This is a genomic window from Kribbella sp. NPDC054772 (assembly GCF_053611945.1).
This window is the reverse complement of sequence record NZ_JBSHBJ010000011.1, coordinates 1-113,174: the sequence shown is the minus strand read 5'-3', so window position 1 is coordinate 113,174 and position 113,174 is coordinate 1. Positions and strand designations below refer to the sequence as shown.

Genomic DNA, 113,174 nt, shown 5'->3' with positions numbered 1-113,174 from the left:
CGGAACCCCTGATGGCCTATCTCCCGGACCTCCGCGCCACATTGAACTTGTCATGAACACCGGTGAGTTCTGGCGCCGTCTGCGGCACACTCGGAAATATGAACCTGGGGAGGTTGGCGCGGGGGCGCCGGGTGTTGGCGGGGTTCTGGGGCGCGACGGTGGTGCAGGTCGCGGCTGTGGCCTTCGATGCCAAGATCCTCAAACTGGTCAGTAAGCCCACCCTGATGCCGCTGTTGTGGCAGTGGTCGCGCACGCAGGACGCCTCACCGCTCCTGCAAGCCGCGCTGCTGGCCTCGGCCGCGGGCGATCTGTTGCTCGAGACGAATCTCGAGTTGGCCGGCATGGCGGTGTTCGGTGCGGCCCATGCGTGCTACCTCGCCGTCTTCCTCGCCGACCCGTCACAACGTTCCTGGCGCGTGCTCGCGGCGTACGCGGCACTCTGGGCGGCGCTGATCGCGGTGCTGTCCCCCAGGCTCGGCGGCCTGCGGGTCCCGGTGGCGGCGTACGCGTTGTTGCTGACGGCAACCGCGATCACGTCCCGCTGGCACAACTCGCGCAGCGGCGCCGGCGGTGCGCTGTTCCTGATCTCCGACTCGCTGATCGCGCTCCGGATGGCCGGCCGTGATTTCCGCGGCCGCGGAGCCCTGACGATGGCGACGTACGCCGTCGGCCAGTACCTGCTCGCCTCGGGAGTCACCGAGTCGCGGGACAGAGTGACCGGTACTGGTCATCCGCGTTGACCCGCGTCGCCGGTCGCGATGGGGTGAAGGGTATGGCGACCGTCGACGACGTACGACGACAGTTCCGGAACCCGCCGCCCGAGGGGCGGCCGATGATGCGCTGGTGGTGGTTCGGTCCGTCGGTGCAGCGGGACGAACTCGACCGGGAGCTCGAGGCGATGGCCGCGGCCGGGCTCGGCGGGGCCGAGGTCGCGTTCGTGTACCCGATGGGGCCGGTGACCGCGCCGTTCGGATCGCCTGAGCTGCTGGAACTCGTCGGCCACGCGGCGCGGAAGGCACGCGAGCTGGGCCTGCGGTTCGACGTGACGCTGGGCAGCGGATGGTCGTTCGGCGGTCCGCACATCGGACCGGAGCTGGCCGCGCGGCAGTTGCACTGGGACCGGCGCGAGATCGGCTCCGCGGCGTACGACGTACCGATCGCGGCGTCCTGGCCTGGTGACGAGTTCGTGGCCGCCTTTGTGGGTGACGGGTCCTCCGGGGCGCCGTCGTCGTACGTCGAGGTGCCCGCGCGCGACGGGGTGATCCAGGTGCCGGCGGGTGGTCAGCCGCGCGAGGTGCTGATCGCGACGTCCCGCGTGACCGGTCAGCAGGTGAAGCGGACCGCGGCGGGCGCCGAGGGACACACGCTCGACCACTATTCAGCTGCCGCTGCACACGAGCACATCCGGACGGTCGCGGAGCCGTTGCTGAAGGCAGCCACTCCTGAGCTGCTCGGGTCGGTGTTCTGCGACAGCCTCGAGGTGTACGGCGGCGACTGGACGCCGGCGATCTTCGACGAGTTCGCGAAGCGTCGCGGCTACGACCTGCGGCCGCGGCTGTTCGAACTGCTGGTGAACACCGACGGGTCGAAGCAGCTGCGGATCGACTTCGGCCGGACGCTGTCCGAGTTGTACGAGGACAACTTCCTGAAGGTCTTCCAGAGCTGGGCGGCCGGGTACGGCGTACCGTTCCGGATCCAGAGCTACGGTGAGCCGCCCGCGACGATGAGCAGCTACCGGCACGCCGACATCTTCGAGGGCGAGGGCTGGGGGTGGACGCGCATCCCGGAGACCCGGTGGGCGTCGTCCGCTGCCGCTGTCTACGGCCGGTCTGTGGTGTCGGCCGAGGTGTGGACGTGGGTGCACTCGCCGTCGTTCCGGGCCACGCCGCTCGATCTCCAGGGTGAGGCGCACGAACACTTCCTGTCCGGCGTCAACCAGCTGATCGGTCACGGCTGGCCGTACTCCCCCTCGAACGGTCCCGGCCTCGGCTGGATCTTCTACGCGGCCGGCGCTCTCGACGACCGCAACCCTTGGTGGCCGACGGCAACGGCTCTCTTCGGCTCCCTGCACCGGCTCTCGTGGCTCCTGCAGCAGGGCACACCGGTCCGGCCGGTGAAGATCTACATCCCGGCCTCGGACGCGTACGCCGCCGTGCGGGCCGGCTTCTCGGAGCCGAACAACCTGTACCGCGTGGTTCGGCAGCTGATCCCGGAGAGCGTCCCGCGGACGATCCGGGAAGCGGGTCTCGACTTCGACCTGGTCGACGACGACGCGATCGCCGTGGTCGATCCGGCCGACGTTTCGCTGATCGTCGTTCCGGACGGGACCACGACAGCTCCTGCTACCCGGGACTGGCTCGACGCCGTGGCTGCGGCCGGCGGTTTCGTGGTGACGGATATCGACGCCCTCGCTGGTCGGCTTCCGGCCGCACCGCTGGCCGCTGTGCCCGACGTCGGCGTGGTGCACCGGCGGCTGGACGACGGTGACTTCTACTTCGTGGCCAACACCGGCGCCGTGCCGCGCGAGCTGACCTTCGACCAGCCGATGGAGGTCTGGAACCCGCGCTCGGAGGACATCAGCGTCCGCCGCTCCACGACCCTGCACCCTTACGAGTCAGCCGTCCTCGTGCCCGCCACCACCGCGGTCGACACCGGCGCGCCCGCGGATCAGCTGGTCAGCACGCTCGACGGCGAGTGGACGGTTGCCTTCGACAACGACGTGCGTCCGGTGGAACTCCCGCACCGCTGGGAGGACGACCGCGAGCGAGCGACGTACTCCGGCTCGGCCACGTACCGCACCACGTTCGAGCTCTCGGGTAGTGGCGACCGCCTGCTGCTCGACTTCGGCGCCGGCTCGTTGGTCGCGCCCGACAGCGAGCCGTATCTCCCGGGCAACTCGTACCGGGCGCTGATCAATCCGCCGGTCGGGGTCGCCGCAGACGTGTGGCTGAACGACACCCACTGCGGTTCGCTGTGGGCGCCGCCGTACCGGATCGATCTCAGCGGTGCCGTGCGTCCGGGCGTGAACGAGCTGCGGGTTGTCGTCCACAACACGGCTGCGAACGCGCTGTCCGTCGATCAGCATCTGCTCGACGCGGCCGCCGAGGTGACCGCGCAGAACGGGCGCCGCTTCGATCTGCAGCACATCGAGCACGCGATTGACTACGTGTACTCCGGGCTACTCGCCGTACCGACGATCGTCCGTCAGGCCTGATCCAAGAAGCGGTCCAGGACCCGCGAACCGAACTCGAGTGCCGAGGTCGGCACGCGCTCGTCGATGCCGTGGAACATGCCCATGAAGTCCAGGTCCGGCGGCAGCTGCAGCGGGACGAACCCGAAGCACCGCACGCCCAACCGGCTCCACGACTTGGCGTCCGTACCGCCCGACATCAGCAGCGGCGCCGTCCGGCTCTGCGGGTCCTCGGCGGCCAGGCAGGCCTTCATCGCCTCGACCAGGCCACCGCTGAACTCGGTCTCCAGCGCGATGTCCTGGACGACGGTCTCGCGCTGCACCTTGTCGCCGAGCAGTTCGTCGATCGTCGCGAAGAACTCGTCCTCGTACCCGGGGAGGAACCGGCCGTCGATGTGCGCCTCGGCGTCGCCGGGGATCACGTTGACCTTGTAGCCGGCGTTCAGCATCGTCGGGTTCGCGGTGTTCCGGATCGTGGCGCCGAACATCCGGCTGAAGCTGCCGAGCTTCGCCAGCGTCGTCGTCATGTCCTCCGGGTCGAGCTCCACCTCGAGCACGTCCTCGAGCGTCTTCAGGAACTCGCGGACGGTCGGCGTGACGCGCAGCGGCCACTCGTGCGAGCCGATCCGCGTGACCGCCTCGACCAGGTTGGTGACCGCGTTGTCGGTGTTCACCATCGACCCGTGGCCCGCCGTACCGCGAGCCTTCAGGCGCATCCAGTTCATTCCCTTCTCGGCCGTCTCGATCAGGTACAGCCGCAGGTCGTCCTTGACCGTGATCGAGAAGCCGCCGACCTCACCGATGCCCTCGGTGCAGTCCGCCACCGTGTCCGGGTGGTTGTTGATCAGCCACTGGGCGCCGTACACACCGCCTGCCTCTTCGTCGGCGGTGAAGACCAGGCGGACCGGCCGCCGCGGCTTCACGCCGGCGCGCTGGCGGGCCCGGACCACGGACAGCACCATCGCGTCGAAGTCCTTCATGTCGACGGCGCCGCGACCCCACACGCACCCGTCGAAGATCTCCCCCGCGAACGGGTCGACCTTCCAGTCCTTCGGATCCGCTGGTACGACGTCCAGGTGCCCGTGCACGAGCAACGGGTCCGCACTCTGGTCCTCGCCGTCCCAGTGCGCGACCAGCGTTGCGCGACCCGGCTCCGACTCGTAGATCGTCGACTCGATGCCGACCTCGTCCAGCTGCGCGGCGACGTACTCCGCCGCGACCCGCTCGCCGTTGCTCTTGCCGTTGCCGTAGTTCGTGGTGTCGATCCGGATCAGCTCACTGCAGAGCTCCACCACCTCGGCATCGGGGGCGTACGACGGACGGTCGCTGGGGGTCGTCATGCGCCCCATCCTCTCGCACCACGGGCGCGGAAGGGGACTCAGGTCAGGGTGATCGTGTCCCCGCTGATCTTGAGCGGTTTCGGCGGCAGCGGGCGCGGCGCCGGGCCGGCCTCGACCGAGCCGTCCTTGATCGAGTACTTGCTGCCGTGGCAGTCGCAGTTGATCGTCCCGTTGGACACGCTCGCGACCGGGCACCCCAGGTGGGTGCAGATCGAGCTGAAGCCCTTGAAGGTGCCCTTGACGGGCTGCGTGACCACGGCCTGCCGGGACGCGAAGATCTTGCCGCCGCCGACCGGGATCTCGTCCGTGGTGCCGAGGACGACGTTGGCCGGCGCCGGGGGTGGGGTGCCTTTCGGTTCGCCGTACTTGGAGCACCCGGTCAGTCCCGCGGCAGCGCCGGCCGCGGCGCCGGCGAGGAACGTCCTACGGCTGGGTGGATTCACGGCGAGGGTCCTTTCAGTGGGTGGCGTCTCAGCGGGTGATGCCGAACGTGGTGAAGAACCAGAGCGCGGAAGTGAGCCACAGCCCGATCAGGCCGGTGAAGACGGCTCCACCGGCGACCGGGAGCAGCCAGGACGGCGTGTCGGTGCGGCTGAGCGCCAGCATCTTCACCACGAAGGCGCCGTAGAAGAAGCAACCGAGCAGCGAGTGAACGAGCACGCGCGGCTCGCCGTACTGGAAGCCGAGCGCGTACAGGCAGTGCGCGACGACCGGGAGTGTGACCGCGACGGCGGCTCGCCCGGACCAGCGGTGCAGCGGCGCGAGCTTGGAGCGCCCGCGGTAGATCGCGACCGCGCTGGCGAGTTGCACCAGACCGAGCACGGCCGCCAGCGTCGCCAGCCAGGTCTTCACCGCCTGGAAACTGGAGAAACCCGCGATGTCGATCGCGACACCGGTTGGGTGATGCACCCGCCCGTAGACCCCGAGCGCGACAGCCGCCGCGGCCCCGGCGATGAGCGGTACTGCGACCGCGCCACGCTTCGCGACTGACGTCGTACTCATCGGCCCTCCTCGTCTCCGGTGATGGGTTGGGCGGTGACCTGCGCGCCGTTCACCGTCGCCGAGCGTGTGGTCGGGTCGAGCGGTGGAGCGGGGGCGGGTGTGCCGTCGTTGTCGATGCCGACCTGGGAGCCGTCGGGGAGGACGATCCAGCCGATGGTGGCGGTGCTGTTGCGGGCGCGGTAGAGGCCGGCCGGTGGTCCTGCTGGGCGGGCTGCGAATCGGAGGGTGCGTCCGTTCAGCGTGAGGGTTCCGGCGGCTGCATTCGCGGTGGTGGCGCCGGTGAGGTGTTCTCCGGTGCGGGCCTTCAGCGTGAGGCGACCTGGGGTCGCGGTTCCGGTGAGCCACGCTTCCAAGCGGCGGCCGTCGCAGATGTAGGCGACGGAGCGGGTGCCCTTGACGGCTATTGCCAGGGTGGCTTCTCGGCCAGTCGTTCGGCCGATGTAGACGACGGTCTTCTGAGCTGGCGTCGTCTGCGCCGGCGGTGTCGGTTGAGTCGCTGTGGGTGTCGGCGTCGGTTCAGGGGTGGGCGTCGGGCTGGCTGAGGCGGGCGTCGCGGCGTACCCCGGCGGGCCCGCTGCCTGGGTGCTGTTCACCACCAGCAACGCGACCAACCCGACGGCCGTCGCCGCCAGCGTCACCAAAGGACTGCGCTGCCCCATCTCCCCGATTCACCCCGAGACTCGCCCCCAGACGAGAATCTCGCCGACACCGCGGCTGGTCAACGGCTGGCCGGTCCTTCTAGGCGGGACTTCCACAGCGGGCCCGCTTCAGAGCACTTTCAGGCCGTACATCTCACCCAGCGGGTCGGAGATCAGCTCGATCCGGGCGCCATCAGGGTCGCGGAAGTAGATCGACGTACCGCTCTCCTCCTGGAAGTCGACCCCGTGCTCGGTGAGGCTCTCCTTGAGCCGCTCCCACTGCGACGGCTCGACCGAGATCGCTAGGTGGTGCAGCCCGCCGAGCACCTCGGCGTACGGACCGAGATCGAGCCCCGGGAAGTCGAAGAACGCCAGCAGGTTCCCGTTCCCGATGTCGAAGAAGAAGTGCGTCGAGCCGGCGTAGTCGCGGTTCCCGACCATCTCGGTCAGCGGGAACCCGAGCACGTCCTGGTAGAACCGCACCGTGCGCTCGACGTCCGCGCTCAGCAACGCGGTGTGATGCAGTCCGCGCGCCGACGACTGACCGGCGGGCTTCAGGTACGCCGACCTGATCCGGTCCCGCTCGGCTTCGATCGCGGGCAGGTCGATCTCGGTCATGCCATCCCCCTCAGATCCGGAAGAACAGGTTCAGGTACCGGTCGGCGACCGCCCGGTCGCCTCGGATCGTACCGGCGTTGCTCCGGCCGAAGGCGGTCAGCACGAAGCTGCCGGGATCGAACTCGATGACCGCCGACAGATCGCTCGCGTCACCGGCCGTGTAGTCCATGCCGTCCGGACCGACGGACACCCTGGTGTCACCGGCGTTCGGGCCGCTGGTGATCCGGATCCCGAGCTGGCACGGATCCTTCGCGCCGGTCGTGTACTTCCACAGCACGAACATGAACGGCACCAGCAGATCGGCCGCCTCCCCCGACAGTCCGTGCGCGCGGCCGGTGCCCTGCCGGATGTCCCACGAGTGGACGCCGTAGTCCATCAACTGGAACGCCGGGAAGAAGAACGCCGGCAGCGGACCCATGTAGAAGTGCGGCACGGTGAACCCACCCCACTCGTCGGGCCCGAGCGCGTCGAAGATCCCCATCATCTTGTCGAAGTCGGTCCGCAGCCGCTCTACCAGCTCCGGCCGCGGCACACTCCGCAGCGCCAACGCTTGCTTGTCGACCCGCTCGGCCATCCCCGGCAGCCCGTACGCCGGTGGTACCTCGCTGTGCGACCGCGCCGCGTCGAACGCCACGAAGTACGACTCGGTCGTGTCCGTGAGATGCGCCACCACATCGCGCACTTCCCAGTGCCCGGCCCCGGTCGGCGCCTCCCACACGTCGTCGGTGTCGACCATCCCGAAGAACAGCTCCGCTTCGTCCCGCACCACCCGGAGCATCGTGTCCTTACCCTCGAACGACATCCCGTTCCACGCGTCCACGGCGTACCACCTCCACCCCCAGAGGCCACTCCTTGAATTTCAAACTACGCCGATCACACCCGGTCGTCACCACCCCGGCGCCCCGATGTGAATTCCACCCCTGGAGTTTGCTACTGTTCTCCGGTCGGCACCGCGCAAGCGGTGAGACCACTCGTCCGGGTGGCGGAATAGGCAGACGCGCTAGCTTGAGGTGCTAGTGCCCTTCGCGGGGCGTGGGGGTTCAAGTCCCCCCTCGGACACGGTACTTATCCACACGGTCGGCCAATGGGTCGACTTCCACCTCGACGATCTGCTCGCGGTGGTGGTACGTCAAAGCCAAGCGAAGCGACGAGTAGAGCTCACTCAGCTCCTCGGATCCGGCGAGATTCAAGGCCTTCCCGACGCTACCGAGTTCGTCGACGTACGACTCAAGTTCCTTGCGACTCAAGCTTTTCTCGCTCGGCACCGCAGCGAGAGCCGCCTCGGCGGCGCGCTTCTCTCCAGCCGCGGCGTTGTACTGCTCGCGTAGCTTCGCTGGATCCCAGCCGGCATCGAGTGCCTTACGCAACTTCTTCATAACGGTCTCTGCGGCGATCACTCGGTCACGCATTTGCTCAACGCGTTTCGAGCACCTGGTCCGCTGATTCGTCAGCCTCCATCAGCGCCGAGATCGTCTCGTCGCGATGGATCGGATCGAACAGACTTCCGATGCACCTGTTGATGGGCTTCGTGATCAGATCTACACGAAGGTAGATCTGCGGAGGATGAGCCAGAGCGGTCGCCGATCCAGGCACCAGCGTGCGAGCGTTGCACCGGTAGTAGATCGTGTCCTCGCGGCGGGCCGCACCTTCCATCTTCCGGACGCAGATCCCGCACCTGATCCGGCCTCGATACACATAGACGCGCTTTTTCGGTGTCCGCCGTCGCTCTGCCGCCGACCACCCACCTTTGCCGCCGGCCTGACGCTTGCGCTTCTCCAGTTGTGCCGCGGTAAAGGTCTCGACCGACACGATCGCGGGATGCGCCGGCTGCCGCGACCGAACGATCTTGGCCTGCGGCGACCGACGGAACCTCACGACGTAACCGGCAGCCACGTCGTCCGGATCCAGCAGTTCCTCAACCTTCTGCCACCGGCCGTAGACCGCATAGCCGGTATACCGCGGATTCTCCAGGACTGCCGCGACCGTCGAGTGCTGCCAACCGTCCATCTTCCGATGTCGGTTCTGCTGAGGCGCGTGTGCCGACGGACATGGAACGCCTTCCCCAGACTTCACCGAACGCGAAGAAGAGGTCCTCGACCTGGTCGCCCACGGCTGGTCCAACACCGAGATGGCCCGCCACTTCTGCCTGTCCGACAAGACCATCCGCAACCGCATCACCGTGGTCGCCAGGCCGATGGTCACCAGGCCCATGTCACCGAGGCCCGTGATTTCTCATCGAGAAGTCGTCCGGATCAACCAGGCACAGTGGCGTTGGAAGCGTCATGCTTCCGAGGCTGACCGGGGCGGCGTGGTCGGCCATCACCACGTAGCTGAGCAGCCCAACGGCCGCGGGCATGCGTTGGGGTCCACCTTCGTGCATTGGCCGGCGGCGATCATGGTCTTCTCGGCGAAGGCGCCGAGCCCCAGGGCGGACGAGAGCGGGATGCCGTCCTCGAGGGTCATTCTGCCGTGCTTTGTGGGTGGCGAAGCAGTACTGCAGGTCGCCTCGCTTGCATGCTCGACACTCACCGCATACGGGCTCGCCAGTTCAGAAACGGGAGGTCGTCGTTGATCCCGCCCTCGCGGTAGCGGATGTCGGCGGGCACACCCCGCACGAGGCCACTGTGACCACCGCCGCGCCGGGTCCGGGGTCAGGCACGTTGACAGGTTCGACCGGTTCGCCCTTGGCGCGGGCGATGAGGGGGTTGACCTACTGCATCGTCAGGCCGTCATGGTTTCAGCCAAGCACCGTTCCCGACGATGCTGCATTGGTCTGGCGACGTCGCGAGAAGGCTCCCAGGTTAATGACGTGGCCGGTGTGGGGCGCTGTGTACGTCAAGGGCTGCACGTCGTGGTCAGCCCCGTTCGTCACGCCGTCGATGATGGTGGTCATCAGGGACCCGATGAGCGGGGCGTTCTTGAACTGGTTGCCACTGGTGCCCATGGCAACGTAGTACCCGGGCGCCTCGGTCCGGTCATAGATGGGCGTCCAGTCATCGGCTGCGTCGTACACGCCTGCGATACCACGCGGACGATTGGGAACGGCGAGGTCGGGGAGACGGCGTGCGCCCCGAAGCACCTGCGCTTCGAAACGCTCCGTCGTGGGGTGCGGGTTCGCGGCGTCGGGATCGTCGATCCACTCCAAGGGGTCGCATGCGGGTTCGGTTCCACCGATGAGCATGTTGCCGCTCGACTCTCCGCGGATGTAGGTGCCGAGGTCGGCATCGGCGATGATCGGGAAGCCGGTGGGCAGCGACGGCGGTGCAGCGACGTGGTGGACCTCCTGCCGCACCGGTCTGACTTTGACGGTGAAGTCCGACCCGATCCCCGCGAGCCTGTTCAGCCCGGTGGACCAGGGCCCGGCAGCGTTGACGACGATGGCGCCTTCGAGGACGTCACCGTCGTGGAGAGTCACCGCCCACGACTGCTGTCGTTGCTCGACGGCGGTGACGGCCTTCTTGTACCGGAACGTCGCACCGATGTGCGCCGCGGCGGCGGCGAGGTTTGCCGCAGCTCGCTGGGGATCGTCGACGTATCCCGCGTCAGGCGTGTAGATGGCGCCGAGAACGCCCGTGGGAGCCTCGAAGAACTGGTCGGAGGTGACAGGCTTCGGCGGGAAGTAGCGACCCGCGTCGACATGGGGGAATGCCTTCGCGAGCTCGGCAGGTCCCCATTCTTCGAACGGGATCCCCGCCGCGAGGAACATCTTCGCCATCCGGTCGCGAGGCATGATGTCGACGTCGAGGAACGCCAGACCGCAGCGCTTGAACGAGGCCAGTCCCGCCGCGTCGGCGTAGCCGAGGTGGTCGGCCCAGGCCTCCCACCGGAACTTCGACTCCCACGCGGCGGCCATGCCGTCCCAGGTCGAGTAGTTGAACCGGACGACCGCGCTCGACGCGCTCGTGGACCCGAAGCCAGGTCCACCTGCCTTGTCGACGACGAGCACGGAGTACCCGGCTCGGGTCAATTCCAGCGCGATGGACGCGCCCACCACACCCGCCCCGACGATGATGGCGTCGGTGGTCGTGCTCATGTGGTACCTCCGAGGTCTGTGTGTTGGTTGCTGCTGCCGGTGGAGATGCCGAGCTCGGACATGCCGATGGCAGCCACGAGGGGTGGTGGGCCGCTCCCGACCAACCGCGGGAGAGCCCGCATACGGAAGGTGGTCTCCCGCCCGGCCAGCCGCTGCGCTCCGTCGGGCCGGGCGGGTGGGCCACTGTTGCTAGGGCAGTGGCACGTTCTCGACGCACTTCACGCCGGTCGGGCAGCGGCTCATTCGTTGTCCACGGCGATGACCTTGCCGGGGTTGAGGATGCCATGCGGGTCCAGGGCGGCCTTCACCACGCGATGGAGATCCAAGACCTCCGCGGGCAACTCCTTGGCGAGTCCGTCCATCTTGAGCAGGCCGACACCGTGCTCTCCCGTGACCGTGCCGCCCAGTGTAATTGCCTCATCGATGATCTCCCGGAACGCTCTCTGCGCACGTTCTCTGGCCTCGTCGTCGCCACGCCGCGTGATCAGCAGGGGGTGCAGGTTGCCGTCCCCGGCGTGGGCGATGTTGGCGATCAGGGTCTCGTGCTTCTTTCCGATCGCCTCGATCCGGGCGAGCATCTCCGGAACCACCGCCTTAGGCACGCAGACGTCTTCGGTGAGCACGGGCCCCAAACGCTCAAGGGCCGGGTACGCCAGGCGCCGCGCTTCGAACAGAGCGTCCGCCTCGGCTTGGTCGGTCGAACGAGCCGCCCAGGTCGCCCCGGTTCGCTCGAAGCAGTCGCGGATCGAGTCTGCCTCCTCCTCTCCCGCCGGGCCGGGGACGTCGCACCGCGCCAGCAGGATGACGTCGGCCTCGACGGCCAGGTCCATCTTCTTCCACTGGTCGACGGCCTCGAGGCAGTGCCGGTCGATGAGCTCCAGGGCGGATGCGACGATGCCCGCCGCGCTCACGGCCGCGACGGCACGCCCGGCGTCCAGGATCGATGAGAAGTAGCCGGCCACGGTGTGCTCGGGCGACCGCTGAGGGCGTAGCCTGAGCGTGACCTCGGTGATGACGCCCAGCGTCCCCTCGGAGCCTACGAGCAGTCCGGCGAGACCATATCCTGCGACGCCCTTCGCCGTACGTCGGCCGAGTCGGACCAGCTCGCCGGTTCCGGTGACGACCTGCAGTCCGAGCACGTAGTCCGCAGTGACGCCGTACTTCACGCAACAGATGCCACCCGCGTTCGTCGCGACGTTGCCGCCGATCGTCGACCACGGTGCCGAGGCGGGGTCGGGTGGGTACCAGAGACCGTGCTCCGCACACGCGTTCCGCAGGTGGTCGTTGACGACACCCGCCTGCACCACGGCCAGCCGCTCCACGGGGTCGATCTCCGTGATCGCCGACATCGCCTCGGTGGACAGGACGACACACCCGTCGACAGCGTTCGCTCCGCCGGACAGGCCAGTGCCGGCCCCGCGGGGTACGACGGGCACGTCGTACTCGATGCAGGCGCGCACCACCTGCTGGACCTCCTCGGCGGTGCGCGGCCGGACGAGGACGAGCGGCGTACCGTGAGGAGCCCACTCGGCCTCGTCGTGGGCATAGCTTGCCAGCACCGCGGGATCGAGCTGAATGCGATCAGCGGGGATCAGCTCCCGTAGGTGTTCGATCAGCATCTGGCGCCTCCGTATCGCCTCGCTGCGGCGCCGTTGTGCTCTGGCGTTGGCCCGCACCCCCTGCGACAGGTCATGCAGGACTCGACCAGCAGGTGCGCATGAAGCTGAGGAACGCAGGCTGGAGGCCTGTGAGGTGGGTTTCGCCCAGCACCTGCGTAGTCAGCGTGAGTCCCGACTCGGCCGCGCGCAGGGATTCGACAAGGAGGGTGTACCCACGTCCGATCAGTCGGTAGATGGGCAGCTCACCCGTCATCTCAGGCCCATTGATCGTGAGATGGAGTCGCTTGCCGGTGAGATCGAGGGGCTTTCCTGCGAGCGCGAGCGCCGTGCTCTCCGGCGACGCGACGCCCGGGCTGCCTGCTCCATAGGCGGTGAACAGGGAACACCCCGTGAGCAGGGCGTACAAGGTGAAGAGGCCACCGTAGGAATAGCCGAACAGCCCGTGGCCCTCGGGAGCAACCCGGTAGCGACGGCTGATCTCCGGGTGGAGCTCATCTGTGATGAAGGACAGGAACGCGTCGGCTCGGGTGTTGGCCAGGTCCGCGAGATAGGCCTCGGCCTCCGGTCGGGTCATCAGCCCGTTCTCCACCGCCAGCTCCAACGAGGACCGCATCGCCGGCGGAACAGGCTCGCCCGGCGGCACGAGATCACGGTTGCGCACCCGTGCCCAGTCCCGGGCGTCGTCGCCGGCATATCCGACGGTCACCTGCAGGTAGGGAGCGATCGGAAGGGCCAGGTCGCCCTGCATCACCGCCAGCGGCGCCGTCTGGCCGACGCTGAAGTTGCCGTCGGTCACGTAGAGCACCGGATAGGCCGACTGCTCGTCCTGCGCGTACGTCGGAGAGGCCGTCACCCAGATCGCGAAACGGGCACCGACTGACGTCGACTCCATCTCGAAGTACTCCGTGGCGCCGAAGACCTGGTCAGCGGACATCGCGGAGCCGGCCACACTCCCCTGCTGATCGCCATTCTTGGCTTCCTCAGTCATGCGTTTCTCCTCGGGTCGTTCCTGTTGAGCGTCTTCGCCCTGGCTTTCGTCGCGCACGAGGCAGCTGCACGGCCCCCGGCGGTGGTCCGCGTCGGCGTCGGACGCGGACGGCTCCCTAGTCGAGCCGGTTCTTGATGATTTCTCCGCCGCGCATGATGAGGTCCAGGTTCCGGCCCTGCGCCGCAAGGAGGCCGATGTCCTGGAGCGGGTCACCGTCGACGACGATCAGGTCGGCGCACGCGTTCGGTGTGACCGAACCCAGCTTCCCCGTCTGCATCAGGACCTCCGCGCCGACCGACGTGGCCTGACGCAGGAGCTCGAGCGGCGTGAAGACCTCGCGGCGGAGCTCGAACTCCCGGGTCTGCTGGGTGTAGAAGCCGGCAAGCAGGTCCGTGCCGTAGGCGATCTTTACACCCGCGCTCCGCATCACATCCAGCCCGGCCATCGAGCTCTCATAAACCGTGCGGAGACCGTCCATGCGGTCGGGTGGCAAGCCCATCTCCAAGCCCTGCTCGACGAGCGAGAAGAGGCAGGCCATGGTCGGTACGACGTACGCGCCACGCTCCGCGACAAAGGCTGCCGTCTCGGCGTCGATGACTGCCGCATGTTCGACGCAGCGCACTCCGAACTCGACCGACCGGCGCGTCGACTCGCTGGTCAGGCAGTGCGCGGCCACGTAGGTGCGCCGTTCGACACATTCCTGGACAATCGCGCGAATCTCATCCTCGCGAAACTGGTTCATCCAGATCGGATCGCTCGGTGACATCACGCCGCCCGAGGCGACGATCTTGATGCAGTGGGCGCCGCGGCGCAGCTCCTCGCGCGTCGCCTTGATGCATTCGTCGACGCCATCGGCGATCACGCCTGCCCAATTCATCGAGGCGCACGAGCAGTATCCGTGCGTGTGGTGCTTCTCGTTGGGCGTGCGGTAGTCGACGTGGCCGCCGGTCATCGACAGGACCTTGCCTGCGTAGAAGAACCGCGGCGCCCTGATCAGTCCGTCGGCGATGGCCGCCGCCAGCGGATAGTCGCCACCTCCGATGTCGCGCACGGTCGTGAACCCGCTGTCGAGGGCATGGCCGAGCTTCTTGATCGCGTACGCGGTTCGGTAGGGCGCATCACGATCGTTGAGGACCCGGGGGTCGAGATCGGAGAAGTACGAGTGGATGTGCATGTCGATCAGGCCCGGCATCAGGGTCTTGCCGCCGACGTCGATCCTGCGTGCCTCGTCCGCCTGGATCCGACGATCGGACACCTCACGGATCTTGCCGTCCGCAACCAGCACCGACATCCCCCCGGGACATTCCTCGGATACGCCGTCGAAGACTCGGGCGTTCTCCAGGACGATCTGCGTCATCATCGCGTCTCCTCCACCACTTGGATCGATACGTGACCAGTCTCCGGCTCGCGGTACCACATCAGCACGACGGTGAGTGCCAGGACCGCCATCGATGCGACGAAGACGGGAAAGGCCAGGTGCGAGCCCGTGGCGTCGGTGAGCCATACGGCGACGAACGGCATGAAGCCGCCAATGATGACCGTGAGGTTGTAGGCTGCGGCACCCGCCGTGACGCGGACCTTGGCCGGGAAGAGCTCCACCACGTTGATAACGGCCGGAGTGATGAACACCGACAGCGGGATGACGAAGACCAGTGCCCCCAACAGCCCGAGGGCGAAGGTGCCTGTCGATCCCAGCAAGAAGGTCGGCACGATGCTCACCGCCATGGCAGTGGCACCACCGATCAGGATCGGCTTCCTTCCAACTCGGTCGGCCAGGCCGCCCGAGAGCAGGATGCCCGCGATGATCGCAAGACCGGCGATGGTGTTGATCGTCAACGCTGCTTCCTTCGAGAAGCCGTTGGCCAGCATGTACGCGAGGTAGGCGGCGACACTGGTGTAGATGGCGATCGAGTAGAACGTGCCGAATCCCAGGTACAGGAGGATGGCGCGGCCGTTCTGCCGCATCGCGAGCCAGAAGCCCTCCGGACTCGGTTCGACCATCGGGCTGTCTCGCTGCTCGTGCATCTGGTGGAACGCGGGCGTCTCCTGGAGGGAGCGCCTGATGTGGACCCCGACGAAGCCGAGCGGCAGAGCGGTGGCGAAGACCAAGCGCCAGCCCCACATCTGCATCTCCTCCGCCGGCAGCGCGACGGTGAGCACGGTCCCCAAGGTCGACCCCAGAACCATGGCACAGAACGTGCTCACACCCAGGAAGCTGACCACCCTGGCACGACAATGCACTGGCGCATGCTCGTAGAGGAACGCTGCAGCGCCAGCCAGCTCACCGCCTGCTGCGATGCCCTGCGCGATGCGAGCGCAGATCAGGAGAATCGGCGCGGCGATCCCGATGGTGGCGTATGACGGGATCACGGCGATGGAGAACGTCGCGACCGACATCAGCGTGATCGTGACGTAGAGAATGTGGCGGCGACCGTAGCGGTCACCGAGGCGCGCCAGAAGGACGCCGCCGATCGGACGCACCAGGAACGCGATTCCGTACGCTGCCCAGGTGTTCAGCATGGCCGCCGTTGTGTCGTCCGCAGGGAACATCGCGACCGAGATGAAGGCGGCGACCACGCCGTACACGGCAAACTCGTACCACTCGACGAAGTTCCCGACCGACGCCGCGACCACCGTCCGACTCAGGCTCGGTTCTTCCGCACCTTGGCGCGGACCTAGGTTCTCAACGCTCACGAAGCTTCCCTTCGCTACGCCACCGCGGCAGTGGCCCGCGCGGCGTCACCAGTTCCTGTTCGGTGCCTTGATCGACACAGCATTGCCTATGCCGGTGGGATCGGGCAGTAGTCATATGTCGTGAGTTCGAGCGAACCAAATCGACCGATGTCGCGGACACCCCGCGCACAGGTGAGATCGGTCCGCGTGCCCCGGAAAGGGCGCCTCGAGGTCACGCACGTCCAGCACCTGGTCGCCACGGACCATCCCCCCGTCGCCTCGTGTGCCGCGGCCTTGAAGGCGCCGATCGGTGAAGTTCCGCCTCGGATCGCCGGCGGGGGGACGGCCGAGCAAGCGGAGGAGAGCCCTGATCGAACGGGGCTGTCAGCTGTGGCCGTGCGGGTTGACGCGGAATGCGATCGCGAGGGCGCGGAGCTTGAGGCCGAGATGGAGAGCGAGGCGATCGTCGCCGTCCTGGAGGTTGCGACCCGTGACCTGTTCGATACGCCTGAGGCGTTGGTACAAGGTCGCGCGATGGATGCGCAGGGCCTCGGCAGCGTGCTGGGCGCTGCCGCCGTGGTCGAAGAAGGTGGTGAGAGTCCCTATCAGGACTCCGCGCACGTCGGCGTCCTCGAGTGCAATGAGGTCTGGGGTCCGAGAGGCTTCGGCCAGATCGTCGGGGGCAAGGGTGACCAGGAGCTCGTAGGGGCCGAGCTCGCCCCATCGCGCGATGTTGCCGACGCCAGGCACGAGCACAGCCGTCCGTGCGGCTCGCACCGCTTTGCGATAGGAGTCGGCTACTTCGTCGAGCCGCTCGACAGTGGGCCCGAGGCCGAAGACGAGTGCCGACCTACTGTGCGTGAGGTGTTTGAACCGGATCGTGATCCGACTGGTGATCGTGTCGATGAGGTCGCGGGTGGGTGGGCGCCGTTGGGCGAGGAGCAGCCAGGCTCGGGACCGGTGGGTGGCGAGCAACGCGACGTCCTCAGCGACCGCACGGCTACCTTCGTCGACCGCAGCCTCCAACTCGACTCCCCCTTCGGCGCGTGCCCCACCGCCGGACTGGCACTGCACGGCCAGCACCGTGAGGTGCAGGGGGCTCTCAGGAAACAGGTCCTCGGTGCGCAGGTCATCGATCGCCTGCGACCGGATCATCGTGTCGGGCGACACCAGGTCCCGCAGGATGGCTTCGTGGCGTGCCTGAGAGCGTTGCCGCACCAGCAGACGCCGGTACAGGACGGTGCCGGCGCGATCGGCAGCCTCGCCGGCCGCGGCCATCTCGGCATCGCCGAGAGTTCCGATGCGGTCGAGCAGCCACAGGTAGCCGAGGAGCTGCCCCTGGCAGCGAATGGGTGTGCACAGCCTCGGCGATGCGTCCGGGATCCCCAAGTCGAGCCTGCCGGGCTTGGTCCATTGCGAAACGCCGTGGGCGCGGATCAGTTCGACCACCTCGGGCGGGACTGTCCGATTGAGCACCGACCCGATTCGCAGCCGATCCTCGTCGCCGAAGTGCCTGCTCGCTGCCAGGAGCCGGATACCGGGGTCATCGATCGCCACCGAGCGCTCAAGTCGCTCAGCGAGCTGGTCCACAATGGCCTGCAGCTCGTCCTCAGCCATGAGCACGCTCCGTTCCCGGTATGGCGGACCTGCTCATAGTAGGCGCCGCGCCTGCAGAGGGACGGTCGCTGGACAGGAGGCGCAAACCGCGGGACCACTCAGGCATAGGCGTGCATCGGGGTAAGAGAGGCGCGTCCACACAAGCGACCGCCACACTCCACGACACCCGGCAGATGGTCACGCTGCTCGCCATGGCAGGCATCCTTGCCTCCCAGCCCGGCGACTACCACCGGCAGTCCACTGCTGCCCGTACGCCGCTACCAGGTCCCGTGGCCCCCAGCTCGGCCGTCCCCTCACCGTACTCCGCCGAGCCCCTCGGACCGGCGTCCGCGGCCTGACCGGTCTCCACGACGCGGCGCGCATCCTCGGCCTGCCCGTCACCGAAACCAAAGCCCCCGCCGACGAGGGCCTAATCCCCGTGATCGAGACCGCCAGGCGCGTGCGGTTCCGGCGCGACCTCATCGCGCTCGCGGCAGTCCGCCGGCGAAAGACCGCGGAGCGGGTCCTCCTCGAGGCATAGCCGTGTGGTTAAGCCTCGATCCACCGATCGGCTTGGCATGATGCACTGATTCGGGTTCGGCGTGATGCTTGGGCCGGGTGGGCGTGGTGGGGTGTCCCGCCTCGCTGCGGTGGGTTCCACTTGTGGTTGTCCGGTCGGGCCGTGGTTCGGCGGGGTGGTCAGGGTGTGGCGGTGGCGGGCGGTCCGCAGACCTGGTTGAAGAGTGCGGTCGAGTGCTGTTGCCAGGGCCAGCCGACGGGCAGGTGGAGGGTGATTCGCCTTGCGGATGAGGCGATCCGGGCGGCGACGTTGATCAGTTTGCGCCGGATCGTGCCGGTGCGGGCTTTGGCCAGGTCGGGGCCGGCGAGGGTGGCGGCGGCGCGGGTGAGGTTGAACGCCATCACGGCGAGCACCAGCCAGGCGGCGTTCGCGGCGAACACGCCGGACGGCAGGTGCGCCAGTGCGGAGTCCTTCAGGTCGGCGTTGACTTGCTCGATGACCGCGTGACCGCGGTGGGTCTTGTCGATGGTGACGGTGTCCATCACGTCTGGGTCGACGGTCGTGAAGAAAGCGTGGAACCGCCAGACGTCGAACAAGGTTCCCTGGTCCGCGGCCTTGTTCTTGTCGGCGTTGAGATCGGGGATCCGGCGGACCACGAGCCGGCCAGGCACCCGCTCGCTCTTACGGGAGGCGAACGCGGTGAACGGGATTTCGGCGACCTCGGCGCGGGAGACCCACCGGCCGGTCTGCTCGTCGTAGATCGCGTCGGTGTACTCGATCGGTGTCCACGCGTCGGGGTCGTCCGCGAGGGCTGCGATCGTGGCCTTGATCCGCTTGTCGAGCCGGACGGTGACCGAGACATCGGCGCCGGCGCGGACCGTGGCCAGCACCAGGCCGCGCCCGTAGAACGCCGAGTCGGCCCGCACCAGCGGCCTGCCGGACACTCCACCCGAGAGTCCACGCACGGTCTTCAACGCGTCGGTGACCAGGCGTTGGGCGCCGCGCGGCGACCCGCAGGCACCCTTCCGCAGCCGCTGCGCCACGATCAACGGTGCGGTGCCGCTGGTGGTGACCGTGGCCAGCAGCGCGTTCAGCCCGCGCACCCCGGAGTAGCCGAACCCGGCGCCCTGCTTGGCGTGGCCGTGCACCTCGATGATCGTGTCATCGACATCGACCAGCACGAACTCACCACCGTCACCGTCACCGTCGGCGACCTGGCCGACCTGGCCGACCTGGCCGACCTGGCCGACCTGGCCGACCTGGCCGACCTGGCCGACCAGCGGCGTCTTGCCGGCCAGCCCGGTCAGGAACCGCGACGCGACCGCGTCGAGTTGGCGGACGTGACCGAAGGTGAAGCTGCGCAGGAACGACCCCAGCGTCGACGGCGCATACGCGTGAGTGAACACCCGACCCATCCCGCCATGCCGCAACAGCGCCATGTCGTCGATCGAGTCCGCGTCGGCCACCATTCCCGCGACCAGCGACGACACCTTCAACCCCGCGTTCGCGCCCTTGTCGGTCGGCACACTCAACCGCTCATCGGCCAGGCCACGCAGGCCCACCGACTCCGCCAGCGCCATCGCCGGCACCAGCCCGGCCGACGACACCAAATTCGGATCATCGAACTCCGCACGAACCGCCCGGGGAGTATGACATAGTTGCATCTACGAGATGCCCTTCGTGCTCGGCGATCTGGAACCTTCGACAAGTCCCAATCTCCCAGCCCGCAAGGGCATTCTCGCGTTACGGCACGCCTACCCCGCCCAACTCACCCCAGTCCATCGGTGGATCGAGGTTAAGGTGCGTGTCCCACCTCGGACACACTTCTTAACCCCACGCAGGGCGGGAGTAATCGACACTTCCGCCACCTGCACTCGATGGTCACAAGCAACCGTCAGACCCAAGGCTTCGTACAGCTCGGCCAAATCGTTACGGTCCGCGAGATCCAGCGCCTTCGCCATGTCACCAAGCTGCGTCACGATCGCGCGGACGTCGTCTGCGGTCGGTTGAGGCACTGGATCGACAGCCTTCAGACCGACTTCCGCAGCTCGCTTGTCGGCCGCTGCCGCGTTGTATTGCTCGGTGAGGGTCTCCGGATCCCAGCCCACCTCGATCGCCCGCCGCAGGCGCTCCATCGTCGACTCCGCGGCCGCGATACGGCGCCGGAACGATTGCGCCTGGGTCTCGATCCTGTCCGCCAGCTCGTCGGCGTCGGCCAGCGCCTCCACAGTGCGCTGGATGTGGGCCGGGGCGAACAACCGGGCGATCCACGCGTTGATCTTGGCTGTCAGGTGGTCCTCGCGCAGATAGACGTTCACCGGATGGTCCTGCAGCGCGGGTGACCCGGGAGCCAGGCTTCGGGCCCGACAGCGGTAGAACGTCGCGTGTGACCGGTGCGAGCCCTCCATCCGTCGCCCGCAGATCGTGCAGTGGATCCGTCTACGCAGCACGTAGGTGTGCGACGACGCGACGCGGGTCCTTGTTGCTCGCGCTCGCTCGGACATGCTCGCTCCAGCCCGCGCGGACATCTCCAGCTGCACTCGCGTGAAGTCCTCGACCGACACGATCGCCGGATGGGCAGGCTCGCGTGATCGCACGATCTTCGACGCCGGCGAACGCTTGTACCTGACGACGTGGCCCGCCGCGACGTCATCCGGGTCTAGCAGTTCCTCGACCTTCTGCCACCTGCCGTAGATCGCATACCCCGTGTACCGCGGATTGCACAGGATCGCCCTGACTGTCGAGCCCTGCCAGCCGTCGCCTGAACGATGCCGGTTCTGATGAGGAGGGTGGGCGGCCGGGCACGGGACATGCTCGGCGTTCAGCAACTGGGCGATGCCTTTGTGGCCGATGCCTTCCAGGTACAGCGCCAAGATCCGCTCCACGATCGGAGCCGCCACCTCGTCTATGGCAAGGACTCTCAGTCGATAGCCCTCCTGCGCCTTTCGTGGGTTCGGGTGCGGTCCTGCGTCGACGACGACATAGCCGTACGGCGCTCGTCCGCCCTGATGCTTGCCATCGATCAGAACCTGGGCTGCCATCGCAGCTCGAACTCGACGTTGCACATGCTGCCGCTCCGACTTCGACAGTCCACCCGTGATCGTCATCGCCATGTCGTGCACAGTGTTCTCGGCATCGAACCGACCACCGAGACTCGGTACCCAGAGCGATACGCCGTACCGATCGAACTTCGGCCAGGTAGACTGAACTGATTGCCGAACCAGCATCGAGTCGCCTCGCCGACGACCAATCCGTCCCATCCGCGATTGGGATTCTTCAAAGCCTGCAACGCACGGCTGGCCTCGTCTCGTCGTTCCCACGGCAACGAACGCGACTGCCCGATGTCGAAGAACTCCTCCACCACCACGCCACCAAGCGGCTCGACGAACCGCGTCGCCTCCCCCAGCTGCCAAGCCTTGGACGTCTTCGGATCCTGATTGTCCTCGGTCGAGCACCGCCCGTAGAACGCCAGCCGTCCAACGCCACTGGCCGTCGAGTGGTGAGGCAACGCCTCTGTGCCCAGCAGGTCGTCGAGAGTCGCCCACGGATCGAGGCCGTCGCCGCTCATGATGCCTCCTCCCCCGACTGCGACGCAGCGCCGGTTCCGCGCCTCGCCCGCGCCAGTCGCACAACGATCCGGCGCAGCACACGAGCTGCCTGCGGATAGAGCGCCCGCGGCCTGCTCGGCATCCTCACCCGGACTCGCGGCTCATTCCCGGAATCCCCACTGACACCGTCCGCATCTGACTTGTCCATGCGTGTTCAACGCATGAGCTATGCACAGTCCTCAACGCTTCGCAACGTCAGCGGGTTGTCCCGCGCGGGTCAGTCGTCGAGCCACTCTTCGCCAATCGCGTCCCGATGCGGACCCTGGTGATAGCCGAGGAGGCACGGTTCATCCGTGCGGGGATTCCGCCCGTCGCAGTCCAGTTCTTGCGCCGAACGGAGTACCGGCCATTCGCGTCCGCTCTGCCTGGTCAAATCCACTTCCCCGTCCTCCGATCACAGCCATCGCTTGGATCGGCCAGGGCGACGGGGCAGGAGAACCGCACACCACCCGGCGCACGCTCGGGGCTCACCCGCCGCCCTGACCGTGCCCCCAAATCTGCCGCCAGCAGCGCGTAGGAACCACCGAGACAGCCAGTGACCATTCACCCCAAACCTCCCCGCACAACAGGGAGTTTGTGACACCATGGGATGTATGAGCATCAACGTCGGCGCCCGTCCCGCCAAGGCGAGCAGTCTGCGCCAGCAGCGACGAGACTGGGCCACCGAACTGCGCGCCCAGGGATCAACCTGGGTCGAGATCGCCGACGCCTTCGCCGACCGGTACGGCGTGAACCCACGGGTGGCGTTCCGCCTCGCCCACGACTGGAGCCAGCGCGACGCAGCCGACCAATGGAACCATCACTGGCCGGACGACCCCAAGACCTTCAAGAACTTCTCCTACTGGGAGCAGTGGCCGGCGCCGACCGGTTACGCCCCATCTCTGGACGTCCTCGCCCGCCTGGCCGAGCTCTACCAGTGCTCCGTGGCCGACCTCGTCATCGACCTAGCCGACTACTCGAATCTCGACACAGCCCGAGCCACAAGCGGCGACCTCAACGGCCTCTGGCTCTCCCGCTACAGCTACTTCTCCACCGGCCGCGACGCCAGCCTGCAAGGCGAACACACCATCCGCCTCCACCACACCGGCAGCCGGCTCCACGGCACCAACGATCCCGCCGACGGCGAATCACGGCTGACACTGGATCTGTCCGTCAGCGGAGCCATCGCCACCGGAACCTGGAAAGAACGAACTGCACCCACCGGCTACTACCGCGGCGCGGTCTACCACGGCACCATCCAGCTAGTCGTCAGCCCTCACGCCCGCGGCATGAACGGCCGCTGGCTCGGCTTCGGAAAGAACTTCATCGTCAACTCGGGCGACTGGCACCTCGAGTGGCTAGAAGCCTGACCATCAGACCTCCGGCACCTCGCCGGACCCACTGATCAAGGCAACGATCGTCGTACCGTTCGGAAACGCGCCGCGCGCAATCTGGTCGAACAGTGCGTACATCATCTTCGCTTCGTACACCCAGTCCAGCCGCACACCGTGCCGCTTCTCGAAGTCGTCGATGAACTCGCCGAGCTCAGGTGTCCGCTTCGCGTAGCCACCGAAGTGGTAATCACACTCAAGCCGCCAAGTTCCAGTACGCGCGCCGTACACCTGCTCCTGGAGCGCAACGATGTCATCCTCAAGGAACGCGCCACCCTTGAGGACCGGAACCCCGATCGCCAGCTGGTCCGGCCGCATACCGGCAGCGACACCGGCGATCGTCCCTCCGGTGCCAACCGCGCAGAACACGACGTCGACGGACGCATCCAGCTCGGCCGGCAACTCCGCACATCCCCGGACGGCATCGGCATTGCTACCACCCTCCGGGATGAGATAGAAGTCGCCGAACTCCTCGTGCAGCGCCTCGATCACAGCCTCCGAGGCCTTCGCCCGGTACGTCGTCCGGTCGAGGTACATCAGCCGCATACCGCGCGAGACGGCGTAGCGAAGCGACGAGTTGAGCGGCAGATGTTCCTCACCACGGATCACGCCGATCGTGCCGAAGCCGCAGTACGACCCGACCGCAGCAGTGGCCCGGATGTGATTCGAATAGGCACCACCAAACGTCAGCAGAGTCCCGAACCCCAACTCCCGGGCAGTCGCGACGTTGTACTTCAGCTTCCGCCACTTGTTCCCCGCCACCTCTGGATGAATCAGATCATCCCGCTTCAGCAGAACCCGCACCCCCGCAGCCCTCAACCGTTCGTCATCAATCTCGACAACCGGCGACGGCAACCGAAGCCCCGCAATCAACCCATCCTCCACCACGCCAGCATGGCACGCCGCCATCGTTCTGCCCTCCCGCAGGCCCAGCGTCCGACCACGACACCAAAGCGGCCGCTGCTGCCCAAAACTGACCAGGCACCGGTCGCTCGTCGACCCGAGCCTTGATCGACAGCAGAAGCTCCGTGAGCCACTGGATCTCATCGATGATCATCGGCTTTGGCCCGGCTTGCCAGCAGTATTCGTACGCCGTATGGTACGGCGAATCGTACAGCGTATGGTTATGGAAGGTCGTGGGTGCATGAGTGTGATCCGGATCGTGAGGGCGCGGGAACACAACCTGCGGGACGTGTCGCTTGAGCTGCCCAAGCACCGGCTGATCGTGGTGACCGGTGTCTCCGGCTCGGGCAAGTCGTCGCTGGTGTTCGACACCCTCGCAGCCGAGGCGCAGCGTCAGTTGAACGAGACCTTCAGTACGTTCATCCGCAACCGGCTGCCGAAGTACGGGCAGCCCGCGGCCGACGGGATCGAGAACCTCTCGCCCGCGATCGTGGTCGCTCAGCGCCGGATCGGCGGTAACGCCCGCTCCACCGTGGGCACGGTGACCGACATCCACCCTCTGCTGCGCCTGTTGTTCTCTCGCGCGGGCCGACCCACGGCCGGGTCCTCGAACCGGTACTCGTTCAACGATCCTGAAGGTATGTGCCAGGACTGCCACGGCACCGGGATCAGCGCGCGGCTCGACGAGAGCGAGTTGCTGGACCGGTCCCGGACGCTGAACGAGGGCGCCTTCCGCTTCACGAGTTTCGCCGTCGGCACCTGGTACTGGCAGTACTACGGCGACAACCCGCTGTTCGACCCCGACAAACGACTCGGCGATTACTCCGATCGCGAGTGGGAGACCCTGCGCCGCGGCGGCAAGGCCGTTGATCCGTTGCCCGGGACGCCGACCGACTTCGAAGGTGTGGTCGACAGGTTCAACCGGATCTTCCTGCGCAAGGACGTCGCCAAGATGTCGCCCAAGCGCCGGGCGGAGTTCGAGCGGCTGGTTCAGTCCGGCACCTGTCCGACCTGTGAGGGCGCCCGGTTGAACGCGGCGGCGCTCGCTTCCCGGATCGACGGGCGCAACATCGCCGAGCTGGCCGCGCTGCAGGCCGACGAGCTGCTCGACGTACTGGAATCTGTCGACACGCCGGACGCCGCTTCGGTGGTCGAGAGCCTGCGGGACCGCTTGGGCAACCTGGTCACCATCGGCCTCGGTTACCTCAGCCTCGACCGGCCGACGACCACACTGTCGGGTGGCGAGTCGCAGCGGATCAAGATGGTCCGCCACCTCGGCAGCAGCCTCGGCGACATGCTGTACATCTTCGACGAGCCGACGGCTGGGTTGCATCCGAGCGATGTGCAGCGGTTCAACCAGCTGCTGCGCAAGTTGCAGGTCAAGGGCAACACGGTGCTCGTCGTCGAGCACGATCGGGACGTGATCGAGATCGCCGACCACGTTGTCGACGTCGGGCCGGGTGCCGGCCCGAATGGCGGCCAGGTCCTGTACGAGGGACCGGTCGACGGCCTGCTCAAGGCCGGTACGCCGACCGGTCGCGGCATGAACCGGCAGCTCGAGCTGAACCGCAAGCCCCGTCAGGCGAACGGCGTACTGACCGTCGCCAACGCGACCGCCCACAATCTGCAGGATGTGACGGTCGAGTTCCCGATCGGGGTCTTCACGGTGGTCAGTGGTGTCGCGGGCTCGGGTAAGAGCAGCCTGGTCAACGGCGAGCTGCGCAAGCGGTACCCGGACGCCGTGGCGATCGACCAGAGCCAGTTGTCCGGCAACAGCCGCTCGACCCCCGCGACGTACACCGGGCTGATGGACGAGATCCGCACTCTGTTCGCCGCTGCCAACGGTGTGAGCGCATCGCTGTTCAGCGCGAACTCCGACGGCGCCTGCCCGAAATGTCGCGGGCTCGGGTTCGTCACCACCGAACTGGCGTTCATGGACGACCTGAAGTCGGTGTGCGAGGAGTGCGACGGGAATCGGTACACCCAGGATGTGCTCGAGTACCGGCTCGATGGGCGGACGATCACCGACGTCCTGGAGCTGACGGTCGGCGAGGCCACGGGCGTGTTCGACAGCGAGGTGATCGAGCGTGTCGTCCGGTCGCTCGACGATGTCGGACTGGGCTACCTCAAGCTCGGGCAGCCGCTGAACACCCTGTCCGGCGGTGAGGCTCAGCGGGTCAAACTCGCCACCGAGCTGCGGACCCCGGCGAAGGTCTACCTGATGGACGAGCCGACCACCGGCTTGCACATGACCGATGTCGACCAGCTGCTCGGCATTGTCGACCGGCTCGTCGACGCCGGCAGCACGGTGATCGCCATTGAGCACAACCTCGACGTCATAGCCGCGGCCGACTGGATCGTTGATGTCGGTCCTGGCCCGGGCCACCACGGCGGCCGCATCCTGTTCACAGGTACGCCGGAGGCGCTGCTCGACCGCCCGGACTCGGCGACCGCCCAGCATCTGCGCGCCGCGACCGCGCGGTCAGCGGAGTCTGCTCAGGGCTTCGCGATGTGAGGCTCGGAAAGGTCATTCGCGGCGGTCTGCAGGCACACCTGGGTTCCCGGTCATCGAGAGGGGTGGCGTCTGCTCGGATGGTGGCAATGACGGCTTACGTTCGGACAGGACCGCCGCCCACGCGGCACGCCGCGTCGTCGGCGTTTCGCCCATCAGCCGCACCAGCTCCGGGGCGACGGTCAGCGACGCTGCCGCACCCGCCCCGAACACACGTTCACGACAGTAATGCGGGCCGGCGCCGGACGCGTGAGCGCAGCGCACCCCCGGTGCTCTACTCGCGACGGCTCCCGCTACCGGACCATCTCGACGCGGTCACCACCTCGACCGAGTGGATCCCGCTGTGAACCTGCTGGCCCTTGCCGCTCAGCCGGCGGTGAAGGTTGACGGGCCGGACGCGGCCCGATAGGTGGCAGCGGTTGCGGTTCTGCTGATGAGTACGGCGTTCGCCGGGGCGGCAACGTGTGCTGCGGGGGTCGCGAGTGGGACGACGACCGTGGGCTCGGTGCTCAAGGGCGTGGTGAGGGTCAGCTCGAGCCCGGCCGAGGTACGGCGCCAGCTGGACGTGATGCGGCCGCGGACGGTGTCGATCGAGGCAGTGATGTAGTCGAGACCTTCGGGTGTGCGCGGTGCGATGGTGACGGTCCGGTACGCCGGTGATGTCAACTGGATGCCGGCCAGCACGGTGTAGAGCGCGGCGTTAATACCGGCGAACATCGCGTGGTCGTGAGTGATCATGCCGGCGTCGTACGACCACTGCTCCCAGCCTGTGGTCGCGCCCTTGCCGATCTGGAACCCGAAACTCGGGTATGTGCGTTGCTGGAGGATCTGCATCGCAAGGTCCAGCCGGTCGATCACGGCCAGCGCGTCGACGAGATAGCGAGTGCCGAAGATGCCGGTGTCGAGATGGCCGGAGTTCTTGGTGGTGATGGTTTCGACCAGCTTCGCTCCGACGTCCTCGAGCCGATCGGCTGCGACGAGTCCGAGGGCCAGCGGGATCACACTGGTGCACTGTCTGCCGGAGCTGTAGGTGTTGTCGGTGTTCAGGAATTGCTTGTTGAAGGCCGACTTGATGGCTGCGGCCAATTGGTCGTAGCGAACGCGGTCCGCCTTCTGCCCGAGGGCGTTGGCCGCCTTGGCCAGATCGACCGTCTGCTGATACCACAGCGCGGTGTTCACCAGCGATACTTCGCTGAAACACTCCCCGGCGTTCGGGCTGCCCATCCCGCCGTTGGCCTCAGGCCCGTGATCCGGCGGGCACCAGTCCCCGAAGCCCTGGTCGCCGGGCCAGATGAGGCTCGGCTGGTCCTGTGCGTTCTTGTCCACAAAAGCCTTCATGGCCGGGTACGTCGCAGCCAGTGTGGCGCGATCGCCGTACTGCTCGTACAGATGCCAGGCCAGCGAGACCTGTCCCCCGGCCATGTCGGGGTACTGCGCCTTCACGGCGTCACTGGGTAGCGCGGTCCCGGGCGGCAGGTCGCGCAGGTACTTGGCGTAGAAGCGGTTCATCCCGAACTCACGGATCGCCGCGTCCCGGTACGCCTGGACGTCCATCGTCGGTGGCGTGCGCTCGTCGCGCACCGGTGTGTCGGTCGGCAGGCTCATCGAGTTGTTGAGGATCGCCCACCGGTTGTTCCGCCAGATCGTGTTCAGCAGCTCGTCGGAGGAGTGGAAGGCACCGGTCGAGGCCACGTCGGCATGGACTACTCGCCCTTCGACCGCGTTCCGGTCCGGGCGACCCGGATAACCGGTCACCTCCACATAGCGGAAGCCGTGGTACGTGAAGCGCGGCTCAAAGGTCTCCAGGCCGGCAGTGCCCTTCAGGATGTAGGTATCGGTCGCGGCGGCGCCACGGTTCGTCCGCCGGTCCAGCAGGCCGTCGGCGCCCAGCTCCTCGGCAGTCCGGAGACGGACCTCGGTACCCCGCGGGCCGCTGACGCGCAGCCGTGCCCAACCGGCGATGTTCTGGCCGAGGTCGTAGACGTAGACGCCTGGCTTCGGCTCGGTCAGACCGACCGGGCGCAGGGTCTGCGTAACGCGGAGGGCCGGCATGGTGTTCGCGGCCAGCACCGGGCTCGGCGCGGGCGTGGTGCGGACGGGCTCCCAGTCACCGGCGTCGAATCCGGGGCGGTCCCAACCCGGCCGTTCCGCGCGGGCGTCGTACGTCTCGCCGGCATAGATGTCGTTGGCAACGATCGGTCCCGTCGACCAGGTCCACGATCCGTCGGTGCCGACCGCCTGCGAGGTCCCATCGGCGTAGGTGATCGTGATCAGCGCGATGACTTGTTTCGGCCCGGTCCATCGGAAGCCGTACGGGTTGTACCGCGCCCCGTAGCCGTTGCCCAGCCAGATCCCCACGGTGTTCGCACCATGCTGTACGTCATTCGTGATGTCGTAGGTGTCGTACAGGTTGTGCCGCTCGTACGGCGTACTGGCCGGACTCAGCACCCAGTCACCGACCTTGGACCCGTTGAGCCGCAGCTCGTAGAAACCCACACCGTAGACAGTTGCCCTTGCGCGGACGATGCGCTTGCCGACGGCGAAGTCCTTCCGCAACATCGGCGCCTCGGGCCCGCGGGTCATCAGCACCGGATCGCCGGTGTCAGGCGTGATCCACTGGGCGCCCTGCCAGGCGGCGTCGTTCAGCAGGCCGGTCTCCCACCAGGCAATCTCCCTCGAGCCGGCACGACGGCCCCGGGTGTCCCAGACGTCGACGGTCCAGTAGTACCGCGTCGACGACGACACCGCGGGCCCGTCGTACCGGATGCCGATCGCCTCGTCGCTCGCGATCCGCCCGCTGTCCCAGACATCGGCACGCCCGTCCCGTAGCGGCGCGGGTTCCGTGGCGACCAGGATCCGGTACGCCGTCTGTTGCGTGCTGCCGGCGAGCTGCCAGCTCAGGGCCGGTGCCAGGTTGTCGATGCCGAGCGGATTCACCGCATTGTCCACCCGAAGCTCAGTCGCCCGCACCGCACCTGGCGGCGAGCCCGCGATCATCACCGGCGTCAGAATAGCAACGAGCAGTTGCCGGGCCATTCACCTCCCGAGGTCACACGCGGTGAGAGACGGGCTACCAGCGACCGCGTACCGCACCAGACGGCGTACCGAAGCAGAGTTGGCTGTGTGCCCATTCTTGCCAAATCGCGGCGTTCGTGGCGAGAACGGGCAATTCGTTTACGTGTGTCTTCCGGTGCTGCGTACCGGTTGGTGGCCGACACCGTCGGGAACGCCGAGCTCACGCCGTACTCGACGAGCACGTATACCCTCGTACGACGACGGGGCGACCTGGCAACGGCCGCAGCTGAAGGAGAGCAAGGGCAGCTGGGAGACGCGGCTGCAGGCGCCGCCGCGGCCGGGATGGTGTCGGTGCGGGTCATCGCCAAGCAGCGCAACGGCGGCGGCATCAGCCAGACAATCACCCGCGCCTTCGGCCTCAGATAATGCGGGCAGGCGACCGGTGCACACCGGTCGCCCGCAGTTGCTGTACTTGCGGCAATACATCCACAAGCGCTCCTCGCCGTGGGCGGCTCATGACCTCCTTGCGAACCGAGCAAGGCGACCACCGCTACCGAGAGCGTGAGGGCTGCCCTAGGGGGTCTTAGTCGCGGCCAGTGGCCGCGATCCGTTCGCGGAGCAGGTCGAGCTTCTCTGCGTTGGGCGTGCCTGGCTCGGCCCAGTTGAGCACGATGTGCAGGTCGGCGCACTCAATGGTGAGGATGTCGCAGTCCAGGGTGATCTCACCGAGCTCGGCATGCACGACCGTCTTGCGCGAGCGCCCGGTCGGGACGGTCTCGTAGCGGCTCCAGAGTTCGTCAAAGCGCGAGCGAAGTAGAGCCTGACGCCGTGGGAGGCGAGGTCGCGCGTGAGCTGGTCGAGCATGTCGGCCGCGGTGATGTCGATGAACGGAGTGGTCTCGCCGTCGAGCACCACGGCCCTCAACCCGGCTACGGCGAGGGCGCGGATGCTGTCACGGATGTGGTCGGCGTTGGCACGGTTTACGGGGTGACGATCGCGAAGCCGGGGTCGGGTTGATCAGTCAGACCGGCGATCATGGCGAAGATCTGTGGGTCACCGTCGAACTGGACGCCATCGGTTCCCGCACCGCCGAGCATGCCCAGCAGCTCCGGCTTGGTGAGGGTGATCACCAGGTCGGCGTCCTTGGTCTGGCTGGTCGGGAGGTGCGTGAGGACGCCGTTGGACAGCTCCATTCGGTACGTCTCGCCCGTGTCACTGAAGTGCCAGCGGATCGACGCCGTGGTGCCCCATGCGCGTTTGCCGTCGATGCGGATGGCCAGACTGTCGAAGAGCTGGGTGACGGTCAGAGCCGTCGCCATCCCGGCTGCGCTGACGGCCGCCGGCGTAACCCGACCACGAAGTTCTTGCGCGCCGGTGAGGAAGTTGTTGCGCCAGGTTCCGCATTCCGATCCGTAGCCCAGGCGGGTGAACACCTCGCCGAGCAGCATCTTGGCACCCGCATGGGCTGGGTCGGCGAACACGGCGTGACTGGCGAGCTCGGCCGCGAAGCGGAGGTCTCCGGAGTCAGCGAACTCGCGAACCCGCGCCATGGTCGCATCGATGCCCCCAATAGCCGCGACATAGCGGGCGGCAGCGGCCTCTGGCGGGTGCTGCCAGAGGTGGGCGGGATTGCCGTCGTACCAACCGAGGTAGCGCTGGTAGATCGCCTTCACGTTATGGCTGACTGAGCCGTAGTAGCCGTGGGTATGCCAGACCGCGTCCAGCTCGGGCGGCATCTCGATCATCTCGGCGATCTCGCTGCCCACGTAGCCCTGGTTCATCAGCCGCAGCGTCTGGTCGTGCAGGAACGCGTACAGGTCACGCTGTTGTCTCATCAGCGTGCGGATGTTGTCGGAGCCCCAGGTCGGCCAGTGATGGGACGCGAACGCCACGTCGCTGTCGTCGCCGAACAACTCGATGGCTTCGTTGATGTACCGCGACCAGCCGCGCGCGTCGCGTACCTCGGCACCGCGCAGCGTGAGCAGGTTGTGCAGATTGTGGGTGACGTTCTCGGCCAGACACAAGGTGCGCCGCTGCGGGAAGTGGAAGTTCATCTCGGCCGGCGCTTCGGTGCCGGGCGTCATCTGGAAGACGATCCGCACACCGTCGAGAGTCTCCTCCTGACCGGTACGGGTGATGTCCAGGGTGGGTGCGATCAGGCCGACCGCGCCGGTCGAGGTCCCAGGACCGAGGCCGACTCCGAGGGTTCCGGTCACGCTCACCGGCAGACCCATGCCGGTGTGGTACAGGCCACGGCGGAGCATCGCCGTACCGGCGTAGACGTTCTCCGACACTGCGTGCTCGAGGAATCCAGCCGGCGCGACGATGGGCACGTCCGTGTCCGCAGCCACCACACCGAGGACGCCGCCGAAGTGATCGATGTGCGAGTGCGTGTAGATCACCGCTCGCACCGGCCGATCGCCGCGGTGCTCTCGGTAGAGCGCCAGCCCGGCCGCCGACACCTCGGCGGACACCGCTGGATCGATCACGATCACGCCCGAATCGCCTTCGACGACGGTCATGTTCGACAGCTCGATGCCGCGAAGCTGGTAGATGCCCTCGGTCACTTCGAACAGGCCCTGGATCGAGGTCAGCTGACATTGCCGCCACAGGCTGGGATCCACGGTATCCGGACAGTCCCCGGCCGTCGCCTCGGTATAGGCATCAGCGTCATAGACCACCCTGCCGTCCGCGGCCTTGATCACTCCTGGCGTCAGTTGCGACACCAACCCACGCGTTGCGTTGTCGAAATCGGTGCGGTCGCTCATGTCCGCAGGCACGATCCGGACCTCCTCAGCAGAGGTGAACGTGTCCGCACCGACCCTGACAACCGACCAGGCAGTCCGCCTCATCCGAGGCGGATGAACACGAACGGCCCGCCGGGGTGGGCGCGGCGACCTTCCCTGTCGGCGCGTGCGCGGCGTTCGGGTCCTGCGCCGCTGGGGTGTCCGCGCCGCAGGTCGGCAGGGTCGACAGGCCCTGGGTCAGCGGGGTCCGGTTGGGCAGCGGTTTGCCGTTAGCAACCAGTGTGCTCTTCATCTGACACACGTCATCGGGGCTCGCGAGGGAGCACGATGTCCTGGTTCCACGCCTGCCGGCCGGTCCCAGCAGGACAAGCTCGATTGAAGCAGCGCCAGTACCAGACGTCGTTGCGCCTGCGCCGAAGATCGACGTCGGCCTTACCGCATTTCGGGCAGGTTGGCGGGTTCGCGAAAACCTCGGCGTGCTCGTGCTCGAGAATCTTGCGGGCGAAATGCGCGCCGCGGACGGTCACCATGATTTCGCGGGTCCAGCTTTGGGACAGGGCGTTCAGACTGCCGATCATCACCGTCTCCTCGTCCACCACGATGATCTTCTGGTGCATCATGTTCACCAGGATCGCGGAGTGGACGGCAGCGCGCAGTTCCGCCACCAGCTCCACAGCGGCTCGCTGTGTGGCGTCGCTCGGATCGCGGATGAAGACGACGATCCGGACGCCGCGCGCGGCGGCTTCCGTGAGATGCGGAACAAGCTGGCGAACGCGGTTGGCGACCCAGGGTGCCCAGATCCACAACGAGGCACGCGCCGTACGGATCGCATTGATGAAGGTCTCGAAGAACTCTCGCTCATCGTCGATATCGGTGATCTCGACGTGCCTCCCGAGGACCTCCCGCAGGCGTGATCCGAAAGGTCCCAGGGGGTCTGGGTCTGCGATGGTCCGGGGCGTGATCAATGCGGTTCCGGGCACCGTGCGATTGATCCGGTCCTTCAACTGAGCGAAAGCCGTTCCGGGGGCTGCCGCGGTGATCCGTTCGCGGCTACCTAGCAGATAGAGCCTGGTCTGGACACGGGTGATCGCGACGTTGAACAAGCGAAGCCCGTTCTGCTGCCACCCGTTGGTGCCGGAGCCGCGGCCTGCCTGTGCCATCCACAACGCTCTGCCGGCACTTCCCTCGACCAGGTCGAAGATCACGATCGGGAACTCCCGGCCCTGGAAACGGTGAGCCGTCCCCACCTCGGCCAGTGGGCCTCCGGTTCGCTCGACGTCGCGGAGCGCCTCGAGCGTCGCGGACGCCTGATCGCGGTACGGCGTCACCACACCTGTGGCCTCACCATTCTCTTCGTGCAGCTCGATCAGTGCCCGGGCAAGCAACGCGCCCGCGGGCCACCATCCCTTCGCGGCGCCTGTCCTGGTCGGTACGGCGAGTTCGCCCAGCCCGTCGGTGTCGATCAGCACGATCTCGGGATCGGCGCGGATGTCTCGCGCGGGCACCAGTGGCCCCGCCTCGAGCGCGCCGTCGTACGCGATCGCGTTGGCCAGGTCCATCACCGTGCGGCCGAAACGGTTCTGCGCCGTCAAGGTAATACACGAGGGGTGGGCCCTCGCCTTGGCCGGACTGACGATTCCGCAGTGCTCGAAGACATCGCGCTGCAGCCAGGTGACGATTTCTGGTTGCTTGCTCTTGCTGATGGCCTGCGGGAGTACGGCACCGAGCTGGAGGAAGTCACCAAGCAGGACCGCAGTTGACGATGCCCGCGAGACGGCCAGCAGGACCTCTGGCAGCGTTGCCGCCCCGACCTCGTCGACGAGAACAACGTCGTACCTGCCGTTGAGCACATGCTTGTTGGTCCGCGATCTGGCCAGTGTCGTAGCGACCAGCCGCGCCGTCGCGATGATCTCTCCCTCCGCATCGCGCGCCAGCCGCTCGAACTCCTCCTGAACAGCCTGGTACTGCGCCTCCAACTCGGCTGACCGCGGGCCGTCCACTTCCACGTGCCGTCGCAAGTGTTGCGCTTGGGTGTGCAGAACGGGCCGCCCGGCCGACTTCTCGGACCGAACGATCTCGTCAGCCCTTTGTGCGTCCTGCTGCCGCTCGACGGCCAACCGCAAGTGGCTGAAGGTCTCCTCTTTGATCCGGGTGAGCCGCTGAAGTTCCGGCGCGGCCGCACGTGCGCGGCTTTCCCGGTCCCGGATCACCTCGCTGCTGAACGGGATTCCGGACGCGATCGCCTGGGCTTGGTCGAGGAGAACACGTGACCGGCGATTGGCGACGTCACGAGCCGACAATGCCTTCGCTGCAAGGGTCGTCTGCTTCTCGGCCGCCAGTCGGAGATGTTCCGTCGTCGTGGCCAGTTCCTTGCGGGCTCGCCATTTCGAGATGCCCGAGAGACGTTCCAGCCCGCCCAGGCGACGCTCGACATCGCTACGCTCCTGATCGGCCATCAGAGCCGCTGCTTCGGCCTTGGTCGCCGCAACCTCGACCTGGTCCGCCTCTGCCCGGAGCTGCTGGACCTGTGTCCACAGGTGCCGGGAGTCGGCGACCTCGTCGAGCAGTTGCCGAGCCTGCCGGACCTCGCGAGCAGCGGCTTCCACATCGCCGGCCTGCTTCCGGCAGGCGGTCTCGGCGCTGAGCACCGCACTGCTCAACCCGGTCAGGTCGTCGTCGTGCCGGGCCAACAGTCGCCGCGCGCCGACGTACCGGTCGACGTCGAAGTCGGCGAGTTCCTTCTCCAGGGCGTCCAGCCGATCCTGACGTTCCTGAATGGCGACCAGTTCGTGCGAGATCGCCTGCCGCTTCGCCTCGATCGCCGTCAAGCGGTCCCGCACCAGCAGGGGCAGGGACACTGCCGCGTCCGCCGCGACCTCACGAAGCTGGGGCGGCCCGACTCGAAGGATTTCGCCGGCGGAGTGACCGCCCTCCCGCAGCACGCCGAGCAACGCGTTGTCCACGGCGATATTGGTCCCGGAGACCAGCAGGATCCGCTTGCCTTCGGCCAGCAGATCGCCGATCGCACGTGTGAGGACCATCGTCTTACCGGTCCCCGGTGGCCCCCAGACCAGAAAGAGACCCGACCCGAGGCAGGCCCGGTAGGTCTCCATCTGAGCCGGCAGAAATCCGGGCCGGCCCGCCGTCGAGGCCGGCCTGCCCCGCAGATTTCCATCAGCGAGCAAGGCAGTGAGGGGAGCGTCGCCGAGGTCGGCCAACCCGTCGCGCAGCGCCTCGATCAGGAAGGTCGTGGGCTGCCGCATCAGCCACAGGTGCGGGTCCTCGGGCCGAGCGAACTCGGCGACCCGGACTGTGAGTGTCGTCCCGCTCTGGGACACCTGCATCACAGCATGCCCGGAGTCGATGCTGGTTCGCTCCGGACCCGCCAGCTTCAGATCGTCGAGCTGGTCCGGTCCAAGCTCCGAACTCCGGACGTCGACGACGTACTCACCGTCGACCGCCGTCCGGATGGCACGCCCGATGCGCCGCCACGACGGCCGTCGCGAAGTGCCGCCCTCCAGGGCGATCCACTCCTCCACTGCCGCCACGACCTCATCGCTCCACCCCACCCCCCCCTCACCGAGAGTGATCGCTGTGTAGCAAACATCTCACAGTGAGCCCCCGACCGCCTGTCGAGGCCGCGTCGATCGGTGCGAGCCCACCCGGCGCAACCCAAGAACTTCGAAGGCTTCTCCTAGGTCGGCCGGTCAGCCGTGGACGGTGCGGTAGCGGTCGGCGGCGCCTGGGTGGAGTTTTAGTGGGCTGGTGCCGATGAGTGAGTTCGGGTCGAGGTAGTGGGCGCCGACCGCGGAGGCCGGCACGAGGCCTGCTGCGCGCTTGACGAGGACGTCGACGATCTTCGACGCGACCGCACGGGGGACGTCGGGTCGGCAGATCAGCAGGTTCGGTACGCCGATGGTGCTGATCTGTTCAACACCGCTGTAGGTGCCGGCCGGGATCTGCGCGCGCTGGTAGACCACGCCGTACGCCGTGCTCAGCGTGGACAGCCAGCGATCGAGAGGCAGCAGACGGATGGGTACCTGGGAGGAAAGATCTGACAGCCGCCGGGTCGGTACCCCACCGGACCAGAACATCGCGTCGATCCGCCCTGTGGCAAGCGCGTCGGTGGCGTCCGACAGACGGAGGTTGGCGATCACGGGCGCACGCTCGGCGTGCATGCCAGCTGCGAGGAGGAGCCGGTCCGTGGTCAGCGCGGCGCCGGCGCCTGGTGGCCCGGAGGAAACCCGCTTGCCGACGAGATCAGGCAACTGGCGGAAGGGTCCGGCCGCGCGGACCACGCACTGCAAATAGTTCTCGTACACCCTGCCGAGGGCGACGACCTCGCGAGACTGCGCCGCCGCATCGGCGAGGCATAGTGCCAAGTCTGCTTGCCTGAGATGGAGGAGCTCGAGGTTCTGCAGGCTGCCCTCGGTCGACCGCACCTCGACGGCCCGGGCGACCTTTGCGGCCGTCAGCTGGGTGGCGAGGAGCTGTGCGAACTCCAGGTAGAACCCGCCACGTTCGCCGCCGGCCACCACCAGCCGGTCCAGGAGAGGGCGGTCAGAGCTGCACCCAACGACTGACGACGCCAGTCCTGCAGCTAGCAGAGCCCGCCGGGACAAGCGCAGCATCTTCTGCCCACTGCGTACGTCGTCGCTCATGCCGCCGTCCGCAGGTCGACGTGAACCGCCAGGCCGTGTGGCGTCACCGCCTCGATCGTGAGCGTCCCACCGGCGGCGCTCACCAGTTGATCGACGATCGCCAAACCGAGGCCACTGCCTCGCGACGACTGATGCTGGTCGGCGCGCCAGAACCGCTGCGATGCCAACTCACGTTGCTCCTGGGGAAGCCCTGGCCCGTCGTCGACGACACTCAGCCGTACGCCGTCCGCACCTGACTGCTCGATCCGGACGATCACCTGCGCTCCGTCGCCGGCGTACTTGATTGCGTTGTCGACGAGAGCGCCGACGATCTGTCGTAGGTCAATCTCGCTGATCGCCACAGGCGGTACGACGGCGAGCTCGGCGGCCAGGTCCACACTGTTCTCGGCAGCGAGCAGCCGCCACGCTCCCACTTCACCCGGCAGTACCTCGGACACCACCGACTGGCCGGCCACAGCAACCGGCCGCCGGCTCTCGGCCTCGGCAAGCCTGAGCAGATCGTTGAGCAGCGCTTCGAGCCGATCAAGGTCCTGCTGTATGCCGGCGAACCGCGGGCTGGACGGATCGCGGAGCTCCGAAGCCAGCGCGTCGAGCCGGAGGCGGACGGCGGCCAGCGGGTTTCGCAACTGGTGCGACGAGTCGGCCACCATCCGGCGCTGCATCTCCAGAGATCGTGTGACCGTGGCCGCCATGTCGGCGAACGATCGCGTCAGATGGCGCAGCTCCGGCGGGCCGGACAGCATGACAGCTGGACCAGTCGTCGGTGTTTCGGCAAGGCCGACGACGGCCTCCTCGAGCCGCCGGACCGGAAGGACCACCCAGCGGGTCAGCAGGATCGCGAGCTCGAGGAGGAGCAGCTCGGCGGCGATCGCCCCGGTCACGATCAGAGCCCAGTCGCGACGTACGCCGGAGATCGCCCGGCCGGCGTCGACTCGCAGTACAACTGCGCCGGCCAACTCATGGGGGTTGCCGACGGGACGGGCCAGCAGATGCCGTGGCTCGCTCCACGGCCGCACCGGGTCGAGGGTCGTCTGCGCAAGGTTCCGCGACGCGGAGGCCAGGGTCTCTCGCACACCCGGATCGTTGAGGTCCAGCGAGCCCGTTGACATGACAGGGTGTCCGCTCGGGCCCACCAGCAGCAGGTCTTCGCCGTACACCTCGGTCATCCGGGACGCTTCCGCCTGCACGGTGGCCAGGTCGCCGGCATCCTTCATCTCTCTGGCCAGTGCGGCAAGCCGGTCGAGTGTTGCGACGCGGCTGAGCAACAGCGCCTGCGTTCGGGCCTGAGAGGTGGTCACGAGCAACGGCAGAACCAACCCGGCAACCGCGACGATCGAGAACACCGTCAGCACGATCAAGACTCGCGTTCTCATGCGCCGAGCCGGTATCCGAAACCCCGGATGGTGGTGATCAGGCCGGGACTGCCGAGTTTGACGCGGAGCTGCGCAAGATGGACATCGAGCGCCCGCGAGCTCGCCAGGAAGGCATCGCCCCACAACTCGTCAAGGATCACCTCGCGGCTCACAGCGGCACCCGCTCGGCGCGCCAGCGCCCCGAGCAGGTCGAACTCCTTCGGAGTCAGCGCGATCTCCCGCTCGCTGACCCTGACGCGTCGAGCGGTCAGGTCGATCACGACGTCACCCACCTCGACCACCCCGGCCGGCAGGGAGCTCCGGGCACGACGGGTGACCACGACGTCGATCCGGGCCAGAAGCTCGCCCAACCGCACAGGCTTCACCAGATAGTCGTCCGCGCCGAGCCGCAGGCCGCGCACCACCGACCGCTCGTCGCCGCGCGCGGTGACGACCACCAGCGGTACTTCGCTGACCTGGCGCAGCTTTCGCAGTACGTCCAGCCCATCTCCGTCGGGCAGGCCGAGGTCCAGCAACACGACATCGGCCGAGCTGTGCCGAAGCAGTACGTCGGCGCCTCTGGAGACCCGATGTGGTTGGTGTCCATGCGCGCCGAGGACGTCGACCAGCGCCGCACCGACGCTGTCGTCGTCCTCGGCGATCAATATCCGCACGACGTCAATGTCGTGACAACCGCCGTACTGCACAACCCCGAGCGCCGAATCCTTACGTGGCCTTGAGCACAACCGCTGGACTGCAGACGCGCACGTCTGTTGTCGGTACGCGCAGGATCGTGGAGGACTGCGTGGACGCGACAGCGCCAGACCGTGTTCCTTGGCACGGAGGACTCAGTACTCCTTCGTCGCCCCGTGGAGGCCGTCATGCCGTCTCGAACTCTTCAACGCCCGCGTATGGCCGGTTGGTTGGCGGTGGCGATGAGCAGTGTCCTCGCCCTTCTCGGAAGTCTGCTGGTCGTCATCGCCTCGACGCCGGCTGAAGCCGCGACGGTGATGGGCGAGGCACAGGCGCGGGATGTCGCCGCCAGGACAGGGCGCCAGGTCGAGGTCGACACGCTGACCACCGAGACAGGGCAGGTGCTCGCCAATCCGGACGGTTCGTTCACCCGGCACGAGTCGGCGTTGCCGGTACGGGTACGCCGCTCGTCCGGGTGGGTGCCGGTGGATATGACGTTGCGGGCCGGAACGGACGGAACGGTGGCGCCTGTTGCCGCCCCGCTCGATCTGGCGTTCTCCGGGGGTGGCCAGACGCCTCTGGTGCGGCTTCGCCGGGACGGGCGTGAGCTGGCTGTCAGCTGGCCGGGCGCACTCCCCCAGCCGGTGTTGTCCGGCGACACCGCGACCTACCGGGAGGTCTTCCCCGGCGTCGACCTCGTCCTGACTGCCTCGACGACCGGTCTGTCGCAGATCCTGGTGGTCAAGAACGCGGCGGCCGCGGCGAACCCGGCGCTCGGATCGCTGCCGTATCGCCTGACAACCAAGGGTTTGGTGGCTCATGCCACGGCGGCCGGTCTGACCGCGACGGATCCGGCCGGCGAGGTCGTGTTCAGTGGACCCGCGCCGTACATGTGGGATTCCTCCGGTCACGGGTCCGCCGTACAGCCCGGTGGCCGGGTCACGGCAGTCGGTGCCCGGGTCGCCGGGGATCAGCTGTCGCTCGTGCCGGATCGGGCGTTCCTGACCGGCAAGACCACCCGGTTCCCGGTCTACATCGACCCGTCGTGGTCCGGCGTCAAGCAGGCTTGGACCCAGGTGTGGAGCAATTACCCGACTACGTCGTTCTACAACGGGGCGAACCTCGGGACTTCGGAGAAAGTCGCCCGGGTGGGCTACGACAGCACGGACAAGAAGCGCACCCGCTCGTTCTTCCAGTTCGACACCAGCGGCGTGAAGTACAAGCACATCCTCAAGGCCACGCTGCAGACCTCCTCGAACTGGTCGTGGTCGTGCACGGTGCGCGAGGTACAGGTCTGGGCGACGAACCCGATCTCCTCGGCGACCACCTGGAAGAACCAGCCGACCTGGGCGTACCAGATGGAGAAGAAGAGCTTCGCGAAGGGCTTCTCGTCGTCCAGTTGCCCGGCCGGCGGGGTGGAGTTCAATGTGACCAGCCAGGTCACGAACGCCGCGGCCAACGGTTGGTCCAACGTCACGCAGGGACTTCGGTCGTCGACGTGGGCGGAGAGCAACAACGATCCGTACTCGTGGAAGAAGTTCGCCAACAACCCGAGCATCACCATCGACTACAACACGATTCCTGACAACCCGGCCAACCTCACGACCGAAGGCTCGGCGTCGTGTGTCACGGGCCCCGAGCGGTTGGTCGTGTCCACGGTGACGCCGACGCTCCGAGCGACTCTCCAAGACGCCGACAACTCGGTCCAGGCGCACTTCGAGTGGTGGACGGTCGACGGTTCGGCCCCGGTCGGCGAGTACGTCTCGCCGACAGTCGCCGGCGCGACGCCGACGGTCGTGGCGACCACTGTTCCATCGGGTGCCTTCGGCAACGGTGCGGTCGGCAAGTGGCGGGTACGGGCGGAAGACGGCATCGACGTCAGCGCGTGGAGTCCGTGGTGTGAGTTCGCCGTGGACGCCACCGTGCCCGATGCGCCGACGGCGGTGTCGTCGGGGTTCCCGGACAACGGGGCCGGTGACGCGGTGATGGGGACGAGCCTGCCGGTGACGTTCGGCGCCAACGGCGAGTCCGATGTCGTCAGGTACGAGTACGCCCTGAACGCGACCTCGACTGCGCTGAACCTGACCGCGACGCCGTCGGAGCCGGGTGGCGAGGTGACGGTTTCGGTCGTGCCGGATCGGTACGTGAACTGGGTGCATGTCCGCTCGGTCGATGCCGGGGGCAACCGTTCCGCGGTGGTGACGGCGGTGTTCTACGCAGGCCCGGCGCCCGGCCCGGTGGCGGACTGGGGGCTGGACGAGACCGGTGACGGCACGGTGGCGATCGACTCCGGGCCGGGAGGACACGGCGCCTCCCTGGGTGGCGGCGCGTCCTGGGGCGACGGCAGGCAAGGCGGTTCCTTGACGCTCAACGGCACCACGGGGTACGCCGCGACGAGCGGGGCGGTGGTCAACACACTGAACTCGTTCTCCGTGTCGGGCTGGGTGCGGCTGACCGACACGTCGCGCAACTCGGTGATCGCCACCCAGGTCGGGAACCAGGCCGGCGCCTTCACGCTGTACTACTCGAGCTCGTACAAGCGGTGGATCTTCAACCGCACCTCGGCCGACGTCGCCTCGCCGACCTACGTTCGGGCGATCTCCACCACGGTGCCCGCGGCGGACGGCAGGTGGGTCCACCTGACCGGTGTGTACGACGCTCCGAACGCCCAGATCCGCCTGTACGTCAACGGCGTTCTCGAGGCCACCACGGCGTACACCACACCGTGGAGCGCGGCCGGCTCATTCCAGATCGGGCGGTCGAAGGTCAACGGCGTCTACGGCGAGTACTGGCCGGGCGACCTGGACCAGCTCCAGGTGCACAACCGGGTGTTGCTGCCCGGCGAGATCCAGCAGGTGGCCAGGCGCGACGGTCACTGGCAGATGGACGAGAGCTCCGGTACGACGGCCGGGGACGCCGCCGGGGCGCATCCGGCCAGTTGGTCGGCCAGCGGTGTGTCACGCGTGGCCGGGAAGACCGGCAACGCGGTGCAGTTGAACGGCAGCACCGGTGTGGTGACGGCGTCAGGGCCGGCGGTCCGCACCGACGGCAGCTTCACGGTGGCCGCCTGGGTGAAGCCGTCCACGGTCGGCAAGAACGAAGTCGTGATCAGTCAGGACGGTTCGCAGGTGAGCGGTTTCAGCCTGGGATACGTCTGGGACGACCTGTACGGCGGTTACCGCTGGTCGGTGGCAATGCCGGTCGCGGACTCGGCGTCGGCGGAGGTGCACACGGCGGTCGGCCCGTTCGACGAGCCGGTCGCCGGTGGCTGGACACACGTCGCCGGGGTGTACGACGCGAAGGATCAGATGCTGCGGCTGTACGTCGGCGGCCAGTTCGTCGCCGAGACGTATCACCGCAGTGCGTGGAACGCGACCGGGGCGGCACGCTTCGGCGCGAGGTGGACGTCGGCGGCCGGCCTCGGTGACTTCTTCACCGGCGCCATCGACGACGTCCAGATGTATTCCGGTGTGCTCACGGATCAGCAGATCGCCGACCTGTACTTGCCGTCCCAGCAGTAACCCACTCGTGGTCACAGAGTTCCGCCCCGCTCGATGAAAGGAGTGGCGCCATGCTGGTGCCGTTCACCGGAATAATCACGGCCGTCGCGCTCGCTGCCGGCGGCCTGGTCGCCGCGCCGACCGCGTACGCCGATGTTGGTACGTCGAACGCGTGGCGGCCCGCCGCGCAGTCCGAGTTCTCGGTACCGGGGCGCGATTCCGCGCCGAAGTCACGTCCGGCCGATCCGAAGGCAGCGTCGGTGCTGCAGCAACCTCCAAAGGTGAGTCGACCAGAGGCGGGTGAGGCGGAGGTGTCGCTCCCCCGCGACGGCACCACGACACAGGCCGGCCGGTTGCCGGTTCGGGTCGGCGCGACGCGGGTTCAGGGCGCTGCGTTGACGGACGTGAACCGCGTACGCGTCCAGGTTCACGACCGTTCGGCTGCCGAAATGCTGGGCGTTTCGGGGCTGCTGTTCAGCATCGGTCGCGCCGACCAAGTTGCGAGCAGTGGCCAGGTGAAGGTCGAGGTGGACTACTCGGCGTTCCGTTCGGCGTACGGCGGTGACTGGGCAAGCCGGCTGCGGCTCGTCCGGCTGCCGGCGTGTGCGCTGACCACTCCGGACAAGGCCGGGTGCTCGAACGGGCAGGTGCTGAAGTCCAGTGTCACCGGCGACAACCGGATCGCTGCCGAGGTCGCTGCCTCGAGTGCGGAGACGGTGCTGGCGTTGACGTCGGCACCGTCAGGCAGCGCGGGTAGCTACAAGCCGACCGCGTTGTCGGCGTCGGCGTCCTGGAACGCGGGCGGCTCGTCAGGTGCGTTCACCTGGGGCTACTCGATGGATAGCCCGGACAGTTTCGGCGGCCCGGAACCGGATCTTGATCTCGGCTATTCGTCGGGTGACATCGACGGCCGGGTGGCGTCGACGAACAACCAGTCGTCGTGGGTCGGGGAAGGCTGGGGCCTGGACGAGGGGTTCGTCGAGCGCCGGTACTCGTCGTGCGCGGATGAGGTGACGACGATACCGAAGCCCCAGGACCTGTGCTGGGAGACCGACAACGCCTACCTGGTGTTGGGTGGGACCGCGTCCGAAATCGTCCATGACGACGCCACCGGTGCCTGGAAGCTGCGGGACGACGACGGTTCGCGGCTGGAGCGGTTGACCGGTGGAGTGAACGGCGACAACGACGGCGAGCACTGGCGGCTGACGTCACTGGACGGCACGCAGTACTACTTCGGACTGAACCGGCTGCCGGGATGGGCCGCGGGTAACGAGGAGACCGGGTCGGTCTGGACGGCGCCGGTGTTCGGCAACGACACGGGCGAGCCGTGTCACGGGGCGTCGTTCGCGTCGTCGTACTGCACGCAGGCGTGGCGCTGGAACCTGGACTACGTGGTCGACCCGAACGGCAACGCGATGTCGTACTTCTACGGCAGCGAGACGAACTACTACGGCCGGAACCTGACCGCGACCGCCGGCACCCAGTACGTGCGCGGTGGGTACCTGAAGCGGATCGACTACGGCCAGCGGTCCACGTCGATGTATTCAGCGCCCGCTCCGATGCGGGTGTCGTTCACTGTGGACGAGCGCTGCGCGGCGGGTGCGACCTGCGGCACCGGCGACATCACGTCGGCCACTGCCGCGAACTGGCCGGACGTGCCGTACGACCAGAACTGTTCAGCGGGTGCGAAGTGCACGGGGTTGTATTCGCCGACGTTCTGGACGCGCAAGCGGTTGGCGTCGGTGACGACCCAGCTGTGGGTGTCCGGGACGACGTACCGGGATGCGACGTCGTGGGCGTTGGGCTATGAGTTCCGTGATCCTGGTGACGGAACATCGCCGGCGTTGTGGCTGGCGTCGATCACCGCGACCGGCAAGGTCGGCGGGATCGCGTCGCTTCCCTCGGTGTCGTTCCAGGGTGTGCAGCTGGCCAACCGGGTGGACGCCGCCGAGGGGATTCCGCCGATGTACAAGTGGCGGTTGACCGACGTGTACGACGAGGCCGGCGGGCACACCCACGTCAACTACTCGGCGCCGGAGTGTACGGCGGGTTCGTTGCCGGCTCCGGATCAGAACACGAAGCGGTGTTTCCCGCAGTACTGGCAGGCCGACGGGTCGGACTCGTTGACGCGGGACTGGTTCCACAAATACGTGCCGGTCCAGGTGCTGGAGGATGACCAGGCCGGTGTGGCCGGGACCGAGCGCACCGACTACGAGTACGTCGGCGGCGGCGCGTGGCACTACGACGACAACGAGCTGACGCCGGCGAAGTACCGCACGTGGGGACAGTGGCGCGGCTACGGCCAGGTCCGGGAGCTCCACGGCAACCCCGGCGAGACGCGCTCCCAGGAGGAGAACCTGTACCTGCGCGGCATGGACGGCGACAAGCTCGCGAACGGCAGTACCCGCTCGGTGACCGTCACCGACTCCCTGGGCGGCACGATCGCCGATCACCCCGCGCTGGCCGGGTTCCAACGCGAGTCCCTCATTTACACCGAGGCAGGCGGCAGCGTGCTCGAGGGCGAGATCACCGACCCGTTGATCTCCTCCCCCACCGCCACCCAGGTCACCCGCAACGGCACGCTCAAGGCCTACATGGTCAACGAGGCCGCCGAACGGTCCCGCGAGGCGCTGTCGTCCGGCGGATGGCGCAACACCGAGACCCGCACCACCTACGACTCCTACGGACTCGCGGTCGAGGAGAACGACCTCGGCGACACCGCCAAGACCGGCGACGAGGAATGCACCCGCACCACGTACGCGCGCAACGTCTCGTCGTGGTTGATCGATTTCGAGGCCCGCGAACAGGCCGTGTCCGTGGCCTGCACCGCGACACCGTCGTACCCGGCCGACGCGGTGTCGGACGACCTGACCTACTACGACGGATCCACCACTCTGGGTGCGGCGCCGACCAAGGGCAACGAGACCCTCAGCAAGGAACTCGCCTCCTACTCCGGCACGACACCGGTCTACACCCAGGAGGGACGCACGGTCTACGACTCCTACGGCCGGCCGATCGAGACCTACGACCAACTGGACCGCAAGTCGTCGGCCACCTATACGCCGGCCAGTGGCGCGGCCGTCACCGATATCACCGTGACCAACCCGGCCGGGCATGTGACCACGACGACCGTCGAGCCTGCGTTCGGTGAGTCGGTCGCCGAGATCGACCAGAACGGGCGGCGTACCGACACGACGCGGGACCCGCTCGGCCGGATCACCGCGGTGTGGCTGCCGGACCGGTCCAAGGCGGCCGGAAAGACCCCGAACACCAAGTACTCCTACCTCATCCGGCAGGACGCGCCGTCGGTGATCACCACCGAGGAGGTGCGCGACGACGGCACCTACGAGGCCAGCTACGACCTGTACGACGGGCAGTTGCGCGAACGGCAGACGCAGGACCCCGCGGCCGACGGCGGCCGGGTCGTGACCGACACGTTCTACGACGCACGCGGCCTGGAGGTGAAGTCCAACGGCTCGTACTGGAACAACGGCACCGCCGGTACGACGTTGCTCACAGGGGTGACCGACGCGTCCGTGCCCGGCCAGGACGTGACCATCTACGACGGCGCCGAACGCGAGACGGTGGAGATCTTCCGCTCGCACGGGTTCGAGAAGTGGCGCACGACCACCACCTACGGCGGCGACCGCACCAGCGTGGACCCGCCAGACGGCGACACGGCCACCACGTCCATCACCGATGCCGACGACGCGGTCGTAGAGCTGCGCCAGTACACCGGCGGCTCACCCACCGGTCCCTACGATGCGACCACCTACACCTACAACAACCGTGGCGACATGGTCGCCACGACCGACCCGGCGGGCAACACCTGGAACACCACCTACGACCTGCGCGGCCGGGTCACCAAACGCGAAGACCCCGACACCGGGACGAGCAGTTTCACGTACGACAACGCCGGCCAGATCCTCACCAGCACCGACGCGCGCGGCACCACGCTCGCTTATACGTACGACGGTCTGGGACGCCGTACCGGCATGTACGACGGGTCCACCTCCGGCACCAAACGTGCTCAGTGGACCTACGACACACTCGTCACGGGCACGAGCGTCAAGGGCATGCTCGCGACCTCGACCCGCTTCGTGAACGGCAACGCCTACACCAAGTCGGTCGATGCCTACGACATCCGGTACCGGCCGCTGACCAGCACAGTCACGATTCCCACGTCCGAGGGCGCGTTGGCCGGGTCGTACAAGACCAACACCGGCTACACCGCCACCGGGCTGCCGTCGCTGGTGTCCTACCCGGCAGCGGGTGGGCTCGCGGCCGAGACGCTGCGGTACGGCTACGACACGGCCGGTCGGTTGCAGACCGCGAGCAGTGGTCTCGGCACGATGCTCACCGCGGCGACATACACGCCCTACGACGAGGTCGCCCAGTCGACCCTGTCAGCCGCGGCCGGCAAGCAGGTCGTCCACACCGCGTTCTACGACGACGCGACCCGGAACCTGGACCGGGTCATGGTCGACCGCTCCACTGCCCCTGAACACCTGGCGGACGTGAAGTACACCTACGACCCGGCGGGCAACATCACCAAGATCGCCGACACACCTCAAGACGGTGTGAGTGATGTCCAGTGCTTCAGCTACGACTACCTGCGCCGCCTCACCGAGGCATGGACCCCTGCCGCCGACTGCGCCGCCCAACCCAGCGCCACCGCGTTGGCCGGAGCCGCGCCGTACTGGCAGGGCTGGACCTACGACAAGACCGGCAACCGGCTCAGCGAAACCAACCACGACCCGGTCACCGGCGCCGCCACCACCTCCAACTACACCTACCCAGCCGCCGGAGGGCCCCGACCGCACGCGCTTGGCGGCGTCGCCACCGGCACCCGGACCGACACCTTCACCTACGATGCCGTGGGCAACACCACTGCCCGCAACGTCGCCGGGAAGGCCCAGACGCTCACCTGGGACGCCGAAGGCAATCTGGCGACCCTCACCGAGAACGGCAAGGCCACCAGCTACCTGTACGACGCCGACGGTGAGCGGCTCATCGCCCGCGACACCGCCGGCAGCACCCTCTACCTCGACAACTCCGAAGTCCACCTCAGCCCCGCCGGCACAGTGACAGCCACCCGCTACTACGACCTCGGCGCCCCCAGCGCCGTCCGCAACGAGTCGGGTCTGACCTTCACCGTTGCCGACCACAACGGCACCAACACCCTTTCGGTCAACGCCACCGACCTCAGCCAGGAGCAGCGCCGCTTCACCCCGTTCGGCGTCGACCGCGGCACCAAGCCCGCGACCTGGCCCGACCAACACGGGTACGTCGACGGCGTCGACGACCCCACCGGGCTCACCCATCTCGGCGCCCGCGAATACGACTCCGCCCGCGGACGCTTCATCTCCACCGACCCCGTCGCCGACTTCGACAACCCGCAACAGCTCAACGGCTACGCGTACGCCGACAACACCCCGATCACGGCCAGCGACCCCGACGGCCAGTGGCGCGTCCTGCCCGGCGGCCACTACTGCGACGGCTGCGGCGGCTACAACCACGCCCCCAAGAAGAAGAAAGCCAAGAAGCACAAGAAGGCCACCAAGAAGGCCGCCCCCCACTACTGCGATGGCTGCGACTACCAGCGCTACCTCGCGAAGAAGAAAAAGGAGAAGATCGCCGCGGCCAAGCGGGCCGCCAAGAAGGCCGCCGCCAAGAAGGCGCGTGAGAAGGCGGCCAAGCTCAAGAAGAAGAAGGCGAAGAAACACGCCAAGAAGCCCAAGAAGAAGGAACACCGCAAGGCGAAACACCGCCCCAAGAAGAAGGGGAACTCCATCCTCGGCGGCGAGGCCTGGGCACAGGTGAAGGTGGCCGGCGCCGGCTTCGCGGTCTGCCGGTTCATCCGGGGCACCCCGGCGAACACCTGCGCCGTCCTCGGCTCGGCGCTCGCGAAGGGGGAGGCCGACGGTGGCCAGTGGCACGCCGTCAAGTGGTACGTCTACGCCCGTGGAACCTGGACCCTCTACCGGGTCGGCGAGATCTGGAAGAAGGGCGGCGTCACCCCGCGGGGACAGCTCGGCAAGGTCAAGGGCGAGTTCAGAGCCGATGGAAAGGCCTTCAGACGAGGCCTCGGCCTCTGGTTGCTCTACGACATGCTCGGTGGAGACACCCGCTCTCCACATCGCAACGACAAGCCCAAGCAGAAGACGAAGTGCGTGGTCTCGTGGAAGGCCTGGGGGCACAACATCTTCAGTATCTGCTGAAATCTGAACCCGAGTTCTCCTGCACCGGCGGCGCGCCTGATCGACTGCCCGCCGCCGGTCAGGAGAACTCGCTGCGTTCCGCACCACCTTGTCCAGGGATTCTTCTTAAGGCGAGGTAAGGATGCCGCGGTGGGGGTTGTGGGCCACCTGTGAACTGAGGATTGTTTGCGGCAGATCATTCACAGGAGGCCCCTTATGGCAACGAGCGCTATATGACTGCCATTACCGATTCGGTGAGCACCGGCCCGAGCGCAGAAGAACTGGCTGCTTTCGAGCAGGAAAGGCCGGCGCGGAGGCTGAGCCCGGCGCTGGACCGCGCCCTCTCGGTGTGCTGCGCATTGATCAGTGTCGGCGTTCTGGTGCAGGTATTCTTTCCGATTCCCGCGGGGACGCAGTTCTATCTGATGCTGTTTCTTGCCGCGGTGTTGCCGGGGGCGCTGTTGTGTTACCGCGGTTGGCGGGTGCCGGCGTTCCTGAACCCGTTCCGCGCAGATCGACGCAGCGACGACCCGCCGGTGGCGGACTGGGTCCTGGCGGCGGTTGCACTGATGGTCTCGCTGTACCCGTTGCTGGACTTCGACGCGTTTCTCGAGCGTCGGCAGGCTCCTACACAGCTCGATCTGCTCGCGGGGTCGCTGCTGCTGGTGCTGGCGTTGGAGGCGTGTCGGCGTACGACGGGCTGGGTTCTGCCGGTGGTGAGCCTCTTGTTCATCGCCTACGCCTATTACGGCGGCTATTTGCCGTACACGTGGGCCTTGGCGCACCAAGGATTCGACTTCTCGGCGATCGTGGCGCAGTTGTTCATGGGTACGGCGGGCTTTTACGGGACGCCGTTGTCTGTGGCGGCAAGTTACATCGTCCTGTTCACGATCTACGGCGCCGTACTGGACGCTTCGGGTGCGGGGAAGTTCTTCATCGACGTATCGTTCGCGGCGTTCAAACGCAGCCGTACGGCGCCTGGGCGGACCGTCACGCTGGCGGGTTTCTTGCTGGGCACGGTGTCGGGTTCCGGTACGGCGACGGCGGTGTCGCTGGGCACGGTCGCCTGGCCGATCCTGCGCCGCGCGGGATATCCGTCCGAGCCGGCGGGCGGCATGCTGGCAGCGGCCGGTATCGGGGCGATCCTGTCGCCGCCCACGCTCGGCGCGGCGGCGTTCATCATCGCCGAGTATCTCCAGGTCAGCTATCTCGTGGTGCTCGGCTACGCGACGGTCCCGACAGTCTTGTACTACCTCGGCATCTTGCTGGCGATCGAGATGGACGCCCGGCGCCACGGCACGGAAGCGGCCGAGCCGTCGACCCGGTCGGCGCGCCGACTGCTGCTGCGGTTCGGATACCACTTCGTGTCGCTGTTCCTCATCATCGGCTTCATGGCGATGGACATTCCGCCGTTCAAGGCCGTCGTCTACGCGACGTTGCTGCAGATCGGGCTGTCGTTCCTGGACCGTGAGCACCGGTTGACGCCACGCCGGCTCGGTATGGCGCTCGCGCAGGGCACTCGCTCGGTGCTCCCCGTCGTGGCGACCTGTGCCGTCGCCGGCATCATCGTCGCCGTTGTCACCCAGACCGGTCTCGGACTGAACCTGGCCGAGATCATCGTGTCCGCGGCATCCGCGATCTCCGAGAACCACACCGTGGTACTGATCATGACCGTCACGCTGTCGGCGTTCGCGGTCATGGTGCTCGGGTTGGCGGTGCCCGTCACCGCATCGTTCATCATCGCCGCCGTGGTGATCGCGCCCGCCCTGTTCCAGCTCGGCGTGGCCCCGGCCGAGGCGTACATGTTCATCTTCTACTACGCCGTCCTGTCGGAGGTCTCGCCGCCCACCGCTCTCGCTGCTGTCGCGACGGCGGCGATCACCGGCGGGCGGGCGATCCCGACGATGTGGCAGGCGTGGAAGTACACGCTGCCTGCGTTCCTGGTGCCCTTCGCGTTCGTGCTGACGCCGAACGGGGCCAACCTGCTCGGTCTCGAGGGTCTGGGAGGTGCGGCCTGGACGCTGGTGGTCTCGGCGCTCGCCGTCGCCGCGCTGGCGGTGGTCACCGGTGGATGGATCGTCGTCCGGACCGGCTGGCTGGAGCGTGTCCTCTGTGTCCCTGCCGCATTGCTGTTGCTCTATCTCGCACCCATCACGATCGGCGTCGGCCTGGGGCTGCTCGGGGTCGCCGTCGTCATCAACCTCGCACGGCGTCAACGCCTGCGGAACACCACGGAAGGGCCCTTACCCTCATGAGACTCCGTTCTTTGTCCACTCTGGTGGTCGCACTCGCGTTGACGGTCTCGATGGCCGCCTGCGGCGGGCAACGCAAGCCCGAGAAGGGTGACGGCGCGGCAGGCGGTCGCCTTACCATCGCGACCGGCAACACCACCGGCGTGTACTACCAGCTCGGCGGTGCCCTAGCCTCCTTGATCTCGGACAACCTCGAGGGGTATCGCGCCACCGCCAGCGAGACCGGCGCGTCCGTGCAGAACATCCAGGGACTGACCGCCGGGAACTACGACATCGCCTTCTCCCTGGCCGACACCGCCGCCGACGCGGTCGCGGGCAAGGACAGCTTCACCGCGCCGCAGGACGTCGTCGCGCTGACCCGGCTGTACTCGAACTACACCCAGGTCGTCGTACGGGCGGCGTCCGGCATCACGAAGATGGCCGATCTGAAGGGCAAGCGGGTCTCCACCGGTTCGCCGAACTCCGGCACCGAGGTGATCGCGCGGCGCCTGCTCACCGCCGCCGGCGTCGACCCGGTGAAGGACGTGACGGCGCAGCGGCTCGGCCTGCCCGAGTCGGTGGACGCGATGAAGAGCGGACAGATCGACGCGTTGGTCTGGTCCGGCGGCCTGCCCACCAGCGGCATCACCGACCTGACGACGTCGATGGGCAACAAGGTGCGCTTCCTCCCTCTCGACGACGTGCTGCCCGTCCTGCAGAAGGAGCACGGAAAGGTGTACGCCGCGGGCGTGATCCCTGCCGCGGCGTACAAGCAGCCGACCGACACCGCGACGATCATCGTGCCGAACCTGCTGCTGGTCCGTAAGGACATGCCCGACGACCTGGCCGAGAAGCTCACCAGCCTGCTCCTCAAGAACAAAGAAGCCCTTGTGAAAGTCAATCCCGCGGCCAAGGGGATCGACCTCAAGAACGCTGCAATGACCGACCCCGTGCCGCTGCACGCGGCCGCGAAGAAGGCCATCGACGCACTCGACTGAGCGTCCGCCGTCGTTTGACGAGCCCTTAGAACCAACCGCCCAAGGCTCTTTTGCGCCGGAACAAGTGAGGTCCCTATGTCAACCGCGATCTGCACGCGTGGTGCCCCGGGTTCGCCCTATTCGGTCGACTCGTGGACGACTGACGATGTCAGACCACCGGAACGTGTCGAATACTGGATGAGCGTGATCAGCGCGGCCACCCGGTACCGGGTGGATCCGACGTGTTCGCCGGGGACCTTCCGGGGCCGGCTGCTGCGCATCGGCACGGTCGCCTACACGCTCGGCCGGGTGTCGGCCGACTGTGCGCAGGGACATCGAACCGCCGCCATGGCGTCGGAGGATCCGCACGACCTCCGCACGCTCATGGTGACGATCCGCGGTCAGTTGCTGGTCAGCCAAGATGGTCGGGAGTTTCGGGTCGGCCCGGGTGGGGCGTTCTTGGCGTCGTCGACTTCGCCGTTCGCGGCGAAGCTCGACCACGCCGACATCGCGCTGCTGACGATTCCCGGGGCGGAGGTGGACACCCGCCTGCGCCCCGGGGCGCGCCGCTCGGCATCCCGGATTCTCGACACCAACCGCGGCTTGGGCCGGGTTCTTGTCGGCATGCTGGGTGGACTGTTCGCTCAGCGGGCCCACCTGTCGGCAGCCGAATTCGACGCGGTCTGCGATCGGCTGGTCGATCTGCTGTGCATGCTCGCCATCGGTGACGACCGACCGGACACCGAGGGCGGCCTGAGCGAGGTCCAGGCGATGGTCAGACGCTACGTGCGAGAGCACGCCCCCGATCCGGGGCTGACCGGCGCAACGGTGGCACGTGCCCTGGGCTGGTCGCTGCGGCAGGTTCAGCTGGCCATGCAGCAGGCAGGTACGACGCCCCGGGAACTGATCCGGGAAGAACGACTCGCGCTGGTGCACGAACGCCTGCGCAGCCCCGTCCGCATCGTCATCGGCGACCTCGCCCACACCTGCGGCTTCTCCTCCAACAGCGCACTGAGCGCCGCATTCCGCCAGCGCTACGGCATGAGCCCACGCGAATTCAGAGCACAGTATTTGCTGGGCACCTGCGAAACGACCGTAGGGATGTCAGCGTGACGTACGGCGGATGGCGACCACTTTGGGCTCGGTGAGGGACTCGATGGCGCTGGTGATGCCTTCACGGCCGACGCCGGAGGACTTGAAGCCGCCGAAGGGCATCGCGTCGATCCGGTAGTCGGAGCTCGAGTTGATGAGGACGGCACCGACCCGAAGGCATTCGGCGATCTGCAGGGCTCGGTCGAGATCGTGCGTGAAGACGCCGGCCTGGAGACCGGTGTCGACAGCGTTGGCCGCCGCGATCGCGGTGGTCAGGTCGTCCCAGGGTTCCAGTACGACGACGGGCCCGAAGATCTCGTCGCGCCAGAGATCGCAGTCGTGCGGTACGCCGGTCAGAACCGCCGGATGCACGTAGGACCGTTGCCGCTGGCCACCACAGTGCAGAACCGCCCCTGCGGCGACAGCTCCCGCGATGCGCTCGGCGACCACGGTGGCGGCCTCTGAGCTGATCATTGGCCCAAGATCGGTCAACGGATCGGTTTTGGCGCCGACGCGGAGTGCGGAGGCCAGCGTGACGACCCGCTCGACGATCTCGTCGTACAGCGGCCGGGCAATCAGGGCTCGCTGCACCGACAGGCAGTTCTGGCCGGCCACACCAAAGGCGCCGTCAACGATCGCCGCGGACACCTCGGCAGGATCGGCGTCCGCGCAGGCGATCAACGCGTTGTTGCCGCCGAGCTCCATCAACAACTTCCGCGCCCGCCCCTGCCCCGCGATCTGGTCAGCAGTACGCCGTCCACCGGTGAACGAGATCACGTCAACCCGATCGTCGTCGACCAGTGCGCGTGCCGCCTCCAGCCCGGTCAGCAGCGCCAGGTGCGAACCCGGCACACCCGCCTCCAGCAAGATCTCCACCAACGCGTACGCCGACAGCGGCGTCAACTCCGACGGCTTCAGTACGACGGCGTTCCCGGCGAGCAACGCGGGCCCGAGCTTGTGCGCCACAAGATTGAGCGGATCGTTGTACGGCGTGATCGCACCGACGATCCCGACCGGTTCTCGCGTGGACCAACCGATCCACCCAGCGCCCCGCTCAGTGTTCTCGAACGGGACAGTCCGGCCCTCGAGCGCAGCAGCAGCCTCTCCCGACAACCGCAACGTCTCCGCGGCCCGCCGCACCTCAGCCGATGCCTCGCGCAGCGTCTTCGACGACTCGGCCGCAATCAAGGCCGCCAGTGAAGCAGCACGCGCATCGACCAGACGAGCGGCAGTTGTCATCGCCTCGCGTCGCGCCCACAGCGGCCAATCGGCTCGCGGGTACTCACGCGCCAGATAGCTGATCGCCCGATCGACCTCGGCAGCACCGGACTCGGAAACCGTGCCCACGACCTCTCCCGACCCCGGATCAAGAACCTCCAGAGCACGCGAGCCCCACGTCCAACGACCCTCCAGAAAGGCGTCGCCGGCCGGCTCGAAGAACTCCTCGTGGAACTCGCACGCGACCGCCGACGTCATGCCAGCGCCTCGCGGGTCTCGTCGGCCCGCAGACACCGCACCTCGTGTCCAGTGTCGACCACACTCAGCGAGGGCGCTTCCAGACGACACCGATCCGTCGCCAACGGACAACGCGTGTTGAAGCGGCAGCCGGCCGGCGGATGGACCGGTGACGGCGGCTCGCCCTGCGCGACGACGCGCTCCTCCCCCTTCGCATGCGTCGCCGCAGCAAGGAGCGCAAGCGTGTACGGATGGCGCGCGTCGGTGAACAACTGCTCCCGGTCGGCCGTCTCCACAATCTGCCCGAGATACATGACAGCCACCCGATCGCTGGTCAGCCGCACCACCCGGAGATCGTGCGAGATCAGCACCATCGTCAGATCACGCTCCCGGCGCAACTGACCGATCAGGTTCAGCACCGTCGCCTGCACCGAAGCATCTAGCGCCGACGTCGGCTCGTCGCACACCAACAACTCCGGCTCGAGCAACAAGGCTCGCGCGATCACCACCCGCTGCAACTGCCCGCCGGAACAGTCGGCCGGATACCGATCGAGGTACTCCGCATCCAGGCCGACCTCCCGCAACGCCCGCACGACCCGCGTCTCCCGCTCCGCATGATCACCGATCCGATGCTGCGCCAGTACGGCGGTCAGACTCTGGCGGACCGTCATCCGCGGATCCATCACCGCGTGCGGGTCCTGGAAGACGATCTGCGCCTTCCGCCGGAACGCCTTGTCATCCTTGCGTTTCAGCGACGTCACCCGGACACCCGCGACATCGACCCGGCCGGTGTCCGGCTCCTGCAGACCGAGGATGATCCGGGCGAGGGTGCTCTTGCCCGAACCGGACTCGCCGACGATGCCCAGCGACGTACCGTTGTCGACGCTCAGGGTGATGTCGTCGACGGAGTGCACGAACTCGCGCTTGCCGAAGCCCCGCCGTCGCAGCGGGAAGTGTTTGACGACGCTCTCCAGTTCGACCAGGGCGTTCATGCGCCCTCCCTCTCGTCGGTGGTTCCCCAGCAACGGCACGCGTGCTCGGTCGGAGTTCCGCCGATCGACAGCAGGACCGGTTCGTTCGCGTCGCACACCTTTTCCAGGCGCGCTTGCTCGGTCAGGCCGCAGCGGGGCCGGAAGCGGCAGCCGTGGTCGAGTTCGCGGGCGCTGTCGCTGCCGCCGGGAATCACGTACAGCTGGCCGCTGGCGTCGGGTCGCAGCGTCGCGCACTCGATCAGTGCCTTGGTGTACGGATGTTCCGGGTTCGTGAGGATCTCGTCGGCGGTCCCGATCTCGACCACGCGGCCGGCGTACATGACGGCGATCCGGTCGGCGATCGAAGCGACGACGGTCAGGTCGTGCGAGATGAACAGGACACTCATCCCGAGCTCGCGTTTCTTCTGTTCGATGAGCTGCAGGATCTGGGCCTCGACCGTGACATCGAGCGCGGTGGTCGGCTCATCGGCGATCAGGAGGGACGGTGACGCGGCCAGCGCGACGGCGATCATGACCCGCTGCGCGAGCCCACCGGAGAGTTGGTGCGGGTAGGCCTGGGCGCGGCGTTCGGGCTCGTCGATCCCGACGTCGGCGAGCAACTCCAGGACACGCCGACGCGCATCGCGGCGGCTCAGGTGCAGGTGCCGGCCCAGGGGCTCGGCGACCTGGCTGCCGACCGTCGCGGTCGGGTCGAGCATCCGGCGCGGCTGCTGGAACAGCATCCCGATCCGGCCGCCGTGCAGCCTGTCGACCTCGCGGCCGCGCAACGACATCAGATCTGTGCCTTCCAGACGCATCGCGGTCGCCGACATCGATAGCGTCGACGGCAGCATCTGCATGACGGACAGTGCGGTCAGGCTCTTGCCGGATCCGGACTCGCCGACGACTGCCAGCACCTCACCTGGGGCGACCCGCAGGCTGACGTCGTCGAGCAGCGGCCGGGCCGCCGTACGCGTACCGACGGTCAAGCCGTCGATCTCGAGCAGGGGTTCCATGGTTGCCTCGGTTCCTCGCCGGGCGGGGCGGCCGCCCGGCGTCGTTCAGCGATTGAACACGCGGGCGTCCCCACCGTGGCTGTGGCCGTTCCCGTGACTGTGGCCGTTCCCGTGACTGTGGCCGTTCCCGTGACTGTGGCCGCCGGACATGTCCTCGTCAGCGATGTCGAAGTGGTGGTCGATGGCGTCGGTCAGGGCTCGGCGGTCGCCGGTCTTCATCTGGTGCAGCATCACCTGGTGCTGCTCGATCAGGCCGGACCGCTCGGCGTAGGTGTCGATCACGAGGTTCAGCCCGAGCCGCATCTGGCCGAGCAGCGCCTGGTACATCTGCAGGAGCCGTGGACTGTCCGCCGCGGCGACCAGCGCCTCGTGGAACTGCAGATCGGCCGCTGCCACAGCTCGGACGTCGCCCTCATCGAGGGCGAGCTCCATTTCCCCCAGCACCTGTTCCAGGGTCGCGAGCGTGGCGGCCGGGATCCCGCGTTCGGCCAGCCGCAGCATCGCGGCACGTTCCAGCGCCGAGCGAGCGAAGTACAGATCCTGGACGTCGTCCGCGGACAGCACCGGGACGAAGATGCCGCGGTGCGGGCTGCTGACCAGGAGTCCTTCCTGCACCAGGCGCTGCATGCCTTCCCGCACCGGCCCGCGGCTGGTCGAGAAGCGGGTGGCGAGCTCGACCTCGTTCATCTGGCTGCCCGGTGGGATCCGCCCGGTGATGATCGCTTCCCGCAGTTCGGAGACGATCACCGCCGCCAGCGTCGGCTTGGGCACTCGGGTCGGCCGTTTGCGGCCCTCTGAGCTGTTTGCCATGGTGTCCTCTCTCCGGTGCGCGGCCGATCGCGGCGTACTCACGACCGGCTCCCTCGACGCGCGTTGATCCCCTGACCGATCATCGTCACGCTCAGTGCGGTGACGAAGATGGCCAGCCCTGGGTAGACGACCAGATGCGGTGCCTGGCTGAGGAACGGCTGCGCCGCGGCGAGCATCGAACCCCAGTCCGCCGCCGGCGGCTGGACCCCCAACCCAAGGTACGACAGCGCGCCGACGGTGATCAGCTTGTGACCGAAGCGCAGCGCGGCGTGGGCCAGCAGCGGGTTCAGCGAGTTCGGCAGCAGGTGCCGCAGCACGATGAACCGCCGCGAGCATCCCAGCGCCCGGGCCGCCTCGATGAACCCGCGGGCGTCGACCTCCATCGCGACACCGCGGGCGAGCTTGGCGAACGGCGTCCAGCCGCCGACGGCCAGTGCCAGGATCAACGTCGTCTTGCTCGCCCCCAGGATCGACACCACGAACATCGCGACGATCATCTCAGGGAAGGCCAGCAGTACGTCGCAGACGCGCATCACGAGTTCGTCGAAGGCACCGCGGACGCGGGCGCAGAGAATGCCGATCAGCGTGCCGAGAACGGCGCAGATGATCACCGTGATCCCGGCGATCGTGACCGAGAACCGTCCGCCGTACATCAGCCGGGTGAGCAGGTCGCGGCCGAGTTGATCGGTGCCGAGCCAGTGCGCCGCGCTGCTGCCGTCCAGTCGCTGCGTGAGGTCCTGATGCGCCGGGTCCGACGGGGCGATCCATGGCGTCAGCAACAGCACGGCCACGACGAGACCGAGGATCGTGGCCCCGACCGTCAGCGTCCACGGCTGCCGGAAGATGTTCCGTGCGGAACGCTGTTTGCGCGCCGTCCCGGTCTGGGCGCCGTCCACGACGCTCATCGTCTTGGGGCCGTCAAGAACCGACATGGCTCCCCCTCACGGTCGGGTTGATCACGGTGTAGAGCACGTCGGTCACGGTCGCCAGTACGACGGTGATCGTCACGATGGTCACCATCGAGGCCTGGATCAGCGGGATGTCCCCGTTGTGTACGGCGTTGTAGACCAGCCGCCCCATCCCCGGGATCCCGAAGATCACCTCCACCACGACCGAGCCGCCCAGCAGACCGCCGAGCCACACCGAGAACAGTGTCAGCACCGGGATCAGCGCGTTCCGGATCCCGTGCCGCACGATCGTCCGGTAGCGCCCGAGGCCGCGAGCGCGGGCACCGACGATGTACGGCGACTCCAGCACCTCGACCATCGATGCGCGCGTGATCTGCGTGAAGTAGCTGATCGGCCGCAGCGCCAGCGTCACGCACGGCAGCACCATCCAGGCCGGCCCGGCCCAGCCCGCCGAGGGCAACGAACCCAGCTTGACCGCGAATACAAGGATCAGCAGCGGTGCCAGCCAGTACTCCGGGACGGCGACGAAGCCCTGTGTCACGGTCGTGATCGCCGTGTCGATCGGGCCGCCGCGCCGCATCGCAGCGATGATCCCCGACGGCAGCGAGATCGCGACGGCCAGTCCGAGCGCACCGGTGGCGAGCACCAGGGTGACCATCGCTGCCGCACCGATCTGTGGCATCACCGCGGCCTGGCTGGTGTAGGAGTACCCGAAGTCCCCGCGCAGCACCGAGCCGAGCCAATCGGCGTACTGCACGAGCACCGGGCGGTTCAGGCCGAACTGCGCTCGCAGCGACTCCAGCTGCGCGGGATCGATCTCCATCGAGTTCACCCGCCCGCGGAGGATCTTGCGTGCGGGATCTCCCGGTGTCAGGTAGGGAATCAGGAACACCAGCAACGACACCGCGAGCAGCGCGGCGACCAGCACCGCCAACCGCCTGGCCAGGAATCGCATCACGAGCCTCCGAGCTACTTCACGAGATCCAGGAAGCGGAAGTAGGCACCCACCGGCGGCAGGAACCACGGCGGCCCGACATGCCCCGGGACCGCTCGGAACGTCAGATCTCCCCACGGGTTGGCGCGCGAGTCGCCGCCGATCACCTGTGCCGCGACCTTGCCCATGTGCGTCGCCATCTGGACGCCGTGACCGCTGTAGCCGACCGAGTAGAACACTCCGTCCTTGCGGCCGGCGTGCACCATCTGGTCGAGGGTCATGTCCACCAGACCGCCCCAGCAGTAGTCGATCCCGACGCCCTTCAACCGCGGGAAGACCTTCGTGACCGCCCGCCGCAGGACGTCACCCGACCGCAGGTCCGAGCCGGGGTTGGACATCGCGAACCGCGCGCGGCCGCCGAAGAGCAGCCGGTTGTCCGGGGTGATCCGGAAGTAGTAGACGAGGTTCTTACTGTCCGACGCGACGCGGCGCTTCGGCAACAACTCGTCGACGACCGCGCGATCCAGCGGCTCGGTGACCACGATGAAGCTGCCGATCGGCACCACCCGGCGGCGCAGCCACGGCAGCAGCCGGCCGGAGTACCCGCTGGTTCCGACGACCACGTCGTCCGCGAGCAGCGAGCCCTGCGAGGTGACGACCCGGTGGCGTCGCTCGCCGATCCGTTCCAGCTGGACGACCTCACAGTCCTCGTGCAGCGAGGCGCCGTACTGCGACGCCGCCATCGCGAGACCGCTGCACAGCTTGCCGACGTGCACGCCGGCGGCGATCGGGTCGATCATCGCCCCGTGGTAGAAGTCGCTGCCGATCTCGTCACGGATCTCGCTGCGTGGGACGAGCGTCATCTCGTGGCCCGCGTGTCGGGACAGCAACTCGGCCGAGCGCTGGAACTCCTCGTAGTGCGTGGGTTTGCAGGCCAGATTCAGCTTGCCGACCCGCTCGAAGTCGCAGTCGATACCCTCGCTGTCGACGACCTCTTCGATCGTGTCGATCGCCTCGTTGTACAGCTTGAACATCCGGGTCGCAGTGTCGAGCCCGTAGCGTTCGACGCCCTTGGTGAAATCGATCGCCAGGCCGGTCGTCGCCATCCCGCCGTTGCGCCCCGAGGCGCCCCAGCCGAGAGTGTGCGCCTCGAGGACCGCGACGGAGGCTCCCTGCTTGGCCAGGTGCAGCGCCGTGGACAGGCCGGTCAGGCCGCCGCCAACGATCGCCACGTCCACGGACGCCGGTAGCTCCTGGTGCCGGAAGTCCCCCGCCGGTTTGGCCGTGTCGAGCCAGTACGAGGTGAGCTTCATGGCGTCACAGCCCCAGCAGACCCGGTACGCCGGTCAGGTCGCTCGTCTCCGCGTATTCGTAGTACGGCGTCGACGGGTCGTACCCGCGGTTCACGTAGACCTTGTGCTTGATCCCGAGCTCGTGCGCCGGAATCACGTCGTACCAGATGTGTGACGACACGTGCAGGATCTCGGTCCGGTCGACGGCGAGCTGGTCGAGCATGTACTCGAAGGCGCGATACCGCGGCTTGTAGGCGCCGGCCTGCTCGGCGGTGAAGACCCGGTGGAAATCGACACCGAGCTTCGCGACGTTGCCGGCCAGGATGCTGTCGACCGCATTGGACAGGATCACCAACGGGTAGTGCGAAGCGAGCTTCTCCAGCGGCTCCGGTACGTCGGCGTGCGGGCCCCAGGTGCCGAGCGAGGCGATGATCGCGTCGACGTCGGACGGCTTGAACTGGATCCGCCAGCGGTTGCAGGTCCGCTGCCAGGAATCACGCAGTACCAGCGGGTAGAGCTTGAACTCCCCGAGCACCTCGTCGATCCGGTACGCGCGGAAGTCCTTGAGGAACCGGTCCGTGTGCTCCGGCGGGATCACGCCGTCGATCAACGGCCGCACGGTGTCGTTCATCTGGAAGTTGGTCAGCGTGCCGTAGCAGTCGAAGGTGATGTACTTCGGCTTGAACCCGAGGAGTTCCATGGGCGTGCCCCTTCTGGGAGATCAGTCGGTCAGGGAGAGCTGGGGAGTCAGCGCGTACCGTCCCAGCGGGTCGTCGACGAAGTTCTGTACGCCGGAACGCCGGGCCGCGATGGTCTTGTCCGAGACCATGAACACCGTGACGGCCTTCTCCTGCAGCTGTTTGGCGAGCTCGGCATAGATCGCGTACCGGGCGGCGGGATCCTTCTCGCCGTTCGCCTGCGCGAGTCGCGCGTCGAAGGCCGGATCGCAGTAGTGGCTGATGTTGAACGAGCCCTTGCAGGTGTAGTCCGCGTCCAGGAACCCGATCGGGTCGGCGATATCGGTCAGGTGGTTCCGGGACAGCAGCGCCATGTCGTAGTTGCCGCCGAGCAGCGACGGTTCCAGGCCGGCGTAGTCGGACATCGAGACCTTGACCGTGATACCGATCTGCTTCAGCTGGTCCTGGACCACGGCGGCCAGATCGCCGAACTCGGGGCGTTCGGTGTAGGCCCGCAGCGTGAGCGTCAGTTTGCCCGGACCGTATCCGGCCTTCTGCAGCAGGGCCTTCGCCACCTCGACGTCGTGCTTGGCTGGTTCGACACCCTTCGGCGCCCAGGGCTCGCTCGCCGCGAAAGGTCCGAAGGCCGGCGTGACGGTTCCCGAGTAGATCGTCTTGGCGACCGCGTCGAGATCGATCGTCATCTGGATCGCTTTGCGGACATCAGGATTCGTGAACGGCGCCTTGCTGTCGTTCAGGTACAGGCCCGTGGTCCGCGGGGTGTTCGCCTCCGAGACCGTCAGAGACTTGTCGCCCTGGAGCTCCTGGACGCTCGCGGCCGGGATGCCTAGGCCGACCTGCGACTCCCCCGTGCGAACCTGCGTCGCCCGCGCGTTCCCGTCCGGGAGGAACTTGGCCTCCGCCTTGGCCAGCGTCGCCTTCGTTCCCCAGTACGCGTCGTTGCGTTCCAGCGACATCGACTGCTGAGGCTTCTGGGCCGTGATCGTGAACGGGCCGGTGCAGTGCTTCACCGGGTCGATCCCGCGTCCGGCGTACGCCGCCTTCGCCAGGATGCCCGTGTTGACGCTGGCCAACCGGTACGGCACCAGCGCACTGGGCTTCGGAGTCGTGATCCGCACGGTCGACGCATCGAGCGCCGTGACACCGCTGATCACCGACGGCTTGAACGCGCGCGGTGGCGCCGTCGCTTTGAGGAGTTTGTTCAGCGCGAGCGTCACGCTGTTCGCGTCGAACGGCGTACCGTCCTGGAACTTCACGCCCTGGCGGAGCGTGAAGTCCCACGTGGTCGGGCTGGACTGGGTCCATTTGGTCGCGAGCAGCGGCTGCAGCTCGCCGGCCTGGAAGTCGTACTTGAGCAGAGTCTCCAGGCACCCGGCCTGCGCGAGAACGAACGCGTCGTCGGTCTCGAGCGCGTAACCGGCCTTGGGCGTGAACTGGAGGGCGATGGTCAGGCTGCGGTCCGCAGCACCGGCGGCGTTGCCGGAACTGGTGAAGCTGCCGCAGGCCGTGACCGAGAGGAGTGCGGCGAGCGAGAGCGCGGCGCCGTGCAGGGGACGAATCGATCGCATGCGTCACCACCTGGTGGGAGGGGAGCCGTCGGAACGGGCTCCGGTGCGATACAGGGACGGTAGGAGGGGCCGTTCCAGATTGTCAACAACTCGGCACAAGCGACTGCACTGTCGACGTTCTGACAGTTACTTCCATTCCTTGTCGACGAAACACGGCGAGTCGCCAAACACGCGTAAAACAAGGCTTCCAAGCCACCGAGAGCGAGCAATGTGACAGCGAAATGACGGCAAGATTTCCTGAAGTTCAGGGTTGTCAACAATCTGTCCGCGGGTCATCATCATTGGCATGGCCCACACCGCCACCGACCCGGACGGTGTCCTGATCCGGGATCTCACAAGCGCCGACATCCCAGCCGCGCAAGCGGTCATGATGCGTTCGGTCGTCGAGGACTTCGGGTCCACGTACGACCCCGTCATCCACGCCGACATCGACGACATCCCCGGCTGGTACCTGCAGCCGACCGGCCCCTTCCTCCTGGTCGCCCAGGACACCGCGACCGGAGAAGTGATCGGCACCTGCGGCATCCGCGGCGGCGCGCTCAAGGAGGGGCTCAGCCCTGAGCATCTCGTCGAGCGCTACCGCGACGGACGCACCGGCCAGCTTGTTCGTGTCTACGTACTGAAGGAGCACCGCCGCCGGCACATCGCGAGGGCGCTCGTCCAGGCGACCGTCGAACGTGCCCGGCAGGAGCGCCACTACGACACGATCGCGCTGCACACCTACCCGCACTCCCCCGGCGCACTGCCGTTCTGGCTGTCGGTCGGCTGCGAACTGGTCGAGGACGACGTGAACGGCATGACCAAAGCGATGTTCTTCGAACTCCCCCTCACCGAAAGGACTTCCCTGTGAACCTCGACGCGAAGCGACGCGACCTCTTCATCTTCGTCCCGCAGCCCGGCAAGGCTGCCGAGGCGAAGCAGTACCTGGCCGACTGGCTCCGCTCCCTCGGCGACCACCCCGGGTACCTCGGTGGTTCGGTGCTCGAGGAGACCGCCGGCGAACTGCTCCCGGACACCCTCGTCATGACGCTGGAGTTCGAGTCGACCCACGCGGCCCGCGCACTCTGGCCGAAGATCGAGAACACCATCAACCCGCTGTACCCCGACGACAAGAGCGACAAGAGGCCGGACCAGGGCACTGCCTTCTTCGACGACACCACCGACCTGAACTACACCCGCGGCAACGGACTCCTGGCCCGGATGCTGCACATCCACGCGGCGGTGGCTGACGAGTTCAGCACCGAAACGGCCGCCGCCGGCGCCAGGTAATCCCGTGAGTACGCCACCCGCCCTGTGGCATCCGCAGGCGCACATGCCGACGACGATGCGGGAACGCCTCGTCGTCGCCTCCGCCAACGGCGCCTGGCTGACCACCGAGGACGGTCAACTCCTGCTCGATCTGCCCGCCGGTCTCTGGTTCGCCAACATCGGCCACGCCCGCGAACGGATGGCCGCCGCGGCCGCACAACAGATGACGAGGCTGGAGACCTATCACCTGTTCGGCATCCACGCGAACCGTCCGGCGCTGAACCTTGCCGATCGGCTGCGGGAGCTGGTGCCGATGCGCGATGCGTCGTTCATCTTCACCTCCGGCGGATCCGACTCCATCGACGCGGCCTGCAAACTCGCGCGCCGCTACTGGCAGGAGCTCGGACAGACCGGCAAGACCGTCGTGCTGAGCAGGACGGGTGGCTACCACGGACTCCACGGCTTCGGTACGTCGATCGCCGGCCTGGACTTCAACCGGGCCGGCTACGGCACCGACTCGCTGATCCCCGAAACGGCCCGTGTCCCGCTCGCAGATCTGGCCGAAACGCGCCGGATCATCGAGGAACTCGGCCCTGAACGCATCGCGGCCTTGGTCGCCGAACCAGTTGTCGGTACCGGCGGGGTGCATCCACCGCCCGACGGGTACCTGCCTGGATTGCAGGAACTGTGTCGTGAGTTCGACATCCTGTTCATCGCCGACGAGGTGGTGACCGGCTTCGGCCGCACCGGCGCCTGGTTCGGCAGTGATCGCTGGGAGATCCAGCCTGATCTCATGACGATGGCCAAGGGCATCACGTCCGGCTACCTGCCGCTCGGTGCCGTGGCGGTCTCGGCGCAGGTCTCCGCACCGTTCATGTCCGGCGCGGACGCACCAATCTTCCGGCACGGCATCACGTACTCCGGTCACGCCACCGCCTGCGCGGTCGCGCTGGAGAACCTCGCCGTACTCCAGGAAGAGGATCTGTTGGCCCGGGTGCGGATGCTGGAACCGATCCTCGCCGGCGCTTTCGGATCGCTCGCTTCGTCCGAGCTCGTGCAGGAGGTTCGCTCGATCGGGTTGATGGCTGGGGTGCAGCTGTCGCCCGATGTGCCCGCGGACGACGTGATCCGTGGGTGTCGCGAGGGCGGCGTCCTCACGCGACTGTTGGCCGGCAACACCCTGCATGTCTGTCCGCCGTTCGTCATCACTCCCGACGAGATCCAGTTCGCCGCCGACGTGATGGCGACCGCGATCACAGCGGTTGGGGAAAGGATCGCCGCATGACCACCGTTGCCTGGGGCACCGATGTACTCACGTCGGTCCCGGACGGCTTTCTGACCGACCGCTGGCGCCCGGCCGCCTCCGGCGCCACCTTCGATGTCGTCGACCCGAGCACCGAGCAGGTCATCGCCTCGGTTGCCGACTGTGGACCTGAGGACGCTCTCGCTGCGCTCGCTGCAAGTGCGACCTGGTCCGCTTCGACGCCGCGGGAGCGGGCCGACGTACTGCATCGGCTCTTCGATCTGCTGATCAGTCAACGCGAGCGGCTGGCCCAACTGCTCGTGCTCGAGGTCGGGAAGACCATCACCGAGGCTCGGGGCGAGGTGAACTACGCGGCGGACTACATCCGGTGGTACGCCGAGGAAGCGGTGCGGCCGCACGGACGCAGTACGGTCTCGCCCGACGGGCGGAACCACATCGTCACAGTGGCCGAGCCGGTCGGACCATGTCTGTTGATCACGCCGTGGAACGTTCCGCTGGCGATGGCGGCTCGCAAGGTCGCGCCGGCGCTCGCGGCGGGCTGCACCGCCGTACTCAAGCCGGCCGAGCTGACTCCGCTCGCCTCGCTGGTGTTCGGTGAACTGGTGCTGGAAGCCGGCGCGCCGCCCGGTGTGCTGAGCGTGATCACGACCAGTCGACCGGCTGACGTTTGCGGGCCGCTGCTGGCTGATCCGCGGCTGCGGAAGGTCTCGTTCACCGGTTCCACGGACGTCGGGCGACTGCTGCTCGAACAGAGTGGCCGACGGGTCCTGCGGACGTCGATGGAGCTCGGCGGCAACGCACCGTTCCTGGTCTTCGACGACGCGGATCTCGACCTCGCGGTCCGGGAGGCGATGATCGCGAAGATGCGTCTGGGCGGGCAGTCCTGCGTCGCCGCCAACCGCTTCATCGTCACCGACGGCATCGCGGACGCGTTCGTCAGCGCCCTCGCCGCGCGGATGGCCGCCCTCACCGTCGGGCGCCCGTCCCAGGAGGACACCGACCTCGGCCCGCTCGTCGACCACCGAGCTGTCCAGAAGGTCCGTCGGCTGGTGGACGATGCGGTCGCGAAGGGCGCCGAGATCGTCGCGCAGGCGCAACTCCCCGACGGTCCCGGGTACTACGTCGCTCCAACAGTGCTCGACCATGTACCCCCGACCGCGGACATTCTGCGTGAAGAGGTGTTCGGTCCGGTGGCCGCCGTACGACGGGTCTCCTCCGAGGCCGAGGCCATTGCTGCGGGCAACGACACTGAGCACGGTCTGGCCGCGTTCGTCATCACCCAGGACATCGACCGGGCCCGCCGGGTCGCGAGTCGTCTGCAGACCGGGATGGTCGGGATCAACCGCGGTCTCGTCTCCGACGTCGCCGCACCGTTCGGCGGCGTGAAGCAGTCCGGACTCGGCCGCGAAGGTGGACCGGAAGGACTGCACGAGTACCAGCACTTCAAGTACCTCTCGTCGCCGGGATTCCACTCGTGACGGTCAAGCGACTCGCGCTCATCCCCGGCGACGGCATCGGCGTCCAGGTGATGGAGTCCGCCCAACAGGTGCTCCGCGTCATCGAGCAGTCGTACGACGTGACGCTCGAGCTCACCGAGTTCGACTGGTCCTGCGAGCGGTACCAGCGCACCGGCGCGATGATGCCGCCGGACGGACTGGACCTGCTCGCTCCGCACGACGCGATCCTGCTCGGCGCGGTCGGCTGGCCCGGCGTACCGGATCATGTGTCGTTGTGGGGTCTGTTGATCCCGATCCGGCGAGCCTTTGAGCAGTACGTGAACCTCCGCCCGATGCGGGTCTTCGAGGGTGTGCCGGCACCGGTGCGAGCCGAGTGGTCCGCGGGCACCGACTTCGTGGTCGTGCGGGAGAACTCCGAGGGCGAGTACAGCGAGGTCGGCGGCCGGCTCGGGCACGGACGGTCCGAGGTGGCGTTGCAGCAGGCAACGTTTTCCCGGATCGGGGTCGAGCGGATCGCGGAGTATGCGATGAACCTGGCGGAGCGTCGTAGCGGCCGGGTCCGGTCCGCGACGAAGTCCAACGGGATCATCCACACGATGACGTTCTGGGACCAGGTGGTCGACGAGGTCGCCGCCCGGCATCCGAAGGTGACTGTGACCCGCGAGCACGTCGACGCGCTCGCCGCGCGGATGGTGCTACATCCCACCGACTTCGACGTGGTCGTGGCATCCAACCTGTTCGGCGACATCCTGTCGGACCTCGCCGCGGCGGTCTGCGGCAGCATCGGCATCGCTCCCTCGGCCAACCTCGCACCGGACGGGCCCGGGCCGTCGATGTTCGAACCGGTGCACGGCTCCGCGCCCGACATCGCCGGCCGCGGTCTCGCGAACCCGATCGGGATGCTCTGGTCCGTCGTCCTGATGCTCCAGCAACTCGGCCTCCCGGACCCGGCGACCGCACTCATGTCTGCCATCGAGGAATCGTTACGTGACCCATACACCCGCACCGCCGATCTCGGAGGTACGGCGTCGACCGCCGAGGTGACCGCGTTCGTGACGCGCCGGCTCGCGAAGGAAGGACGAACCGATGACACACGCTGAGGTCGCCGTGATCGGGCTGGGCGCGATCGGGTCGATGACCTTGTGGCGACTCGCCGAACGCGGCATCGCAGTCCACGGCTACGAACGGTTCAGCGCCGGGCACGACCACGGCGCCTCGGCCGGAGAGACCCGGCGCTTCTCCGTCCAGAGCCAGGGCGATCCGCGCTTCACACCACTCGCCGTCGAAGCGCTCGAGCTCTGGCGTGAGCTCAGCGACCACTCGAAGCGCGAGCTCTTCACTCAGACAGGAGGCGTGATCATCGGTCCACAAGGCACACCCGCTCTCGCCTCCGCGATCGCGTCCGCGCAAGAGAACGGGCTCCCCCACGAGGCGCTCACAGCCGACGTACTGCGATCACGCTTTCCGCAGCACGTCGTACGGCCGACCGATGCCGGAGTCATCGATCCGCTCGCGGGGTACCTTCGCCCGGAGGCCGGTGTCAGCTCGGCCATCGCACGTGCCGACGCGTCGGGCGCGACAGTGCGGCTGAACACCGAGGTGCTTGCCGTCGAGCCACGGGACGGCGGGATCGCTGTCATCACGGGTGACGACGAGCAGACGTTCGAGCGGGTCGTTCTGGCACCAGGTGCTTGGGCAGGTGGGCTCGCACCGGAGGCGGTGAGTTCCGTCGTACCGCGTCGGCTGGTGCAGGGGTGGTATCTCGCCCGGCTGGCGAGCGACTACACCGCCGACATCTTCCCGGTGTTCGAGCGTGTCGGCGATGTGTCCGCCTACGGGTTCCCGTCGCTGGACGGGGTCACAGTGAAGGTCGGCGTCAAGTTCGGCGCGCACCCGGTGGTCCAGGACCTGAGGTTCGTCGACCGGTCCGTGCCGGCCGACTACCTGCGCCGCGTGGGCACGGTCATCCGCGAGTACCTTCCCGGGCTCTATCCGGATCCCGCTCGGCTGCAAACGGGTGTCGAGGGCTACAGCACGGACGGACGACCGTACGTGGGACTCTCCCCGACCGACCCGCGCCTCGTGATCACGTGCGGGTTCTCCGGCGCCGGATTCAAGTTCGCGCCCGTGATGGGTGACATCGCCGCCGACCTCGCCACCACGGGCAAGACCAACCGGGACATCACGTTCCTCGCTCCCGGTCGGCAGGCCGCCTGATCGCGGCCTCCAGCCAATCGGTTGCGATCGGCAAGCAACGCTCGTCGAGGTCGAACAGCGGGTGGTGGTGCGGCGCCGGGCTGCTCGCGCCGACCAGCACGAAGGTCGCCGTACCCCCGTCCCGCTGTACTGCGTTCATCAGCAGCGTCACGTCATCGCTCGCCGACATCGGCGCACCGCGCAGTACCTGGACGATCCCGGGGACGCCGTCAGCCGCGACCAGCAGCTCGTCGATCTCGGCCTCGTCGCATCGCGCCGTCAGCGCGCGCCCACTCACATCGACCGCCCAGCCGAGGCCGTACGACAGCCCAACGCCCGCGATGACTTCACGTGCCCGCTCTAGAAGAGACCCGAGCGCCTTGTCACTGTCGGCGCGGAGCTCGACCAGGAGTTCGGCGCGATCCGGGACGATGTTGGCCGCCGTACCGCCGTGCAAGGCGCCGACGTTCAGCCGGGTCACCGCGCCGGCGACCTGCGGAAGAGTGTGCAGCGCAAGCGTCGCCGCAGCAGCACCGAGTACGGCGTGCCGTCCGTCCTGCGGCGCCAGACTCGCATGGGCGGACCGGCCGGTCAGGACCACGCGCCACTTCTCGGTCGCCATCACGCCCAGCGCCGACGCTGCGACCGTACCGACGGGCAGACCGATGCCCAGATGCAGACCGATCATCCGTCGTACGCCGCTCAACGCACCGGCAGCTCCACCAACTCGTCGGGCACTCCCGCGTCACCGGCCCGCCGACGAGCGTCCGCAAGCTCGGCGGACCCCGGTACTCCGGCGCTCGTCGGGAGCCGCAGCACGTCACGACCGAGAGCGATCGCGTCCGCGACCGGCTCGAGGAGTCGTACGACGGTCGCGGCCGTGATGACCTCGGTGAAGCCCAGTTCCGGGCGCGCGTGCAGTGCGCGACGAAGCCGGACCAGCCGATCGGTCGAACCACCGTCGAACATCGCCGCTCCTCTTGCCCTCGGTCATCTGCACTGCTTAGTATCTGCATATGCGCGCAGATACGCAATTGCATAGATCTGACCCGGATGAGGAGCACGTCGCCCTCGCCGTGGAGGTCTTCCGGATGCTGTCCGACCCCACGCGGGTCCGGCTGCTGTGGGCGTTGCTCGACGGCGAGCGGCCCGTGAACGAGCTGGCCGAGGCGGTCGGGAAGTCCCCCGCGGGCGTCTCGCAGCACCTGGCCAAGCTCCGCATGGCCCGGCTGGTCCGGACCCGCAAACAAGGAATCCAGGTCTTCTACCGGATCGAGAACTCCCACGCGAGCCAGCTCGTCGAGGACGCGATCTACCACGCCGAACACTCCAGCGGCGGGTTTCCTGAGCACCACCGGGCCACCGGTTCGGTGACTCACGTCGACCCTGCCGCTGCCACCTGACGAATCAGAGGACGAAGAGCCGATGAGCGCCACAGAACACGACCACAAGCACCCCCACGAGGACACCGCCACCGCCGGGCACGGTCATGGGCACGGTCACGGCCACGAGCAGCAGAAGCACGACGACCATCGGCCGGCCGCCGAGCACGGCGAGGGTCACGGCCATGGGCACGGACATGGGCACGGGCACGGCGCCGGTCACGGGCACGCGCATCACGACGGCTTCCTCGGCAAGCTCAAGGAGATCTTCGTCCCGCACTCGCACGACAGCGCCGACAAGGTCGACTCCGCGCTCGAGGCGAGCCGTGAAGGCATGCGCTGCCTGAAGATCAGCTTCGCCGGCCTGATCCTGACCGCGATCATCCAGACCGTGATCGTCATCTACACCAACTCGGTCGCCCTCCTCGGCGACACCCTGCACAACTACGCCGACGCCCTCACGGCGATCCCACTGGCGATCGCGTTCCTCGTCGGCCGCCGCCTCGCCACGCGTGCGTACACGTACGGCTTCGGCCGCGCCGAGGACCTGGCCGGCATCATCGTCGTGGTCCTGATCGCGTTGTCGTCCGCCTATGCCGGCTACGAGGCCGTCATACGCTTCATCAACCCGTCCGACGTCCGGCACGTCGGCGTACTGATCATCGCCGGAGTCGTCGGCTTCCTCGGGAACGAGGTCGTCGCGCAGTACCGGATCCGTACCGGCAAGCGGATCGGTTCGGCTGCCCTGGTCGCCGACGGGCTGCACGCCCGGACCGACGGATTCACCAGCCTGGCGGTGGTTCTGAGCGCGGTCGGCGCCTGGCTGGGCTTCCCGCTCGCCGACCCGATCATCGGTCTGCTGATCACGATCGCGATCCTGTTCGTTCTTCGCGACGCCGCCCGCGAGGTGTACCGCCGGCTCATGGACGCGGTCGACCCCGCCCTCGTCGACCAGACCGAGCAGATCATCCGGTCCATGCCTGGGGTGATCGATGTCCGCGGCATCCAGCTCCGCTGGCTCGGCCACAGCCTCCGCGCCGAGGCCAGAATCGCCGTCGACACGAACACGTCCCTCACCGACGCGCACCACCTGAGCCACCAGGTCGAGCACGACCTGATCCACGGCGTACGACGCCTCTCGTCCGCCACGATCCACACCGAGCCCCTCGACCCGGAAGCAGCTCACCAACTGGTCGCGCATCACCAGTAGCAAATGCGGGGGTACGGCACGTTCGACGTACCCCCGCACCCGGCTACCGGCGGGGCCAGGCGGCGTTGCGGAGCAGGCGGAGGCCGTTGAGGCCCACGATGATCGTCGAGCCTTCGTGGCCGGCGACACCGAGTGGGAGCGGGAGATGGCCGACGAGGTCCCAGATCACGAGACCGGTGATGAACGTTGCCGCGATGACGAGGTTGGCGATCACGACACGGCGAGCACGTCGCGACAGCTCGATCACGGCGGGGATGGTGGTGAGGTCGTCGCGTACGACGATCGCGTCGGCGGTCTGCAAGGTCAGGTCGGAGCCGGCGCCGCCCATCGCGATACCGGCATGCGCGGCGGCCAGCGCGGGCGCGTCGTTGATCCCGTCCCCCACCACGGCCACACGCGCACCATCGGCCTGCAGCCGACGTACCTCGGCGGCCTTGCCATCGGGCAGCAGTTCGGCCCGGACCTCGTCGATCCCGACCTGCGTGGCCACCGTGCTCGCCGCCGTCGCGTTGTCTCCGGTCAGCAACACCGGCCCGTCGCCGGTCAGCCGACGGACGTTCGCAACGACACCGGCTGCCTCGGAGCGAAGCTCGTCGACAAGCCCGAACACCGCGACCGGCAATTCGTCCACGGACATCACAACGGCCGTCGCCCCGAACGCCTGCAACCGGCGCACCTCGGTGAGATCTTCCCGCGGAGCAGCGATGCGAACGGCGCGACCGTCGACCCGCGCGGAGATCCCACGGCCGGCGGTCGCCTGGAAGTCGTCAACCGGCAGCAGGTCGATCTTGCGCTCGCGAGCGGCCCGAACGATCGCGGCGCCGAGCGGGTGCTCGCTCGCGTGCTCGGCCGACGCGGCCAGCCGCAGTGCGTCGGCGTCGGAGAGGTCTGCGAGGAGACGGATCTCCGACAACTGGGGTGCGCCCCGCGTCAACGTTCCCGTCTTGTCGAACGCGACCCGGGTCGTTGCGCCGAGCGACTCCATGACGACCGCGGACTTCACCAGTACGCCGTGCCGGCCGGCGTTCGCGATCGCGGCCAGCAACGGCGGCATCGTCGCCAGCACCACCGCGCACGGCGAGGCGACGATCATGAACGTCATTGCCCTCAGCAACGTGGCGGTGAAATCGTGACCGAGCAACAGCGGGACGACGAGTAGCAGCACTGTCATCGTGACCATACCGACCGAGTACCGCTGCTCGACCTTCTCGATGAACAACTGCGTCTTCGCCTTGGTCTTCGATGCTTCCTCGACGAGCGCGGCGATCCGCGCCACCACCGACTCCTCGGCGGAACGGTCGACGCGCACGCGCAGTACGCCGGTTCCGTTGACCGTCCCCGCGAACACCTCATCACCCGACGCCTTGTCCACCGGCAGCGGCTCACCGGTGATGGTGGCCTGATCGACCTCGCTCGATCCGTCGAGCACGGTCCCGTCAGCGCCGACACGCTCCCCCGGGCGAACCAGGATCTCGTCACCGATCACGAGTTCACGGACCGGTACGACGTCCTCCGCCGTACGACTGACCCTCGTCGCGGTGTCGGGCGCCAGGTCCAGGAGTCCGCGGACCGAGTCCTCCGTGCGCTTCGTCGCGACGGCCTCCAGTGCGCCCGACGTCGCGAAGATGACGATCAGCAACGCGCCGTCCAGCACCTGCCCGATGGCCGCGGCCGCGATCGCCGCCACAACCATGAGGAGGTCGACATCCAGCCGACGTTCGCGAAGCTCTTGCAGACCTGCCCAACCGGGCTCCCATCCCCCGGCCGCGTAGCACGCCAGGAACAGCGGCCAAGTCAGCCACCCAGGCGCCCCTGCCAGCTGGGCCACCAGCCCCGTGGCGAACAGTGCGGTGGCCGCAGTCGCCCATCGCACCTCCGCCAGGGTCCATGCGGCTGACCACCAGCCGCCGGCACGTTCGTTCAGCCGGCTGATGTCGGGTGCTCGGGAGTCGTTGAGTTGGATCGTCACCCGATTAGCCTACATGCGCAAACATGCAGGTACGCACACAGGCAGGCAAGCAGGTAGCGCTACGATCGACCCATGCACTCGTCGATCGAAGACTTCGAGATGCCGAACGAGGAGCAGGTGCACCTCGCGGCCGAGTCGTTCCGCCTGCTCGCCGACCCCACCCGGATCAAGGTGCTCTGGGCCCTCCTGCAGGGCGAATCGTCGGTGGCGTGTCTGGCCGAACTCGCCGGCGCCGCCCCCACCGCCGTCAGTCAGCATCTCGCCAAACTCCGCCTCGCCGGCCTCGTCAAAGGCCGCCGCGAAGGCACCTTCGTCTACTACTCGGCCGCCGACGACCACGTCCAGGGTCTCCTGGCCCAAGCCCTCTTCCACGCCGACCACATCGACCGCGGCTCAGCGGTCGGCCACGGTCCGAACGACGCCGCATCACGAAACGCAGCCACTCCGTAACCTGGTGGCGCAAGGGAATCCCGCGTGGGGATGGTCACAGCGCGTAGGGAACCATCCGACTGTCGGTGAGCGTTGTCCGCTGTGGATGCCGATTGACCCGGGAGGTGGCATGGGCCGATGGACGGCCGCGGTGATCACCGCGGTGCTCGCGGCTCTGCTGTTCCACGGCACTCTTTCGCACACCGTCGTACAGTCGGTCGCAATCGAGCGTGCTGCCGAACGTACCGACCTCGGGGTCGTCGATACCGCGGACGGCGACCCAGCGCACGACTCAGAACACCCGCCGGCCTCGGACACGGAGCGCCTCGCGATCTCCGGCGCCGGTCAGGCCCAACCGGGAACCGATGCCGCCGCTCTGTCGGCGGATGGCATCGTCGACGCGCGTGCCACGACGTTGCACTCCCGCCTGGCACGTGACCACCAGGCCCGGAGTGTCCGTATCGCGCCCTGCTCCATCGCGTTGCAGATCTTCCGCTGCTGACAGACCCACGCGCCTGGATCCGTTGCTGACCCCCGCGACCTCATGCCACGGCCGGGTCCGCTCCTGCCTGCCCTCGCAGGCCCGCAGCCGTTCCACGCGCTCTCTGTGACATCGCCTCCCGCACTCACTCAGAGACCGAGGTCTTTCCATGTATCGCCTGATCGACAACGCACGCCGTCATCCGCAACGGGTGGCCGAGTTCCGCACCGAACTCGCCAGACTCGCCAAGGCCCAGCAACCCGACGCCCTACTCCTCTCCTGTTCGGACTCGCGCATTGTTCCCGGACCGCTCTGACATGCGCCATCCAGATTCGAAGGACACATCGTCGCCTCGCTTCCCCTTCCTGACCAAGGACATCGCCGCCTCTCTGGTCGTGTTCCTGGTCGCCTTGCCGCTGTGCATCGGCGTCGCCGTCGCCTCCGGCGTACCCGCGGAACTCGGCCTCGTCACCGGCATCGTCGGCGGCCTGATCACCGGCTTGCTCCCTGGGAGCAGCCTGCAGGGTCTCCGGACCGGCTGCCGGGCTGACCGTGCTCGTGTTCGAAGCGTCCTCGACAAGCAACGCCCGCCGCCGCTACATTGCACATGTGAAGAGATCTGCAGATGTGGCCTTTAGCAACCGAAAGTCGGCCGAGTCGGCATGAGCGGGCACGGACACGGGCACCCGACAGCCACCGGAGAGCACCGGCGCGCACTGATCGGCGCCTTGATCGCGTCGCTCGCCATCCTGGTTGTCGAAGTGGTCGGCGCCATGGTGTCCGGCAGCCTCGCGCTGCTCGCCGACGCCGGACACGTCGTCGCGGACTCCAGCGGCGTCGCCCTGGCACTCGCCGCGGCAACACTCGCCGCCCGCCCGCCGAGCGGCCGGCGCACGTTCGGCTGGGCCCGGGCCGAGATCCTGGCCGCCGCCGCGAACGGCCTGATCCTGACCGGAATGGGCCTCTACGTCCTCGTCCAGGGCGTACGCCGCCTGGTCGAACCGGGCCAGGTCGAAGCGGGATCGATGGGCATGTTCGCGCTTGTCGGGCTATTGGGAAACCTGGTCGCGCTGGCGCTGCTCTTCCGTGCCCGCGGCGCAAGCCTGAACCTGCGGGGCGCGTTCCTGGAGGTCGCCACCGACACGGCGGCCTCGGTCGGCGTTCTGATCGCCGCGATCGTCATCGCCACCACCGGATTCGTCCGCGCCGACGCTCTCGTCTCCGTGGCGATCGGGTTGCTGATCCTGCCGCGGGCGGTACGTCTGCTGCGTGACGCCGTACACATCCTGCTCGAGGCCGCACCCGGCGACATCGACCTTGACGAGCTCCGGCGGAACATCGAAACCGTGGAACACGTCACCGAGGTCCACGACCTGCACGTCACCACAGTGACCTCCGGTCAGCCGGTCCTCTCTGCGCATGTCGTGGTCGAGGAGACGTGTTTCCAGGACGGTTACGCTCCCCGGCTACTCGATCAATTGCAGGCGCGCGTCAGGAAGGACTTCGACGTCGAGCACGCGACATTCCAGCTCGAGCCGAGCGGACATGTCCGACACGAACAACCCCAGCACGCCTAATGGATGGTGACCGGATGGCAATGGCAATCGCCGCACTTGCGCTCTGCGCGACCTGGCTGACAGTCGTCTTCGGCTGGCGCAGTCTCGACCAACGCCGCCGTACGGGCGACACCGGCTTCCGCCGACTCACCGGCCGGCCCGGAACCGCTGCCTGGTGGGCCGGACGCCTGTTCGCCCTCGCGTTGATCGCCGGCCTGCTTGCGCCACTCGCGGATCTCCTCGGCCTCCCGACGATCCCCGGCCTGCAGCACACAACCATCGGCATTCTCGGCGGCGTCGTCGCCGTACTCGGAGGCGTCGGGACCGTTGTGGCCCAACACGCCATGGGTACGACGTGGCGCGTCGGGGTCGATGCACACGAACGGACCGATCTGGTGTCGACCGGCCTTTTCCGCCTCTCCCGCAACCCGTTCTTCACCTTCACGGCCGTCGCAGCGGCAGGACTCGCGGCAATGACCCCCAACCTCGTCGCCATCGCCGCACTCGTCACCCTCATCACCGCCATCCAACTCCAGGTCCGCGTAGTCGAGGAACCACACCTAACCAGGCTCCACGGCACGACGTACCGCAACTACGCAGCCGCAGTCGGCCGATTCGTCCCACTGCTGGGCCGCAGTGGCAGGTGAGCGGCCAGTGCCAACCCGGCCGCTCAGCTGAGGCTCAGAATTGGCTGCTAGCTTCGCGCCGGTGAACTGGTTCTCCGCCGTCGTCCTCGGCCTCGTTCAGGGACTCACCGAGTTCCTTCCCATCTCCTCGTCGGCCCACCAGCGGGTCGTCGCTGTCCTGGCCGGCTGGCCCGACCCCGGCGCAGCCTTCACCGCGGTCACACAGCTCGGCACCGAGGCCGCCGTACTGATCTACTTCCGGCGTGACATCGCCCGGATCATCGCGACCTGGTCGAGATCACTCGTACGCCGCGAACTGCGCAGCGACCCGGACGCCAAGCTCGGTTGGTACGTGATCATCGGAACCATCCCGATCGCCGTACTCGGCCTCGTCCTGCAGGATCACATCGAAACCGCGTTCCGCGATCTGCGGCTGGTCGCCGCGGCGCTGATCGGCTTCGGCATCGTTCTGGGGATCGCCGACCGCGTCGCCGCCGACGACAAGCCACTCACCCGGCTCACGAGCGGCAACGCCATCGCGTACGGATTCGCCCAGGCGCTGGCGCTGATCCCCGGCGTGTCCCGCTCCGGCGGCACCATCACCGCCGGACTCCTCATGGGCTACCGGCGCGAGGCCGCCGCCCGCTACTCGTTCCTGCTCGCGATTCCCGCCGTACTCGCCTCCGGGCTCCTCCAGCTCACCAAGATCGGAACCGATGGCGACACCCCGGCCTGGGGACCGACACTGCTCGCGACGGGCATCGCGTTCGTCGTCGGGTACGCCGCCATCGCCTGGTTCCTGCGCTACATCACCACCCACAGCTTCACCGGCTTCGTCATCTACCGGATCGCGCTGGGAACCGTCCTTCTAGGCCTCACAACCACGGGAGCACTGCCGCACTGAACGTCAGCGTGGTGGGCGGAGTACGGCGAACGGATCGGTGACGGTCAGCTCGCGGGCCACGAACTTGTAGACGGTCGCTGGACGGCCGCCGCTCTGGCCCGGGCTGGCTCGCCGTTCGGTCGGGTCGATCACGTGCCTGCGGGTCAGGACGCGGGTGAGATTCGTGGCGCCGAGCTCATAGCCGAGCGCGGCACCGAACAGATCACGGAGCTCCGCGATGGTGAACTCCAGCGGCGCCAGCGCGAAACCGATATTCGTGTACGACAGTTTCGCGCGCAACCGCGCGACCGCGGCCTCGATGAAGAAGTGATGATCGAACGCGGTCCGCGGCAGCTCGTCGACCGGGTGCCACAGCGTGTCGGACGGAAGCTTCGGCTGTACGTCGGACGGCACCAGGCCCAGATAGGCCGTCGCCAGCACGCGGGCCCGCGGATCACGATCGATCGCGCTGTGCGTGGCCAACTGTTCGAGGTGCGCGACGTCGCGTACGTCGACCTTCGTCGCAAGGTGCCCGGTGATGGCGTCCCGGAGCCGCTCGGTGGACTCGACCCCGCCGCCGGGAAGCGCCCAACGGGCGCGGTACGGGCTCTGTCCGCGTTTCCACAGCAGCACACACAGCCTGCCGTCGCGAACGGACAGGACCACGGCGAGCACCTCGTGCGGGTAGCTGGGGAAGTTAACCGGATCACCTTTCTTGGCTGCGAGCACGAGGCCGATGGTAGCGTGCATCTAGTTATCGCCTCGGAAGCGAAAACATCACGGAGAGCAGGACAGCAGATGCAACTGACGACGGAGACGGTCCGGACCGCGGTGGCGGCCGCACTGATCGAGGACCAGGCGGCAGACGATGTCACCACCCGATGGAGCGTCCCGGAGGCGCTGGAGGTCGAGGCGACGATGATCGCCAAGCAGTCCGGTCGCGTGGCCGGCCTGACTGTCGTACAGGAGGTGTACGCCGCCGTCGATCCCACCGTGAAGGTACGGGCAGCTGTTGCCGACGGCGATCCGGTGGTCCCGGGGCAGCCGCTGGCGTGGATCAGCGGCGCGGCGCGGTCGGTCATCACCGGCGAGCGCGTGGCGCTGAACTTCGCACAACGGATGTCGGGCATCGCAACCCTCACGTCGGCATTCGTCGCCGCGATCGGAGCGCGTCCGGTCGCGCTCCTCGACACGCGAAAGACAGCACCCGGCCTCCGGACCATGGACAAGTACGCCGTGAGTTGCGGCGGCGGCACCAATCACCGGCTCGACCTGTCCGCCATGGTGCTGCTCAAGGAGAACCATCTGGCCGCGGCCGGCGGCGTCCTTCCGGCCGTTCGCCGAGTTCGGGAGGGCATGTCCGCGGACGACAACGCCGTGGCGATCGAGGTCGAAGTCACCACTGCCGACGAGGCTCGCGAAGCGCTGGGCTGCCAGGTCGAGTGGATCCTGCTGGACAACATGACGGTCGAGCAGATGGCCCAGATCGTCGAGCAGCGCAACACCTCCGGCTCCACCACCCGACTCGAAGCCTCCGGCAACATCACCCTGGACACCATTGCGGAGGTCGCCGCCACCGGCGTCGATGCCATCTCGGTCGGCGCCCTGACCCACTCCCCTACTGCACTTGACATCAGCCTGCTGGTGGCCTTGCCATCTCCAGTTATCGCTCAATAAGCGAAAACTCCCCGAAAGGAGGACCTGTTGTGACCACAGCAATCACCTGGCAGGAAGAGGTACGTCGCCTCGCCCAGGAGCGCGATGCGGTGATACTCGCCCACAACTACCAGGAACCGGCGATCCAGGACGTGGCCGACCACGTCGGCGACTCACTCGCACTGTCGCGCATCGCGGCGAGTACCGATGCGTCCACGATCGTGTTCTGCGGCGTGCACTTCATGGCGGAAACCGCCAAGCTTCTCAGCCCGGACAAGACCGTGCTGATCCCGACGGCCCAGGCGGGCTGCTCGCTGGCGGACACCATCGATGCCGACCAGCTTCGGGCCTGGAAGGCTGAGCACCCCGACGCCGTTGTTGTTGCCTATGTCAACACGAGCGCGGCGGTGAAGGCCGAGGCGGACGTCTGCTGTACGTCGTCCAACGCGGTGGACGTGGTGAACTCGATTCCGGCGGATCGGCCGATCCTGTTCCTGCCCGACCAGTTCCTCGGCGCGCACGTCCGGCGGCAGACCGGCCGGGACAACATCGAGGTGTGGATGGGCGAGTGTCATGTGCATGCCGGCATCAGCGCGGCCGACCTGCGCGCTCAGGTAGCCGCCGATCCCGAGGCCGAGGTCCTCGTGCACCCCGAGTGCGGCTGCGCGTCATCGGCCATCTGGCTCGCCGGCGTGGGCGATCTTCCGGCCGAGCGGACCCACATCCTGTCCACCGCCGGCATGCTGGACACCGCTCGCGGCCTGACTTCGAAGACGGCTCTGGTCGCGACGGAGATCGGCATGCTCCACCAACTGCGCAAGGTCAACCAGCAGACGACGTTCCTGCCGGTGAACCCGAAGGCCTCGTGCCGCTTCATGAAGATGATCACCCCGGAGCTGCTGGTGCGGTGCCTACGGGAGGGACGCGACGAGATCCAGCTGCCGCCTGAGGTCGTCGAGCGGGCCCGGCGTTCGGTCGAGCGGATGGTTGCCATCGGCAAGCCTGCGGGTGCTCGATGACGCGCGTGGCCGATGTCGTCGTCATCGGCTCCGGCGTGGCGGGCCTGTCGACCGCACTCGGTCTCGCGGCGACCCGTCGGGTGATCCTGCTCAGTGCCGGCGACGGCAGCACGCCCTGGGCGCAGGGCGGCATCTCGGCCGCGTACGGCGACGACGATCCGCTCGACCACTGGCACGACACCGAGGTTGCGGGCGCGGGATTCTGCGATCCCCGCAACGTACGGGCGTTGGTCGAGGAGGGACCGCAGCGGCTTGCCGAACTCATCGCTCACGGGGCGCGCTTCGACCGCAACGGTGACGGCTCGCTGTCGAAGACCTTGGAGGGCGGCCACAGCCGTCCCCGGGTCGTGCACGCCGGCGGCGACGCCACCGGCGCTGAGGTCCATCGCGCGCTCCTCGCCGCCCTGCAGCGAAGCAACGTTCAGACGGTGACCGGGCGTACCGTCGGTCTGCTGCAGTCGGAGTCCGGAAGCGTGGTCGGGGTGCTCGTCGAGACGGGCACCGAGCTCACACAGATCGAGGCGCGCGCCGTCGTACTGGCCACTGGCGGTATCGGCAACGCGTACCTGGCCAGCACCAATCCCGCGGCGGTGCGCGGTGACGGGATCGCCTTGGCGTTGCGCGCCGGTGCGTCGCTGGTGGACATGGAGTTCGTCCAGTTCCATCCGACCGCGCTCCACACCGGGGAGACGAGCGGCCAGTTGCCCCTGGTCACCGAGGCGGTCCGTGGCGAAGGCGCCGTACTGCGCGACGTCCACGGCCGTCGGATCATGGCCGGACGGCATCCGCAGGCCGACCTGGCGCCACGAGACATCGTCGCCCGGGCGATCGAGGCGACGATGCGCCGCGACGGATCCGACCATGTCTGGCTGGATGCGACAGCGGTCGCGCCGGACGTACTCCGGAAGCGGTTCCCGACCGTACTGGCCTCGTGCGCACGCATCGGCGTCGACCTCTTGTCCGAGCAGATCCCGGTCGCGCCGGCCGAACACTTCCTGTGCGGCGGCGTTCGGACCGATCGGAACGGCGCAACCGACGTACCCGGCCTGTACGCCGTCGGCGAGGTCGCCGCGACCGGCGTCCACGGGGCCAACCGGCTCGCCTCGAACAGCCTGCTGGAAGGACTCGTCTTCGGGCGACGCGTCGCAACGGCCTTGACCCTCGACCTCCCCGCGAAGGACCTCGGCCGCACCCGTGAGGTCACGCTCGGCGAGGATCGTCAGCCGGAGCAGATTCGCACGATCCTCAGCAGGTACGCCGGTATCCGTCGCGACGGCGCCGGTCTGAACGCCGCCACGGACGAGCTCGACACGATGGGCACCGGACCGCTAGCGACGGTGGCGCGGGCTGTCGTCGTCGCGGCGACCGCACGGCAGGACAGCCGCGGCTGCCACTGGCGTTCCGACTATCCGCAGGCCGACGAACGATGGGACGAGCACATCGTCGTACGCCTCAACCAGGAAGGCCGACCGACTACGCGCCGACTTCTTTCCTCGGCGTCTTCGGCGTAGCTGCGTAGTGGTGTTCAGTCTGTGGTTCGCGGGCGGCGGAGGTGTCTGCTCAGCGCGGTGCAGCCGACGAAGACGATCAGGGAGAGGAGCGCGTAAACCGCGGCGTGGTCCAGGAGCAGGAGCCAGCCCGGGCCGAGAAGAGTCGGTAGCGCGATCGCGACACCGATACCGAAGGCCGGCACTCGCTGGCGGATCGACAGTACGACGACGGTGACCATGGTCACGAGCATTCCGGCGAGGATGCCGGGGAGAAAGCCGGCCGCGACTCCCAGGCAGTCCTCGTCGGGTTCACACTCCATCGACCCGACCACGCCCAGCACGATCGCGACGACCGCGCCAACCCCCAGACCGAGGCCCACAGCACGCAACAAGCTGAACCAAACCGCCTGCGACCAGCTACGTTCACGCATCGGAGCACGGTACGACACCCACGGGTCGCCACCTGCCCGAGACCGTCGACAGGCTCTGTTTCACGCCAACCGACAGGTGTAGCGTCGATTAGACAGAACGCGTGGCATCGTCGATCACGCGCCGGCCCGCCGATAGGTGCCCTTGGCATCGATTCGGTGCATCCCCTTGCCGGCTTCAGGGCTCAGCTGCAGTTCAGGAAGGGGAACGCCATGGCAGACGACAACGTCCAGCACAACCTCAAGGGTATGGACGACCTCGACTTCACCGGGTGGAACAACGCCGACTGGGACGGTGTCTTCGCCGACCACCACACCGACGACGTCCTCGTCGACTGGAAAGGCCAGCCGCCGACGACGGGTGTCGCGCAGCACATCGACGCGATGAAGGCGTTCGTCGAATCGGCAGGGGGAACGCCGCCGCAGATCACTGCCCACCCGATCTCTTTCGGTTCCGGGGAGTGGACCTGCGTCGTCGGCGAGTTCGAGGGCGGCGGCCGGATGGTCACCGTCGCCAAGTGGCGCGACGGCGCGATCGCCGAGGAATACATCTGGTCGTAACCCTCGCAGTGTGTAGTACCCCGGTACGACGCGCAGCCCGAAGATCAGGCCGCGGTACCACGATCGGGCGCGTCACGCTGCCTAGCTTGGACGACGAGAGCGACCGAGCACCTGGTGCATGGAGTCAAGGGCGGCGTGATGATCGAGGCACGACAACTGAGCAAGAAGTACGGCGAGACGATCGCGGTCGACGGGCTGGAATTCACCGTGCGACCTGGTTCCGTGACCGGGTTCCTCGGACCGAACGGTGCGGGCAAGTCAACGACGATGCGCATGATCATCGGACTCGACGCTCCCAGCCACGGCACGGTCACCGTCAACGGGAAGCACTACCGGGACCACGCCGCCCCGCTGCAGGAGGTCGGAGCGCTGCTGGAGGCAAAATCCGTCCATCCGGGCCGCACCGCCGTCAATCACCTGCTCGCCCAGGCCTACACGCACGGAATCCCCCGCAGGCGCGTCGACGAGGTCATCGAGCTCACCGGCCTGCAGTCCGTGGCGAAGAAGCGCGCCGGCCAATTCTCACTCGGTATGGGGCAGCGGCTGGGAATCGCGTCGGCCTTCCTCGGCGATCCGGCCACTGTCATGCTCGACGAGCCGGTGAACGGCCTGGACCCTGAAGGCGTCCTGTGGATCCGGAACCTCCTGACCGGCCTCGCCGCCGACGGAAGGACCGTTTTCGTCTCCTCCCACTTGATGAGCGAGATGGCCCTGGTCGCCGACCGACTGATCATCGTCGGCCGCGGTCGCCTGCTGGCCGACACGAGCGTCGAAGAACTCGTGCGCGAGGCCGGTGGCGACACCGTGCGTGTCCTGACCGCGGATCCGGCGCGACTGCGCGACGTACTGGCGGGGCCGGGCGTGGAAGTCGTCGGGCGATCTGGTTCCGAGGAACTCGAGATCACCGGGCTCTCGGCTCGCTCCGTCGGAACGACCGCGGCCGAACACGGCATCGCGTTGTACGAACTGACCACGAAGAAGGTGTCCCTGGAGAAGGCGTTCATGGATCTGACGCGGGACGATGTCGTCTACCACGGCACCACCGAGCTCGCGGAGCGTGCAGCATGAGCGTCGTCGCGTCGCCGAAGCCCTCCGGCAGCGGATCGGCGGTTTCCGAGAAGCCGCGGTACCGCGTCACCGGTCCTCGGGTTCTCCGCTCGGAAACCGCCAAGCTCTGGTCCCTACGCTCGACCTGGACCACGCTCGGGCTCGGCCTGCTGTTCTTGATTGCCTTCGGCATCATCGCCGCGGCGCGTTATCACTCGCTCGTCACCTCCGGCCGGCGAATGGACCCGGACTTCGCCGATTCCACCACGCTCAGTCTCGCGCTCTTCGGCGTACCACTCTCGCAGTTGGCGCTCGGCGTACTGGGAGTTCTGGTCATGGCCGGCGAGTACTCGACCGGGACGATCCGCTCCACGTTGGCCGCCGTTCCGCGGCGACTCCCGGTGTTGTGGTCGAAGGCCGCCGTGTACTTCGTGGTTGCCTTGGCGATCGCTCTGGTCGGGACCTTCACGGCGTTCCTCGTCGACAGTCGAATCCTGACCGGGACGCGGGCCGCGCTGACGATCTCTGACGCGGGCGTCGTACGAAGCCTGTTCGGCGCGACGCTGTACCTCGCCCTCGTCGGCGTACTCGGTGTCGCCCTGGGCGCGATGCTGCGGTCCGTCGCCGGCGCCATCTCGGCTCTGGTGGCGGCACTCATGCTGGTGCCGGGACTGATCTCGCTGCTGCCGACCTCGTGGCACAACGCGATCCAGCCGTACCTTCCGAGCTTCGCGGGCGAGTCGATGTACGCACTGCATCAGGCACCGCACACTCTGTCGCCAGGTCATGGACTTCTGGTCTTCGTCGGGTGGTCAGCCCTGGCCCTCGCTGCGGCCGCCTGGCGCCTCGTACGGAGCGACGCCTGAGCAGCATGAACGGGAACCCGTGTTGATCGACGGTCACAATGGACATGTGACCGCGACTGACAGCGCGCGGACGACGCCGATCGCCGACGCAACCGTCGCCGACCCGGATCCGTTGTGGCAGCACCCCTTGGTACTGCGCCTCGGCCGGATCGGCCGACGGTTGCGGCGCTGGGACCAGGCCCACCCCTGGACACTCGACACCCTGGTGGTCGTCGCGGCCCTGCTGCTCTTCTGCCTACCAGACCTCGTGCGCGACAACCGCCCACGCGAACTCGACGGGTTCTTCGCGCAGATTCCACTCTGGGCGACGGTTGCCCTGCAGGCCGGCCTGATCCTCCCCCTCTTCCTGCGCCGACGAGCACCGATGACGGCTCTCGTCCTGATCGCCACAGTGTTCGCGCTGCAATGGTCGCTGCCGGTGTTTCTCAGGGCCGATGTCGCTCTGTTCATCGCGCTCTACAGCCTGACGCTCCACAGCACGCTCCGGCGACTGCTGCTGGCCTGCGCGATCACCATCGTCGTACTGACACTTGCTCTCGTCCGGATCTCCGCGTTCGCGTCGGTGGCCGAGGTGGCGTTCTTCCTGGTCTGTGCCTCCACGGCGGCTGTCGCTCTCGGGCTCGTCGTCCGGATTCGGCGATCGCAGCTCGCCGGGCTGCGGGAGCGCGCGGCTCGGCTCGAGATCGAGCGAGATCAGCGCAGCGCCCTCGCGGTCGCCGGAGAACGAGCGCGCGTGGCCCGCGAGATGCACGACATCCTCGGGCACAACCTGTCGGTCATCATCCGACTCGCCGACGGCGGAGCGTACGCCGTCCGGACCAATCCTGCGCGAACGGCCGAAGCGCTCACCCTGATCGGCGAGACCGGACGCGAGGCGCTCAACGATCTACGACGTACCCTCGGCGCCCTGCGCGACGAGCCCGCCGTCGCGGACCTCGCACCGCAGCCGGGGATCGCCGACCTCGACGCGCTGTGTGACCGGATCCGGGCGGCGGGACCTCGGCTGACCTATCGGACCGCGGGCGTGCTCCCATCCGACCGCGGTCTGCAGTTGGCGACGTACCGGATCGTGCAGGAAGCGTTGACCAATTCGCTCAAGCACGCTGGCCCGGAGACCGAGGTGCGCGTTTCGCTCGAGGTGCAGCACGATCACCTGCGGATCCTGGCCGAGGACAGCGGCCCGACGCCTGCTTTCCGACCGACGAGGCCGATGGCGGACGGGCAGGGTCTGATCGGGATGCGCGAGCGGGCCGCACTGTACGGCGGGACAGTCACGGCCGGGCCGTCCAGCGCCGGTGGTTGGACTGTGCACACCGAGCTCGAACTGCCGCCCATCGACGAGGGAGCACCGTGACCACCGTCTTGATCGTTGACGATCAGCCCCTGCATCGGCTCGGTCTCCGGATTCTGCTGGAGTCGGTCGACGAGACCCAGGTGGCGGGCGAGGCCGGCAGCGGTTCCGAAGCAGTACGGCGGACCGCGGAGCTACACCCCGATGTTGTCTTGATGGATATCCGGATGCCCGGGATGGACGGTATCGAGGCGACCCGCCAGATAGTGGCCAGCGGCAACCGGTCTCGCGTGCTGGTCCTGACGACCTTCGACCTCGACGAGTACGCACACGCCGCGCTCAGAGCCGGAGCGAGCGGCTTCCTCCTGAAGGACGCCAGACCGGACGAACTGCTGGGCGGCATCCGCGCAGTCGCCGCCGGCGACGCGATCATCGCTCCGGCCATGACCCGCCGGCTCCTCGACTCCTACGCCCACCGCCTGCCACGCGCTGATCGCGACCACGACGACGCGAAGGTCCGAGCCCTCACAGACCGCGAACGCGAGATCCTGATCGCCATCGCCCAAGGCTGGACCAACCCCGAGATCGCCGAACGCCTGCACCTGTCCGAGTCGACCGTCAAGACCCACGTCGGCCGAGTCCTCGCCAAGATCGGCGCCCGAGACCGAGTCCAAGCCGTCATCTTCGCCTACGACGCCGGCCTGGCGTACCCGAATCCTTCCTAGACCCCGGTGACCGTCGAGGCGAGCGGTGGCAGGTTGGTATGCCACCGGCTACACCCCTCGTGCACCGCCACAGCTAATGCCGTGGCACGAGCCACACATCCAGTACAGACTGGCAAAAGGGAGAAGGAGGGGCAGAGTGGAAACCTCGACGATGGCTGCGGCCGAGGCGTTCGTGGCCGACCGGCTCAATGTTGACTTCGCCGGGACCGGGTTGGACACGGTGGAGTTCCGCTACGACCCGTCCTGGTCCCACTCGGCCGGAGATGACGTCATCCTCGTCTGTGGCGGGCACGAGTTCCCGGTCGATGTGGAGGACGTTGAGGCCGCCTGCGCGTTCGCGGCCGACCGGTTGCAGGATGACGCGATGGATGAACTCAACCGTCCATGGCCCGAGCTGATCGGGCCTGGCGGTGAGTACCTGGGCGTGCTGGCGGTGCTGACGGATCCGGGGCCTGGGGTAGCGACCTGGGCGCTGAGAGGGCAGCCGTTCTGCGCGGTCGGGCACCTGCTCCGATCCGTCCAAGCGGCAGGCGTGCGCATCAGCACCGCCCCGGAGTAACCGCTCCCGGGCACGAACCACTGCTCGGCGGCAGCACCGATCCAACGCCACCAGTCACCGGAATCAGCCAGGCTTCACGCCCAGATCGTTCTGATTGTCCGCCAGCCTCAACCACCAAATCCCCGTACGGCGCTGTGCTGCGCGTCGGTCAGAATCCGGTCATGTGCTGATTTTGAAGTTTGCCGATGTCACCAGCTCGGCCAGCTGGTTGGGGGTGAACACCGGTTGCGTCAACGGTGAGCGGCTCTGGTCGTCGGTCTTCTTGGCCTGCGCGAGATACACGACGGTGCCGTCGGGGTGGCGGTAGGCGGCCCATTGGTCGTAGGTGGCGCGGCCCTTTGTGGTGAGTACGCCGACCTTCTTGCCGGCTACGTCGATGACGGTGCAGGTGCCGGTGCCGCCCCAGAAGCGTTGCGCGAGCTTGCATGGGGTTGTCGCCGGCTTGCCGTCGGGGGTGGTTGACTGCGCGAGCAGCTGGCCGACTCGGCCGTCTTTCTGCACGGGGATGATGGCCTGGTAGTCCCAGTAGTCCTGTTCACCGTCATTGGACGCGTACTGGGCTTGCGGCCATCTCATCGGGCGGCCGTCTGCGTACTTCAGGTTCGGCGTGGTGAATCCTGCCGGTACGGACGAGCTCAGCTCATCCATCAGCGCCACAGCCCGGTCGGCGCGTGGGCCCGTGGTCGCCGTACGGTCGATCTGGCCCTCCGGCCACGGGTCCGTAGACTTCCGCGTGGTCGTTGCCTTCGGTGTTACGGTGGCGACGGCTCGCGGCGTGGACACAGGCTGCGGCGTGCCGGTGGCACTCGCCACCATCGGGCCCGTCGGTCGGCCGGCGGTGAAATGCGCGACCAGCGCTGGACCGGCCCCGATGCCAACCACCAGCGTGACGGCGGCGGCCCCTGTCAATGCCGCCGTACGGCGCTTGCGCGTTCGGCGGGCCCGGGCGAGGGCGCTCGCAGGGTCCATCGACGGCGGCGGACTACTGCGCACCATGACGTCGTGCAACGCCTCGCTCAGATCCTCTTCCTTCATCGAACCTTCTCCTCTTCCAGCAGGCCGCGCAGCGTCGCCAGCCCGCGCGCGGCCTGGCTCTTGACATTTCCTGCCGAGCAGTCGAGCAGCGCGGCTGTCTGCTCGACGGACAGGTCCTCCCAGTACCGCAGGACCAGGACGGCGCGTTGCCGCGGCGGCACCTTCGCGAGCGCCTCCAGCAACACGAGCCGTTCGTCGGCGAGGCCGGACGACGGCGTGACGCGTTCGGTCTCCGAAGACCCGACCGACTCGTGCCGGAACCATCCCCGGCGCCGCTCGGACAGGAAGGTCCGCACGAGCGTCTGCCTGGTGTAGCTGTCCATGACCTCGTGCCGCTGGATCCGGCGCCACGCGAGATAGATCTTCGTGAACGTCTGCTGAACCAAGTCCTCCGCGCGATGCCAGTCGCCGCACAGCAGGTACGCCGTACCGCGCATGGCGTCCGACCGCGCCGCGAAGTACGCCTCGAACGCGGCGTCCCGGTCACTCATGTGCCCTCCAGATCCTCGGTACCGGGTTAGACACGCCTACGAGTGCAAAGTTGGTTGCATCGGCCCGGCCATCAATTCATCGGCCGCGGCGTACTCCTCACGAGGTAGCGCCGTGAACGACCGTTCCACCGTCGCCGACGAACTCATCCTGAACCCCTTGGCGGTGAGGTAGATGCCGAAGGTGGAAGGGTCGCGGGGTTTCTTCAGGTGCCCGGCGTGGCGGACCAGTGGGAAGCCCTGGTGTGACGTGGCCGCTCGAGGCCCATGGTGGAGGTAAGCACTCACGGAAGGCAGGAAGATGAGCTCAACCACCGCACCGACCGGGGTGATCGGCCGGGATCGGGCACGGAGTCTGTTCGCGCAGACGATGCAGTACGTCGCCGGCACCACCGCACTGTTCGCGCTCGGGGCATACCTCGGCCGCAATCTGCACGGCGTGGTCGGCATCATCGCCTTCATCGCGGCGTTCGGCGCGCTGATCGGCATGCAGTTCGCGGCCCGGCGCTCGGCCGGGACAGCGCTTCTCCTGCTCGGCGCCTTCGGTCTTCTCCTGGGACTCGCGATCGCGCCGACGCTCGCCTACTACGCCTCGGTCGCCCCGAGCGCCTTCTGGCAGGCGGGCGGCGCGACGGCTCTCTTCGTCGCCGGCTTCGGCGCCGCGGGCTGGGCGACGCGCCGCGACCTGACGGTCCTCGCACGGATCGGGACCTGGGCGCTCGTCGGCCTGCTCCTGTTCGGCGTCGTCCTCATCTTCGTCCGGATCCCGAACGGCGCGCTGATCTACTCGGTCCTCGGCCTGGTGATCTTCGCCGGACTGATCGCGTTCGACTTCCAGCGGCTGCGGAGGTCGCGCGACATCGCGTCCGCTCCGCTGATGGCCGCCTCGATCTTCCTGGACATCCTGAACGTGTTCTTGTTCTTCCTGCAGATCTTCTCCCGGTCCAGCCAGTAGGAGCTCACGGCAGCCGGACAGCATCGAGAATCGTCGCGGCGTACTCGACCGGCGCGTCCTCCCAGGCGAAGTGACCGGACTCCAGCACCACGAGCCGGTTGTTCGGCAGGCGCTCAGCCAGGAATTCGGCGTTGGCCAGCGGTACGACGCGGTCGCCGGTGGCACCGATGACAGTCACGCGGGTCGCGATCGCCGGCAGGAGCTCCGCGAGTACGGGAAGCTCTGCGGGATAGCGGCGTACATAGGCCAGCGACTCGTAGAACCGGTCGCCTTTGTACGACGTCAGGTAGTCGGCCCGGATCTCATCCGGTACGTCGCTCGCGTGCGTGTCCATCGCCACGTTGACGACGGTGTGTGGGTCGACCTTCCGGTACTTCTCCAGGTCCGTGTCGAGCACCCACGACTTGAGCGGATCGCCCAGTTGCAGGGGAACCGCCACTCCCCCGGCGCCGACGACCAGACCGGCGAACAACTCGGGATAGTCGGCGGCCGCGAACAGCGCCGCCGCAGTACCGACGTCAGGCGCCACGACGTACGGTCGCCCCAGGTCCAGCTCACCGACCACGCGGCTGAGGAAGCTGCCCATCGCGCGCGGCGACATCAGATCGTCGCGGCGTTCCGACTGGCCGAATCCGGGGAGATCGATCGCGACGAGGCGGGCTGCTTCGGCCAGCGTCGGCCAGATCGGCGCGAACGCATACAGGCTTTCCGGCCAAGGGCTGGTCAGCAGGATCGTCGGGCCGCGCGAGTCTTTGCTGTCGGCGTAGCGGATCCGGAGACCGTCGACAGTACGGAACTGCAGATCAGGAATCATGCTCGTCCATACCTTTCTTGCGCGCGTTCGTCTCGCTCAGCCGAAGGTGAAGGCGTAGGCGTGGACGCCGGGTTGTTGGAAGACGATCTCGAAGGTTCGGTCGACGATGGGTCCGGGCTGACGGAGGAGCTGGTAGACGCCGGGATGATCGAGCAATCCATTGCCCTCGGCATCTACGTCTGCTCCGTGCGAGGTCAGCGGTGGCGACCCGTCGATATGCACCTCGGACGCGACCCCATCGCCGGGTGGCGGTGCCATCACCAGGTTGAGGTCGCGGGCGTGGAAGCGGTAGCTGATCGTTCCCGCGGGGTGATTCAGTGCGACCGACTGCCGGCTGACGGTCCAGTCACCGACCAGTGCCCAATGGTTGAGGTCCAGGATCGACGGCGCGGCGTACTGGTGATCCGCGCGATTGCGAGAAGCGAAGTTCTGCGAGCGGTCGGCGCCCAGGTAGTTCTCCGGCGACCACAGCTCGGCCCAGTCGGCGGCGACCTCGATGCCGCTCGGCTCGACCTGCACCAGGTGCCGGTCGAAACCGCTCGCGCCGCCCTCGGCCAGCAGCCGCTGGATCATCAGCTCCGAGTCGTCGTAGTTGCCCTCACCGAAGTGGTGATGCCGTACGTCGTCCTGCGCGTCGACGAAGTACAACGCCGGCCAGTAATGGTTGTCGAACGCCGACCAGATGTCGTAATCGTTGTCGACCGCGACCGGATACGTCACTCCGAGTGCATCGACCGCAGCGCGCACGTTCGCGAGCTCGTGCTCGAATTCGAACTCGGGTGTATGGACGCCGATCAGGTCGAGGCCGTACGCGGCGTACTTCTCGATCCAGGCGCGGCGGTACGGCAGCGTTCGGAGCCAGTTGACGCACGTGTAGGTCCAGAAATCGATCAGGACGACGCGGCCATTGAGGCGGCTCGGGGAGATCTGTGGTGAGTTGATCCATGAGCTCGCGAGCCCGAGCGCTTCGAGTGGAGCCGGCCTAGTGGGTGCACTTGCCGCGAACGGGCTCAGCCGCGCGAACGCCGTACGCCAATCGTTCATCACGCGCCTCCCCCGCCCGTTCCGAACGCAGTTTCTGGTACAGACCGGCGTGCGCGCGGCATCCCCCATCCCCTCCCGCGCGACGACATCACTCTAACCGCGAGCACAGACCGGCGAAATGGTCCGTTCCGCAGCATCGGCCCCCCGTTCACCGGGTATCACGCTGCGCTCAGGACCGCTGCTCGATCGCGTGCACCGACTTCTTGAACGCGTTCGCGAGGACGCCCTTTCCGACGCTCGCGAACAGTGCGGCGAACACCTTGCCGCGGAAGTTCTTGCCGTCGCGGACGATCGTGTAATGGATATCCGTCGTACCGTCGGCCCGCGGAGTCAGGTCGTAGACGTGACCGGAGCCGCCGCCCCAGACGTTCGAGTCGGTGGTCTTCAGGACGATGTGTCGCGGGTTCGACCAGTCGTAGCTCAGCCGTTCCCAGACACCGTTCGACCCCTCGGTCACATCGGCGTGGTCGACGCCCTTCTCGTGCACCACCAGGTCCTTGTCGGTGCTGTTCCCGAACAGCTCCCTCCGGCCCGGCCCGAAGTCGGTCAGGCCCTCGACGAACTGCTCCGGCGTCGACTTGGTGTTCGCGTGCAACTGGATCGTGGTCATCGCAGATTCTCCTTCAACTGGTTCCTGTCTCTGCCCACCACGATGCCCCTGCGCGCCCCGGTACCGCGTCCGGTGAAGTCACTGGTCCCACCCACGGGCCGGTCACGTGCCTACGGGAAAGCTGTCGGATGCTGCAGCGCCGATGACGGAGTCGCGATGACGAGGCGTATCGCCCGACCGTAGCTCCCTGTGGCGGACAGTGTCTCTGCCGTGAGCGATGCGAACCTGCCGTCCTGGGCCGACACACACTGGTAGACCGCGTGGCCGCCGAGCTCCCCGCTTGGAGCTCATGAAGCTGTACTACGCCTAGCTGGTCACCACCAGTACGGTTCCTGCGGCATGTAGGGAGCTTCGAGGGCCTCAAGTTCCGTGTTGCTGAGGGCAACGTTGAGGGACTTGATTGCCTCGGTGAGGTGGTGGGGCTTGGTGGCGCCGACGATGGGGGCGGCGACGACCGGTTTGGTCAGGAGCCAGGCGATCGCGATCTGTGCCATCGAGACGCCGCGTGCTTCGGCGAGGGTCTGTACGGCGTTCACGATCGGGCCGTCGGCGGGACTGTCGAAGGTTTTCGCGACCTCGTCGACCGCGGACCGGGACGTCTGCGTGCCCCACGGGCGCGTGAGGCGGCCCTTGGCCTGCGGTGAGTACGGGATGCTGCTGACGCCGAGATCGAGGCACATCGGCAGCATCTCGCGTTCCTCTTCGCGTTTGAGCAGGTTGTACTGGTCCTGCATCGACACGAACGGCGTCCACCCGTGCAGCGCCGCGGCATGCTGGAGTTTCGCGAACTGCCAGGCCCACATAGACGACGCGCCGAGATAGCGGACCTTGCCGGCCCGTACGACGTCGTACAGGGCCTCCATCGTTTCCTCGACCGGTGTGTCGGGGTCGAAGCGGTGGATCTGGTAGACATCGATGTAGTCGGTGCCCAGTCGGGTGAGTGAGCCGTCGACCTGTTCGAGGATGGCCTTGCGGGACAGGCCGCTGCCTCCGGGTCCGTCGTGCATCCGTCCGGACACCTTCGTCGCGAGCACGATGTCCTCGCGGCGCGAGTAGCGGGTGATCGCGCGGCCGACGTACTCCTCCGAACTCCCGAGTTGGTAGACGTTGGCCGTGTCCCAGAACGTCACGCCGAGCTCGATCGCCTGCCGGAAGAACGGTTGCGCGGCGTCTTCGTCCAGGGTCCAGCTGTGCAGACCGCGGGTCGGATCGCCGTAGCTCATGCATCCGAGCGCGATCCGGCTGACCTCGAGCCCGGACCGGCCGAGCCTGGTGTACTCCATCGTCAGCCCTGCGCCGGCTGACGGGCGTCGAACGTGGTGGCGGCCCAGCTGGCGAGCAGCTTCATTCCTTCTTCGGACGGTGAATCCGGCTCGGGCGTGTAGGCCGTGAGGGTGAGACCTGAGTCGGCGGTCAGTTCCATCGCTTCGAAGCCGAAGGTGAGTTCGCCGACGGCGGGGTGCCGGAAGTGTTTGACGCCGGTCCGGTGGACCCGTACGTCGTGGGCCGCCCACCGGGTACGGAAGTCGCTGCTGCGGGTGGAGAGTTCGCCGACGAGGGCGCTGAGGTCACGGTCGTGTGGATCGTGGCCGGCGGCGGCTCGCAGCAGCTGGACGCAGGTGTTCGTCGCCTCCTCGAAGTTCGGGAAGAACTCGCGCGCGCTCGGGTCGAGGAAGTGGAACCGGGCCAGGTTCGGCGGGGAGATCTCGCTGGTTCGGGTCGGGCTGTCGAACACCGGCGCGTAGAGCGCTCGACCGAGCAGGTTGGTGCCGAGGATGTCGAGGCGCCCGGTGCGGACGAACGCGGCCGTCGTACTCATCGAATCGAGGATCCGCTGGACGGTGGGCCGGATCTGATGCGTACGGCGGCGGCGCTGACCAACTGGTGCGCTGGGCCGGCCGGAGGCGTTGGCGGCGCGGGCGAGGTCATACAGGTAGATCCGTTCGGCTTCGTCCAGCTGAAGAGCGTCAGCGATTGCATCCAGAACGCTGTCCGAGGCGCCGGCGAGGTTCCCCTTCTCCAGCCGGGTGTAGTAGTCGACCGATACCCCGGCGAGCAGTGCGGCTTCCTCGCGCCTCAGGCCGGGTACGCGGCGATGGCCGCCGTAATGGCTCAGCCCCGCCTGCTCGGGCGTGATCTTCGCGCGCCGGGTCACCAGGAAGTCGCGGGCCTCGCTGCTCTTCTGGTTCACGCCTCCACGGTACGGTGCCCACGCCGTACGAGAGAGGTTCTGCTGGTACCTGGAAGAGCTCGACCTGCCGCACGAACGGCAAGCGCGGTTGTCTCGTTGTCATGACCACCTTGGAGCGCGCACCCAGCCGCGCCGCGGGCACGACCCTCTTCACCGCGCTGCTCGGGTTCTTCCTCGTCACCCTGGACGCGGTCATCGTCAACGTCGCGCTCTCGCAGATCCAGGCCGATGTCGGTGGTGGGATCCAAGGGCTCCAGTGGGTGGTCGACGGGTACACGCTGCTGTTCGCCGCGTTCCTGCTCGCCTCCGGCGCGCTGGTCGACCGGATCGGCGCCAAAGCCTCGTTCGGACTCGGTACGGCGCTGTTCGTGCTCGCGTCCGCGGCCTGCGGGCTCGCCCCGACCCTTCCTCTGCTCGTGCTCTTCCGCTTCGCCCAAGGCACCGGAGCCGCGATCATCATGCCGTCCTCGATGGCACTGATCGCGCTGGCCTATCCCGATCCGCTGCGCAGAGCCCGCGCGGTGGCATGGTGGGCGATGGGTGGCGCTGTCGCGTCATCGGCTGGACCGATCCTGGGCGGTGCGCTGACGTCTGTGAGCTGGCGGCTGATCTTCCTGGTCAACATCCCGTTCGGCCTGGTCGCGCTCTTGCTCCTCACCCGGGCGGCCCCGTCTGGCCGGGCGCGGACTCCGTTTGACTGGCCGGGTCAGGTCGCGGCAGTCGTCGCGATGGCCGCGCTTGTCTTCGCGGCGATCGACGCCGGGCGGGCCGGCTTCACCGATCGCCGCGTGCTCGTCTCCTTGGGTGTTGCGGTTGCGGCGACGGTCGCCTTCGTCAGCGTCCAGCGCCGAGCCGCGCATCCGATGGTGCCACCAACGCTGTTCAGGTCGCGCGTCGTGGTGTCGAGCACGGTCGTCGGCTTCGCCTTCATGATCGGGTACTACGGACTTCCCTTCGTGATGAGTCTGTACCTCCAGCAGCACCGCAACCTCACCGCGCTCGAGACCGGAGTCGCGTTCGTACCGATGATGCTGATCGGCCTCCTCGTCACCCCGATCGGCCCGCGGACCGTCGAGCGATTCGGAGCTCGTCGTGTGATCGCGACCGGTCTGGTCCTCATGACCGTCGGCCTGACGTCTATCGCCGTCGCGCCGGCCGGCACGCCAATCGCCGTACTCGCGGCTCTGATGATCCTCGTCGGGCTCGCCGGGCCGACCGTCATCCCACCGTTGATCGCGATGCTGCTCAACGCCGTACCTGGCGAACGCGCCGGAACTGCGAGCGGTGTGTTCAACACCAGTCGACAGCTTGGCGGGGCTCTCGCTATCGCAGTCTTCGGAGCGCTCCTCGATACACCTGGCGGACTTCAAGCCGGCGTACGCAACAGCCTCCTCGTCGCCGCGGCCGTCGTACTCGCCGCCGCGCTAACGGCAGCCATCTGCCTCTATGAAAGGAAACAGCAGTGACCGACCACTCGAACGAACCCTCCGGTGCCGCGAAGATCTTCGGCGATTTCGCGCCAGGCCTCGTGCACTTCACCGACGACGTACTGTTCGGCGAGGTGTGGAAGCGTACAGAACTCTCGCCGAAGGAACGCAGCCTGGTCACCGTCGCCTGCCTGGCCACCAGCGGCAACACCGACCAACTCGTCTTCCACCTCGCCCTCGCCAAGGCCAACGGCAACACCGAGGAAGAACTCATCGAAGCCCTCACCCACCTGGCCTTCTACGCCGGCTGGCCCAAAGCAATGTCCGCCATGACAGTAGCCAAACAAGTCTTCACCACCTGACCACAACTACTCGGAGTGTGCGGGGTTAGCCTCGTTCTTGTGGACAACGAAGCGGCCAAGGATGTGGTGCGGCGCGGCTATGACGCGGTGTCCGTTCGGTACGACGAGGCGTACGGCAGCGAGACGAAGTACGGCGACTGGTTGGAGGAGATCCTCACTCGGCTGCCCAGGCGCGGCCGGGTGCTCGATCTGGGCTGCGGGTCGGGTGTGCCGGTAGCGCTTGTCCTGGCTGAGGCTGGTCACGAGGTAACCGGGGTCGATATCAGCGAAGTGCAGGTCAGCCGGGCGAGAGCTCGGGTCCCGGCGGCCACCTTCATCCAGGCTGACGCGACCAAGCTGAACTTCCCGGCGGCGTCCTTTGATGCGGTGCTGTCGTTCTATGCACTCATCCACGTTCCGCTCGACGAGCAGGAGGTGCTCCTCCAGCGCGTGGCGGAGTGGCTACGCCCGGGCGGTCTCTTCGTCGCAACTGTCGGCGCCACCGCCTGGACCGGAGCCGAGGAGAACTGGCTCGGTGGTGACGCCCCGATGTGGTGGAGCCAGGCCGACGTATCCACGACCCGAACCTGGATCGAGCACGCCGGTCTCCAGGTGGAGCGAGAGGAATTCGTCCCCGAAGGCGACGGCGGCCACACCCTCCTCTGGACCATCCGAGCTTGACCCGTGTACCCGCTTCAGTTTTGGCCGGGATCGAAGTCGGGGTTGTGTACGTCGACCTCCGCGGACCGGTCCTCATCCGCCCGGATCTGGTCGCGTCGTCGCTCGAGCAGGTCGAGGCTTCGACCTCGCTCGCCGTGGATGCGCTCGTATCCGATCAGCTGCTCCACCTGCTCGATATCAAGCCCACCCATCCGCGACGCCAGCGAAGCGGGCGGCACCACTTCGAAGTCCGGCACCGGTAGGGATCCGTTTCTGCGCGACACGCGACACTCCTTTCGTCTACGACGCGAGGTCCAGCAGCGCAACGTCACGGTGCCCGTGTCGGCCGCGCCAAAACCACCGGGCCGCGTGAGGATTCTTCGTGTCGGGGGCTGGGTACTTGGGGAAGGTCCCGGTCGCGGTTCAACCACCTGCCGTATTCGACCAGGACTGCGACAGGTAGGACGACCCCGTCATGGCATCGAACACCCCAGCCACGATCTCGTCGCGCCGCTCAGAGTCCTCCAGGCTGGAGAAACTCCTCAGAGCAGCCCACGCCGCGCGCGGACACCGGCGTACCGAACTCCTCGACCAGGCGATCGTCGCCGGCGTACCCCTCGCGCGCACCGTCGCCAGCCGGTACCGAGGCCGCGGCGTCGACCCCGAGGACCTCGAGCAGGTCGCGTTCGAGCACCTGGTACGGGCCGTACGCAACTATCGCCCGAGTGCCGGTTCGGACTTCCGGTCGTACGCCGTGCCGACGATTCGCGGCGGCATCCGGCACCACTTCCGCGACCACGCCTGGGCGATCAAACTCCCGCGGCGTCTCCAGGAAGTCCAAGCGCGAGTCAACGCCGTCCAAACCACATTGGCCGGCGACCTGGGCCACTGGCCGACGTACGCCGAACTCGCCGACGCGACCGGTATCGACATCGCCGAGATCACCGAAGCCGAACAGGCCCGTGGCTGTTTTCAACCCACCTCGCTGGATGTCGACCGGGTATCCGGCAGCGGTCCGGTCACTCAGGAGATCGCCGATCCACGCGACACCTACGAGCTGGTCGACCAGGTCCACTCTCTCCGACCGATCGTCGACGGGTTGCCCGAGCGGGATCAGCTGATCCTGCGCAGGCGGTTCGTCGACCACCACACCCAGGCGGAGATCGGCGCTGAGATCGGCGTCAGCCAGATGCAGGTGTCCCGGCTCCTGCACGCGATCATCGGCCGCCTACAGCTCGCCCTTTCCGCCTGACCTTCCCTACCCGGTGGGGGTCGATGTGGTTGTCTCGGGTGCCGGTGGGAGTTCGCGGGTGCTGAGCAGTTCGGCCGCGACGTCCCGCAGCTTGCGGTTCTGGTCCTGCGAGTAGCGACGCAGGACCGAGAACGCTTGATCCGCGGTCAGCTCGTACCTCTCCATCAGGATCCCGGAGGCCTGACCGACCCGTTGCTGGGCCTGCACTGCCTCATGAAGGTTCTCCTCCGAGCGCAAGGTGTCCAGCGCGACGGCGATGTGTGCGGCGAACACCCTCAGGTGGTACGCCGACTGCGCATCCAGCGGCTGACACTCGGAGTGAGCCACGGCCAGGACGCCCAGGGACCGGCGTCGGCGGTCGAGGAGGCAGAAACTGGCCCAACTGCGCCAACCCAGCTCGCCGGCGACCGGACGCCATTGAGGCCAGAGGTCAGTCCGAACAAGGTCGAGACACACCTCCGGCGTCGTGTCTCGGACCGTGTCGAGAGCGGGCCCTTCGTCGAACTCCACCTGGGCGAGGTCTGCTGCTGTCATTGCGGTGCTACTCGCAGCCATCGGTTCGAGAGTTGGTCCCCGCCGCGCCATCACGCTGACGGCGTACCCGGGGAGCAGATCCGGCCCGATAGTGGTTGCAGCCGCCGCGACCTCGGTCGGGCTCGTCAGCTGCGCCAGGTAGCCCGCGATCTCCGCGAAGGCACCGGCAGTGAACTCTGCAGGCATGCCACACTCCCACGATGGGTTACATGCGGCCCGATGCCTGAGCCCCTTCGACTCCAAGAATCTGAGTCATCGACGATCCTACCGTCCCATCGACTGAACCAAACCCGGCGGCCCGGACAGCAGGGACGGCGCGCACGCGGGCGTGATCCCCGCAGTTTTGGGCACCAAACACGGTGAGGAGGTGTACCCGTCATGTCGGACAAGACCAGTCCGGACCAGTCGGATCGGGGCCAACCGTCGCCACAGGACACCGGAACGATGGAAGGACAGGACGCACTCGCGGTCCAGCTGGGCCAGGTCGCGCGCACTCTGCAGGAGACCGACGACTCCGGTGCACTGCTGGCCGAAGCCGTCGTCGCCGCGGTGCACATGGTTCCGGGAGCCGAACACGGATCGATTGCCGATTTCGTCGCGCGAGAGCAGATCGAGCACAAGGCGGCGTCCAGCGATCTTGCCCGTCGCGTCGACCTGTTCATGCAGGAAACCGGCCAAGGGCCGTGCCTGGACGCGGCCTGGGAGCACAAGACCGTCCGTGTTGACGACACGCTCACCGAGCAGCGCTGGCCGAAGTTCGCGGAACGAACCGCCGACGCGGGCATCCGCAGCATGCTCTCGCTCCAGCTGTACGTCGAGGCGGACAACCTCGGCGCCTTGAATCTCTACAGCAGCCGGCCCGGAGCGTTCACCGACGAATCCGAACATGTCGGCCTCCTCGTCGCCGCGCACGCCGCCGTCGCGTACGCCGACGCGCAGCGCCAGGACCAACTCGAGCAGGCGATCGACACCCGCGACCTCATCGGCCGTGCCATCGGCATCACGATGGAGCGCTACAAGGTCTCCGGCAACCGTGCGTTCGCCGTCTTGGCCCGGATCAGTCAGCAGTCCAACCGCAAACTCCGCGACGTCGCCGACGAACTGGTCCGCAGTACGGAGAAGCAGTTCGAGTAGTTCGCGCCTGCGGATCAGCCTTCAGCTCTTGATCGCCGGGGTTGCCCACGCGGCGAGCAGTTGGAGCCGTTCGGCGGATGGTGACTGCGGCTCCGCGGTGTAGACGAGCAGGATCAGGCCTGGTTCGGCGGTGATCGCGAGTTCTTCGTACGCGAGGTTGAGTTCGCCGACGACGGGGTGGTTGAACCGCTTGGTGCCGGTTCCATGGGTGCGGACGTTGTGGTCTGCCCAGAGCTGACGGAACGTCTCGCTGCGGGTGGACAACTCCCCCACGAGGTCCTGGAGACCGCTGTCGTGCGGGTCGCGGCCGGCCTCGGCACGCATGATGCCGACGCACATCTGGGCGAACAGGTCCCAGTCCGGGTAGAAGTCGCGCGAGGCGGGATCGAGGAACTGGAACCGGGCCAGGTTCGGGACCCGGCCGCCGTCTCCGATGACCGGTGAGTAGAAGGCGCGGCCCAGGGCGTTGGTGGCGAGAAGGTTCTGGTGCGGGTCGCGGACGATCGCGACGCCGTCCTTGATCGCGTCGAGTGCCCATTGCAGGCTGAGCCGCGCGACCGCCTTGCCCGGCGTACGGCGGCGCGGCCGGCCCGAGGTCGGTATCCCGTCGGCGGCGCGGGCGAGGTCGAACAGGTGCGCTCGTTCAGTCTCGTCGAGTTGGAGTGCTCGGGCGAGCGCCTCGAGTACGCCGGTGGAGGCGCCGGCGATCTGCCCGCGTTCGAGCCGCGCGTAGTACTCGACGCTCAGCCCGGCGATAGTCGCGACCTCGCTGCGACGCAGGCCGGGCACGCGGCGGGCGCCGGTGACCGGGAGACCGGCCTGATCCGGGGTGATGCGGGCGCGCCGAGTGGTGAGGAACTCGCGCACCTCTTGCCGGTTGTCCACACCATCGACAGTAGACGACCAATGACGGCGTACCGACGCTGAAGGGTGCCCTGGCAGTACACCCATCGACAGTGACTTCTCCCGCCACGCGCCGGGGCGTTGACTCGGAGCGTGGCCCCCGTTCGGCGGGTCTCGATCATGAGGAGAAGCACGCAATGCGTCAGGTAGTCATGCACGGCCCTGGGACCGTCCAGGTCGAGAACCGCGAGGACCCGAAGATCATCGAGCCGACCGACGCGATCATCCGCGTGTCGGCGACCTGCATCTGCGGCAGCGACCTGTGGCCGTACCGCGGCGCCGAGCCCGTCGACCACCAGGTGATGGGACACGAGTACGTCGGCGTCGTCGAGGAGATCGGCGACGAGGTGCGCACCATCAAGGTCGGTGACTTCGTCGTCGGCTCGTTCTGGGCCTCCGACAACACCTGTGAGATCTGCCAGGCCGGGTACCAGGCCTACTGTGTGCACCGCGTCTTGATGGGCACCCTGGGTACGCAGTCCGAACTGGCCCGCATCCCGCTGGCCGACGGCACCCTGGTCGCCACCCCCGCAATGCCCGACCCAGACCTGATCCCATCGCTGCTGGCGGCGTCCGACGTCCTCGGCACCGGCTGGTTCGCCGCCGTGGCCGCCGAGGCCGGCCCGGGCAAGACCGTCGCGGTCGTCGGTGACGGCGCCGTCGGCCTGCTGGGGATCCTGGCCGCGAAGCAGCTCGGCGCCGAGCGGATCATCGCCTTCAGCCGCCACGCCGACCGGCAGGCCCTGGCCACGGAGTTCGGCGCCACCGACATCGTCGAAGAACGAGGAGACGAGGGTGTGGCCCGGGTCAAGGAGCTCACCGGCGGGCTCGGGGCGCACTCGGTCATCGAGGCCGTCGGCACCCAGGAAGCCATGATGCAGGCGATCCGTTCCACCCGTCCGGGAGGCCACGTCGGATTCGTTGGCGTTGCCCACGATGTCGCCATCCCGGGTGACGAGCTGTTCATGGCGGGCGTCCATCTCCACGGCGGCCCGGCACCGGTGCGCCAGTACCTGCCCGAACTGATCCAGCTCATCTGGGACCGCAAGATCAACCCCGGCAAGGTCTTCGACCTCGTCCTCCCCCTGGACCGCGCAGCCGAGGGCTACGAGGCCATGGACCAGCGAACCGCCACCAAGGTCCTCCTCACCGTCTGATCCCGTGCTGAAGTCACCTCGCCAAGCCCGGCTGACGGCCGGGCTGGTTGCGACCGTGGTGTTCCTGACCGCGATCGCTCCCCTGGCCACCGACATGTACGTCCCTGCGTTCCCTCGGGTCGCCGGGGACCTGTCCACCACCGCGACGCAGGTTCAGCTGACGCTCACGACGTTCTTCGTCGGGATGGCGCTCGGCCAGCTGATCGGCGGACCGGTCTCGGACCAGCGCGGCCGGCGCGTCCCGCTCCTCGCGGCGCTCGCGCTAATGACTGTGACCTCGGTCGTCTGCGCGCTCGCACCGACGATCGCGGTGATGACCGTCGCCCGGTTCGTCCAGGGCTTCGCGGGCGGCTGGGCGATGGTCATCGGGCGGGCAGTGATCGTCGACGTGGCTACGGGCGCTCAGCTCGTCCGCGTGCTGAACGTCATCGCCGGCGTCGGCGGCCTCGCACCGATCGTCGGCCCGCTCCTCGGCGGGCTCATCCTGCAACTGTCGCACTGGCGGGTCTCGTTCTGGCTCGTTGCGGTGCTCGGCGTCGCGATGACGTTTGCGACCGTGCTCGCGGTACCTGAAACACTCCCGCGCGAGCGCCGTCACGCCGGCGGCCTTCGCAACTTCTTGGTTGCCGGTCGCACCGTTCTGGGCAACCGGGAGTATGTCGGCTACCTCGTCGTCGCCGGCGCCGCGATGGGTGCGCTGTTCGCGTACGTCGCGACCTCCGCGTTCGTGCTGCAGACGATGAACGGGCTCTCGCCGATCGCCTACTCCATCGACTTCGCGGTCAACGCCTGCGGCATGACAGCCGCAGCGCTGATCGCGGCGCGGCTCGCCGGGCGGGTCTCCACCCGCAAGCTCATCCTGACCGGGCAGATCGCCGCACTCGCCGCGGGCATCGCCTTACTGATCGGCGCCCTGTGGTTCGGTACGCCGCTGCTCCTCGCGCTCGTGTGCTTCTTCGTCCTCATGACCGCCCAAGGCCTGATGATCCCGAACGGCGGCGCGCTCGCGTCGGCCACCGTACCCGATCATCCCGGCACCGGCTCGGCCCTGCAGGGCTTCGTTCAATGGGTCGCGGCAGGGACCATCGCGCCGATCGCCGGCCTCGGCGGCGCCCGCACCGCCGTACCAATGGCCGCCCTCATCACCACCGGCGCGGTCGTTTCCCTGGCCGGTCTGCTCGGAGCCACCAGAGCTCGAAAAGCGCTCGTTGGCTCTGCTGGTCCTCGGTAGTGTGCTGGGCCATGTGGGGTGAAGCGCTACCGCCGACGCCTGGTCAGGTTTGCGATGCGTTCGGGGTGGACGTGGGCGAGTTCCGGGCGCGTGTGGGTGGGTTCGAGGCGGATGCGTTCACGGACGGGCGCTGGTTTGTGAAGTTGTGGCGTCAGGAGCCGGACAGTGATGCGGCGCTGGCGCTCACGGGTGAGTTGGCGGCTCGCGGCGTACCGGTCCCGGCTGCGCAGCGGGCGCTCGACGGCTCGTACACCGGTGAGCACCTCGGCCGGCGCTACGCCTTGTTCCCGTACGTCGAGGGCCGCCAGGCGACGCGCGACGACACCGAAGCGATTGCTCGGGCGATGCGCGCCGTACACGACATCGCAGACCTCGTCCTGCCGCGGACCGCTGTCGACGAGTGGTGCATCGAGGCACTGCGCGACCGGCGCGACCACCCTTGGCTGGGCGATCGCAGCGACGAACTCATGGCCTGCGTCGACCGGCTCGAGGCGGTGATCGAGCGGGCACGCGCGACCGACGTACCGCACGTCGTGTGCCATCACGACCTGTTCCCGCACAACGTCCTCATCGACCGTGACGGTCGCGTCGCAGCCCTGCTCGACTGGGGTCACACGATGCTGGCACCGCGTGAGCACGATCTGTTCGCCGCCTTGTGCGAGCCCGACACCGTTCGCTTTCTCCAGGCGTACGGCGCGGAGGGTCTCGACCTGACCCACCTCGAGTACGCCCGGCTCGCACGCTCGCTGCGCGACCTCGCAGTACGCCTCTGTGAGGAGGTCGACCTGGAGGGAATCAACACGTGGGGCTTCGCCGGCCTCCGCAGAGTCGACGCCGACCTGGACCTGGCCCGCCCGTACTGCGCCCTCTGAAACTCAGCCGACACTCAGGTAGGGACCACCGGGATTACGAAGCGTCACAATCGGGCACCACGCAGTCGAGCGACCCCCGGTTGACTGGCCCCCCACACAGCCGTCCCGGGGGTCGCGGCATTTCTCCCGCCTCGGCGGAGGGTTGCTTGCGGCGGGCAATTAATCCAGCGCCTTGTCCGCTCAGCGGTCGGTTTCGGGTGATGGGGTTGGCGGGCGCGCGAGGGCATCTACTGTGGGATGGTCCCGCCTGGCGGTCTCCTCCACCGGGCAGTTGATCGAGAGAGCCTGGCCGCGCGACCTCTACCCCCCACTGAGCCGTGCACATGCCGCCATCGGTCTGTGCCGCTGCCCGACACCGCCAGGCGGACACCTCGCGCTCGTGCGCGCCGACCCACCTCGTCGGCGCGCGCGACGCCAGTACACGTCACCTTCCACAGTCACGTCAGACCCGGCGTACAGCCTTCAGTAGTTCGGCCTTGGTCATCTTCGACCTGCCTTTGATTCCAAGGCGTTTCGCGTCGGCGTACAGCTCGGACTTGGTCTTCCCACTGTCCGGGCTCCCAGAACCGACGCCCGCCCGGGCCGCGAGGTCCATCGCGCCGGCCACGGCGTGCCGCACGCTGTCCTCCAGCTTGTCCCCTGCCTGCTCCCCGATCGTCCGATCAGACATGCTCCACTCCTCTCCATCCAGTCCCGTCAAAAGCCCCATCCCTCACCTGCTATTCGGCTAGCAGCGACCCGAGCGGTCCGAGGTCGATGTTGAGGTCGGCCGGGCTCAGGTCGAATCGTTCCCGCAGGGTCGTCATCGCCTCGTCCAGGCGCATCAGGCTCAGCCCGAGCGCCTCGGTCTGTGCCGCGCTCAGGTCGCCCTGGTCGATCCGCCGCAGCGCTTGGCGTTCCATCACCTGACGGACCAACTCGACGATCGTCAGCACCAGCTTGAGCAACTCGCGCTCGACGGTGTCGGCGTCGGCTTCGATGCGCTCAGGCAGCGGCAACGCTCGATCCGTCATACTCGCGTCATCTCCTCGCGTACCGACTGGATCACCGCCGACAACTGGATACGCACCAGGTCGACGTCGGCCAGCGAGATCACCACGTCACCGGTAATCACGACGCCCTTGCCGAGCAGCCGGTCGAGCAGGTCCACCAGGCTCGGTTCGGTCCGCACGGCCTCCATGGTCATGGCGTGTCCAGTGCGGCGAACGAGTACGGCGGCCACGGCCCGTTCACCTCGATGTCGAGCGACGGGTACCTGGTCCGCAGTACGTCGACCAGATCGAGGAACTCCGTACGACGCTGATCGTCGACGAGGAACGTCGCGTTCGTGATCATCGCCGCCGACCGCCCGGTCAGTCGTCGGTCCTGTGGCGCGAGCCGACGGGTCGCCGCAGCGACCGGCACGAGGTCCCAGAACAACTGGTCGGCGACCACGGCCTTGTCTGCTGCCGCCTCGCGCTGCTGCTGGATCTGGGTACGGCGCCGCTCCAGGTATGCAACGCCCGCGCCCACCGAGTCCGACCTCGCGGTTGGCGATGCGGGCGTCGAGACCGGACGGTCGTAGACCTTCACGCTCCACTCGCCGCGCCGGTCGATCCGCTCGAGCGCGACCACGAGGTCGTCGTACAGCTCCTCGATCCGGTCGCAGACTGCAGCGTCCGACCGGTAGATCGTGACCAGCCGGAACGGCGCGAGAGCTGTCGTGGACGCGGCCGACCGCCGAACGATCTCGTCGTGCCGCCGTGCCGTTCGCTCCACCCAGTCGAGATTCTCGAGGTTCCTGCGCAGCGCCGACTCGCCGAACTCGGCCAGCCGGACCGTGCTCACGAGCACCGTCAGATCGCGATGCACGATCGCCCGCACCGGGCCACCACCGACACCTTCGAGGTCCGCGATCAGCTGCTCGTCGAGATGCCGGCCGACGGCATAAACGTAGGTCGCTCGGTCAGTCACCGTCACCCTCCAACTCCTCGACCCGCTGCCGCAGCTCGCGGTTCTCGTCCGCCAGGTCCCGCGCGCCGGCCGACAGCATCGGATCCCGGGTCCACCAGTCGATCCCCATCTCCATGGCCTTGTCGGCCGAGACGACGAGCAGGCGAATCTTGATCGTCAGCAACTCGATGTCGAGCAGGTTCACCTGGATGTCGCCGGCGATCACGATGCCTTTGTCGAGGACCCGCTCGAGGATGTCGGCGAGTCCGTCCGGCCGCGAGCTCGTGGGCGGCTGACCGTAGCGGTCCATGGCCGGCCGGCGGGCGGACAGCGTCGGTTCGGTCATAGCGCCTCCCTCAGTCCTCGATGCGCCCGCGGACGTACCGATTCATGCGCCGATAGCTGACCACCTGGCCGCCGTCGTCCACATTCACCTCGTAGACCGCGAGAATGTCTGTTGTCTCCGGGATCCGGTGCGACTCGACCACCTCGACCTGCACGCACCAGCCGTCGTCCCGTTTTTCCACCGCGACAATGCCTTCGGGCACCTGCCCGCTCAGCTGCGCGAGCTCCGCCGCGGCCGACACCGCCACAGTGCGCAGCGAATGCCGCCCCGTGCGTTTCCTGTCCTGCGACGCGCGGGGCGCCTTGTCCGTCGTACTTCGTTCGGACCCGTTCGCCGCCGTACGTCGTGGCGGACTGGTCTTGCGTGGCGTTGCCATCAGAACTCCCCACGCTGCTGGGCGTTGTGGACCAGCAGTCGGTTGAGCAGCTCGTCCTCGAGCGCGGTAGCTGCTTCCTCGTCGATCTCGCCGTTCCGCCGGAGTACGTCGATCTGCTCGAGCTGCTCGCGGATGCGCGCCGGATCGTAGTACTCGCTCTCGGCCTGCCGGCGGATCTGTTCCGCGATCGCAACGGTCGCGCGCACCGGGACCAGCGGCAGGGTCAGGAGACTCGTCATCAAGCCCATGACTGCTCTTCTTCCACGAAGTCGTACGGCGCCGTCGGTCCGACGAGCGTCAGCTCGATCCGGCCGGCGACAACGGTGGCCAGCGCTTCCATCGCGCTCTCGAACTCGTCACGCCGGCTGTCCTCGATCAACAGCGCGACGTCGAGCACACGGCCCGATCCACCGGGGGCCCGGAGGTTGGCAGCAGCGGCGTAGCGTTCGATCCGGGTCAGTAGCGCTTCCTCGTCCTCGGCGCTCTTCACCTCCAGAGCACGGGAAACCAGCTCACCCAGTCGCAGGTTCTCGCTGTACGAGGAGTGCTCCGGCCGCTCGCGCGAGGCGCTACGGAGCCGGGCGATCTCCGGATTCTCTGTCACGATCTCGGCCAGGACCCGCTCCTCGTCGTACCGAGCGCGCACGACGAACTGCGAGCGCCCCGACAGTTCGCCCAGCATGACCGCGAAGCGATCGCACCCCGGCGCGAGCAGCTCGCTCTCGACCGCGTGCCGGTTCTTCAGCACGGCACCGAAGCGAATCGGCACGACCGGACCCTGGGCAGCGACCTCGTCGACCACCCGGCTGTGCGCCATCAGTTCGGCACGACCGGCCACCGAGTGATCGCTCCCGAGCGAACTCACCACGGCGGCAACCTCGCCGTACCGGACCAGCCCGACGGCCTGCTCGGCGACGCCGAGCAGATCCGTCGGTAGGACGGTATCCCCTGCCACGATGCCGTACAGATAGCACGCCTGGTCGAGGTCATTGGGCGTCGTCGTCACCGGTCACTCCTTCGCCGACGAGCCGGCGCCTTCTTCGCGGGGCGCCGGCGTGGCCGCTCTTCCTCGTACTGGTCCTCGTCCTCGCCGTCCCGGCCGCCGGAGTCGTCATCGTCGTCGGAGCCGAGCAGTGCTTCTTTCGCTCCGGAGAGGAGCCCACGCGTCTTCCCCTGTGCGCCGCCTTCGCTCATCTCCTCGATCACCTCCGGCAGGTCCTTGCTCTTCGCCTCGAGATCCAGCCGGTTCGTCGCCTCCGCGAATCGCAGGTACGTGTCCACGCTCGCGACGACGATCCGGGCGTCGATGGTGAGGAGTTCGATGCCGACCAGGGAGACCCGGATGTAGGCGTCGATCACCAGACCCTTGTCGAGGATGCTGTCGATGACGTCCGCCAGACCGCTCGGTGCGGGCCGTTGCAGATAGCCACCAGAGCTACGGGCACTTGTGGTTGCGACGGTCATGGATCCACCTTTCAGATCGCTCGGTCAGCTGGCCCGGCGGTGCAGCCGGGTGGGCTCGTCGTACTCGTCCTCGCCCTCGTCCTCGGGCAGTTCCTCTTCGTCTTCGTCCTCGTACTCGTCGTCGTACTCGTCGGCGTCGTCGTACTCCTCGTCGTCGGCGGGCTCTTCGTCCTCGTCGGCTTCCTCGTCCTCGTCGGCTTCCTCGTCCTCGTCGGCTTCCTCGTCCTCGTCGTCCGCGTACTCGTCGTCGGGCTGGTCACCTTCGTCGGTGTCCTCGTCCTCGTCGTACTCGTCCTCGGCGTCGTCGTACTCGTCTTCATCGGACTCGGCTTCGTCGGCGGGCTCTTCGTCCTCGTCGGCGGGCTCTTCGTCCTCGTCGCCGTAGTCCTCGGACTCCTCACCGTCGTGGGTGTCCTCGTCCTCGTACTCGTCGTCGTACTCTTCCTCGCTGCCCTCCTCGAGCTCGCCATCATGGATCGTCCCGTGCCAGCCCTCGAGTTCCTCGGGGTGCTGGATCACGTGGACCATCACGTGCCGCTGGAAGTGCTTCAGCTCGACGCGGGCCCGGCGGCCCTGGGCGCGCCAGATGTTGCCGACCCGCTCGAACAGCCCTTGCGGGTAGTACTCGAGAACGACCAGGACGCGCGTCAGGTTCGGCGCCAGCTCGTGGAACGTCACCGCGCCGTCGACGTGCCCCTTCTGGCCCTTCGAGCGCCAGACGATCTTGTCCTCCGGCACCTGCTCGAGGATGGACGCTTCCCAGGTCCGGTGCGACCACACGATCTTCGCCTTGAAGTCCAGCGTCTTGTCGGACTTCTGCTCGACTCGCTCCACCTTCTTCATGAAGCCGGAGAAGTCCTGGAACTGCGTCCACTGGTTGTAGACGACATCGATCGGTACGCCGACGTCGATCGACTCGATGATGGTCGTCGCCTTGAGCGGGTTCTGCTTGCCACCGCCCCCGGACCCACCGCCGGAGCCGCCGCCCAACGCCTCGACCGCCTTGTCCTTCGCGCCCAGCACGCCGCCCTTCAACGCGCCGAGCAGGGGCGATCCGCCGGTTGCCGCAGCCTTTCCGCCTTCGGCCAGTACCTTCCCCGCGACGCCACCGTTCTGCGCCACATCGGTCAGCCGCTCGGTCAAGTCGGAGATCTTGTCGCCGGCGACTTCGACGCCGTGCTCAGCGACCGCGGAGAGCGCGTCCTGCAACTCCTCCTTCAGGCGGTCGAGCGGAAGCTCGTCGAGAATCGTCTGGAGCATGCTCGGTACCTCGGTACGCGATCGGTCAGCCATCGTCGATCACCCACGTCCCCGGGTCGAAGACCTGCTGGTGCTCTTCTTCGCCGCGGTCTTCTTCGCAGTCGTCTTCTTGGCGGTCTTCTTCGCAGCGGTCTTGCGCGGCGGCGCCGACGTCTTGGCAGCGCTCTTCTTCGCCGCCGGCTTCTTGGCCGCGGCCTTCTTCGCCGGGGCGGAGCTCTTCTTCGCGGGCGGCTTCTTGGCCGTCGACCTCCGAGCGCCGGAGCCGGACTCGCCGTCCGAGCCCGACTCGCTGCCCGAGTTCGAGGCCCGGCGCGATCGCGAGCCACCGTTCGCGCGCGAGGACTCACGCCCGCTCCGCGCGGAGCCCCGCCCGTTGCGTCCGGAGTCCCGCCCATTGCGCGCGGACTCGCGTCCGTTCGCGGCCGTCTCCCGGCCGCCCGAGCCGGTACGCCGCGAGCGACGGGAACCGTCACTCGACGAGTCGTCCTCAGCCTCGTCGCCAGCCTCGTCGCCGCTGTCCTCGCTGTCCTGGCTCTCCGCCTGACCGTTCGATCGGCCGCCACGACGCCCGTGCAGACGACGCCGCCGCGGGCGCTCCTCGGCCTCGCCGTCCTCGCCGTCGTCGCCGTCGTCGCCGTCGTCGCCGTCGTCGTCGGAGCTGCTGTCCAAGTTCGCAGGAGACAGCATCCGGTCGGTACGGTCCCGGATCGAGTCGCTGACCCGGTTCAGCCGGTTGCTGGCGGCCGCGACGGCGGCCTCGCGCCCGGCGGTAGCCAGCTTGCCACGCACCTGGTCGGACAACTTGGCCAGCTCGGGGTTCTGCTCGACCACCGTCGCGAGTTGTTGCACGATCGCCCGCGGGTCGGTGGCGATGCGTTTCCCGGCCAGCAGTCCGCCGACGGTGATCGCCAATTTGAGTTTCTTGGTGCGGCCGAGAAGGTAGCCGCTGGCAATCGCCGCCGCCACCTTTGTGCTGGTGTTCATGAATTCTCCTACGGAAGTAATTACGCCATCCTCGAGTGATCTCCAAGAATGGTGTCGCGCGAGTCAGGTCATTGCGTCAGGGCGTTGATCCGACGCAGAATCGTCAGGCTCGGATAGGTCTCGTCCCGGACCTTGTGCAGCAGCAGCTGCACATAGACCCCGACCTCGTCCGGCCGGAGCATGGACTCGATCAGGTCGAGCATCGAGATCGACGGAAAACGATCCTCGGCCACCTTGTCGAGCAATGCGTCCAGCAGAAGCTCGCGGGGCTCGGGCGGTGTACGCGTAGTTGGCATGGTCACTCCAGAATCAACTCATTCGTTGATGTCGGGCGCCCGGTCAGCGATCAGAAATACCGACGTACCGATGCCCACGAAAGCCTCCTGACGTTTTCTCCCCGAGCCGAACATTGACTTCCCAACGCGGTACCCGGCGCCAACCGCATGAAACGGCACTACTTTCGGGCTATCGGCGGTCGCTTTACGCGTCGGTTCAGCCAAGCGATCGATTCAAACAATCGGCAGCCCCGCAAACGCGTCGGCGGGTGCGGCAGAATTGCCGCACCCGCCGATGTGAACCGCCGTCGCTATTCCTTGACGGCGTCCTTCGCCTTCTCGCCGGCCTGCTTCAGGTCGGCCTTCGTCTGCTCCGTCCGGCCCTTGGCCTCGAGGTCCCGGTTGCCGGTCGCCTCGCCGGTCACCTTCTTGACCCCGCCCTTCGCCGCCTCAGCAGCATGCTTCGCCTTACGCTTCACATTCATTGGCCTCTCCCTTCGCGCGTTGCGCACGATCAACACCATCCCGGTGCCCCCACCCAGCCGATCCATACCGCCGAACTCAGACGAGGCGGCAGGACCCCGCGGTTGATGCGTCGCGCGGCACCACATCGCAGATTCCTGCTGTGGGTCGCGGATTCCCGCTCACGATGTGGGCGGGGCGGATCGGTGGTTGGCGTGGGATGCAGGCTGGCCGGATGGCGTCGTTGTTGCTGGTTCTGGATCTGGCCGGGGTGCTCGTGTTCGCGATCTCCGGTGCGTTGCTCGCCGTACGTCGGAGGCTGGACATCGTCGGCCTGGTGGCGCTGGCCTCGCTGACCGCACTGGGTGGCGGCTGGATCCGCGACGTACTGATCGGGGCGATGCCTTCGGGCTGGGCCTGTTCTGCGTCGCCGGGGCGCTCAAGGCACTGGAGTACGGGCTCGGTCCCCTGCCTGCCATCGCGCTCGGCATCGTGACCGCGGTCGGCGGCGGAGTCCTCCGCGATGTCGTCGCGCTGCGTGTCCCCGCGGTCTTCGGTCCGGGCGAGCTCTACGCGATCCCGGCCGCGGCCGGCGCGGCCCTCGCCGTCGTTGGTCACGAACTCGGCCTACCGTCCGCCGCCGTCGCCACGGTCGCCGCCTCCGTCGCCATCGTCTGGCGATTGCTCGCCCGCACCCGCGGCTGGCACGCCCCCGTCCCAGCGCTCTGAAGCGCGAGGCGCTGACGGACCGTTCGCGGGTTAGGGTCCTGGGGGTGCAGCAGAGTCGCAGGGTTGTGTTGAAGGAGTCGGCGTCGAGCCGGGAGGTACTGGCGCTTGCGGCGGCGTTCCGGTGGGACTTTGTCGGAGAGCAACTGCCTGATCCGGATCGCGGCGTCGGTTACAGCGCGACCTGGACCGGCGCGGACGGGACCACCCTGCATTACCTCGAGGACCAGGTGTCCGGCTTCAGGTACGTCGTACTGCAGTCGCCGGCGAGTCGGGTGTTGGAGGCGCTCCTCGAGACGCTCGACGAGACGGAGTACGTCTGGGGACTGGACGAGCTGGTTGAAGAGTTCGACGCGGCGGACAACCCCAAGGAACTGGCGACGGCCGTCCTGAGGCTCGGAGCCGGCGCGCCGGACGAGTACACCGCCGAGATCGCGAGCCGGATCAGCGGCGCGCTCGCGCATGCGGATCCGTCAGTCCGGGATCACGCGCTCTGGGCTGTTGCTTACAGCAGCTACCCCGCGTACCTGCCCGCGTTGCGCCAGTTGGCGGAGGAAGATCCCGAGCTGCGCGAGCGTGCGCTGGCGACCGTCACCGCCATCACCGCGCAAGGCACGTAGTACTGGTCCCGAGGTGCCGCCCAGCGACGGCACCCCGGGAGTCGGTCAGATGGGCAGCGGGTCGTAGTTGGCACCGAAGGGCGCGTCCGGGCGAGCGAACTCCCCCATCAGTGCGCGCCGCAGAGGCGTGGTGCGCTCGAGGAACTCGGGGTCGTTGTTGAGACGGTCGGCGGCCCGGACCCACGGCGGGCTGTAGACGTAGTGAGTTGTGTAGCGGTCGTAATCGCCGTCGTGGCGGAAGGTGCGATGCCAGACGCCGTTGTGGAACACCAGCGCAGACCCGGCCTCGGCGCACACGACGTGGCCGATCGAAATGTCGCCTTTGGACTGACGGATCTCATCAGGTAAAGCGACTCGCGAGCGGTGGCTGCCGGGAATCAGTTCCATGTTGCCCATACCGGGAACGGTCTGGTCGGTGAGCAGGTACGAGACGCGGAGCTGCAGCAGCGGGACCGGGTATCCCAGCTCCTTGAAGTCGAAGGCGGACGATCCGTCCTGGTGCCAACCGCCGTTCCCGCCGTGCGCCGGCTGCATCGTGTTCCAGCCGGCCTGCAGCACGAACCGGTCGCCGAGCAGACCCTGCACCTTCGGCAGGACGTCCGGGTGATCGATCAGCCGCTCGAGAACCGGCTCGCTTTCGTAGGTACGGCCGATCTGCCCGAACTCGCGGTCGCGGCTCTGGTGCAGTCGCTGCGAAACGTCGTACGCCTCGGCAGCCTCTTGTTTGGTCAAGACATTGGGGATCAGGAAATACCCCCACGACTCGAAGATGAAGCGGTCAGTCTCGGTGAGCTGACCTTTGTCGACGACGGGATCGAGCATCACGCTGTCCTTTTCTTCAGGGAGATGAAAACGACTTCTCAGAGCTGTGCCGGAGCGGGGGGCGGCCCCGAACCCCGGGGCGGCGCCAGCCACCCCGCACGCGCGGGCAGGGGCTTGGGGGGGTTTATGCATGTCTAGAGTGGTCCATCCGAGAGCGGCCCTCGCCGACCCCCGCGAGCGGTCTCC

110 protein-coding genes, 1 tRNA gene and 3 pseudogenes (1 of these 114 running past the window's edge) are annotated in these 113,174 nt (G+C 67.6%); 49 read left to right on the top strand and 65 right to left on the bottom strand.

Annotation, left to right across the window (positions count from 1 at the left end):
• The 3 genes in view from ACWGID_RS19740 to ACWGID_RS19730 are tightly spaced (at most 42 nt apart) and all read left to right on the top strand, a layout consistent with a single transcriptional unit that may run on beyond the window.
• Window positions 1-56 carry the 3' end of a LysR substrate-binding domain-containing protein gene (locus ACWGID_RS19740; RefSeq protein ID WP_452198455.1) on the top strand. 478 nt of this gene lie to the left of the window's left edge, so only the last 56 of its 534 coding nucleotides appear in the window; the start codon falls outside the window, past its left edge; the stop codon is at window positions 54-56.
• A 42-nt stretch (window positions 57-98) separates the two neighbouring features.
• Window positions 99-740 carry a lysoplasmalogenase gene (locus ACWGID_RS19735; protein ID WP_452198453.1) on the top strand — a complete coding sequence of 214 codons (642 nt, stop codon included), beginning with the start codon at window positions 99-101 and terminating at the stop codon, window positions 738-740.
• Between the two features lie 32 nt (window positions 741-772).
• Window positions 773-3,214 carry a glycosyl hydrolase gene (locus tag ACWGID_RS19730; protein ID WP_452198451.1) on the top strand — a complete coding sequence of 814 codons (2,442 nt, stop codon included), beginning with the start codon at window positions 773-775 and terminating at the stop codon, window positions 3,212-3,214.
• Here ACWGID_RS19730 and ACWGID_RS19725 read toward each other — a convergent pair.
• The 6 genes from ACWGID_RS19725 to ACWGID_RS19700 form a co-directional block, all read right to left on the bottom strand.
• On the bottom strand, window positions 3,205-4,530 hold the full coding sequence (locus ACWGID_RS19725) for a M20/M25/M40 family metallo-hydrolase (protein ID WP_452198449.1): 1,326 nt from the start codon (window positions 4,528-4,530) through the stop codon (window positions 3,205-3,207). The genes ACWGID_RS19730 and ACWGID_RS19725 overlap by 10 nt on opposite strands.
• A gap of 38 nt (window positions 4,531-4,568) precedes the next feature.
• Window positions 4,569-4,973, bottom strand: coding sequence for a Rieske (2Fe-2S) protein (locus ACWGID_RS19720; protein WP_452198447.1), 405 nt, complete (start codon window positions 4,971-4,973; stop codon window positions 4,569-4,571).
• 28 nt (window positions 4,974-5,001) lie between these two features.
• The gene (locus ACWGID_RS19715) at window positions 5,002-5,532 is read right to left on the bottom strand and encodes a DUF6529 family protein (RefSeq protein WP_452198445.1); all 531 of its coding nucleotides are present in this window, start codon (window positions 5,530-5,532) and stop codon (window positions 5,002-5,004) included.
• A complete protein-coding gene (locus tag ACWGID_RS19710; RefSeq protein WP_452198444.1) occupies window positions 5,529-6,191 on the bottom strand; it encodes a hypothetical protein in 663 nt (220 codons plus the stop codon). The genes ACWGID_RS19715 and ACWGID_RS19710 overlap by 4 nt, the downstream gene beginning before the upstream one ends.
• Window positions 6,192-6,299: 108 nt before the next feature.
• Entirely contained in the window at window positions 6,300-6,788 is a 489-nt protein-coding gene (locus ACWGID_RS19705) for a VOC family protein (protein WP_452198442.1), read from the bottom strand.
• A gap of 10 nt (window positions 6,789-6,798) precedes the next feature.
• Complete coding sequence (locus tag ACWGID_RS19700; RefSeq protein ID WP_452198441.1) at window positions 6,799-7,608, bottom strand: maleylpyruvate isomerase family mycothiol-dependent enzyme; 810 nt, start codon at window positions 7,606-7,608, stop codon at window positions 6,799-6,801.
• A 153-nt stretch (window positions 7,609-7,761) separates the two neighbouring features.
• Here ACWGID_RS19700 and ACWGID_RS19695 point away from each other — a divergent pair.
• Window positions 7,762-7,847: transfer RNA gene (locus tag ACWGID_RS19695), tRNA-Leu, on the top strand.
• On the opposite strand, the gene ACWGID_RS19690 is transcribed toward ACWGID_RS19695, so the two are convergent.
• A complete protein-coding gene (locus ACWGID_RS19690) occupies window positions 7,829-8,164 on the bottom strand; it encodes a hypothetical protein (RefSeq protein ID WP_452198439.1) in 336 nt (111 codons plus the stop codon). The two genes, ACWGID_RS19695 and ACWGID_RS19690, sit on opposite strands and share 19 nt — an antisense overlap.
• Before the next feature lie 37 nt (window positions 8,165-8,201).
• A complete protein-coding gene (locus ACWGID_RS19685) occupies window positions 8,202-8,795 on the bottom strand; it encodes a recombinase family protein (protein ID WP_452198438.1) in 594 nt (197 codons plus the stop codon).
• Window positions 8,796-8,868: 73 nt separating this feature from the next.
• Between ACWGID_RS19685 and ACWGID_RS19680 the strand changes: the two are divergent.
• Window positions 8,869-9,360: pseudogene (locus ACWGID_RS19680) on the top strand (hypothetical protein); the annotation flags it as partial.
• Between the two features lie 165 nt (window positions 9,361-9,525).
• Here ACWGID_RS19680 and ACWGID_RS19675 read toward each other — a convergent pair.
• From ACWGID_RS19675 to ACWGID_RS19635, 9 genes are all read right to left on the bottom strand, one after another.
• Window positions 9,526-10,821 (bottom strand): NAD(P)/FAD-dependent oxidoreductase, encoded by a 1,296-nt coding sequence (locus ACWGID_RS19675; RefSeq protein WP_452198436.1) that lies wholly within the window; start codon window positions 10,819-10,821, stop codon window positions 9,526-9,528.
• Window positions 10,822-11,060: 239 nt separating this feature from the next.
• A complete protein-coding gene (locus tag ACWGID_RS19670) occupies window positions 11,061-12,440 on the bottom strand; it encodes an FAD-binding oxidoreductase (RefSeq protein ID WP_452198434.1) in 1,380 nt (459 codons plus the stop codon).
• Between the two features lie 70 nt (window positions 12,441-12,510).
• Complete coding sequence (locus tag ACWGID_RS19665; protein ID WP_452198433.1) at window positions 12,511-13,485, bottom strand: alpha/beta hydrolase; 975 nt, start codon at window positions 13,483-13,485, stop codon at window positions 12,511-12,513.
• A gap of 58 nt (window positions 13,486-13,543) precedes the next feature.
• On the bottom strand, window positions 13,544-14,788 hold the full coding sequence (locus ACWGID_RS19660; RefSeq protein ID WP_452198431.1) for an amidohydrolase family protein: 1,245 nt from the start codon (window positions 14,786-14,788) through the stop codon (window positions 13,544-13,546).
• Window positions 14,785-16,122 (bottom strand): MFS transporter, encoded by a 1,338-nt coding sequence (locus ACWGID_RS19655; RefSeq protein WP_452198429.1) that lies wholly within the window; start codon window positions 16,120-16,122, stop codon window positions 14,785-14,787. The genes ACWGID_RS19660 and ACWGID_RS19655 overlap by 4 nt, the downstream gene beginning before the upstream one ends.
• Window positions 16,123-16,485: 363 nt before the next feature.
• Window positions 16,486-17,718: a PucR family transcriptional regulator gene (locus ACWGID_RS19650; protein WP_452198427.1), complete on the bottom strand. Its 1,233-nt coding sequence runs from the start codon at window positions 17,716-17,718 to the stop codon at window positions 16,486-16,488.
• Between the two features lie 678 nt (window positions 17,719-18,396).
• On the bottom strand, window positions 18,397-19,881 hold the full coding sequence (locus tag ACWGID_RS19645) for an IS1380 family transposase (RefSeq protein WP_452198425.1): 1,485 nt from the start codon (window positions 19,879-19,881) through the stop codon (window positions 18,397-18,399).
• A 90-nt stretch (window positions 19,882-19,971) separates the two neighbouring features.
• A complete protein-coding gene (locus ACWGID_RS19640) occupies window positions 19,972-21,330 on the bottom strand; it encodes a recombinase family protein (RefSeq protein WP_452198424.1) in 1,359 nt (452 codons plus the stop codon).
• Window positions 21,321-21,785 (bottom strand): hypothetical protein, encoded by a 465-nt coding sequence (locus ACWGID_RS19635; protein WP_452198422.1) that lies wholly within the window; start codon window positions 21,783-21,785, stop codon window positions 21,321-21,323. The genes ACWGID_RS19640 and ACWGID_RS19635 overlap by 10 nt, the downstream gene beginning before the upstream one ends.
• Before the next feature lie 633 nt (window positions 21,786-22,418).
• Between ACWGID_RS19635 and ACWGID_RS19630 the strand changes: the two genes are divergently transcribed.
• A complete protein-coding gene (locus tag ACWGID_RS19630) occupies window positions 22,419-23,174 on the top strand; it encodes a hypothetical protein (RefSeq protein ID WP_452198420.1) in 756 nt (251 codons plus the stop codon).
• 3 nt (window positions 23,175-23,177) lie between these two features.
• Here ACWGID_RS19630 and ACWGID_RS19625 read toward each other — a convergent pair whose 3' ends face one another.
• Window positions 23,178-24,104: a 1-aminocyclopropane-1-carboxylate deaminase/D-cysteine desulfhydrase gene (locus ACWGID_RS19625; protein ID WP_452198418.1), complete on the bottom strand. Its 927-nt coding sequence runs from the start codon at window positions 24,102-24,104 to the stop codon at window positions 23,178-23,180.
• Window positions 24,105-24,339: 235 nt separating this feature from the next.
• Here ACWGID_RS19625 and ACWGID_RS19620 point away from each other — a divergent pair, with 235 nt between their 5' ends.
• Window positions 24,340-26,613: an ATP-binding cassette domain-containing protein gene (locus tag ACWGID_RS19620; RefSeq protein WP_452198416.1), complete on the top strand. Its 2,274-nt coding sequence runs from the start codon at window positions 24,340-24,342 to the stop codon at window positions 26,611-26,613.
• 363 nt (window positions 26,614-26,976) lie between these two features.
• On the opposite strand, the gene ACWGID_RS19615 is transcribed toward ACWGID_RS19620, so the two are convergent.
• A complete protein-coding gene (locus ACWGID_RS19615) occupies window positions 26,977-29,646 on the bottom strand; it encodes a family 78 glycoside hydrolase catalytic domain (protein ID WP_452198414.1) in 2,670 nt (889 codons plus the stop codon).
• A gap of 144 nt (window positions 29,647-29,790) precedes the next feature.
• Here ACWGID_RS19615 and ACWGID_RS19610 point away from each other — a divergent pair, with 144 nt between their 5' ends.
• A complete protein-coding gene (locus ACWGID_RS19610) occupies window positions 29,791-30,051 on the top strand; it encodes a hypothetical protein (protein ID WP_452198412.1) in 261 nt (86 codons plus the stop codon).
• Window positions 30,052-30,208: 157 nt separating this feature from the next.
• Here ACWGID_RS19610 and ACWGID_RS19605 read toward each other — a convergent pair.
• The 7 genes and pseudogenes from ACWGID_RS19605 to ACWGID_RS19575 all read right to left on the bottom strand — a co-directional run.
• Window positions 30,209-30,412 (bottom strand): annotated as a pseudogene (locus ACWGID_RS19605) (MmyB family transcriptional regulator); the annotation flags it as partial.
• A 77-nt stretch (window positions 30,413-30,489) separates the two neighbouring features.
• Window positions 30,490-30,573: pseudogene (locus tag ACWGID_RS19600) on the bottom strand (hypothetical protein); the annotation flags it as partial.
• A gap of 32 nt (window positions 30,574-30,605) precedes the next feature.
• Window positions 30,606-32,477, bottom strand: coding sequence for an alkyl/aryl-sulfatase (locus ACWGID_RS19595; protein WP_452198410.1), 1,872 nt, complete (start codon window positions 32,475-32,477; stop codon window positions 30,606-30,608).
• Between the two features lie 197 nt (window positions 32,478-32,674).
• Window positions 32,675-35,920: an AAA domain-containing protein gene (locus ACWGID_RS19590; RefSeq protein WP_452198408.1), complete on the bottom strand. Its 3,246-nt coding sequence runs from the start codon at window positions 35,918-35,920 to the stop codon at window positions 32,675-32,677.
• A 159-nt stretch (window positions 35,921-36,079) separates the two neighbouring features.
• Window positions 36,080-37,033 (bottom strand): TAXI family TRAP transporter solute-binding subunit, encoded by a 954-nt coding sequence (locus tag ACWGID_RS19585; protein ID WP_452198406.1) that lies wholly within the window; start codon window positions 37,031-37,033, stop codon window positions 36,080-36,082.
• Window positions 37,030-38,406, bottom strand: a complete 1,377-nt coding sequence (locus tag ACWGID_RS19580) for a sensor histidine kinase (RefSeq protein ID WP_452198405.1) — start codon at window positions 38,404-38,406, stop codon at window positions 37,030-37,032. Before ACWGID_RS19580 ends, ACWGID_RS19585 begins: the two co-directional genes overlap by 4 nt.
• Window positions 38,403-39,059, bottom strand: coding sequence for a response regulator transcription factor (locus ACWGID_RS19575; protein WP_452198403.1), 657 nt, complete (start codon window positions 39,057-39,059; stop codon window positions 38,403-38,405). Before ACWGID_RS19575 ends, ACWGID_RS19580 begins: the two co-directional genes overlap by 4 nt.
• 261 nt (window positions 39,060-39,320) lie before the next feature.
• Here ACWGID_RS19575 and ACWGID_RS19570 point away from each other — a divergent pair, with 261 nt between their 5' ends.
• The 5 genes from ACWGID_RS19570 (at window position 39,321) to ACWGID_RS19550 (ending at window position 53,099) form a co-directional block, all read left to right on the top strand.
• Window positions 39,321-42,599: a LamG-like jellyroll fold domain-containing protein gene (locus tag ACWGID_RS19570; protein WP_452198401.1), complete on the top strand. Its 3,279-nt coding sequence runs from the start codon at window positions 39,321-39,323 to the stop codon at window positions 42,597-42,599.
• Between the two features lie 50 nt (window positions 42,600-42,649).
• Window positions 42,650-48,799 carry an RHS repeat-associated core domain-containing protein gene (locus ACWGID_RS19565; protein WP_452198399.1) on the top strand — a complete coding sequence of 2,050 codons (6,150 nt, stop codon included), beginning with the start codon at window positions 42,650-42,652 and terminating at the stop codon, window positions 48,797-48,799.
• A 212-nt stretch (window positions 48,800-49,011) separates the two neighbouring features.
• The gene (locus ACWGID_RS19560; RefSeq protein ID WP_452198397.1) at window positions 49,012-51,033 is read left to right on the top strand and encodes a TRAP transporter permease; all 2,022 of its coding nucleotides are present in this window, start codon (window positions 49,012-49,014) and stop codon (window positions 51,031-51,033) included.
• Window positions 51,034-51,044: 11 nt separating this feature from the next.
• Window positions 51,045-52,007, top strand: coding sequence for a TAXI family TRAP transporter solute-binding subunit (locus tag ACWGID_RS19555; protein WP_452198395.1), 963 nt, complete (start codon window positions 51,045-51,047; stop codon window positions 52,005-52,007).
• A gap of 75 nt (window positions 52,008-52,082) precedes the next feature.
• Window positions 52,083-53,099 (top strand): helix-turn-helix domain-containing protein, encoded by a 1,017-nt coding sequence (locus ACWGID_RS19550; RefSeq protein WP_452198393.1) that lies wholly within the window; start codon window positions 52,083-52,085, stop codon window positions 53,097-53,099.
• Here the strand turns inward: ACWGID_RS19550 and ACWGID_RS19545 are convergent.
• From ACWGID_RS19545 to ACWGID_RS19505, 9 genes are read right to left on the bottom strand one after another with little or no spacing between them, the layout of a single operon-like run.
• Entirely contained in the window at window positions 53,091-54,554 is a 1,464-nt protein-coding gene (locus ACWGID_RS19545; RefSeq protein WP_452198391.1) for an aldehyde dehydrogenase family protein, read from the bottom strand. The genes ACWGID_RS19550 and ACWGID_RS19545 overlap by 9 nt on opposite strands.
• Window positions 54,551-55,525 carry an oligopeptide/dipeptide ABC transporter ATP-binding protein gene (locus ACWGID_RS19540; protein WP_452198390.1) on the bottom strand — a complete coding sequence of 325 codons (975 nt, stop codon included), beginning with the start codon at window positions 55,523-55,525 and terminating at the stop codon, window positions 54,551-54,553. Before ACWGID_RS19540 ends, ACWGID_RS19545 begins: the two co-directional genes overlap by 4 nt.
• Window positions 55,522-56,520: an ABC transporter ATP-binding protein gene (locus ACWGID_RS19535; RefSeq protein ID WP_452198389.1), complete on the bottom strand. Its 999-nt coding sequence runs from the start codon at window positions 56,518-56,520 to the stop codon at window positions 55,522-55,524. The genes ACWGID_RS19540 and ACWGID_RS19535 overlap by 4 nt, the downstream gene beginning before the upstream one ends.
• 45 nt (window positions 56,521-56,565) lie before the next feature.
• A complete protein-coding gene (locus ACWGID_RS19530) occupies window positions 56,566-57,330 on the bottom strand; it encodes an FCD domain-containing protein (RefSeq protein ID WP_452198388.1) in 765 nt (254 codons plus the stop codon).
• A gap of 38 nt (window positions 57,331-57,368) precedes the next feature.
• Entirely contained in the window at window positions 57,369-58,262 is an 894-nt protein-coding gene (locus ACWGID_RS19525; RefSeq protein WP_452198386.1) for an ABC transporter permease, read from the bottom strand.
• Window positions 58,249-59,193, bottom strand: a complete 945-nt coding sequence (locus tag ACWGID_RS19520; RefSeq protein ID WP_452198384.1) for an ABC transporter permease — start codon at window positions 59,191-59,193, stop codon at window positions 58,249-58,251. Before ACWGID_RS19520 ends, ACWGID_RS19525 begins: the two co-directional genes overlap by 14 nt.
• A 14-nt stretch (window positions 59,194-59,207) precedes the next feature.
• Window positions 59,208-60,485, bottom strand: a complete 1,278-nt coding sequence (locus tag ACWGID_RS19515) for an NAD(P)/FAD-dependent oxidoreductase (RefSeq protein WP_452198382.1) — start codon at window positions 60,483-60,485, stop codon at window positions 59,208-59,210.
• A 4-nt stretch (window positions 60,486-60,489) separates the two neighbouring features.
• Window positions 60,490-61,164: a haloacid dehalogenase type II gene (locus tag ACWGID_RS19510; protein ID WP_452198380.1), complete on the bottom strand. Its 675-nt coding sequence runs from the start codon at window positions 61,162-61,164 to the stop codon at window positions 60,490-60,492.
• A 21-nt stretch (window positions 61,165-61,185) separates the two neighbouring features.
• Window positions 61,186-62,730, bottom strand: coding sequence for an ABC transporter substrate-binding protein (locus ACWGID_RS19505; protein ID WP_452198379.1), 1,545 nt, complete (start codon window positions 62,728-62,730; stop codon window positions 61,186-61,188).
• A gap of 286 nt (window positions 62,731-63,016) precedes the next feature.
• Between ACWGID_RS19505 and ACWGID_RS19500 the strand changes: the two genes are divergently transcribed.
• Genes ACWGID_RS19500 through solA form a run of 6 tightly spaced genes read left to right on the top strand, consistent with a single transcriptional unit; the run spans window position 63,017 to window position 68,916 of the window.
• A complete protein-coding gene (locus ACWGID_RS19500) occupies window positions 63,017-63,580 on the top strand; it encodes an N-acetyltransferase family protein (protein WP_452198377.1) in 564 nt (187 codons plus the stop codon).
• Complete coding sequence (locus ACWGID_RS19495; RefSeq protein WP_452198375.1) at window positions 63,577-63,999, top strand: hypothetical protein; 423 nt, start codon at window positions 63,577-63,579, stop codon at window positions 63,997-63,999. Before ACWGID_RS19500 ends, ACWGID_RS19495 begins: the two co-directional genes overlap by 4 nt.
• Before the next feature lie 4 nt (window positions 64,000-64,003).
• Window positions 64,004-65,263, top strand: a complete 1,260-nt coding sequence (locus ACWGID_RS19490; RefSeq protein ID WP_452198374.1) for an aminotransferase family protein — start codon at window positions 64,004-64,006, stop codon at window positions 65,261-65,263.
• The gene (locus tag ACWGID_RS19485) at window positions 65,260-66,720 is read left to right on the top strand and encodes an NAD-dependent succinate-semialdehyde dehydrogenase (RefSeq protein WP_452198372.1); all 1,461 of its coding nucleotides are present in this window, start codon (window positions 65,260-65,262) and stop codon (window positions 66,718-66,720) included. Before ACWGID_RS19490 ends, ACWGID_RS19485 begins: the two co-directional genes overlap by 4 nt.
• The gene (locus ACWGID_RS19480) at window positions 66,717-67,799 is read left to right on the top strand and encodes a tartrate dehydrogenase (RefSeq protein ID WP_452198370.1); all 1,083 of its coding nucleotides are present in this window, start codon (window positions 66,717-66,719) and stop codon (window positions 67,797-67,799) included. Before ACWGID_RS19485 ends, ACWGID_RS19480 begins: the two co-directional genes overlap by 4 nt.
• Complete coding sequence (gene solA, locus ACWGID_RS19475) at window positions 67,786-68,916, top strand: N-methyl-L-tryptophan oxidase (protein ID WP_452198368.1); 1,131 nt, start codon at window positions 67,786-67,788, stop codon at window positions 68,914-68,916. Before ACWGID_RS19480 ends, solA begins: the two co-directional genes overlap by 14 nt.
• Here solA and ACWGID_RS19470 read toward each other — a convergent pair.
• Both ACWGID_RS19470 and ACWGID_RS19465 read right to left on the bottom strand, forming a co-directional pair.
• Window positions 68,882-69,601, bottom strand: a complete 720-nt coding sequence (locus tag ACWGID_RS19470; RefSeq protein WP_452198367.1) for a peptidase dimerization domain-containing protein — start codon at window positions 69,599-69,601, stop codon at window positions 68,882-68,884. The genes solA and ACWGID_RS19470 overlap by 35 nt on opposite strands.
• A complete protein-coding gene (locus ACWGID_RS19465; RefSeq protein ID WP_452198365.1) occupies window positions 69,598-69,864 on the bottom strand; it encodes a hypothetical protein in 267 nt (88 codons plus the stop codon). Before ACWGID_RS19465 ends, ACWGID_RS19470 begins: the two co-directional genes overlap by 4 nt.
• Before the next feature lie 65 nt (window positions 69,865-69,929).
• Between ACWGID_RS19465 and ACWGID_RS19460 the strand changes: the two genes are divergently transcribed.
• A complete protein-coding gene (locus tag ACWGID_RS19460; RefSeq protein WP_452198363.1) occupies window positions 69,930-70,298 on the top strand; it encodes an ArsR/SmtB family transcription factor in 369 nt (122 codons plus the stop codon).
• A 22-nt stretch (window positions 70,299-70,320) separates the two neighbouring features.
• Window positions 70,321-71,487: a cation diffusion facilitator family transporter gene (locus tag ACWGID_RS19455; protein WP_452198361.1), complete on the top strand. Its 1,167-nt coding sequence runs from the start codon at window positions 70,321-70,323 to the stop codon at window positions 71,485-71,487.
• A 43-nt stretch (window positions 71,488-71,530) separates the two neighbouring features.
• Here the strand turns inward: ACWGID_RS19455 and ACWGID_RS19450 are convergent, their stop codons facing one another.
• Entirely contained in the window at window positions 71,531-73,456 is a 1,926-nt protein-coding gene (locus ACWGID_RS19450; protein ID WP_452198359.1) for a heavy metal translocating P-type ATPase, read from the bottom strand.
• A gap of 72 nt (window positions 73,457-73,528) precedes the next feature.
• Here ACWGID_RS19450 and ACWGID_RS19445 point away from each other — a divergent pair, with 72 nt between their 5' ends.
• The 7 genes from ACWGID_RS19445 to ACWGID_RS19415 all read left to right on the top strand — a co-directional run bounded on the left by ACWGID_RS19445 (window position 73,529) and on the right by ACWGID_RS19415 (window position 77,452).
• Window positions 73,529-73,906, top strand: a complete 378-nt coding sequence (locus tag ACWGID_RS19445; protein ID WP_452198357.1) for an ArsR/SmtB family transcription factor — start codon at window positions 73,529-73,531, stop codon at window positions 73,904-73,906.
• Window positions 73,907-74,015: 109 nt separating this feature from the next.
• The gene (locus tag ACWGID_RS19440) at window positions 74,016-74,387 is read left to right on the top strand and encodes a hypothetical protein (protein WP_452198355.1); all 372 of its coding nucleotides are present in this window, start codon (window positions 74,016-74,018) and stop codon (window positions 74,385-74,387) included.
• A gap of 148 nt (window positions 74,388-74,535) precedes the next feature.
• Window positions 74,536-74,682, top strand: coding sequence for a hypothetical protein (locus tag ACWGID_RS19435; protein ID WP_452198353.1), 147 nt, complete (start codon window positions 74,536-74,538; stop codon window positions 74,680-74,682).
• A 1-nt stretch (window position 74,683) separates the two neighbouring features.
• On the top strand, window positions 74,684-75,004 hold the full coding sequence (locus tag ACWGID_RS19430) for a SulP family inorganic anion transporter (protein WP_452198352.1): 321 nt from the start codon (window positions 74,684-74,686) through the stop codon (window positions 75,002-75,004).
• Between the two features lie 24 nt (window positions 75,005-75,028).
• On the top strand, window positions 75,029-75,943 hold the full coding sequence (locus ACWGID_RS19425; RefSeq protein WP_452198350.1) for a cation diffusion facilitator family transporter: 915 nt from the start codon (window positions 75,029-75,031) through the stop codon (window positions 75,941-75,943).
• 14 nt (window positions 75,944-75,957) lie between these two features.
• Complete coding sequence (locus tag ACWGID_RS19420) at window positions 75,958-76,569, top strand: methyltransferase family protein (RefSeq protein ID WP_452198348.1); 612 nt, start codon at window positions 75,958-75,960, stop codon at window positions 76,567-76,569.
• A 61-nt stretch (window positions 76,570-76,630) separates the two neighbouring features.
• A complete protein-coding gene (locus ACWGID_RS19415) occupies window positions 76,631-77,452 on the top strand; it encodes an undecaprenyl-diphosphate phosphatase (protein ID WP_452198346.1) in 822 nt (273 codons plus the stop codon).
• A gap of 3 nt (window positions 77,453-77,455) precedes the next feature.
• On the opposite strand, the gene ACWGID_RS19410 is transcribed toward ACWGID_RS19415, so the two are convergent.
• Entirely contained in the window at window positions 77,456-78,181 is a 726-nt protein-coding gene (locus ACWGID_RS19410; RefSeq protein ID WP_452198344.1) for an NUDIX hydrolase, read from the bottom strand.
• Window positions 78,182-78,229: 48 nt separating this feature from the next.
• Here ACWGID_RS19410 and nadC point away from each other — a divergent pair, with 48 nt between their 5' ends.
• Genes nadC through nadB form a run of 3 tightly spaced genes read left to right on the top strand, consistent with a single transcriptional unit; the run spans window position 78,230 to window position 81,617 of the window.
• Window positions 78,230-79,108: a carboxylating nicotinate-nucleotide diphosphorylase gene (gene nadC, locus ACWGID_RS19405; protein ID WP_452198343.1), complete on the top strand. Its 879-nt coding sequence runs from the start codon at window positions 78,230-78,232 to the stop codon at window positions 79,106-79,108.
• A gap of 29 nt (window positions 79,109-79,137) precedes the next feature.
• Complete coding sequence (nadA, locus tag ACWGID_RS19400) at window positions 79,138-80,106, top strand: quinolinate synthase NadA (protein WP_452198341.1); 969 nt, start codon at window positions 79,138-79,140, stop codon at window positions 80,104-80,106.
• Window positions 80,103-81,617 carry an L-aspartate oxidase gene (nadB, locus tag ACWGID_RS19395; RefSeq protein WP_452198339.1) on the top strand — a complete coding sequence of 505 codons (1,515 nt, stop codon included), beginning with the start codon at window positions 80,103-80,105 and terminating at the stop codon, window positions 81,615-81,617. Before nadA ends, nadB begins: the two co-directional genes overlap by 4 nt.
• 14 nt (window positions 81,618-81,631) lie before the next feature.
• Here nadB and ACWGID_RS19390 read toward each other — a convergent pair whose 3' ends face one another.
• The gene (locus ACWGID_RS19390) at window positions 81,632-82,027 is read right to left on the bottom strand and encodes a hypothetical protein (protein WP_452198338.1); all 396 of its coding nucleotides are present in this window, start codon (window positions 82,025-82,027) and stop codon (window positions 81,632-81,634) included.
• 210 nt (window positions 82,028-82,237) lie between these two features.
• Here ACWGID_RS19390 and ACWGID_RS19385 point away from each other — a divergent pair, with 210 nt between their 5' ends.
• The 6 genes from ACWGID_RS19385 (at window position 82,238) to ACWGID_RS19360 (ending at window position 87,073) form a co-directional block, all read left to right on the top strand.
• Window positions 82,238-82,585 carry a hypothetical protein gene (locus tag ACWGID_RS19385; RefSeq protein ID WP_452198336.1) on the top strand — a complete coding sequence of 116 codons (348 nt, stop codon included), beginning with the start codon at window positions 82,238-82,240 and terminating at the stop codon, window positions 82,583-82,585.
• A gap of 138 nt (window positions 82,586-82,723) precedes the next feature.
• On the top strand, window positions 82,724-83,653 hold the full coding sequence (locus ACWGID_RS19380) for an ABC transporter ATP-binding protein (RefSeq protein WP_452198334.1): 930 nt from the start codon (window positions 82,724-82,726) through the stop codon (window positions 83,651-83,653).
• On the top strand, window positions 83,650-84,498 hold the full coding sequence (locus tag ACWGID_RS19375; RefSeq protein ID WP_452198332.1) for a hypothetical protein: 849 nt from the start codon (window positions 83,650-83,652) through the stop codon (window positions 84,496-84,498). The genes ACWGID_RS19380 and ACWGID_RS19375 overlap by 4 nt, the downstream gene beginning before the upstream one ends.
• Before the next feature lie 46 nt (window positions 84,499-84,544).
• Window positions 84,545-85,852, top strand: coding sequence for a sensor histidine kinase (locus ACWGID_RS19370; protein WP_452198330.1), 1,308 nt, complete (start codon window positions 84,545-84,547; stop codon window positions 85,850-85,852).
• Window positions 85,849-86,514 carry a response regulator gene (locus ACWGID_RS19365; protein WP_452198328.1) on the top strand — a complete coding sequence of 222 codons (666 nt, stop codon included), beginning with the start codon at window positions 85,849-85,851 and terminating at the stop codon, window positions 86,512-86,514. The genes ACWGID_RS19370 and ACWGID_RS19365 overlap by 4 nt, the downstream gene beginning before the upstream one ends.
• A 136-nt stretch (window positions 86,515-86,650) precedes the next feature.
• Entirely contained in the window at window positions 86,651-87,073 is a 423-nt protein-coding gene (locus ACWGID_RS19360) for a hypothetical protein (protein ID WP_452198326.1), read from the top strand.
• Window positions 87,074-87,232: 159 nt separating this feature from the next.
• Here ACWGID_RS19360 and ACWGID_RS19355 read toward each other — a convergent pair whose 3' ends face one another.
• A complete protein-coding gene (locus ACWGID_RS19355; RefSeq protein WP_452198325.1) occupies window positions 87,233-88,108 on the bottom strand; it encodes a hypothetical protein in 876 nt (291 codons plus the stop codon).
• Window positions 88,105-88,599 (bottom strand): SigE family RNA polymerase sigma factor, encoded by a 495-nt coding sequence (locus ACWGID_RS19350; protein WP_452198324.1) that lies wholly within the window; start codon window positions 88,597-88,599, stop codon window positions 88,105-88,107. Before ACWGID_RS19350 ends, ACWGID_RS19355 begins: the two co-directional genes overlap by 4 nt.
• A gap of 298 nt (window positions 88,600-88,897) precedes the next feature.
• Here ACWGID_RS19350 and ACWGID_RS19345 point away from each other — a divergent pair, with 298 nt between their 5' ends.
• Window positions 88,898-89,551, top strand: a complete 654-nt coding sequence (locus ACWGID_RS19345) for a Bax inhibitor-1/YccA family protein (RefSeq protein WP_452198322.1) — start codon at window positions 88,898-88,900, stop codon at window positions 89,549-89,551.
• A gap of 4 nt (window positions 89,552-89,555) precedes the next feature.
• Here the strand turns inward: ACWGID_RS19345 and ACWGID_RS19340 are convergent, their stop codons facing one another.
• From ACWGID_RS19340 to ACWGID_RS19320, 5 genes are all read right to left on the bottom strand, one after another.
• Complete coding sequence (locus ACWGID_RS19340) at window positions 89,556-90,365, bottom strand: alpha/beta fold hydrolase (RefSeq protein WP_452198320.1); 810 nt, start codon at window positions 90,363-90,365, stop codon at window positions 89,556-89,558.
• 36 nt (window positions 90,366-90,401) lie between these two features.
• A complete protein-coding gene (locus tag ACWGID_RS19335) occupies window positions 90,402-91,409 on the bottom strand; it encodes a redoxin domain-containing protein (RefSeq protein ID WP_452198318.1) in 1,008 nt (335 codons plus the stop codon).
• A 169-nt stretch (window positions 91,410-91,578) separates the two neighbouring features.
• Window positions 91,579-92,019, bottom strand: a complete 441-nt coding sequence (locus ACWGID_RS19330; protein ID WP_452198316.1) for a hypothetical protein — start codon at window positions 92,017-92,019, stop codon at window positions 91,579-91,581.
• 314 nt (window positions 92,020-92,333) lie between these two features.
• A complete protein-coding gene (locus ACWGID_RS19325) occupies window positions 92,334-93,302 on the bottom strand; it encodes an aldo/keto reductase (protein WP_452198314.1) in 969 nt (322 codons plus the stop codon).
• Window positions 93,303-93,304: 2 nt separating this feature from the next.
• The gene (locus tag ACWGID_RS19320) at window positions 93,305-94,210 is read right to left on the bottom strand and encodes a helix-turn-helix transcriptional regulator (RefSeq protein WP_452198312.1); all 906 of its coding nucleotides are present in this window, start codon (window positions 94,208-94,210) and stop codon (window positions 93,305-93,307) included.
• 101 nt (window positions 94,211-94,311) lie between these two features.
• On the opposite strand from ACWGID_RS19320, the gene ACWGID_RS19315 reads away from it, so the two are divergent.
• The 3 genes from ACWGID_RS19315 to ACWGID_RS19305 are packed head-to-tail and all read left to right on the top strand — an operon-like array spanning window position 94,312 to window position 96,659.
• Window positions 94,312-95,676 carry an MFS transporter gene (locus ACWGID_RS19315; protein ID WP_452198311.1) on the top strand — a complete coding sequence of 455 codons (1,365 nt, stop codon included), beginning with the start codon at window positions 94,312-94,314 and terminating at the stop codon, window positions 95,674-95,676.
• A complete protein-coding gene (locus ACWGID_RS19310; RefSeq protein WP_452198309.1) occupies window positions 95,673-95,999 on the top strand; it encodes a carboxymuconolactone decarboxylase family protein in 327 nt (108 codons plus the stop codon). The genes ACWGID_RS19315 and ACWGID_RS19310 overlap by 4 nt, the downstream gene beginning before the upstream one ends.
• A 39-nt stretch (window positions 96,000-96,038) precedes the next feature.
• Complete coding sequence (locus tag ACWGID_RS19305; protein ID WP_452198307.1) at window positions 96,039-96,659, top strand: methyltransferase domain-containing protein; 621 nt, start codon at window positions 96,039-96,041, stop codon at window positions 96,657-96,659.
• Between the two features lie 14 nt (window positions 96,660-96,673).
• Here ACWGID_RS19305 and ACWGID_RS19300 read toward each other — a convergent pair whose 3' ends face one another.
• On the bottom strand, window positions 96,674-96,922 hold the full coding sequence (locus ACWGID_RS19300; RefSeq protein WP_452198305.1) for a hypothetical protein: 249 nt from the start codon (window positions 96,920-96,922) through the stop codon (window positions 96,674-96,676).
• Window positions 96,923-97,113: 191 nt separating this feature from the next.
• Between ACWGID_RS19300 and ACWGID_RS19295 the strand changes: the two genes are divergently transcribed.
• On the top strand, window positions 97,114-97,890 hold the full coding sequence (locus ACWGID_RS19295; RefSeq protein ID WP_452198303.1) for a sigma-70 family RNA polymerase sigma factor: 777 nt from the start codon (window positions 97,114-97,116) through the stop codon (window positions 97,888-97,890).
• Between the two features lie 6 nt (window positions 97,891-97,896).
• Here the strand turns inward: ACWGID_RS19295 and ACWGID_RS19290 are convergent, their stop codons facing one another.
• Window positions 97,897-98,610 (bottom strand): ANTAR domain-containing protein, encoded by a 714-nt coding sequence (locus ACWGID_RS19290; protein WP_452198301.1) that lies wholly within the window; start codon window positions 98,608-98,610, stop codon window positions 97,897-97,899.
• A 192-nt stretch (window positions 98,611-98,802) separates the two neighbouring features.
• Here ACWGID_RS19290 and ACWGID_RS19285 point away from each other — a divergent pair, with 192 nt between their 5' ends.
• Complete coding sequence (locus ACWGID_RS19285) at window positions 98,803-99,558, top strand: GAF and ANTAR domain-containing protein (RefSeq protein ID WP_452198299.1); 756 nt, start codon at window positions 98,803-98,805, stop codon at window positions 99,556-99,558.
• A gap of 21 nt (window positions 99,559-99,579) precedes the next feature.
• On the opposite strand, the gene ACWGID_RS19280 is transcribed toward ACWGID_RS19285, so the two are convergent.
• Window positions 99,580-100,443: a helix-turn-helix transcriptional regulator gene (locus tag ACWGID_RS19280; RefSeq protein WP_452198297.1), complete on the bottom strand. Its 864-nt coding sequence runs from the start codon at window positions 100,441-100,443 to the stop codon at window positions 99,580-99,582.
• Between the two features lie 155 nt (window positions 100,444-100,598).
• On the opposite strand from ACWGID_RS19280, the gene ACWGID_RS19275 reads away from it, so the two are divergent.
• Genes ACWGID_RS19275 through ACWGID_RS19265 form a run of 3 tightly spaced genes read left to right on the top strand, consistent with a single transcriptional unit; the run spans window position 100,599 to window position 103,721 of the window.
• Window positions 100,599-101,618 carry a zinc-dependent alcohol dehydrogenase family protein gene (locus ACWGID_RS19275; RefSeq protein WP_452198296.1) on the top strand — a complete coding sequence of 340 codons (1,020 nt, stop codon included), beginning with the start codon at window positions 100,599-100,601 and terminating at the stop codon, window positions 101,616-101,618.
• Window positions 101,619-101,622: 4 nt separating this feature from the next.
• Entirely contained in the window at window positions 101,623-102,849 is a 1,227-nt protein-coding gene (locus tag ACWGID_RS19270) for a multidrug effflux MFS transporter (protein ID WP_452198294.1), read from the top strand.
• An 11-nt stretch (window positions 102,850-102,860) separates the two neighbouring features.
• On the top strand, window positions 102,861-103,721 hold the full coding sequence (locus ACWGID_RS19265; protein WP_452198292.1) for a phosphotransferase enzyme family protein: 861 nt from the start codon (window positions 102,861-102,863) through the stop codon (window positions 103,719-103,721).
• 442 nt (window positions 103,722-104,163) lie between these two features.
• Here ACWGID_RS19265 and ACWGID_RS19260 read toward each other — a convergent pair whose 3' ends face one another.
• The 14 genes from ACWGID_RS19260 to ACWGID_RS19195 all read right to left on the bottom strand — a co-directional run bounded on the left by ACWGID_RS19260 (window position 104,164) and on the right by ACWGID_RS19195 (window position 110,843).
• On the bottom strand, window positions 104,164-104,391 hold the full coding sequence (locus ACWGID_RS19260; RefSeq protein ID WP_452198290.1) for a Rho termination factor N-terminal domain-containing protein: 228 nt from the start codon (window positions 104,389-104,391) through the stop codon (window positions 104,164-104,166).
• Between the two features lie 49 nt (window positions 104,392-104,440).
• Complete coding sequence (locus ACWGID_RS19255; protein ID WP_452198288.1) at window positions 104,441-104,734, bottom strand: gas vesicle protein K; 294 nt, start codon at window positions 104,732-104,734, stop codon at window positions 104,441-104,443.
• On the bottom strand, window positions 104,731-104,907 hold the full coding sequence (locus tag ACWGID_RS19250; RefSeq protein ID WP_452198287.1) for a gas vesicle protein: 177 nt from the start codon (window positions 104,905-104,907) through the stop codon (window positions 104,731-104,733). The genes ACWGID_RS19255 and ACWGID_RS19250 overlap by 4 nt, the downstream gene beginning before the upstream one ends.
• Window positions 104,904-105,680, bottom strand: coding sequence for a GvpL/GvpF family gas vesicle protein (locus ACWGID_RS19245; RefSeq protein ID WP_452198285.1), 777 nt, complete (start codon window positions 105,678-105,680; stop codon window positions 104,904-104,906). The genes ACWGID_RS19250 and ACWGID_RS19245 overlap by 4 nt, the downstream gene beginning before the upstream one ends.
• The gene (locus ACWGID_RS19240) at window positions 105,667-105,999 is read right to left on the bottom strand and encodes a gas vesicle protein (RefSeq protein WP_452198283.1); all 333 of its coding nucleotides are present in this window, start codon (window positions 105,997-105,999) and stop codon (window positions 105,667-105,669) included. The genes ACWGID_RS19245 and ACWGID_RS19240 overlap by 14 nt, the downstream gene beginning before the upstream one ends.
• A gap of 10 nt (window positions 106,000-106,009) precedes the next feature.
• On the bottom strand, window positions 106,010-106,375 hold the full coding sequence (locus tag ACWGID_RS19235) for a gas vesicle protein GvpO (protein WP_452198282.1): 366 nt from the start codon (window positions 106,373-106,375) through the stop codon (window positions 106,010-106,012).
• Window positions 106,375-106,614, bottom strand: a complete 240-nt coding sequence (locus ACWGID_RS19230) for a gas vesicle protein GvpG (protein WP_452198280.1) — start codon at window positions 106,612-106,614, stop codon at window positions 106,375-106,377. Before ACWGID_RS19230 ends, ACWGID_RS19235 begins: the two co-directional genes overlap by 1 nt.
• On the bottom strand, window positions 106,614-107,381 hold the full coding sequence (locus ACWGID_RS19225; RefSeq protein ID WP_452198278.1) for a GvpL/GvpF family gas vesicle protein: 768 nt from the start codon (window positions 107,379-107,381) through the stop codon (window positions 106,614-106,616). Before ACWGID_RS19225 ends, ACWGID_RS19230 begins: the two co-directional genes overlap by 1 nt.
• On the bottom strand, window positions 107,378-107,839 hold the full coding sequence (gene gvpJ / locus ACWGID_RS19220) for a gas vesicle protein GvpJ (protein ID WP_452198276.1): 462 nt from the start codon (window positions 107,837-107,839) through the stop codon (window positions 107,378-107,380). Before gvpJ ends, ACWGID_RS19225 begins: the two co-directional genes overlap by 4 nt.
• Window positions 107,840-107,863: 24 nt before the next feature.
• On the bottom strand, window positions 107,864-109,132 hold the full coding sequence (locus tag ACWGID_RS19215) for an SRPBCC family protein (protein WP_452198274.1): 1,269 nt from the start codon (window positions 109,130-109,132) through the stop codon (window positions 107,864-107,866).
• 6 nt (window positions 109,133-109,138) lie between these two features.
• Window positions 109,139-110,083 (bottom strand): hypothetical protein, encoded by a 945-nt coding sequence (locus ACWGID_RS19210; protein ID WP_452198272.1) that lies wholly within the window; start codon window positions 110,081-110,083, stop codon window positions 109,139-109,141.
• 68 nt (window positions 110,084-110,151) lie between these two features.
• Complete coding sequence (locus ACWGID_RS19205; protein ID WP_452198270.1) at window positions 110,152-110,379, bottom strand: hypothetical protein; 228 nt, start codon at window positions 110,377-110,379, stop codon at window positions 110,152-110,154.
• An 18-nt stretch (window positions 110,380-110,397) separates the two neighbouring features.
• A complete protein-coding gene (locus ACWGID_RS19200) occupies window positions 110,398-110,583 on the bottom strand; it encodes a hypothetical protein (RefSeq protein WP_452198268.1) in 186 nt (61 codons plus the stop codon).
• A gap of 86 nt (window positions 110,584-110,669) precedes the next feature.
• Window positions 110,670-110,843, bottom strand: coding sequence for a CsbD family protein (locus tag ACWGID_RS19195; protein ID WP_452198266.1), 174 nt, complete (start codon window positions 110,841-110,843; stop codon window positions 110,670-110,672).
• A gap of 212 nt (window positions 110,844-111,055) precedes the next feature.
• On the opposite strand from ACWGID_RS19195, the gene ACWGID_RS19190 reads away from it, so the two are divergent.
• Genes ACWGID_RS19190 through ACWGID_RS19180 form a run of 3 tightly spaced genes read left to right on the top strand, consistent with a single transcriptional unit; the run spans window position 111,056 to window position 112,166 of the window.
• On the top strand, window positions 111,056-111,316 hold the full coding sequence (locus ACWGID_RS19190; RefSeq protein WP_452198264.1) for a trimeric intracellular cation channel family protein: 261 nt from the start codon (window positions 111,056-111,058) through the stop codon (window positions 111,314-111,316).
• Window positions 111,313-111,549, top strand: coding sequence for a TRIC cation channel family protein (locus tag ACWGID_RS19185; protein ID WP_452198262.1), 237 nt, complete (start codon window positions 111,313-111,315; stop codon window positions 111,547-111,549). Before ACWGID_RS19190 ends, ACWGID_RS19185 begins: the two co-directional genes overlap by 4 nt.
• A 44-nt stretch (window positions 111,550-111,593) precedes the next feature.
• On the top strand, window positions 111,594-112,166 hold the full coding sequence (locus ACWGID_RS19180; protein ID WP_452198260.1) for a HEAT repeat domain-containing protein: 573 nt from the start codon (window positions 111,594-111,596) through the stop codon (window positions 112,164-112,166).
• Window positions 112,167-112,211: 45 nt separating this feature from the next.
• Here the strand turns inward: ACWGID_RS19180 and ACWGID_RS19175 are convergent, their stop codons facing one another.
• Window positions 112,212-112,988, bottom strand: a complete 777-nt coding sequence (locus ACWGID_RS19175; RefSeq protein ID WP_452198258.1) for a phytanoyl-CoA dioxygenase family protein — start codon at window positions 112,986-112,988, stop codon at window positions 112,212-112,214.
• Between the last annotated feature and the right edge of the window lie 186 nt (window positions 112,989-113,174).

Bases quoted from the DNA above. Each gene is read 5' to 3' on its own strand.
- ACWGID_RS19735 (WP_452198453.1), top strand. From the start codon at position 99: ATGAACCTGGGGAGGTTGGCGCGGGGGCGCCGGGTGTTGGCGGGGTTC.
- ACWGID_RS19730 (WP_452198451.1), top strand. From the start codon at position 773: ATGGCGACCGTCGACGACGTACGACGACAGTTCCGGAACCCGCCGCCC.
- ACWGID_RS19725 (WP_452198449.1), bottom strand. From the start codon at position 4,530: ATGACGACCCCCAGCGACCGTCCGTCGTACGCCCCCGATGCCGAGGTG.
- ACWGID_RS19715 (WP_452198445.1), bottom strand. From the start codon at position 5,532: ATGAGTACGACGTCAGTCGCGAAGCGTGGCGCGGTCGCAGTACCGCTC.
- ACWGID_RS19710 (WP_452198444.1), bottom strand. From the start codon at position 6,191: ATGGGGCAGCGCAGTCCTTTGGTGACGCTGGCGGCGACGGCCGTCGGG.
- ACWGID_RS19705 (WP_452198442.1), bottom strand. From the start codon at position 6,788: ATGACCGAGATCGACCTGCCCGCGATCGAAGCCGAGCGGGACCGGATC.
- ACWGID_RS19690 (WP_452198439.1), bottom strand. From the start codon at position 8,164: ATGAAGAAGTTGCGTAAGGCACTCGATGCCGGCTGGGATCCAGCGAAG.
- ACWGID_RS19685 (WP_452198438.1), bottom strand. From the start codon at position 8,795: ATGGACGGTTGGCAGCACTCGACGGTCGCGGCAGTCCTGGAGAATCCG.
- ACWGID_RS19675 (WP_452198436.1), bottom strand. From the start codon at position 10,821: ATGAGCACGACCACCGACGCCATCATCGTCGGGGCGGGTGTGGTGGGC.
- ACWGID_RS19670 (WP_452198434.1), bottom strand. From the start codon at position 12,440: ATGCTGATCGAACACCTACGGGAGCTGATCCCCGCTGATCGCATTCAG.
- ACWGID_RS19660 (WP_452198431.1), bottom strand. From the start codon at position 14,788: ATGATGACGCAGATCGTCCTGGAGAACGCCCGAGTCTTCGACGGCGTA.
- ACWGID_RS19650 (WP_452198427.1), bottom strand. From the start codon at position 17,718: ATGGCTGAGGACGAGCTGCAGGCCATTGTGGACCAGCTCGCTGAGCGA.
- ACWGID_RS19645 (WP_452198425.1), bottom strand. From the start codon at position 19,881: ATGCAACTATGTCATACTCCCCGGGCGGTTCGTGCGGAGTTCGATGAT.
- ACWGID_RS19640 (WP_452198424.1), bottom strand. From the start codon at position 21,330: ATGGCGATGACGATCACGGGTGGACTGTCGAAGTCGGAGCGGCAGCAT.
- ACWGID_RS19635 (WP_452198422.1), bottom strand. From the start codon at position 21,785: ATGAGCGGCGACGGCCTCGATCCGTGGGCGACTCTCGACGACCTGCTG.
- ACWGID_RS19630 (WP_452198420.1), top strand. From the start codon at position 22,419: ATGAGCATCAACGTCGGCGCCCGTCCCGCCAAGGCGAGCAGTCTGCGC.
- ACWGID_RS19625 (WP_452198418.1), bottom strand. From the start codon at position 24,104: ATGGCGGCGTGCCATGCTGGCGTGGTGGAGGATGGGTTGATTGCGGGG.
- ACWGID_RS19620 (WP_452198416.1), top strand. From the start codon at position 24,340: ATGAGTGTGATCCGGATCGTGAGGGCGCGGGAACACAACCTGCGGGAC.
- ACWGID_RS19615 (WP_452198414.1), bottom strand. From the start codon at position 29,646: ATGGCCCGGCAACTGCTCGTTGCTATTCTGACGCCGGTGATGATCGCG.
- ACWGID_RS19595 (WP_452198410.1), bottom strand. From the start codon at position 32,477: ATGAGGCGGACTGCCTGGTCGGTTGTCAGGGTCGGTGCGGACACGTTC.
- ACWGID_RS19585 (WP_452198406.1), bottom strand. From the start codon at position 37,033: ATGAGCGACGACGTACGCAGTGGGCAGAAGATGCTGCGCTTGTCCCGG.
- ACWGID_RS19580 (WP_452198405.1), bottom strand. From the start codon at position 38,406: ATGAGAACGCGAGTCTTGATCGTGCTGACGGTGTTCTCGATCGTCGCG.
- ACWGID_RS19570 (WP_452198401.1), top strand. From the start codon at position 39,321: ATGAGCAGTGTCCTCGCCCTTCTCGGAAGTCTGCTGGTCGTCATCGCC.
- ACWGID_RS19565 (WP_452198399.1), top strand. From the start codon at position 42,650: ATGCTGGTGCCGTTCACCGGAATAATCACGGCCGTCGCGCTCGCTGCC.
- ACWGID_RS19560 (WP_452198397.1), top strand. From the start codon at position 49,012: ATGACTGCCATTACCGATTCGGTGAGCACCGGCCCGAGCGCAGAAGAA.
- ACWGID_RS19550 (WP_452198393.1), top strand. From the start codon at position 52,083: ATGTCAACCGCGATCTGCACGCGTGGTGCCCCGGGTTCGCCCTATTCG.
- ACWGID_RS19545 (WP_452198391.1), bottom strand. From the start codon at position 54,554: ATGACGTCGGCGGTCGCGTGCGAGTTCCACGAGGAGTTCTTCGAGCCG.
- ACWGID_RS19540 (WP_452198390.1), bottom strand. From the start codon at position 55,525: ATGAACGCCCTGGTCGAACTGGAGAGCGTCGTCAAACACTTCCCGCTG.
- ACWGID_RS19535 (WP_452198389.1), bottom strand. From the start codon at position 56,520: ATGGAACCCCTGCTCGAGATCGACGGCTTGACCGTCGGTACGCGTACG.
- ACWGID_RS19530 (WP_452198388.1), bottom strand. From the start codon at position 57,330: ATGGCAAACAGCTCAGAGGGCCGCAAACGGCCGACCCGAGTGCCCAAG.
- ACWGID_RS19525 (WP_452198386.1), bottom strand. From the start codon at position 58,262: ATGTCGGTTCTTGACGGCCCCAAGACGATGAGCGTCGTGGACGGCGCC.
- ACWGID_RS19520 (WP_452198384.1), bottom strand. From the start codon at position 59,193: ATGCGATTCCTGGCCAGGCGGTTGGCGGTGCTGGTCGCCGCGCTGCTC.
- ACWGID_RS19515 (WP_452198382.1), bottom strand. From the start codon at position 60,485: ATGAAGCTCACCTCGTACTGGCTCGACACGGCCAAACCGGCGGGGGAC.
- ACWGID_RS19510 (WP_452198380.1), bottom strand. From the start codon at position 61,164: ATGGAACTCCTCGGGTTCAAGCCGAAGTACATCACCTTCGACTGCTAC.
- ACWGID_RS19505 (WP_452198379.1), bottom strand. From the start codon at position 62,730: ATGCGATCGATTCGTCCCCTGCACGGCGCCGCGCTCTCGCTCGCCGCA.
- ACWGID_RS19500 (WP_452198377.1), top strand. From the start codon at position 63,017: ATGGCCCACACCGCCACCGACCCGGACGGTGTCCTGATCCGGGATCTC.
- ACWGID_RS19485 (WP_452198372.1), top strand. From the start codon at position 65,260: ATGACCACCGTTGCCTGGGGCACCGATGTACTCACGTCGGTCCCGGAC.
- solA (WP_452198368.1), top strand. From the start codon at position 67,786: ATGACACACGCTGAGGTCGCCGTGATCGGGCTGGGCGCGATCGGGTCG.
- ACWGID_RS19465 (WP_452198365.1), bottom strand. From the start codon at position 69,864: ATGTTCGACGGTGGTTCGACCGATCGGCTGGTCCGGCTTCGTCGCGCA.
- ACWGID_RS19455 (WP_452198361.1), top strand. From the start codon at position 70,321: ATGAGCGCCACAGAACACGACCACAAGCACCCCCACGAGGACACCGCC.
- ACWGID_RS19445 (WP_452198357.1), top strand. From the start codon at position 73,529: ATGCACTCGTCGATCGAAGACTTCGAGATGCCGAACGAGGAGCAGGTG.
- ACWGID_RS19440 (WP_452198355.1), top strand. From the start codon at position 74,016: ATGGGCCGATGGACGGCCGCGGTGATCACCGCGGTGCTCGCGGCTCTG.
- ACWGID_RS19435 (WP_452198353.1), top strand. From the start codon at position 74,536: ATGTATCGCCTGATCGACAACGCACGCCGTCATCCGCAACGGGTGGCC.
- ACWGID_RS19430 (WP_452198352.1), top strand. From the start codon at position 74,684: ATGCGCCATCCAGATTCGAAGGACACATCGTCGCCTCGCTTCCCCTTC.
- ACWGID_RS19425 (WP_452198350.1), top strand. From the start codon at position 75,029: ATGAGCGGGCACGGACACGGGCACCCGACAGCCACCGGAGAGCACCGG.
- ACWGID_RS19420 (WP_452198348.1), top strand. From the start codon at position 75,958: ATGGCAATGGCAATCGCCGCACTTGCGCTCTGCGCGACCTGGCTGACA.
- ACWGID_RS19410 (WP_452198344.1), bottom strand. From the start codon at position 78,181: ATGCACGCTACCATCGGCCTCGTGCTCGCAGCCAAGAAAGGTGATCCG.
- nadC (WP_452198343.1), top strand. From the start codon at position 78,230: ATGCAACTGACGACGGAGACGGTCCGGACCGCGGTGGCGGCCGCACTG.
- nadB (WP_452198339.1), top strand. From the start codon at position 80,103: ATGACGCGCGTGGCCGATGTCGTCGTCATCGGCTCCGGCGTGGCGGGC.
- ACWGID_RS19390 (WP_452198338.1), bottom strand. From the start codon at position 82,027: ATGCGTGAACGTAGCTGGTCGCAGGCGGTTTGGTTCAGCTTGTTGCGT.
- ACWGID_RS19385 (WP_452198336.1), top strand. From the start codon at position 82,238: ATGGCAGACGACAACGTCCAGCACAACCTCAAGGGTATGGACGACCTC.
- ACWGID_RS19380 (WP_452198334.1), top strand. From the start codon at position 82,724: ATGATCGAGGCACGACAACTGAGCAAGAAGTACGGCGAGACGATCGCG.
- ACWGID_RS19375 (WP_452198332.1), top strand. From the start codon at position 83,650: ATGAGCGTCGTCGCGTCGCCGAAGCCCTCCGGCAGCGGATCGGCGGTT.
- ACWGID_RS19355 (WP_452198325.1), bottom strand. From the start codon at position 88,108: ATGAAGGAAGAGGATCTGAGCGAGGCGTTGCACGACGTCATGGTGCGC.
- ACWGID_RS19350 (WP_452198324.1), bottom strand. From the start codon at position 88,599: ATGAGTGACCGGGACGCCGCGTTCGAGGCGTACTTCGCGGCGCGGTCG.
- ACWGID_RS19345 (WP_452198322.1), top strand. From the start codon at position 88,898: ATGAGCTCAACCACCGCACCGACCGGGGTGATCGGCCGGGATCGGGCA.
- ACWGID_RS19340 (WP_452198320.1), bottom strand. From the start codon at position 90,365: ATGATTCCTGATCTGCAGTTCCGTACTGTCGACGGTCTCCGGATCCGC.
- ACWGID_RS19335 (WP_452198318.1), bottom strand. From the start codon at position 91,409: ATGAACGATTGGCGTACGGCGTTCGCGCGGCTGAGCCCGTTCGCGGCA.
- ACWGID_RS19330 (WP_452198316.1), bottom strand. From the start codon at position 92,019: ATGACCACGATCCAGTTGCACGCGAACACCAAGTCGACGCCGGAGCAG.
- ACWGID_RS19325 (WP_452198314.1), bottom strand. From the start codon at position 93,302: ATGGAGTACACCAGGCTCGGCCGGTCCGGGCTCGAGGTCAGCCGGATC.
- ACWGID_RS19315 (WP_452198311.1), top strand. From the start codon at position 94,312: ATGACCACCTTGGAGCGCGCACCCAGCCGCGCCGCGGGCACGACCCTC.
- ACWGID_RS19295 (WP_452198303.1), top strand. From the start codon at position 97,114: ATGGCATCGAACACCCCAGCCACGATCTCGTCGCGCCGCTCAGAGTCC.
- ACWGID_RS19290 (WP_452198301.1), bottom strand. From the start codon at position 98,610: ATGCCTGCAGAGTTCACTGCCGGTGCCTTCGCGGAGATCGCGGGCTAC.
- ACWGID_RS19285 (WP_452198299.1), top strand. From the start codon at position 98,803: ATGTCGGACAAGACCAGTCCGGACCAGTCGGATCGGGGCCAACCGTCG.
- ACWGID_RS19275 (WP_452198296.1), top strand. From the start codon at position 100,599: ATGCGTCAGGTAGTCATGCACGGCCCTGGGACCGTCCAGGTCGAGAAC.
- ACWGID_RS19265 (WP_452198292.1), top strand. From the start codon at position 102,861: ATGTGGGGTGAAGCGCTACCGCCGACGCCTGGTCAGGTTTGCGATGCG.
- ACWGID_RS19260 (WP_452198290.1), bottom strand. From the start codon at position 104,391: ATGTCTGATCGGACGATCGGGGAGCAGGCAGGGGACAAGCTGGAGGAC.
- ACWGID_RS19255 (WP_452198288.1), bottom strand. From the start codon at position 104,734: ATGACGGATCGAGCGTTGCCGCTGCCTGAGCGCATCGAAGCCGACGCC.
- ACWGID_RS19250 (WP_452198287.1), bottom strand. From the start codon at position 104,907: ATGACCATGGAGGCCGTGCGGACCGAACCGAGCCTGGTGGACCTGCTC.
- ACWGID_RS19240 (WP_452198283.1), bottom strand. From the start codon at position 105,999: ATGACCGAACCGACGCTGTCCGCCCGCCGGCCGGCCATGGACCGCTAC.
- ACWGID_RS19235 (WP_452198282.1), bottom strand. From the start codon at position 106,375: ATGGCAACGCCACGCAAGACCAGTCCGCCACGACGTACGGCGGCGAAC.
- ACWGID_RS19230 (WP_452198280.1), bottom strand. From the start codon at position 106,614: ATGACGAGTCTCCTGACCCTGCCGCTGGTCCCGGTGCGCGCGACCGTT.
- gvpJ (WP_452198276.1), bottom strand. From the start codon at position 107,839: ATGACCGTCGCAACCACAAGTGCCCGTAGCTCTGGTGGCTATCTGCAA.
- ACWGID_RS19215 (WP_452198274.1), bottom strand. From the start codon at position 109,132: ATGGCTGACCGATCGCGTACCGAGGTACCGAGCATGCTCCAGACGATT.
- ACWGID_RS19210 (WP_452198272.1), bottom strand. From the start codon at position 110,083: ATGAACACCAGCACAAAGGTGGCGGCGGCGATTGCCAGCGGCTACCTT.
- ACWGID_RS19205 (WP_452198270.1), bottom strand. From the start codon at position 110,379: ATGCCAACTACGCGTACACCGCCCGAGCCCCGCGAGCTTCTGCTGGAC.
- ACWGID_RS19195 (WP_452198266.1), bottom strand. From the start codon at position 110,843: ATGAATGTGAAGCGTAAGGCGAAGCATGCTGCTGAGGCGGCGAAGGGC.
- ACWGID_RS19190 (WP_452198264.1), top strand. From the start codon at position 111,056: ATGGCGTCGTTGTTGCTGGTTCTGGATCTGGCCGGGGTGCTCGTGTTC.
- ACWGID_RS19175 (WP_452198258.1), bottom strand. From the start codon at position 112,988: ATGCTCGATCCCGTCGTCGACAAAGGTCAGCTCACCGAGACTGACCGC.